Genomic DNA, 113127 nt, shown 5'->3' with positions numbered 1-113127 from the left:
GCTTCTCGATGTCGGCTGCCTCGGTTGGCCCGGTCAAGGCGATGTTGCGTGCGCTCGACGTCCGCAAGCTCCGCGAGCGCATGGACTGGATGCTGGCTTCGCCGGAAGGCGCCGCCAGCCTGCGCCCGCAGCTCGCCGCCTTCGCGGCTGAATTCAAGGTCCCGGTCTAGCGACGCTCATTGTCGCGCCCGGCCTCTCATCATTTGCCAGAGTTCTCCGATGTCCCTTCAGCTTCCCCAGGATCGTCTCGACAGCATCGTGGCGCGTCATGCCGCCGCGATGGACGAGATCAACCACGCGAGCGATCCGGCACGGACCGTCGAATTGGCGAAGGAACTCTCGGAGCTCGACCCGGTCGTTGCCGCGATCGCTTCCTGGCGCCAGGCGCAGGTCTCGCTGGATGAGGCAGAGAGCCTGATCGCGGATCCTGCTACCGACCCGGAGTTCCGCGATCTTGCCTATGAGGAGCGGGACGCCGCCCGCGCCGAGATCGAGCTGCGCGGCCGCGAGATCCTGATCGCGCTGCTGCCGAAGGATGCCGCCGACGAGCGCGGCGTCATCATCGAAATCCGGGCGGGAACGGGGGGCGATGAAGCCTCGCTCTTCGCCGGCGATCTGCTGCGCATGTATCAGCGCTATGCCGCCCAGAAGGGCTGGAGCGTCGACATGCTTTCGGAAAGCGAGGGAACCGTCGGCGGCTACAAGGAAGCCATCGCCGAGATCAACGGCCGCGGAGTCTATGCCAGGCTCAAATTCGAATCCGGCGTTCACCGCGTCCAGCGTGTGCCGGATACCGAGGCGAGCGGGCGCATCCATACCTCGGCGGCAACGGTGGCGACCCTGCCGCTCGCGAGCGACGTCGACATCGTGCTGAACGATGCCGACATCCGCACCGACACGCTGCGCTCGGGCGGTGCGGGTGGGCAGCACGTCAACAAGACCGAATCGGCTGTGCGCCTCACCCATATTCCGACCAATACCGTCGTGCTGGTGCAGGACGAGCGCTCTCAGCACAAGAACAAGGCCAGGGCCTATGAACTGCTGCGCGCCAAGCTCTACGACATGGAGCGCCTGCGCATCGATGCCGAGCGCTCGGCGGACCGGCGTTCGCAGGTCGGCTCGGGCGATCGCTCGGAACGTATCCGCACCTACAATTTCCCGCAGGGGCGGGTCACCGACCATCGGATCAACCTGACGCTCTATAAGCTCGACGAGATGATGCAGGGGCTCGTCCTGGACGAGATCGTCGATGCCCTGACCGCCGAGCATCAGGCAAGGCTCCTGGCAGAAGAAGGAGCGGCGTAAGCCCGTGGCGATGAAACCAAATCGCCCGACCGACGTTGGTGACGTATCGACACCAGCAAAGGGGGGAGCCTCCCATGATCAAGACTGTTTCCACGGTTGCAATGGCCGGCCTGATGGCGCTGGCGATGAGCGGAATCTCGCAGGCGCAGGAGAATACCTTTCGCAAGATCACATCCGGTCCGCCGGCGGCCTTGCAGGGGTCGATGACCCAGGCGCAGGCACGCAAGGCCTGCCAGATGGAGATGAAGGGCGCTCGCGAAAGCAAGGCCTCGATCAATACCAAGATGAAGCTGTGCATCGATCAGAAAATGCAGGGCAACAGCTGATAGCGAACGCAAGTCCGGCGAGCGCTTTGCCCGGCGGCATCGATTGGTCAGGGGAGGGCGCCGTGCCGACCGTCAGGGAGGCGCGGCGTCTTCTTGCGCAGCGCCTGATCCAAGCCGGTTCCGAAACCGCCGGGCTCGATGCTCGCCTCCTCATCGAAGGCAGTGTCGGAGCTGAAAATCCCGACCCCGACATGGTTTTGCCGGCAGAGGCGCTTGCCAGGCTGCGCGGCTTCGCGGCACGGCGCGTCGCGGGCGAACCGGTCTGGCGCATCCTCGGCGAACGCGAATTCTGGGGCCTCCCGTTCCGGCTCTCGCCCGCGACGCTGGAGCCGAGGCCGGACAGCGAGACCATTGTCGAAGCCGCCTTGAAGGAACTGGCTGATCGCCGTGGCGAGGCCCTGAAGCTGCTCGATCTCGGAACCGGAACCGGCTGCCTGCTGATCGCGCTGCTGAGCGAGCTGCCGCAGGCGACGGGTATCGGCATCGATCTGTCGGAGGAGGCCAGCCTGACGGCCGCTGCCAACGCTGCGCTGAACGGGATGACCGATCGCGCGAGCTTCCGGCAAGGCAACTGGACCGAGGGACTGACGGGCGGCTTCGACCTGATCCTGTCCAACCCGCCCTATATTCCCTCGGCGGAGATCGCCGGCCTGTCCGTCGAGGTGCGGGAGCATGACCCGCTGCTGGCTCTCGATGGCGGAGAGGACGGGCTGGGGCCCTATCGAATCTTCGCCAGAACCTTGCCCGCTTTGCTGGCGCCGGGCGGCCTTGTCGTCTTTGAGATCGGTGCCGGGCAGGGACCCGATGTCATCGCGCTGATGCGGGCCGGCGGGCTTGAATTCCGGGGCAGCCGGAACGATCTGGGGGGGCATGAGCGGGCGTTGATCTTCGCGCTCGCCTGAAATGCACAGGCTTTTGGTTGATTTCGCTTGGAGAAGCCGCCAAAAGCCGCTATGCAGCATTCAGCCGAAGCTGGTGGCGTCAGAGCCGGGCCTCTGGGCAGTTTCCGATCTTACAGGATTTGCTCGAGTTCGGCATCGTTTGCAGGCGTGTTCCTGAAGCGGTGCAGCTGACAAGCCGGGTGGAGCCCCGAAGGCGCGTGGCGCCGATCGGCTCATGGGGTTGAGCCCCCCTTTTGGGGCTGGAGCCCCGTTTTGGAAAAGAGCGCGTGAAGACCAGAAACGGCGTATCGCCCCTTCGGGTCAACTCAGTCCGGCACAGCGTCGCAACCCGCTGTGTGTCGCAACGCGTATGACGGCACCACGGTTGCTTTGAGCACAGAAGCGCGAGACAGACGCGAATGAGACCAGGTCAGAACCGGCGTATGCGCGGCCGTAACAATAACGGCAACAACAACGGCAATCGCAAATCTCCTAATCCGCTGCAACGTAGCTACGAATCCAACGGTCCGGACGTAAAGGTCCGGGGCACGGCGCAGCATGTCGCCGAGAAATATCTGCAGCTTGCGCGCGACGCCCAGTCTTCTGGCGATACGGTCGCGGCCGAGAGCTATTTCCAGTACGCCGAGCACTACTATCGCATCCTGCTCGCGGCCCAGGAGCAGATGGCCCAGCAGTTCGGCCATTCCTTCCCGCCGAATCGCGCCTTCGTCGAGGATGCGGACGAGGGTGACGAGGAGGGCGAAGAGGAGGGGCAGCTTTTCCAGCCCGGCGCCGGGCCGCAGCCCGATTTTCGCGGGCCGAACGGCCATGCCGGCCAGAATGGCTACAACGGTCATGGCGGCCTGCGCGCCGAAGGCGAGGGGGGCGAGGGCCAGCCGCAGGGCGGCCAGCGTTTCGACCGCCAGAACCGTCGCGAGCGTTTCAACAACAACGACCGTAACAACAACGATCGCCGCTTCGATCGTCAGGATCGCGGTGAGCGTCGCTTTGATCGCAATGCCGAAGGCGGCCAGAGTGGGGCGCCCGGATATGCGCCGCGTCCCGATGCACCGCGTTCCGATATTCCGGTTAGCAGCGAGAACGCGACCGAGGCTGCTCCCGAGCAGGTTCAGAGCGAGCGTCGTTTCGAGCGCAGCGAGCGTCCCCAGCGCGAGCGTCGTCCGCGCCGCGAGCGCGAGATCGAGGCGGATGCGGGCGAGGATGTCGCCACCGCTCTGCCGTCCTTCCTGACCAACCCCGTGCGCGTATCGGCGCCGGAGCCGGTCGAGGCGGCACCGGCGGAGCCGGTTGAGGCGGCTGCCGACGTTGCCGCGGAGCCGGCGCCCAAGCGCACCCGCCGCCGCCGCTCGCCGCGCGAGGTCATGGACGCTCTCGGTTCCGAGACGGATGGGTCGGCTGAGTAAGCCGCGAAATCCGCCGACAGCTTTGAAAAAGGGCCCGTAAGGGCCCTTTTTGTTTATCTGCGCTCTCAGGCTATGCCGAGTTCGGCCGATGCCTCCGCCGGTGTCAGCACGTCTCCTGCCTGCAGGCGCCCACCCGCGACGATGCGGCAATAGATGCCGCAATCGACATGGCCGTAGTTCTGCATCAGCGCCTTCGGGATCTGCATGTCGCGCGCGCCGGTCTCCGGGTCGACATTCGTCGCCGCACAGCGCTCGATCCGCTTGATCACATGCAGCCGCAGGCCATTCGGCCCGTCCAGATCGCGGCCGACCAACTCGTTCTCCGCCCAGGGTTCGAGCCCGCTCACCATCAGGTTGCCGCGGAAGCGCAGCGGATCGACAGGTCTTCCGAGCCGTTCTTCGAGATCGGCGACGCTCGCGAGATTGATGATCGAGACGAAGCCTGAGCGGGAATCGGTGAAGCGATAGGTCGAGGGTGCCGTCAGCAGCTTCGGCTCGCCGCGCAACTCGTCGGGCATGAAACCTTCGAAGAAGCGCGTGATCGCCGCTCTGCCGTCGTCACTGGCGGTTGCTGCGCGCAATACCTCCCGGCTTCCTTCATGGATGACGAGGTCTCCGCTCGCATCGTCGTAGCGGCTGCGCAGCCGGGCCAGCGACTCGTTGCGCATCAGCATCAGGTACTTGATCTTCGGCTGATGCACCGGCTCGGCGGCGTCGAAGCCGGAAGGGCCATTCTCGACGGCGAACAGCCGGTCGCCGGGAAAGTAGCCTTCAGTCGGCAGGTCGGCGCGTTGAAGCGGCTCCGGCGAGAGGCCTTTCACAGGGTAGCGATAGAGCGTTTCGATGCGCATGGTCCGACCTGAACAGGCAAAAGGTGGCGGACCATAGCCTTGCCACGCCGTCCTGACAGATCAAATCTTGTATCCGTTTCGATCAATCCGCCTCGTCCTCGCCGTCGCTGACCGAGCGCTGGCAGCCCCAGCCGGCGAGCACGGCATCGGTCTCGTCGGCGACGAAGAAGCGGGCGGCGTCGCGGTCATAGCCCTCGGCCAGCAGGCGTTCGTAGTCGGTATGGACATGGCGGACATGGCTGCCGAGTGCGAGCCAGAGCGCCGTCGAGGGCGGCAGGTCCTTCATGTGGCGCCGCTCCGCCAGCGTGATCACCGCCTCTGCGTCGGAGAGCGGAATGCCGGGCGCCAGCGCCCTCAACGCCCGACGAATCGCCTGCTGTCGCTTGGTCCCGGCCATGCCCGATCTGCGCCTGCCGCTTGCGCCAGGTCAATTGTGGGGGCGACCCTCTTCCGTTGCGCCAATGTCACACTATCTTGGAGAGCGAGGGGCGGCCCATAGCGGCGCCCCATCTCGATGAAAGGGCAGCGGAACACGTCGCCACGGGGCGCGTTCTGCGGGCGGAGTGACTTGAATGAACATTGAAAAATATACGGATCGAGCGAAGGGCTTTCTTCAGGCGGCGCAGACGATCGCGCTACGCGAGGGACATCAGCAGTTCACGCCGGAGCATCTGCTCAAGGCGTTGCTTGACGACAATGAGGGCATGGCGGCCGGTCTGATCGACCGGGCCGGCGGGCAGTCGCGCGTCGCGCTGCAACTCGTCGATCAGGCCCTGGCGAAGATTCCGAAGGTTTCGGGCGGTTCGGGCGGTCTCAACCTGACCCCGGGCCTGGCGCGCGTGTTCGACACCGCCGAGAAGGCGGCCGAGAAGGCTGGCGACTCGTTCGTCACGGTCGAGCGGCTCTTGCTCGCTCTTGCGATCGAGAAGGACACCGAGGCGGGCAAGGCGCTCTCCAAGGCCGGTGTGACGCCGCAGGCGCTCAACGCCGCGATCGAGGCGATCCGCAAGGGCCGTACGGCCGATTCCGCCTCGGCCGAACAGGCTTATGACGCGCTGAAGAAATACGCCCGCGACCTCACCGCCGCTGCGCGCGAGGGCAAGCTCGACCCGGTCATCGGGCGTGACGAGGAGATCCGTCGCACCATCCAGGTGCTGTCGCGCCGGACCAAGAACAACCCCGTCCTCATCGGCGAGCCCGGCGTCGGCAAGACCGCCATCGCCGAGGGCCTCGCTTTGCGTATCGTCAATGGCGATGTGCCCGAGAGCCTGAAGGACAAGGAGCTGCTCGCCCTAGACATGGGCTCGCTGATCGCCGGAGCGAAGTATCGCGGCGAGTTCGAGGAGCGGCTGAAGGCCGTGCTGACCKAGGTCTCGTCCTCGGACGGCGGCGTCATCCTGTTCATCGACGAGATGCACACCCTTGTCGGCGCCGGCAAGACAGATGGCGCGATGGATGCCTCGAACCTGCTGAAGCCGGCGCTCGCGCGCGGCGAGTTGCACTGCATCGGCGCGACGACGCTCGACGAGTACCGCAAATACGTCGAGAAGGACGCGGCGCTGGCGCGGCGCTTCCAGCCCGTCTTCGTCGACGAGCCGACGGTCGAGGACACCATCTCGATCCTGCGCGGCCTGAAGGAGAAGTACGAGCAGCATCACCGCGTCCGCATCACGGATTCGGCTCTGGTCTCGGCCGCGACGCTCTCGAACCGCTACATCACCGACCGCTTCCTGCCCGACAAGGCAATCGACCTTGTCGACGAAGCCTCGGCGCGGCTGCGCATGCAGGTCGACTCCAAGCCCGAGGAGCTGGATTCGATCGACCGCGAGATCGTGCGGCTCAAGATCGAGCAGGAGGCGCTCAAGAAGGAGAACGACGCCGGCTCGAAGGAGCGGCTGAAGCGGCTCGAATCCGAACTGGCCGAGCTCGAGGCGCGTTCCGACGCGATCACGACCAAGTGGAAGGCCGAGAAGGACAAGCTCGGCCAGGCGGCGGAGCTCAAGACCAAGCTCGACAATGCCCGCAACGAGCTCGCCCAGGCGCAGCGCAAGGGCGAGTACCAGCGGGCGGGCGAACTCGCCTATGGCGAGATCCCGCAGCTCGAGAAGAAGCTGGCCGAGGTCGAGGCGAAAGGTGACGATGCCGGCATGGTCGAGGAGGCGGTGACGCCGGACCATGTCGCGCAGGTTGTCAGCCGCTGGACCGGCGTGCCGGTCGATCGGATGCTCGAAGGCGAGAAGGAGAAGCTGCTCCGCATGGAGGAGGTTCTGGCCTCCCGCGTCGTCGGGCAGCGCGAGGCCGTGGAAGCAGTTTCGACCGCGGTCCGCCGCGCCCGCGCCGGCCTGCAGGACCCGAACCGCCCGATCGGCTCCTTCATGTTCCTCGGCCCGACCGGCGTCGGCAAAACCGAGCTGACCAAGGCGCTCGCCGCCTTCCTGTTCGACGACGACACGGCGCTCGTGCGCATCGACATGTCCGAGTACATGGAGAAGCACTCGGTCGCCCGGCTCATCGGCGCGCCTCCCGGCTATGTCGGCTATGAGGAGGGCGGTGCCCTGACGGAGGCGGTTCGTCGCCGGCCCTATCAGGTCGTGCTCTTCGACGAAGTCGAGAAGGCGCATCCGGACGTCTTCAACGTCCTGCTGCAGGTTCTCGACGACGGGCGCCTGACCGACGGCCAGGGCCGCACGGTCGACTTCCGCAACGTGCTGATCATCATGACCTCGAACCTCGGTTCGGAGTTCCTGGTGAACCAGCCGGAAGGGCAGGACAGCGATGCCGTCCGCGACGAGGTCATGGGCGTGGTCCGCCATGCCTTCCGGCCGGAGTTCCTGAACCGGATCGACGACATCATACTGTTCCACCGCCTGCGGCGGGAGGACATGGGCGCGATCGTCGACATCCAGATGGCCCGGCTGCAGAAGCTGCTGACCGACCGCAAGATCACGCTCGAGCTCTCGAAGGAGGCGCGCGAGTGGCTGGCGGACAAGGGTTACGACCCCGCCTATGGCGCACGCCCGCTCAAGCGCGTGATCCAGAAGTCGGTGCAGGACCCGCTGGCGGAAGCCATCCTCGCCGGCGAGATCGTCGACGGCGAGACGGTGCCCGTCACTGTCGGGCCGGGCTCGCTGATGCTCGGCGATGTCGCGGCCGTAAAGGAAAAGCGGCCGGCGGGCGTCGCGCTGAACTGACGTCTGCGGAGTAGACAGATGACGAAAGGGCCGCGCGAGCGGCCCTTTCTTGTCTCGGTAGCGAAGCGCTGCTCATCCCCGCTTCAGCAGGAACACCGCCTGCGCGCCGAACAGATTCCAGAACCACCAGGGCGCGTTGACGCCGACCCGGCCGCCGGCGGCATCGAGCGCCACCGCGCGCTCCTTCTTGGCGCCGATCTGGTCGCAGAGCGCGACGAAGTCCCGAATCGTGCAGAAATGGATGTTGGGCGTGTCCCACCATGAATAGGGCAGGGCGTCGGTCACCGGCATCCGCCCCTGGAAGAACACCTGGCTGCGCATCCGCCAATGCCCGAAATTCGGGAAGGAGACGATCGCGTGCCGGCCGATGCGCAGCATGTGCTCCAGCACGAGCCGCGGATTGCGCGTCGCCTGGATCGTCTGGGACAAGATCACGTAGTCGAACGAATCGTCGGGATAGCCGGCAAGATCGGCGTCGGCGTCACCCTGGATCACCGAGAGCCCTCGCGCCACGCAATCGGCCACGCCTTCGCGCGAAAGCTCGATGCCGCGCGCATCGACCCGGCGGGTTTCGGCGAGGAGCGCGAGCAGCACGCCGTCGCCACAGCCGACATCGAGCACCCGCGTGCCCGGGGTCACCATCTCGGCGACGAGCTTCAGGTCGATGCGGTTGGTCTGGTTGTCGCTGAAGGCCATGCTCAGAGTCCGCGTGCCCGAGCCGCTGCGCCGATGAAGCCGCGTGTCGTGGCGAAGAGATTGGGCTCTTCCAGCAGGAAGGCATCGTGCCCCTTGTCGCTTTCCAGTTCGACGAAGGAGACCGAGGCGCCGGCCGCATTGAGCGCATGCACGATCGCGCGGGAATCCGCTGTGGGGAACAGCCAGTCCGAGGTGAAGGAGGCCACGCAGAAACGTGTCTTTGTGCCCGCGAAAGCGCGCGCGAGCACACCGTCATGGTCGGCCGCGAGGTCGAAATAATCCATCGCGCGCGTCACATAGAGATAGGAGTTGGCGTCGAAGCGCTCGACGAAGGAGAGGCCCTGATAGCGCAGGTAGCTCTCCACCTGGAAGTCCGCGTCGAAGGAGAAGGTCGGCGCCTCCCGGTCCTGCAGCTTGCGGCCGAACTTGCGGTGCAGCGCCTGCTCCGAGAGATAGGTGATGTGCGCGCCCATCCGCGCCACCGAAAGCCCCTTGGCCGGGCGGGTGCCCTCTTCGAGATAGCGCCCCTGCCGCCAGTCGGGATCGGCCATCACTGCCTGACGGCCGACTTCGTGGAAGGCGATGTTCTGGGCCGAGTGCTTGGCGCCGGTCGCCAGCGGCAGCGCAGAGAAGACGCGACCCGGATAGCTCGCCGCCCATTGCAGCACCTGCATGCCGCCCATCGAGCCGCCCGCGACGCAGAACAGCGTCTCGATGCCGAGCGAGTCGATCAGCGCCGCCTGCGCCCGGACCATGTCGCGGATGGTGACGACCGGGAAAGACAGGCCCCAGGGCTTGCCAGTCGCCGGATTGGTCGAGGCCGGTCCGGTCGTGCCGGTGCAGCCGCCGATCACATTCGCGCAGATCACGAAGAAGCGGTCGGTATCGATCGGCTTGCCCGGTCCGATCATCGCGGTCCACCAGCCGCCCTTGCCGGTGATGGGATTGCGGCTCGCGACATATTGGTCGCCGGTCAGGGCATGGCAGACTAGGACCGCGTTCGTTTTGTCGGCGTTGAGCGTGCCGTAAGTCTGGTAGGCGATCTGCCACCGGTCGAGCACGACGCCGCAATCCATCAGCAGCGGCGTGTCGGGCCCAAAGCGCGCAACCGGGCTCGAAGGCTCGTTCGCCTCCTTCTGCGGATCGGCCAGGCTGGGGGAGAGATCGCTCATATCGTCCGCTTCGGCAGTGTGATTTGTCTTGCCGGTCCAGGCGTTCGGAAAATCGAACTCTAGCGATGCCGTGCCGGCGCGTCGCTGTCAACGCGGGACTGCGCAGCCGGCTTTGCCAAGGCGCGGCGGGAGCGCTAAGGAGCGTGGCAACTCCTAAAGCCCTCATCCTGAGGAGCCGCGGAACGTGGCGTCTCGAAGGATGATCCAGCGGGTTCCGAAACCTCCTGGAGCATCCTTCGGGACGCAAGCTTCGCTTGCTGCTCAGGATGAGGGCTCACGGGTCCTCGTCGAGAAGCGCAACCTGCCGCCATGACCGAAGCCGCCCCCACGACCCTCGCCGACCTCCGTGCCGGGATCGATCGCATCGACAGCGAGATGCATGCGCTGCTGATGGAGCGCTCGCAGATCATCGAGACGCTGATCTCGGTCAAGAAGACGCAGGCCTCCGGCTCTGCCTTCCGCCCCGGCCGCGAGGCCGACATGATGAAGCGCCTCGCGCTGCGCCATAAGGGGCTTCTGCCGCTCGATACGGTCGAGAGCATCTGGCGCATCATCATCGCGACCTTCACCTATGTGCAGGCGAATTATTCGGTGCATGCCGATGTCTCCGGCGGCGACCCGGCGATGCGCGATTCCGCTCGCTTCCATTTCGGCTTCACCGTTCCCTTCGTTCCGCATGAGGATGCCCGCGCAGTCATCCGCGCCGTGGCCGAGTCCGCCGGCGATCTCGGCATCTTCCGCATGGACCAAGGCGCCAGCGCCGGCATCTGGTGGCGGGACCTGATCGGGGCCGACAAGCCCAAGATCATCGCGCGCCTGCCCTTCATCGAGCGGCCGGATCATCCAGCGGGAACGCCGGTCTACTGCATCGCCAAGCCGCTGACCGATGCCGCCGTGCGCGAGATCGTGCTCTATGCCGCCCGCGTCGAGCGCTGGTCGGAAGCACTCCGTCACGGTCTCGCCGAGCATCTGGCCGAGGTCTCGGCCTCGGCGGCCGATGGCTCGCATCTGTCGCTGCTGGTCGCGGCCTCCGGCGAGGTCGATCAGTCGGTGATCCGTGCCGCCCTCGCGCCCGCCGGCCTCAGCGACTTCTCCGAGGTCGGCAGCCATGCCGCCCGCTTCGCCGTCAAATCCGCCCGTTCGTGAATAGATGAACTTGATCTAATGCCCCCTCAACGCCGCCATCCCGGGCGACCATAGGGAGACCCGGGATCCATGCCTGAGCGCTGCCGGTGAACGCTCCGGCATGGATCCCGGATCTTCGCTTCGCTCCATCCGGGATGACCGCGCGGATATGATACCGAAAGAGCAAGAGATGACCGCCTCCCGCCCTGTTCCCCGTCCCGGCGTCCTCGACATCGAGGCCTATGTCCCCGGCAAGTCCGCCGCCCCCGCCGGCGTGAAGCTGCACAAGCTCTCCTCCAACGAGACGCCGCTCGGCCCGAGCCCGAAGGCCGTCGCGGCCTTCGAAGGCCTTGCCGCCAAGCTGGAGCTCTATCCCGACGGCACGTCGACCAAGCTCAAGCAGGCGATCGCAGGCCGCTACGGTCTCGATCCCGCGCGGATCATCTGCGGCAACGGCTCGGATGAACTGCTGGAGCTCGTCACCAAGGCCTATCTCGGCGCGGGCGACGAGGGCATCTACAGCCAGTACGGCTTCCTGGTCTATCGCATTGCCATCCTCGCCATGGGCGGCAAGCCGGTGATCGTGCCCGAGAAGAACTACACGGCTGATGTCGACGGCATCCTCGCCGCGGTGACACCGAAGACCAAGATCGTCTTCCTCGCCAACCCCAACAACCCGACCGGCACCTATCTGCCCTTCGACGAGGTGAAGCGCCTGCAGGCCGGCCTTCCGCCGCATGTCCTGCTGGTGCTGGACGCGGCCTATGCCGAATATGTCCGCCGCAACGACTACGCCTCCGGCCTCGAACTCGTCGCCGAGAGCGAGAATGTGGTGATGACCCGCACCTTCTCGAAGATCTACGGCCTCGCCAATCTGCGCATCGGCTGGATGTATGCGCCGGCCCATATCATCGATGCGCTCGAACGTATCCGCGGCCCCTTCAACGTCAACGGCGCCGCGATCGAGGCGGGCGCCGCCGCCGTCGCAGACGAGGCCCATGTCGCCGCCGCGCTGGAGCACAACGAGAAGTGGCTGGCCTGGACGACGGCCGAGCTGGAGAAGCTCGGTCTCACCGTGACGCCCTCGGTCGGCAACTTCATCCTGATTCATTTCCCGAAGACACCGGGCAAGACGGCCAAGGAGGCCGACGCCTTCCTGACCCAGCGCGGCCTCATCCTGCGCGCCGTCACCTCCTATGGCCTGCCTGATGCGCTGCGCATGACCATCGGCTCCGAGGAGGCGAACCGCCTCGTCGTCGCCGCGCTCGCCGACTTCCTCGCCGGCAAGGCGTGACCGCGATGGCGGAGAGCTTCGCGCCGCGCCGTTCCGAGCCGGTCTTCGCTCGTCTCGCCATCATCGGCATCGGGCTGATCGGCTCCTCGATCGCGCGGGCGGCGAAGGAGCTCAACCTCGCTGGCACGATCGTGCTGTCCGACCGCGACGCGGCCGTCCGCCAGCGGGCGCGCGAGCTCGATCTCGGCCATGCCGTCGCCGAGACGGCGGCAGAGGCGGCCCGCGACGCCGACCATGTCATCCTTTGCGTGCCGGTTGGCGCCTGCGGAGCGGTTGCCGTGGAGATCGCGCGGGTTCTGAAGCCGGGCGCGATCCTTTCCGATGTTGGTTCGGTCAAGGGCTCGGTGGTCGATGCGGTCCTGCCGCACCTGCCGGAGGGCGTTTCCTTCGTGCCTGCCCATCCGGTCGCGGGAACCGAGAATTCCGGCCCCGATGCCGGCTTCCCGAGCCTCTTCCTCAACCGCTGGTGCATCCTGACGCCGCCGGAAGGGACGGACCCGGCCGCGATCGCCAAGACCCGCCAGCTCTGGGAAGGGATGGGCGCGCTGGTCGAGGTGATGAGCGCGCAGCACCACGACCTCGTGCTCGCCATCACCAGTCACCTGCCGCACTTGATCGCCTATAACATCGTCGGCACGGCCGAGGACCTGGAAGCGGTGACGCAGTCGGAGGTCATCAAGTTCTCGGCCGGTGGCTTCCGCGACTTCACCCGTATCGCGGCGTCGGACCCGACGATGTGGCGCGACGTCTTCCTGCACAACAAGGAAGCGGTGCTGGAGATGCTCGGCCGCTTCAACGAGGACCTCGCGCTGCTCACTCGCGCCATCCGCTACGGCGACGGCGAGACGCTGCACAAGCACTTCACCCGCACCCGGGCGATCCGCCGCGGCATCGTCGCGCTCGGGCAGGAGAAGCCGGAGACGGAAAAGCTGCGCAAGGACTGAAGCATCGGACCGAAAAGTGACTTCCACTTTTCGGAGAAATCCGATGCGCAAACAAAGGCCTGGATTGCCGCTTCGCGCCCGATGGGGCGCGCGGCGATCCAGGCGGCGGCTTCACGGGGCCGCCTGATCGGATCGGCCTCCGTCGGTTGCGCGGCGGCAGGCGCCACGCAACCCTGTGCAAGATGTCGGGTTTGGCTTGCCAAGCTCCGCAGTGACTGTTACAGCGCCACCCGTTGCCGCAATAGCTCAGCTGGTAGAGCACCTCATTCGTAATGAGGGGGTCGGGGGTTCGAATCCCTCTTGCGGCACCACTTTCATATTCGCCAATTCCGCAGACGTTGAAAACCGGCCGAAGCGGCCGGTTTTTGTGTCTGGCGGTTCGTCCGCCCATTGCACTGAGCCGGTGCTTATTTCCGCGCCGAACGCGCTCTGATCGCTGCCTCATCGGCCGCCTGCTGGCGCTTGAAGGCGGCGATGTTCTCCTGGCCCGCACGCATGTTCTCGGCTGCGCGCCCGTCCTGCATCATGTCGCGGCCCTCTTGCAGGACATCCATGGCGCATCCGGCCGTGCGATTGCAGGCCGTTGCCGGCTGGGAGCCGACCGACAGGTAAATTGCCGCACCGGCCGCCGCTATCCCCGCAAGAATGAACTTTTTTCTATCCATGTGACGGGCTCCGTGCCGAGGCATTGAGAAACGTCTAAGGCAAAGTCCGGACGGCGTGTGACCGCGAGCGACTTGAATGCGCGCCATGACTTTTGGTCACGGGCGCTGAAAACGCCGATTGGCCTAACGAATACTCCCGTCTTAAGAGGCCGGAACCTGTCCCCAAGGACAATACACCGTCTTCTCTCGTTGTGCTGAATTTGACGGCCGGCTGGCGCCACACGGATCTTGCAGCCCGAGGGAAGGATTCACCATGGCCCCTCCTGTTCAGGAATCGCGCAGCATCGATCACTTCTTCTCGGCTCCTTCGGGCCGAGCCGACCGCTGGCGGGATCTTCATGCCGCCGCGCGCTCCTGGTCGACGGGTGGCAAGAGCCGCCGCGCGGTCGAGGTTGCGCTCAATGAACTCGGCGTCATCGAGGAGTTTCATGCGTTCCCGGGCGCCGAGCTCCTAGCGGCCCTGCGGGGCCTCCTGCAGAACGACGACGCAACCGGCTTCCTGTCGCTCGCCAAGCGCATCTCGCTGGCCATCATCACGAGCAACTACAAGCATGATCCGAAGGAATGGCAGTCGGCCGACCTGTCGCTGGCGGAGCCGGTGGACATTCTGCCCTCGTCACTGGGAGAGGGTTCATCGCACCGTCCCTATTTCGAAACGCTGCTGGTGACGCCCGCTCCCCCCGATCGCTGGCCGCATGTCGCGGCCGAGTTTCGCCGGCTGAGACGCCCCGAGGACGCGTTCGTCTACGAAGCGGTGCTGGTTGGCAGCCTGGAAGATGCGATCTGCGCGGCAGTGCTGAATCCCAACATCGCTGCGGTCGCCATCTATGAGGGCTTTGTGCTGAGGTCCCGGCACGATGCCCCGATCCTGCGCAGCGTCCTCGCCGCGCAGCAGCCGCTCCTCGACAAGGCTGATGAAGCCGACATGGCCTTGCGCCTCGCCGCCGGGCTGAAGGCGATCCGGCCCGAGCTCGATATCTATCTGCTCTCCGATCGGCGCGTCGAAAAGCTGGCGGGCGATCCGCGCGCCGCGATGATCCGCCGCGTGATGTACCAGGTCGAGGAGCCGCTGGAGCTGCATCTGTCGGTGCTGGAGGGCATCAAGGCGCGTTACGACACGCCCTTCTTCGACAATCTCAAGCTCTATGCGCAGAGGCCGATCGCCACCTTCCATGCCCTTCCGATCGCTCGCGGCAAATCGGTTTTCCACTCGCCCTGGATCCGCGACATGGGCCAGTTCTACGGCATCAACCTCTTCCTTGCCGAGAGCAGCGCCACCACGGGCGGCCTGGACAGCCTGCTGGAGCCCACCGGCAACATCAAGCGCGCCCAGGAAATGGCGGCGCGCGCCTTCGGCGCCGACCACGTCTTCTTCGTGACCAACGGCACCAGCACCTCGAACAAGATGGTTCTGCAGGCGCTGGTCGCGCCCGGCGACATCGTCATCCTCGACCGCAACTGCCACAAGTCGCATCATTACGGCCTGGTGCTGAGCGGCGCGCAGCCCGTCTATGTCGAGGCGTTCCCGATGACGGAATACTCGATGTACGGGGCGGTGCCGCTACGCACCATCAAGAAGGCGCTGCTCGATCTGAAGGCGGAAGGCCGCCTGGATCGCGTCAAGATGGTCGACCTGACCAACTGCACCTTCGACGGCCACATCTACAACACCCGGCGCGTGATGGAGGAATGCCTCGCCATCAAGCCGGACCTGATCTTCCTCTGGGACGAAGCATGGTTCGGCTTCGCCCGCTGGTCACCCTTCCTGAGGCCGCGAACGGCGATGGGCGCGGCGGCCGACATCGAAGCCTGGATGGAGGGTCCGGAAGCCGTCGACAGCTATGAGCGGCAGCGCAAGGAACTCGGCGCGAGCCCATCGGCCAAGACCCTGCTGGACACGCGGCTGATCCCCGATCCGCGCGCCGTCCGGTTGCGCGTCTATCAGACGAACTCGACCCATAAATCGATGTCGGCATTCCGGCAGGGGTCGATGGTGCTGGTCAAGGATGTCGACTTCCACAAGGTCGAGGCGCAGTTCCACGAAGCGATCTTCACCCACGCCTCGACGAGCCCGAACCAGCAGCTCATCGCCAGCCTCGAGGTCGCACGCCGGCAGATGGAGCTCGAAGGCTACGGCCTGGTGATGAACGCCATCGAAGTAGCGCTCGACATCCGGCGGGAGATCGCCATCCACCCGCTGATCTCCAAATACTTCAAGATCGTCGGAGCCGATGGAATGGTGCCGGCGCAGTATCGGACCAGCGGCTTTATCGATTTCCTTGCGCCCGAGACGCGCTGGGACGACCAGTTGCGCAGCATGCGCGAGGACGAATTCTGCCTCGACCCGACGCGCATGACGCTGGTCTGCGGCACAGCGGGTTTCGACGGCACCTCGTTCAAGGGACTTCTGGCCTCCGAGTACGGCATCCAGGTCAACAAGACGTCGCGCAACTCGGTGCTCCTCCAGTCCAACATCAACAACACGCGCAGCGATGTGGCGCTGCTGATCGGCGTCCTGCTCAAGATCAGCAATGAGATCGAGGCGCGCCTGCGTCAGGGCGGCGAAGGCGAACGACGGGCCTTCGACGCCCGTGTGCGCAGCCTGATGAAGGATGTGCCCGAACTCCCGGATTTCAGCCGCTTCCACGAAGCCTTTCGCGGCGATGCCGGCGAGAACACGCCGGAAGGCGATATCCGCACGGCGTTCTTCTCCGCCTATGCGGAGGAAAAATGCGAATACCTGCCGATCGACAGCCCCGAATGCGACCGTCGCATCGACAAGGGCCCGGCGCTCGTCTCGGCCAATTTCGTCATTCCCTACCCGCCGGGCTTCCCGATCCTGGTGCCGGGCCAGGTCGTGACGCATGAAACGATCACCTTCATGCGCAAGCTCGATGTGAAGGAAATCCATGGTTACGAGAAAGCAAAGGGCCTCAAATTGCTGAGGCCGGACGCACTGTCCGACAGGAAAGGTGTGAGTGCCGAGAAGAGTCAGAAAAAGCCTCGAGCAGCTTAGCTGTTCGTCGATCCCGACTGCCAGCAATTGGGGGAATGGAATGTTCGACTGGTTCGCTGCCACCCTGAGAAGCTACCCGGAGATCTCGCTCTTCCTCTCGCTGGCGATCGGATACTATGTCGGCGGCTTCGCCTATAAGGGCTTCAGCCTCGGCGCGGTGACCTCGACGCTGATTGCCGCCGTCATCATCGGCCAGCTCGGCATCACGATCTCCCCCAATGTGAAATCGACCTTCTTCCTGCTCTTCCTGTTTGCCGTCGGCTACGGCGTCGGCCCGCAGTTCGTTCGCGGCATTGCCAAGGACGGCGCGCCGCAGGCGATCTTTGCGGTTGTCGTCACCGTGTTCTGCCTGGCGGTTCCCGTCGCGATCGCGAAGATCGCCGGCTACCATCCGGGCTACGCGGCCGGCCTCTATGCCGGATCACAGACGATCTCGGCCTCGATGGGTCTGGCGACCGACGCCATCAACCGCCTTGGGCTGTCGGCCGAACAAACCAAGGAATATCTCGATGCCATGCCGGTCGCCTATGCGGTCACCTACATCTTCGGCACCGTCGGTTCGGCCGTCGTTCTCGCCCAGCTCGGCCCGAAGCTGCTCGGGATCGATCTCGCCAAGGCCTGCAAGGACTACGAGGCCCGGCTCGGCGGCGGCAAGGAGATCGGAGGTCCGGGCTCCGTCTGGCGGCGCTTCGAGCTCCGCGCCTTCCGGCTCCGCACCGGCGCCAAGGTCGCCGGCATGCGCGCCGCAGAGGCCGAGGCCCTGGTGCCGGACGCCCGCGTCTTCGTCGAGCGCATCCGCCGCAACGGCGTCATCGAGGACGCGACCGCCGACACGATTCTGCGGGAGGGGGACGTCATCGCTCTCGCCGGTCCGCGCGAGACGCTGGTCAACCTGATCGGTCAGAATGCCGAGGAGATCGAGGACCCCGAGCTGCTCGACCTGAAGGCCGAGGGCGTCGACATCTACGTCACCAGCAAGGACGCCGATGGCAAGACGCTGACCGAGCTCTCCCAGATGCCGGCGGCCCGCGGCGTCTTCCTGCGCAAGATCGTCCGCGGCGCGACCGCCGTCAGCATCCCGATCCTGCCGGACACGATCATTCATCGCGGCGACATCCTGACCGTCGTCGGCCGCACCCAGGACATCGCCGCGGTCGCGAAGACCGTCGGCCATGCGGATCGCCCGAGCGATGTCGCCGATGTCGCCTTCATCGGCGGTGCGATCACGCTCGGCGCGCTCATCGGCGCGCTCGTGTTCAAGGTCGGCGGTGTCCCGCTGACGCTGTCGACCGCAGGCGGTGCGCTGATCTCCGGTCTCGTCTTCGGCTGGCTGCGGTCGGTGCGCCCGGTCTTCGGCCGCATCCCGAGCTCGACCGTCTGGTTCATGAATTCGGTCGGCCTCAACATGTTCATCGCCGTCGTCGGCATCTCGGCCGGCCCCGGCTTCGTCAAAGGGCTGCAGACGCAGGGCGTCGGCCTCTTCCTCTGGGGCGCTCTGGCGACGGCCGTCCCGCTGATCCTGGCGATGTTCGCCGGCAAGTATGTGTTCCGGTTCGATCCGGCGATCCTGCTTGGCGCCTGCGCCGGGGCGCGCACCACGACGGCCGCCCTCGGAATGATCTGCGAGACCGCGGGCAGCCAGGTTCCGGCGCTCGGTTACACCGTGACCTACGCGGTCGGGAACACGCTTCTGACCATCTGGGGCATGGTGATCATCATTCTGCTGACCTGACAAAACCAGGCGAAACCATTCGATTTCAGGCTCATATCAGGAGTTTGTCATGGATCCTGTCACTCTGCGGAGCTTCGAGAAACTCAGCCCCTTCGAGATCAAGGACGAGCTCATCCGCCTTGCCAAGCTGACGGCTCAGGACTCGTCGATCGCGATGCTCAACGCCGGCCGCGGCAACCCCAACTGGGTGGCGATGACACCGCGCGAAGGCTTCTTCCTGCTCGGGCAATTCGCGATCACCGAAAGCCGCCGCGTGATGAACAAGCCCGCCGGCATCGGCGGCATGCCCAAGGCCGACGGCATCGCCGCGCGGCTGGAGGATTGGCTGACCGCGCACAAAGATTCCCCCGGCGCCACCTTCTTGCGCGAGATGGTCGCCTTCGCCGTCAAGAAGTTCGACTTCAAGCCTGATGCCTTCGTGCACGAGCTGGTCGACTCGATCATCGGCGACAACTACCCGGTGCCGGACCGCATGCTCGTCCACAACGAGCGCATCGTGCACGAGTACCTGATGTGGGCGATGTGCGGCGAGCCGCGCCCCCCCGGCCAGTTCGACCTCTATGCCGTCGAGGGCGGCACGGCGGCGATGTGCTACATCTTCAAGTCGCTGAAGGCCAATAGGCTGCTGAACCCCGGCGACACGATCGCCCTGGCGACGCCGATCTTCACCCCCTATCTCGAAATGCCGCATCTCGAGGATTACGGCCTCAACATCGTCACCGTGGCGGCGCCGCAGGAGAACCGCTTCCAGTTCACCGACGAGGAGCTGAAGAAGCTGGAGGACCCGAAGGTCAAGGCCTTCTTCGTGGTCAACCCCGGCAATCCCTCCGCTGTCGCGCTGAGCGAGGAGACGATCGCCAAGATCGTCAAGCTGGTCACGACGAAGCGCCCCGATCTGCTGCTCCTGACCGACGATGTCTACGGAACCTTCGTGAAGGGCTTCCGCGGCCTGCTCGGCGCGCTCCCGCGCAATACGATCGGGGTCTACTCCTACTCCAAGTATTTCGGCTGCACCGGCTGGCGGCTCGGCGTCATCGCCATCCATCGCGACAATATCTTCGACAAGGCGATCGCGAACCATCCCGAGAAGATCCTGACGGTGCTCGATACGCGGTACGGGCCGCTGACGCTGAAGCCGCGCGAGATGAGGCTGATCGACCGCATCGTCGCCGACAGCCGCGACATCGCCCTCAACCACACCGCCGGCTTGTCGCTACCGCAGCAGGTGATGATGTCGCTGTTCTCGCTGTCCGAGATGATGGACGAGGCCAAGCTCTATCAGAAGACCTGCATGGATATCGTCAGGTCTCGCGCCGACAGGATGATCGAGGGATTGGGCATAGAGGTGCCCGACAATCCGCTTCACGACCGCTATTACGGGCTGGTCGATTTCGAGTTCTGGGCCAACAAATATGTCGGCCCCGAGGTGGTGGCCTATATGAAGCAGCACATCCACCCGCTCGACATCGTGTTCAGGCTGGCCGAGGACCACGGCATCGTGTTGCTGAACGGTGGCGGCTTCCATGCGCCGGACTGGTCGGTGCGCGTCTCCTTCGCCAATCTCGACGACGAGGTCTACAGCCAGATCGGCCGGGCGACGCGTGCGGTCGCTCGTGGCTATCGGCAGGCCTTCGAGGCCTACAAACTCGCCCTCAAGGAGAAGTCCTGAGGGCCGCGCTGTCGCGCAGGCCTGATGGCCGATCAGCGCCATCGGGTCGTTCCGCTCTATGCGAGAGCGCATTTGCGGGGAGGGGGGCATGAGTTTCGTCGTTGACGCCTTGCGTGGCAATCCCGAGCTCGCAATCTTCCTGACCATCGCCCTCGGTTTTCTGGTCGGCCGGCTGAAATTCGGCAGCTTCAGCCTCGGCATCGTCGTCGGCTGCCTGCTGGCGGGCGTCGTGATCGGCCAGCTCGATATCAAGGTGCCTGCCGCGGTGAAGGCGGTCTTCTTCGATCTGTTCCTGTTCACGACCGGCTACAAGGTCGGCCCCCAGTTCTTTCGCGCCCTCAAGCGCGATGCCATTCCACAGGTCGCGCTGACGGTCGTGCTCTGCGTGACCTGCCTCCTCTCGGCATTCGGGTTCGCGAAGCTCCTCGGCTACGACATCGGGACTGCTGCCGGCCTGCTCGCCGGCGCCTTTTCGGAATCGACCGTGATCGGAACCGCGGGCGAGGCGATCCAGCGCCTCGATCTTCCCCAGTCCGAACGGACGGCGCTGGTCAACAACATCCCTGTCGCCTACGCCGTCACCTATCTCGTCGGCACCGCCTCGCTGGTCTGGTTCCTGCCGAAGATCGGCCCGAAGCTGATGGGCATCGATTTGAAGGAGACCGCGGCCGCAATGGCCTCGCAATCATCGGGGCAGGTCAGCGAGGCAGACGGCGTGGTCTCGGCCGCGCGCCTTTTCGATACGCGGACCTATCGCGTCACCAATGAGCAGTTCGTCGGTCGGACTGTCGCCGAGATCGAGGCGCTTCCACGCGTGGCGCGTGCCTACCTGCTGCGCATCCGTTCAGGCGATACCCTGCGCGAGCCCGAGCCCAATCTCGTGATCCGCGCAGGCGACATCGTCGCCGTCATGGCCCGGCAGGAGGTCCACGCAAATCACGGCGACCTCATCGGCCCGGAGGTCAGCGATCCCGGTCTTCTCGATATCCCCATCGAGTCGCTCGACGTGGTCCTGACCAACCGTTCCCTCGACGGGCAGCGCTTGGCGGAGCTCGCTAATCAGGATTTCGCCCGCGGCGTCTTCCTCGCCCGGCTGATGCGCTCCGGTTTGGCCATGCCGATCGAGGCGGAAAGCAAGGTCAATCGCGGCGATGTCCTCTCGATCATCGGACCGATGCATGCAGTCGAACGCGCTGCGGAGAAACTCGGCTACCCCGACAGGCGGACGTCTGCGACCGACATGGTGTTCGTCGGTCTCGGCATCTTCCTGGGCGGTCTGGTCGGGCTCCTGAGCGTCGTCGTCGGCGGGATCCCGCTGACGCTGACCGCCAGCGGCGGCGCGCTCATCATGGGGCTGGCCTTCGGCTGGCTGCGGTCGGCCTATCCCTACTTCGGCCGCATACCCGAACCGGCGATCTGGATCTTCGATACGGTCGGCCTGTGCGTGTTCATCGGCATCGTCGGCCTCGGCGCGGGCCCGAGCTTCATCTCCGGGCTGAAGACGACCGGGCTCAGCCTGGTCGTCGTCGGGCTCGTCTCCGCGCTGCTTCCGCACACGCTGGGCATCCTCTTCGGCCGATATGTCCTGAAGATGGATCCCCTCATCGTGCTCGGCGCCTGTGCCGGAGCGGGCACGATCACGGCTGCTCTCAGGGCGATCCAGGACGAAGCTCAGAGCAGCGTCCCCGCTCTGGGCTACACAGTGCCCTATGCGATCGGGAACATTCTCCTGACTGCCTGGGGGCCGATCCTGGTCGCGCTGATGGCCAGGTAACCCTCTCCGCCTCGGCCCGCTTCTGATGCTTCGGTGCCGCGGCGAAGCCTGCGAGGCTCACGCGAAGCGCTTTGCGCCCGCAACGCAGAGGACAACCACGCCCGTCACTGCGACCATCGTCCAGGCGATGGGCTCATGCAGCAGCAGGCCGGCAAGCAGCAGGCCGAAGAAGGGCTGCAGGAGCTGGAGCTGCCCGACGCCGGCGATGCCGCCCAGCGCCAGCCCGCGGTACCAGAACACGAAGCCGACCAGCATGCTGAAGACCGAGACATAGGCCAGGCCGAGCCAGGCGGGCGTCCCGATGCCCTGCCAGGATGCCGGGAGGAACAGCAGCGTCAGCACGGCCATCGCCGGCAGTGACAGCAGCAGCGCCCAGGAGATGACCTGCCAGCCGCCGAGCCGGCGCGAGAGCGCCGCACCTTCGGCATAGCCAAGGCCGCAGAGCAGGATGGCGGCGATCATCAGCAGGTCGCCGGTGAGCGAACCGCCCTCGCTATGGGCGAGCGCGAAGCCTGCGACGGTCGCAGCGCCGACCACGGAGAACAGCCAGAAGGCCGGTTTCGGCCGCTCGCCGGCGCGCATCACGCCGAACAGTGCCGTCGCCAGCGGCAGCAGCCCGACGAACACGATCGAGCGGGCCGCCGCGATGTGCTGGAGCGCCAGCGCCGTCAGCAGCGGAAAGCCGAGAACGACGCCGAGCGCGACGATGGCGAGCGGGCCGAGATCGGAGCGTTCCGGCCGCTTCTGGCGCAGCAGGACGAGGAAGAACGCGCCCAGAAGCGCCGCGATCACGGCGCGGGCGGAAGTGAGGAAGAGCGGCGAGAAGCCGGCGACGGCGACGCGCGTGGCCGGCAGGGAGCCGCTGAAGATCAGCACGCCGATGAGGCCGCTGCCCCATCCCTTGCCGGCCCCGTCCTGCTGCATCGTCGCTGCCCTGTTCTGCATCCTCGCAGGTCTAGGCAGTCTGCGCTGGCCGGAACAGTGACAATCCGATACATTCGATTGGAACTGTATGGGTATGGACATCATGACAGTTGTCGATCCGAGCGTAGTCGACGCCGGGCAGGGGCGGACGGCGGTGGTGATGGCCGCCATTCGGGACAAGCTCGCGGCTCGGTCTCTGGCCCCTGGCGACCGGTTGCCGTCGATCCGCCGTTTCGCCGCGACGATGCGGGTTTCGCCGTCCACCGTTGTCGAGGCTTATGACCGGCTGGCCGCGGAAGGCCTGATCCGCGCCCGCCAGGGCTCTGGCTTCTATGTCACCGGCAATGGCCTGCCGCCCCTGGCATTGACGCAGGCCGCCTCGCCGCACGAGCGCGCTGTCGATCCCTTCTGGGTCTCGCGCCAGTCGCTCGATGCGGATGAGGCCGCTCTGAAGCCGGGTTGTGGCTGGCTCCCGGCCGACTGGATGCCGGGCGAGGCGCTGCGCCGCGGCTTTCGCGCTTTGGCGCGGGCGCAGGACCCGGTTCTCTCCGAATATGGCGGGACGCGCGGCTCGCCGGCGCTGCGACGCCATCTGCTCGGGCGTTTCGCCGAGGAGGGGCTCGCCGCCGGTCCCGAACAGCTCCTGCTGACCGGGTCGGGGACGCAGGCGCTCGATCTGGTCTGCCGCTTCCTGCTGCGGCCGGGCGACACCGTCCTTGTCGACGATCCCTGCTATTTCAACTTCCAGGCGTTGCTGCGGGCACATCAGCTGCGCGTGCTCGGCGTGCCCTATACGCCATCGGGGCCGGACGTCTCGGCTTTCGAGGCGCTGGTTTCTGCCGAGCGGCCGCGCCTCTACCTCACCAATTCCGGGCTGCACAACCCAACCGGGGCCAGCCTCTCGTCGCAGACGGCCTTCCGTGTCCTGCAAATCGCGGCTGCTCAGGATCTCACCATCGTCGAGGACGAGATCTTCGCCGATTTCGAGCCGGAACGGTCGCCGCGCCTCGCTTTGCTCGACGGGCTCGACCGGGTGATCCGCATAGGCAGCTTCTCGAAGACGCTCTCGGCCTCCCTGCGCTGCGGCTACATCGCCGCGCGCGCGGATTGGATCGATGGGTTGGTCGACCTTCAGGTCGCGACGAATTTCGGCGGCCCCGGCCCGGTCGCGGCCGATCTGGTCGCAGGCGTGCTCGCCGAGGGAGGTTATCGCAAGCATATGGAGGAGGTGCGCCGCCGCCTCGCCCAGGCTCGCCGCGAGGCCGCCACCCGGCTGGAGATGCTCGGCATCGTGCCATGGCTGATGCCGCGCGGCGGCTTCTACCTCTGGTGCCGCCTGCCTGAGGGCGTCGATTCCGCCGGGCTTGCGCGGCTGGCTGTGGCGCGGAACGTTGTGCTGGCGCCCGGCAACGTCTTCAGCGTCTCGCAAGGCGCGGGCGGCTTCATGCGCTTCAATGTCGCCCAGTCGCGCGATCCGCGTGTGTTTGAGGTATTGCAGCAGGGGATGGAGGAGCTACGGCAGGGCGGTTGATCAGGCGCAGCGCCCGCGTGCGTGCGCGCCACTCGTCAGCCAGCTGCCCCCCTGTTATAGACCGCCGCAACCGGCCCGGCCGGATAGGATCGAAAGTAAGAAGTCATGCATCTGAGGATCGGCACGCGCCGCAGCCCGCTGGCGATGGCGCAGACCAATCAGATCATGGGGTTGATCCGGGAGAAGTTTCCGGAGACGGAATTCACCCTCTGCCAGATCGCCACCATCGCTGATCGTGACCGCGTCTCCGAATTCCATCAGTTCGGCATGGTCGGTGTCTTCGCCGTCGAGCACGAGCAGCAGCTCGTGCGCCGCGAGGTCGATTTCGTCGTTCATTCCCTGAAGGACCTGCCGACCGCCCTGCAGGAGGGCCTCGTCCTTGCCTCCGTGCCGCCGCGCGAGGACCCGCGCGACGCGCTCTGCGGTGCGACGATGGCTTCGCTCCGGGAGGGGGCTCGCATCGGGACCGGCTCGCTGCGGCGCCGCGCGCAAATCCTCAACCTGCGACCCGACGTTACCGTCGTGCCGATTCGCGGCAATGTCGGCCCGCGCCTCGCCAAGATCGGCGGCGACGATCCGCTCGATGCCGTCATCCTCGCCCAAGCTGGGCTGCGCCGGCTCGGGCTGGACGTTGCATCGTCCGAGGTGCTGGCATCCGAGCTTTTCCCCTATGCCGTCGGGCAGGGGGCGCTGGGCCTGGAAGCCCGCGCCGACGATGCCGCCGTGATCGAGATCCTGCAGGCGATCCAATGCCCCAAGGCTCGTGCAGAGGTCGAAGCCGAGCGCGAGATGATGCATGCGCTGGGTGCCGGCTGCAGCTTGCCGGTCGGTGCCTGCGCCAGCTGGGCCGATGGCCGCCTGACCCTGCACGCGCAGGTCACGTCCGTCGAGGGAGCGGAGCGTGTCGAAGCCAGCGACAGCGCCGCGCCCGAGCAGGCGCGGGAACTCGGCCTCGCCGTCGCCGAGGAGCTGAAGTCGCGCGGCGGCGGGGCGATCCTCGAGAAGAGCTACCGCGGCTACTACCCGACGTTCAAGACGCTGTAGCTTCAGCGAGAAGCCTCATCAGACAGAAAGGCCCGGCATCCTTGTCGGGGTGCCGGGCCTTGTCATGGCCACCGTCGCATGCAGGCGAGTGGCCGCTTCGTGATGAGGTCAGAGCCGGACGGCGACCTCGCCATGCCGTGCGGCGAACTGCGCCGCCTCCTTCCAGAAAAGCATCCAGGCAGGCTGCGGGCTTTCGTATCCCGGTTCCTGCATCGACATCGTATAGGGGCCCTTGTTGCCGGCCGGCTTGTCGGGGTCGAGCCGCGCAGCCCTGCACATCGCGCGGGCAATGCGCTTGATTCTCTCTTCGTCCATGTCTGTCTCCGCCGCCAGGATTCAGCGGCGACGAAACGCGGAAGCAAACAGGCAGGTTCCCGAAAATCTCAGGAAAATAAATGAAATAACGATATCAGTATCTTAAATGGGATCTCGCGGATCCTCGGCGCTCGGCTTGTCGAGCATGGTGGCGCCGGGCCCCCGCGCGCCTGCCCAACGCGCCGCCAGCGCAATCCCCAGTGGAATCGCGATCACGACGATCCACACAACGAAGCCCCAATCCCTGTTCATTCCATCAATTCCGTCCAGAGCCTTCGCCAGACGGTAGCTTCTTCGCGCCTGCCTGGAAATCCGTCTGCGGCGGCTCCTCCTCATACTCGAATGGCGGGGCGGGGCCTGTCGGATGGGCGGAGTGCGGCGACGGCCCGGGGCGCTTTCCGGTGGCCACCGACTGAGCGGGCGGCTGCGGCGTCTCGATCGGCTTTGGTGAACCGACACGGTTGAGCATCTCGGCCTCCATGGGTGCATGTCAGATACTGGACCAAGCTGCGAGCCGCGGCATTGTTCCCGCTGGCTTCAGCCCGCCAGCAGCCCGAGCGCGCGCTCGATCCGCGAGCACCCAGCTCGGGCGCGAGCCCTGGCGTAGCTGCGCTGCAGCCGCCCGCTGGCATAGGCATCGATGACGATGGCGTGGACATAGCTCTTGCGCACCACGGCCGGCGTGTTGACGAGGCGCTCCGAGACCGCGCGCATGATGTCGGCGAGCTGGCGCTTGCGTCCGGCCTCGCTCGCGACCTCCTCTGCAGCCAGCAGCAACTCCGCTGCCGCAGCGTTGGCGGCGAGCATCCGCAGATCCTTGCTGCTGACCGGCAGGCCGCAGGCCTGCTTCAGATAAGCGTTGATCTCGGCCGCATGGATCGCCGCGACGGACCCATCTTCGCGGCGATATTGCAGCAGCCTGCGCCCTGGCAACGCGGCGATKCGCGTGAGCGCCCGTGCCAGCGGAGCGTCGTCGACCGTGCAGGCGATCTCCTTGCCGCCCTTGCCGCGGAAATGAAGCGCGACCCGCGTGCCCGTGAGCGCGACGTGCCGCTTCAGCAGCGTCGACGTGCCATGGCTGCCGTTGCTCTTCGCATAGCTCTCGTTGCCGACGCGCAGGTGGCAGCGGTCGATGATGGCGGCGGCGCAGGCGAGGGCCTTGTCGTGGGAAAGCGTGCGGGCCTTCATGTCGCCGGCGATCCGGGCCCGCAGCTTCGGCAGAGCGGCGATCAGCCGGCCCAGCCGCTTCAGCTTGCGGCGTTCGCGCACCTTCTCCCATTCGGGATGGTAGCGATGCTGCAGACGGCCGGCCTCGTCATGGCCGATCGCCTGAAGATGCGCCCGCGGGTCGGTGGCGATCCGGACATCTTCATAGGCCGGGGGGATCGCGAGGGAGCGGATGCGCGCCAGCGTGTCCTCATCCGTGATTCTCTCGCCCTCCGCATCGCGATAGCCGAAGAAGCGCCCGTGACGGACGCGGCGGATCGTGAGTTCGTCAGACGAAACGCGCCGCAGTCGCATCCTGGCGGGGCGTCGTTTAGCTTGCGGGGAGACCGGCATGGCGTGGGCTCGCAGATCACTGCTGCGGAAATGCGCCGGCACCGACTTGGTTCCGCCGAGTTCAGCATACTCACCACATTTCGACAAGCACCCTCATTCGAGGGGGCGTATGCGTGGAAATCAGTGGCATTGCGAATGCGTCTCGCCAAAACTGTTAAAAAATTTGAACAAGACGACGAGGGAGAGAATGACGCGGCGCGTGCTGATTGCCGAGTTCATGCATGAGACGAACACCTTCAGTGTTCAGCTCACGGACGAAGCCACTTTCCGGGCGCACGGCGCCTTTCTGGGCAATGAAATCCCCGAGGCCTTCCGCGGCACCCGCACCTCAATGGGCGCGGCCTTCGAGGCTGCCGACAAGTTCGGCTGGAGCCTGACTCATCCGCTGGTGACCGGTGCCAATCCCTCGGGCCGCGTCACCGATGCCGCCTTCGACGTCTTTGCCGGCCACATCGTCAATGCTGCCGATGGCGTCGACGGCGTGCTGCTGCACCTCCACGGCGCGATGGCGACCGAGAGCTCGGATGATGGCGAAGGCGAGTTGCTGGCGCGGCTGCGCAAGCGCGTCGGCCCGGATGTGCCGGTCGTCGCGGTGCTCGACCTGCACGCAACGGTTACGCAGCTCATGGCCGACAACGCCAACGCGTTGATCTCCTACCGCACCTATCCGCACATCGACCAGTATGAGCGGACCTGGCAGGCGGCGGAACTGCTCGAACGCGCGATGAAGGGCGAGATCAGGCCGAAGGTCGCGCTCGCCCGCCGCCCGATCCTCTATGCTCTCGACGGCGGGCGCACCACCTCGCCGCCGTTCCTGGAATTGCTGCGCCGGGGCGATGCGCTGGAAGCCTCCGGCGATGCGCTGGTCGTCAGCGTTCAGGCCGGCTTCTCCTCGGCCGACGTCCACGACATCGGCCCGTCGATCGCGGTCACGGCCGACGATCGCGGCAAGGCGCAGGCCGTCGCCGAAGAGCTGATGGACTACGCCTGGGAGCAGCGCCGCTTCTCCTCGATCCATTTCACGCCGCTGGCCGAGGCCATGGCCCGCGCCAAGGCTGGCGAGGCCGACGCCGGAAAGCCCGGCTACAAGCCTGTGGTGATCTCGGATTATTCCGACAATCCCGGCTCCGGCGCCTATGGCGATGCCACCAACCTGCTGCGCGCGGTCCTTGACGCGAAGCTGAAGAATGTCGGCTTCCACGCGATCTGCGACCCCGAAGCTGCGCTCGCGGCTCAGGCGGCCGGTGTCGGCAATCGCGTCAGGCTGAAGCTCGGCGGCAAGGTCGATCCCAGCATGGGCGGCGGCCCGCTCGATCTCGACGCCCATGTCGTCGCGCTGACCGACGGATACTTCATGTGCTACGGCCCTATGGCCGGCGGCGTCTGGCGCAATTACGGGCTCTCGGCCCTGCTGCGCGTCGACGATGTCGAGATCATCGTCATCACTCATAACGGCCAAGCGACCGATCTCGCCCAGTTCACCTCGCTCGGTGTCGATCCGACACGGAAATCGACAGTGATCGTCAAGTCGATGCAGCACTTCCGCGCCGCCTTCGAGCCGATCGCGCGCGAGGTGCTGGAAGTCGATACCGGCGCGATCTCGACGCGCAATTTCAAGGAGCGGCCCTACCGCAAGGTGCGCCGGCCGATCTTCCCGCTCGACGACATCTGAAGCCCGGCCGCAAAGCGCCGGCGAAGACAGCAAATGCAGGAGATAACCATGGCGGTTCATGCCGATATCGTGCTGCGCAACGGGCCGATCTGGTGCGGGCGCGAGGACGGCGTCGTCGAGGCGCTGGCGATCTGGCAGGGCCGGGTGCTCGCGGCCGGAAGCGATGGCGAGATCGGACCGCTCGTCGGGCCGAAGACGCGGGTAATCGATCTGAAGGGCCGTCTGGCGACACCGGGTCTCAACGATTCGCACCTGCATCTCGTCTCGCTCGGCATGACCATGGGCTGGGTCGATTCCAAGCCCGAGGCCGCGCCGACGCTGGAGGCGCTGCTCGCCGCGATCTCGGCCCGGGCTGCGACGCTGAAGCCCGGCGAGTGGGTTCTCTCCCGCGGCTACGACCAGACCAAGCTTGACACCGGCCGCCATCCCTATCGCGAGGAGCTCGATCGCGCCGCGCCGAACAATCCGGTGATGCTGGTCCGCACCTGCGGCCATATCGCGATCTGCAACTCGGAGGCGCTTCGTCTCGGCGGCATCGACGAGAAGTCGCCGACGCCGCAGGGCGGCCTGATCGAGCAGCAGAACGGCCGCCTGACCGGCCTGCTTGCCGAGAACGCCCGCGCCCCGGTGCAAGCCGCGATCCCTGCTGCCACCGAGGAGGATATCATCGCCGGCATCGAGCGCGGCGGCCGCTACCTGCTCTCGCTCGGCATCACCAGCTGCATGGACGCTGCGGTCGGCCAGAAGGGCGGCTTCGGCGAGATTGCCGCGTATCACCGCGCCAAGCGCGACGGGCGCCTGCCGGTGCGCACCTGGCTGACCTTGCTCGGCGACGACGGCCGCTCGATCGTGCCGCAGTGCTACGACGCAGGGCTGATCTCGGGCACCGGCGATGACATGCTGATGATCGGTGCCGTGAAGCTCTTCCTCGACGGTTCGGCCGGCGGGCGCACCGCCTGGATGACCGAGCCCTATCTCGGCGAGGACAAGACCACCGGCGTCTGGATGTGGGAGGATGCCGAGCTCGAACGCATGGTGCTCGACGCCCACAAGAAGGGCTACCAGCTCGCCTGCCACGCCATTGGCGACGCTGCGATCGAACAGCTCATCACGGCCTATGAAAAGGCGCTCGCTGCCCATCCCGATCCAGATCGCCGTCATCGCATCGAGCATTGCGGCTTCTCGACCCCGGCCCAGCACGAGCGCATGGTCAAGGCCGGGATCTATCCCTGCCCGCAGCAGGTCTTCATCCATGATTTCGGCGATGCCTACGTCAAGGTCCTCGGCCCGGAGCGCGCGCTGCCGAGCTACCCCTTCCGCACCTGGTTCGACCTCGGCCTGAAGCCGGCGACGGGCAGCGACGCGCCGGTCTGCGACCCCAACCCCTTCCCGAACTTCCACACCATGCTGACCCGCCAGACCTGGAAGGGCACGGTGATGGACGAAGGCCAGCGCGTCTCGATCGAGGAGGCCCTGCAGGCCTACACCGAATACGGCGCCTTCTCTCAGAAGCAGGAAGCCGTGAAGGGGCGGCTCGCCCCCGGCTTCCTCGCCGACGTTGCGGTGTTCTCGCGCAATCTGCTTGCGGCCGATCCGGCGGATATCCTCAAGGACACGCGCTGCGATCTCACCATTCTGGGCGGCGAGGTCGTCTACGAGCGGGCGTGAGGCCGGCTTCGACCGCGCAGGGGAAGACAAGCGCGGCAAAGCCATTATGGTTCCACTTGGAAGCAAACAACTCCGGATCAGCCGGAGCCGATGAGAAAAAAACGGGAGGAATAATCGTGTTGTTGAAGAAATTTGCCTTTGCCACCGCGCTGACGCTGGCGGCTTTTGCAGTGCAGGCGCAAGCGCAGGCCCAGGAGCCGCGCCGTGGCGGGACGATCCGCTTTACGGCGCCCTATGGCGCATCCTTCGTCAGCAATGACAGCCATGTCTCGAACCAGATCCAGGACGAGATCTACGGCTATGCGCTGCACAGCATGCTCTACAAATGGGATGCGAAGGCCGGCAAGCCGGCGCTCGACCTCGCCAAGAGCGTGACGGTCTCGCCGGACGGGAAGGTCTACACTTTCAAGCTGCGCGACGATGCGCTCTTCCACAACGGCCGCAAGATGACGGCCGACGACATCATCTGGTCCTATACCCGCCTCATGGACGGGGCGAAGAACTATCCGGGCGCGCGCTACATCGCCCGCATCGTCGGCGCCAGCGATGTCCAGAAGGGCCAGGCCAAGGAGATCTCCGGTCTCAAGAAGATCGACGACTACACGCTCGAAATGACGCTGACGGACAAGGCCGATCCCGGCTATTTCCTGTTCAGCGCGATGACCGCGATCCTTCCGGCCAAGGAAGCGCAGGCTCCCGACTTCTTCAACAAGCCGATCGGCCTCGGCCCGTTCAAGTTCGTCGAGCACGTGCCCGGTTCGCGTATGGCCTTCGAGCGCTGGGATAAATACTACCAGACCGGCAAGCCCTATGCCGACAAGCTCGTCATCTCGCCGATGGGCGAGGCGGCTGCGCGCGACGTCGCCTTCCGCAACAAGGAGATCGATGTCTCGATCCTCGGTTCGACCCAGTACGTCGCCTACAAGGCCGATGCGAACCTCTCGAAGGGCATTCTCGAGGTCGCCGAGGTCTTCACCCGCAACATGGGCATGAATCCGAGCTTCAAGCCCTTCTCCGACAAGCGGGTGCGCCAGGCGATCAACCACGCCATCGACAGCGACCTGATCATCAAGCGCCTGGTCCGTGACAAGGCCTATCGCGCCGCGGGCTGGCTGCCGCTGTCCTCGCCGGTCTTCGACAAGGACGCCAAGCCCTACGCCTACGATCCGGAAAAGGCCAAGAAGCTGCTGACCGAGGCCGGCTATCCAGACGGCTTCGAGTTCGAATGGACCGCGACGCCGAACGAGAGCTGGGGCATTCCGATCGTCGAGGCGACGATCCCGATGCTCGCCAAGGTCGGCATCAAGGTGAAGGTCAAGCCGGTCGAGACCTCGGCCCTGGGCGGTGTCGTCGTGGGCGGCGACTTCCAGGCCTTCATCTGGTCGAACACCTCCGGCCCTGACTCGCTGACGGCGCTGAAGTGCTTCCACTCCGCGACGCCGCGCTCGTCCTGCAACTACACCACCTTCAAGAACGCGGCCTATGACAAGCTGATCGACGACGCCTCGGCCGAGAACGATCCGGCCAAGCAGCTGGAGCTGCTGAAGAAGGCCAATGCCATGCTGCAGGATGAGGCCCCGGTCTGGTTCTTCAACTACAACAAGGCGGTCATGGCCTATCAGCCCTGGCTGCACGGCCTCCAGCCGAACGCGACCGAGCTCGCGCTGCAGCGCTACGAGGACCTCTGGGTCGACGCTTCCTCGCCGGCGGCGAAGTAAGCGGTGTCTGCCTCCTCCATCTGGGCCCGGAGCCCAGATGGAGGGACCGCCCCGGTCATCCCGGACAAGCCGCGTCAGCGGCGCTGATCCGGGATCCATGCCTGAACCGTTCCGGCATGGATCCCGGGTCTCCGCGTCGCTACGCCCGGGATGACGGCGGAGAATGATCTTTCCGATAGCGGCACGTTGATCGCCGCAATCAGGGGTTCGCCATGTTGCCATATATCGCGCGTCGCTTGCTTCAGGCGATCCCGATCCTGCTTGCGGTCGCGGCGCTGATCTTCGTGCTGTTCAGCGTCATCCCAGGCAATTTCGCCACCAGCCAGATGGCTGACGGGCGCAGCAATATCGACGCCGAAACCATCGCGCGCATGAACGAGCAGTTCGGTCTCAACGACCCGCTGCCGCTGCGCTTCGCGAAATATGTCGGCGGCCTCGCCACCTTCGATCTCGGCAATTCCTTTCGCACGCGCCAGCCGGTGATCAACCAGATCGGCGAGCGGCTCTGGCCGAGCCTTCAGCTCGCGCTCGGGGCCATGCTCTTCGCCATCGTCATCGGCGTACCGCTCGGTTTCCTCGCGGCGCTGAAGCCGGGGAGCTGGGTCGACATGCTCTCGATGGTCTTCGCCGTCTCCGGTCTGTCGCTGCCGATGTTCTGGCTCGGCCTGCTGCTGATGTACGGCTTCGCGCTGACGCTCGGCTGGTTCCCGAGCTTCGGCTATGGCGACGGCGATCCGCGCTACATCGTGCTGCCAGCGATCGCGCTCGGCGTCTCGCCGCTTGCGTTGTTGGCGCGCACGACGCGCGCAGCGGTGCTCGAAGTCATGCACGCCGATTTCGTCCGCACCGCCCGCGCCAAGGGCGCGGGTTCCTACCGCGTCATGCGATGGCATGTCGCGCGCAACGCGCTCGTCATCGTGCTGACCACGCTCGGCCTGCAGTTCGGCTCGGTTCTTGGCCAGGCGGTCGTCGTCGAAAAGCTCTTCGCCTGGCCTGGCCTGGGTTCGCTGTTGGTCGACAGCGTGACCTGGCGCGACATCCCCGTCGTGCAGGGCTGCATCCTGACGATCGTGCTCTTCTTCCTCGTCGTGAACATCGCCGTCGACGTGCTCTGCGCCGTCGTCGATCCGCGCATCAAGTACAGCTAGGCCTTCCCATGAAATTTCGTGCCAATCTCTGGATCGGGGGGGCCTGTTTCGCGCTCGTCGTGGCAGGCGGTGTCTTCGCGCCCTGGTTTGCCCACACCGATCCCGTCATGGACGCCAACCTGATGAACGCCGAAATCCCGCCGGGATCGGAATTCTGGTTCGGCACCGATGCGCAGGGGCGCGACATCTATAGCCGCGTGCTCTACGGCGCCCGCATCTCGCTGACGGTCGGCATCGTCTCGCAGCTCATCAACACGGTGATCGGCGTCGCGCTCGGCCTCTCCGCCGCCTATTGGGGCGGCTGGTGGGACGATTTTGTCAACGGCCTCACCAACATGATGCTCGCCATTCCCTCGCTGATATTCGCGCTGGCGATCATGGCGATCCTCAACCCCGGCCTCACCAGCCTGCTGATCGCGCTGGGCCTCACCAATTGGTCCTTCACCTGCCGGTTGACCCGGGCCGCGACGCTTTCGGTGAGGCAGCTGGGTTATGTCGAGGCCGCCCGCTCGCTCGGCTACGGCACCTTCCGCATCATGCTGACGCAGATCCTGCCCAACATCGCCGGCCCGATCATCGTCATCGGCACGCTCGGCATGGGCGGTGCCGTGCTGGCGGAGGCCTCGCTCTCCTTCCTGGGCCTGGGAATCCGCCCGCCCTTCCCAAGCTGGGGCAGCATGCTCTCGGATGCGCGCGACCAGATCTCGACCGCGCCCTGGATCTCGATCTTTCCGGGTCTCGCGATTTTCCTGACCGTGCTCGGCCTCAACCTGCTAGGTGACGGGCTGCGCGATATCCTCGATCCGCATTCGCAGCTTCGCAAAGCCTGACAGTAGACCGATGACGACCCAGCACCTGATCGATCCTCCGCTCGAAACCATCCGCTTCCACGGGCTGAAGGCGGGGCCGAAGCTCCTCGTCCTCGGCGCCGTCCATGGCAACGAGACCTGCGGGCCCAATGCCATCGCCCGCGTGATCGAGGATTGCCGGGCTGGTCGCGTCGCGATCCAGCGCGGCGAGGTCACCTTCCTGCCCGTCGCCAATCCCAAGGCCTATCGGCAGAACACCCGAGAGGGAGACCGCAACCTCAACCGCGACCTGCGCGAGCGGCCGCAACCGAGCGACAACGAGGACCGGATCGGCAACCGCCTCTCCGCGATCCTGCGCCAGCACGACATGCTGCTCGACGTCCATTCCTTCACCGGGGAGGGCGTGCCCTTCGTCTTCTTCGGGCCGGACGACAACCGCGGCGAGCTCGAGCCCTTCCGCCATGGCCCGGCCGAAGCCGCCTTCGCCGCCAGCCTCGGCGTCGACCTGATGATCCATGGCTGGCTCGACATCTATGTCCGGCTGATCGCGGCACGGGAACGGCTGAACCTGCCGCGCCTCGCCGTCACCGAGGGCTTCGGCACGACCGAGTTCATGCGCTTCGCCGGCGGCTATGGCGTGACGCTCGAATGCGGTCGCCACGACGACCCGGCTTCCGTCGATGTCGGCTACAAGGCGATCCGCAATGCGCTCGCCCATGTCGGTTTGACCGAAGAAGCGCCGCCGGCTCCGGCCGAGCGCGTCGTGGTCCACATGGACGATCTGGTGATCTGCGAGGCCGAGGGCGACCGCGTCGAAGGCGCGTGGAAGACCGGCGACCGCGTCGCCGAGGGAACGCCGATTGCCCGCCGCGCCGACGGCACCGTCGTCACGATGCCGCGCGACGGCTTCATCATCTTCCCCAACCCCAAGGCCAAGCCCGGCGAGGGCATCTGCTATCTCGGCAGCGAGAGCCACCGCCGGCCCTGAAGCCGGGGGGCCTCGCATCAAGGCACGGCGCCACGCTTGTTGCCGAAGCCGGGGATGTAGCAGCTGCAGCCGGTGCCCGAAGGCAGTGGCGGCGTGGGGCAATCGCCGCGACTGGTGACGCAGATGTTGTTGTAGCGCTGCCGATAGCGCGGCCGGTCATAGCCATAGGGCGGCGGGGGCGGGCGGTCGTAGCCGTAGGGCGGAGGCGGCCGGTCGTACCCGTAAGGCGGCGGAGGAGGACGGTAGGGGTCGTAATACTGCGCGCCTGCTGGAATGGCCGACAGCAGCATAGCTCCGGCGAAAGCCGAGAGAGCGAGCCTGTGGCGAGTCATGGTCTTCCCTTTCCGCAATCTCGCCGTGACGAGAGGCGGCGAGACGAGCTTGGGCGATTTTAGCCGGAGCGCGATGAACAAAAGCTGAGCCAGCGGTTCCGAAGCCGCGATTGGTAAAATGCCCTGCATCGGGCTGAGGGAATCTTAGGTCCGCGCGCGTAGGACATGGTGCCATGCATCTGCTGATGAGGCCCCGCAGGCGAGCAAGGCGGTTGCCCGCCGAGATCGAGATCGAGATCATCTCGAGACTCTTCGCAGCCTTGCCGCAGATTTTGTGCATCGCGGCTGGCCTGATCATTGGCTCCGCGATCATGGCCGTACAGACCGGCGAGCCGATCTTCTGGTGGATCACCGGCGCGGGCGTGATCACGACGATCGCACGCGTCATCAACATCGTCGGATTCAAGCGCCGCGATCCCGCCCGCAGGCTGACTCTGGAAGAGGCGCGGGCCTGGGAGAAGGGGTATGCCTATACGGCCTTCGCCTTCACCGGCGTGATCGCGACCTTGACGGTCGGTGCGGCCTATCTCGGCCATACCGGCGGCTTCGTGCTCAGCCTTGGCCTCAACATGGCGCTGACGGCCGGCTCTTATCTGCGGACGCTGCGCTACTGGATTTGTGCCGGGCTTTCCTCGCTCGCCATCGGCGCGCAGATCGCTGCCTTCCTGCTCTCGGGCGATGCGCTGTATCAGGCGCTCAGCGTCTTGCTCGGGGTCTATCTGTACTCGATCTTCGAGAGCTCGGATCACATCATCGGCCAATTCGAGGAACTGATGATGGTGCGGCGGGAACTCGATTTCGCCGCGAGCCATGATTCGCTCACCGGCCTTGCCAATCGCCGAGGTCTCGATCGAGCCCTCGATGACGCCTGCGCGAAGGAGGAGGCCCTCGGCCTTCTCCTGCTCGATCTGGACGGCTTCAAGCAGGTCAACGACCGGCACGGCCATCATGGCGGCGACGATCTGCTCAAGCAGGTGGCAGGGCGATTGCAGGGCGTCATACGCCCCGGCGATGTTGTGGCCCGTCTCGGCGGCGACGAGTTCGCCATCGTGGTCCGGGAAACCGACGATATCGCGGTTCTCTCTGATGTGGCGGACCGGGCCCTGGCCGTTCTGCAGGCCCCGTTCATCGTGCTGGGACAGCTCGTGTCGGTGGGTGCCAGCGTCGGCGTCTCGGTCAAGCCGGCGCTTGATCCGGAGCGCTGGACGGCCGAGACCCTGAAGCGCGCGGCAGATCAGGCCCTCTACGGCGCCAAACGCGCAGGCAAGGGCCGCAGCATGATCGCGGCCTTGGACGACGTCGCCTGACGCCCCACGCGGGCGACGGAGTCAGTTCGGCTCGATGGCGATCAGGAGCTCGCCCGCCGCCGCGGTCGCGCCCTGCTTGGCCGCAACCCGCGTCACGATGCCGGTCGCCGGGCTCTTCAGGTCCATGAAGAGCTTCATCGATTCCAGCACTGCGACGACCTGTCCGGCAGCGACGCTATCGCCTTCCTGGACATGAATGGCGGCGACGGTGCCCGGCATAGCCGCCCGCACTGCGTCGCCGGAGCCGCCCGCGGCTTCGCGCGCCGCCGCCTCCGCTGCGACCGCAAGCGCGATCTCGATCCGCCCCTCGAATGCGCCCCAGCGCAGATGGACTCCGGTCTTGTCGCGCACCGCATCGACCGTCAGGCGCCGGCCGTCGAGCATCACCCGCCATCGCGTCGGGTCGGCTCCTGCTGCGACCGAGACCTCGGTTTCTTCGCCGTCGGCCATGACGCGGAAAGCGCCACCCCGGCTTTCGACCCTGATCCGGCTGGTCTGGCCCGCATGGCTGAGGGTGAGATGGCTCTCCGCGGGCTTGCCCGCCGTCCCCAGCAGCCGGAAATCGGTCAGCGCCCCCCAGGGCCCCGCCGCGATCGGCTTGGTCCCGGCGAGCCAGATCGCTGCCGCGAGAGCATCGCGCTCCCGCGCAGTGCCGGCGCGCAGCCGCCAGCCCCCAGGCCAGGTCTCGCCGATGAACAACGTCGTGGCCTCGCCACGCGCGAACACCGGCTGTCTCAGCGCATCGACGAGGAAAGGCCGGATCGTCGCCGGGCCGAATACCGTCATGCGCTCCAAGCCATCGGCGAGGCGCCAGCTTGCCGCCTCCCGGTCGGGGCCATGGGCGATGACCTTGGCGAGCATGGAATCGTAGAAGGGCGAGACGGTGCCGCCGGTTTCGACGCCGCTGTCGACGCGCAGCCCCTCCGGCTCGCGCCAGAGCGTGATCGTGCCGGTGTCGGGCTGGAAGCCTTCCTCGGCCCGCTCCGCCGTCAGCCGTGCCTCGATGGCGTGGCCGATGCAGGCGATCTCCTCCTGGCGCCGCGGCAGCGTCTCGCCGGCGGCGATGCGGATCTGCCATTCGACCAGATCGAGCCCCGTGATCGCTTCCGTCACGGGATGCTCGACCTGCAGGCGCGTGTTCATCTCGAGGAAGAACACTTCCTGCGTCGTTGCGTCGACAAGGAATTCGACGGTGCCGAGATTGTCGTAGTCGATGGCGCGGGCGAGCTTCAGCGCATGCGCATGCAGCGCGGCGCGGACCTCCGGCTTGAGATTGGGGGCAGGGGCCTCTTCCAGCAGCTTCTGGTTTGAGCGCTGCACCGAGCAATCGCGCTCGAAGAGATGGACGATATTGCCGTGCCTGTCGCCGGCGACCTGCACCTCGACATGGCGCGGCCGCGTCACGAATTTCTCGATCAGCAAGCGGCCATCGCCGAAGGCGGCTTCGGCCTCGCGGCTGGCGGTCGCGATGGCGGCGTCGAGATCGGCTTCGATCTCAACCTTGCGGATGCCCTTGCCGCCGCCGCCGGCCGAGGCCTTGACCATGACTGGCAGACCGATGCGCAGCGCCGCGCGCTTCAGCGTCGCGGGAGCCTGATCGGCGCCGTCATAGCCGGGCACGCCGGGAACCCCGGCCTCCCGCGCGATCTGCTTGGAGCGGATCTTGTCGCCCATTGCCTCGATGGCTTGGGCGGAGGGACCGACGAAGGTGATGCCGTTCGCCTCGCAGGCGGCGATCAGATCCAGCCGTTCCGACAGGAAGCCATAACCCGGATGGATCGCCTGTGCGCCGGTCTTGAGCGCGGCGTCGATGATGCGGTCGGCGCGCAGATAGGAATCGCGCGCCGGGGCGGGGCCAATATGCACGGCCGTGTCGGCGAGCCGGACATGCAGGGCGTCTCTGTCGGCCTCGGAATGGACCGCGACCGTGCGGATGCCGAGCTTGCGGCAGGTGCGGATGATGCGGCAGGCGATCTCGCCGCGATTGGCGATGAGGAGGGTGTCGAACATGGCGCCGCTCACATCCGGTAGACCGGCCGCGGGCCGGTATCGCGCGTCTCGCCCGCTGAAAGGGCGAGGCAAAGGCCCAGCACGTCGCGCGTCTGCTGGGGCTCGATGATGCCGTCGTCCCAGAGCCGGGCCGTGGCGTAATAGGGGTCGCTCTGCTCCTCGAACTGGGCGCGGGTGCGCTTGTCGAGCTCGGCGATGGCCGCTTCGTCGCCCGAACCCTTGAGCGATTGCCGGCGCAGTTCCGTCACCACGGTAGCCGCGACCTCCGGGCTCATCGTCGCGATCCGGGCATTCGGCCAGGAGAACAGGAAGCGTGGCCGGAAGCCGCGCCCGCACATGCCGTAATTGCCCGCGCCATACGATCCGCCGATCAGCACGGTGTATTTCGGCACGCGCGCATTCGAGACGGCATAGACGAGCTTGGCCGAATGCTTGGCGATGCCGCCGCGCTCGGCCTCCGTGCCGACCATGAAGCCGGTGATATTCTGCAGGAAGAGCAGCGGAATCTGGCGCTGGTCGCAGAGCTCGATGAAATGCGCGCCCTTGATGGCGCTTTCCGAGAACAGCACGCCGTTATTGGCGAGAATCCCCACGGGATAGCCGTGGATATGGGCGAAGCCGGTGACGAGCGTCGCGCCGTAATCCGGCTTGAAGGCGCTGAAGGCGCTGTCGTCGGCCACGCGTGCGATGACCTCCCGCACGTCATAAGGTCGGCGCAGATCGGTCGGGACGATATCGACGAGTTCGGCCGGGTCGAGCTTTGGCGCGGCGGGTGCTTGCGGCGGCGGCGCGACCTGGCCGATTTCGCCGAGCGCGCCGACGATCTCGCGCAGCTTGGCGAGCCCCTCCATCTCGGTTTCGACGAGGTGGTCGCTGACGCCGGAGACCAGCGTATGCATTTCCGCCCCGCCCAGCGTCTCGCCATCGACGATCTCGTGGATCGCCGCCTTCACGATCGGCGGGCCGCCGAGATGGATGCGCCCCGTCCCCTTCACCATGATGACCTGGTCGGACAGCGCCGGGATATAGGCGCCGCCCGCCGTCGCGCCGCCGAAGACGATCGAGATCTGCGGGATGCCCGCGGCCGACATCCGGCACTGGTTATAGAAGGAGCCGCCGAAATGGTCGCGGTCCGGGAAGACGCGGTCCTGTTCGGGCAGGAAGGCGCCGCCGCAATCGACGAGGTAGAGGCAGGGCAGCCGGTGCTCCTCGGCGATCTCCTGTGCCCGCAGATGCTTGCGAACGGTTTCGGCGAAGAAGGAGCCGCCCTTCACCGTGGCGTCGTTGGCGATCAGCATGCAGGCGCGGCCCTGCACGATGCCGATGCCGGTGACGATGCCGGCGCCCGGCACCTCGTTGCCGTAGAGTTCCCAGGCTGCAAKCGGTGACAGTTCGAGGAAGGGCGTCTGCGGATCGAGGAGGAGATCGATGCGCTCGCGCACCATGATCTTGCCGCGCGATTCATGCCGGGCGCGCAGCTTCTCGCCGCCGCCTTGCGCGATGAGGCCGTGGCGCTGGCGCAGCGTCTCCAGCATGGCGGAGAGCGGGGGAGGGGCGGTGACCGCTGAAGAGGTTGCTTCCGACATGCCGATTCCCGCTGGCCGTCATCCCGGGCGGAGCGACGCGGAGACCCGGGATCCATGCCTGAACGGTTCCGGCATGGATCCCGGATCGGCGCCGCTGACGCGGCTTGTCCGGGATGACCTGTTCTCCTTAGGCAAATGACGGAACTTGATCTCGCCGTAACATTCACCTACCGTCCGGTAGGTAGTCAGATCGCGGCGCCGCGGTCAAGCAGGGAGAAAGCCATGTCGGCCGTCGAGACGCTTGCAGGCGAGGGCGCGCGTCGCTCGCCCTATTTCACCGAGGAGCATGAGGCGCTGCGCGATCAGGTTCGCCGCTTCGTCGAGACCGAGATCAAGCCGCACGCCCTGAAATGGGAGGAGGACGGCTTCGTCCCGCGCGCGGTGCTGCGCCGGATGGGCGAACTCGGCTTATTCGGTATTCGTTATCCGGCCGAATATGGCGGCTCGGAGATGGATACGCTCGCGACCGTCGTGCTGGCGGAGGAACTCGGCCGCTCGACCTTCTCGGGCGTCGCCATCACCGCGCTGGTCCACACCGACATGGCCTCGGTCCATATCGCCAATGCCGGCAGCAAGGCGCAGAAGGACCGGTATCTGCCGGCCATCATCGCCGGCGAGAAGATCGTCGCGGTCGCCGTCACCGAACCGGATGCCGGCTCGGACGTGAAGGGCATCCGCACCACGGCGCGGCGCGAGGGCGACCATTACGTCCTCAACGGCGCCAAGATGTTCATCACCAACGGCGTCTACGCCGATCTCTACTGCGTTGCCGCCAAGACCGATCCGGCGGCCAAGCCCTCGCAATCGGTCTCGATCTTTCTCGTCGAGAAGGGCACGCCCGGCTTCTCGGTCTCCCGCGCGCTCGACAAGCATGGCTGGCGCTCGTCCGATACTGCCGAGCTTTCCTTCGTCGATTGTCGCGTGCCGGCCGAAAACCTGCTTGGGCAGGAGGGCCGTGGCTTCTACGCGATCATGAGCAATTTTCAGAACGAGCGCACCGTGATCGGCGCGATGGCGATCGGGGAGTCGCAGGCCGCCATCGACCTGACGCTGGACTATGTGAAGACGCGAAAAGCCTTCGGCGCGCCGCTCTGGGAGAAGCAGGCGATCCGCCAGCGACTCGCCGAGCTTGCGGGCAAGGTCGAGGCCGGCCGCCAACTCGTCTATCACGCCGCCTGGCTCGATGCGCAGGGCTTCGACGCCACCCGCGAGGTCTCGATGGTCAAGGCCTACTGCGGCGAGCTGGTCAACGAAGTCATGTATGACTGCCTGCAGTTCCATGGTGGCATGGGCTACATGCGCGAAAGCGCGATCGAGCGCATGACCCGCGACGCCCGCGTCCAGTCCATCGGCGGCGGCGCCACCGAGGTGATGCTCGAAGAGGTGGCGAAGCGGCTGTGATGCTGTTGCGCGCCCCTTCAGCCGTCATGCTCGGGATTGACCCGAGCATCTCATGCCAGAGATTCTCGGGTCTGCGCTTCGCTTCGCCCGAGAATGACGTGGGCTCCTGCGCATGACTGTCGCCGCCGACCGCAGCCCGCGCGACACCGAGAACAGCTCGCGCCGCCTGATCCTCGACCATGCCGCGCGGCTGCTGCGGAGCGGCGGCTACCATCAGACCACGCTGCGCGAGATCGCCGAGGCCGTCGGCATCCGCAAGGCGAGCCTCTACTACCACTTCGCCTCGAAGGAGGAGATCGTCGAGGCGGTCGTGAACGACGGTGTCCGCTTCGTGCATGAGGGCGTCGTTGCCGCGCTCGCCGCAACGGAAGGGGCGCTGCCACGTGAGCGGCTGGAGGCGGCGATCCGGGGCCATCTCGCGGCGCTGCACGGCCATGGCGACTACACCTCTGCCAGCATCAAGGTCTTCAACTTTGGTGCGGCTCCGGTGCCGGAAAGCGTGCGTGCCGTGCGACGCGCCTATGAGGAAGTCTGGCGCCGGCTGATCGCGGAGCTGCAGCAGGCTGGCGCTCTGCCGGCGGAGCGCTCGCCGGACGTGCTGCGCCTCTTCCTGCTCGGCGCGCTCAATGGCTCGACCGATTGGTACAGACCCGAACGCTTCGAGATCGATGCGCTGGCGCGCGAGTTCGCGGCGCTTCTCTCGCCATGATGCGCCGGTCGCTCCGCCCTCCGCGCAAGGGCGGACGGCGTCGGCGTAGCTGACCGCTGCAGCAGCCGTTGCTAGCATCCGCCTGCGGGGCCGCGATCGCCTCGCTGCCCCACGAGGACGATGAGCCTGATGCGCGCCTTCTATCATTCCGACCAAGCCCTCCACGACCCGCAGCAATACATGCGCTTCGGCAAGGTCGTGGCGCCCAAGGACCTGCCGGAACGGACGGCGCGCCTGCTCGGTGCGCTGGCGAAGCATGGCATCACGCCGGAGCGGCCTGCGGCTCACGGCACCGCCCCGGTTCTCGCGATTCACGATGCCGGCTTCGTCACGTTTCTCGAAACCGCCTGGGCGCGTTGGCAGGAGTTGCCGGCCGAGCGCGGGCCGGAAGCTTGGCCCAATACCTTCCCCTATTGGAGCGGCCGCCCGGACGAGGATGTCCGCCCGCCCTGCCGCCCGACCGGCTTCATCGGCCAGCTCGGCTGGTATCTCGGGGACCTGTCGGTGCCGGTCGGCGAGCACTGCTGGCACTCGACGCTGCGCTCATCGGAAACCGCGGTTTCCGGTGCCGATGCGATCCTCGCGGGGGAGCGCGCCGTCTATTCGCTGTGCCGCCCCTCGGGCCACCATGCCCGTGCCGACCGTGCCACCGGCTTCTGCTACCTCAACAACACAGCGATTGCCGCTCAGCGCCTGCGCAGCAAGTTCGGCAAGGTCGCGATCCTCGATGTCGATGCCCATCATGGCGACGGCACCCAGCAGATCTTCTATCGCCGCGACGACGTGCTGACGATTTCGGTCCATGCCGACCCGGCGAACTACTATCCCTTCTTCACGGGCTACGCCGATGAGCGCGGCAACGGGCCGGGCGAGGGCTTCAATCTCAACCTGCCTTTGGCGCACGGCGCGGGCGGAGCCGAGATGCAGGCGGCGGTCGATCGCGCCGGCAAGGCGATACGCGATTTCGGCGCCGAGGCGCTGGTCGTCGCGCTCGGATACGACGCCCACAAGGACGATCCGATCGGCGTGCTGAAGCTGGATGCGTCCGATTTCGGCACCATCGGCCGGCAGGTGAAGGCGTTCGGCCTGCCGACGCTCGTGGTGCAGGAGGGCGGCTATGCGATCGAGGCGATCGGCGATTGCCTCGATGCGTTCCTGGGCGGGTTTGTCTGAAGGCGGTGTCGCGCGGGTGCTAGGCGAGGTAGTCGTGCAGCACCCGGCCGAAAGGCAGCGTGAAATCGACGAGCTGGTGACGCGCCCGCACGATTCTCCGCACGGGGAAGTCGGCGACCCGGCAATTGACATGAGGGATGAGATGCAGCCGCGCCTCTCCCTCCCAGGCGCCATGGACCGCGATGTCCGTGAGATTGTAGCCGACGAGCTGCGCCACCTTCGGTGAGCCATCGACATCGGGCAGCAGCTTCAGGTTGATGTTCAGGCCGGCGATGCCGTCGCGCACCTTGTCGAGCTGATCCTCCAGGCTGCGATGCTTGTAGGTCATCGTGCCCATTGCCACGCGCTCGCCGTCATAGTGCAGCGTGCCGGTCAGGGTGTMCTTCATCACGCTGAGGCGCGGCACGCCGTACTTCTTGGGGAAGCCCCAGATCTCGCGTCCACCGGTGATGGGCGGCTCGTCGTCGAGATACATCTGCACCGAGAAGTTGCAGGGCTCTCCCTTGTAGCTGGCGTAGATGCCGGTCCCGCTCTCCTCATAGGAGCCGAAACCGGACGAATCCGGCATCTTCATCCACTCGTAAAAGACGAGGTTGCCGGGTGCCGGCTCGAGCGGCTCGGGCAGCGCGGCGCGGATGATTTCGGGGTCCGTCTCGTAGGTGATGATCAGATATTCCCGCTTGATGAAGCGGTTCGGCGGATGCGGATAGCTGGGGCTGAAGACGGGCATCGACGGCGCCTTGAGAATCTCGTCCCGGTTCATGCTGGTCGCTCCTTCTCGAAATCAGCCGCAACTCTGGCAGGCGTCCTGCGACAGATTGATGGTGACCGGACGAATAGAAAAGCTTCTCCTCACTGCTCGCGCAAAGATTGCCCTCCACCCGGAGATGTGTTCCCCGGGCGGAGGGCGATTTGTCTCGAACGGCCTCTCAGATCGCTGCTTCGATCAGGAACGGCCCCTTCTTGGCCAGCGCGGCCTTGAACAGGCTGGTGAACTCCTCGGCCGTCGTGGCGCGCGCAGCCTCCACGCCCATGCCCTTGGCCATCGACACCCAGTCGAGCGCCGGCTCGTCGATGTTGAGCATCAGCGTCGCGTTGCGGCCGAAGTCGTTGACGCCGACGGCGCGCATCTCGCCATGCAGGATCTGATAGGTCCGGTTGGCGAAGATGACGGTGACGATGTCGAGGTTTTCGCGCGCTTGCGTCCAGAGCCCCTGCACCGTGTACATGCCCGAGCCGTCGGCCTGCATGCCGATGACCTTGCGGTCGGGGCAGGCGACGGCCGCGCCGATGGCGAGCGGGATGCCTTCGCCGATCGCGCCGCCGGTGAGTTGGATATAGTCGTGCTGCGGAGCGCTGTGGCAATCGTAATAGAAGCTCCGGCCCGACGAGACCGACTCGTCGCAGACGATGCAGTTCTCCGGCAGCAGCGCCGAGACGATGGCGCAGGCCTTGTCGGCATCGAGCTTGCCGGTCGGCAGGGCAGGCTGCTCCTTGCGCGGCGGGGCGATGTAGGCGGGGGCGGTCTTGGTGGCGCCCATCTCCTCCGCGAGCGCGGTGATCGATGCAGGCAGATCATCGCCAGGGCTGGCGAGCGTCGCGACCTCGCAGCCGTCATGGATCAGGCGGCCGGGCTTGCCCGGATAGGCGAAGAAGCCGACCGGGGTCTGAGCCCCGACGAGCACGAGGTAATCGATGTCCTTGAGCTGATCGAGCGCCTTGTCGATCGGGTAGAACACCTTGGGCATGGCGACGCGGCCGGCGCCGCGCTGGATGCGCCCGTTCGACATCTGGCTGAAGATCTTGGCGCCGGTCGTTGCGCAGATGCGGGCCGCCATCTCCATCGACTTCTCGCGCAGCGCCAGGCCGGTCAGCATGATCGCAGCACGCGCGCCATGCTTGCGCAGGCCGGCTGCGACCGCGCGGATCGTGGCGGCTTCGACGCTCTTCAGCGCCGGCAGCTCGGTCGGCTTCAGCGTGGCGGGCTCGACGCTGCCCCAGGCGCAGTCGGCCGGCAGGATCACGGTGGTGACGCCGGGCAGGGTCAGCGAAGCGACATAGGCTTCCCCGATCGCCGGGCCGACATCCTCCGCCGTCGCGATGCGCCGGACGAAATGCGACATCGGATGCGCCAGGCTCTCGATATCGCTGGTCAGCGGCGCGTCATGGACGAGGTGATAGGTGGCGTGGTCGCCGACGACGTTGATCATCGGCGTGCGGGCGCGCCGGGCGTTGTGCATGTTGGCGAGCGCGTTCGCCATGCCCGGCCCGCAATGCAGCAGCGTCGCTGCCGGCTTGTCGGCCATGCGGGCATAGCCGTCGGCGGCACCGGTCACCACGCCCTCGAACAGGCCGAGCACGCAGCGCATCTGCGGCTTGCGGTCGAGCGCAGCGACGAAATGCATCTCGGAGGTGCCGGGATTGGCGAAGCAGGTATCGACGCCGTTGATCAGAAGCGTGTCGCAAAGGCGGTCGGCGCCGTTCATTGGGAAACCTCGACTCGAAAGAAGGCGCCCTTGCGCCGGCGGGCGCAGGGGAGGAAATTCCTCCCGCCCTGTCAAACAAGAGAATGTCATCGCTTTCCCAAGCGACAGTGATCGGCCGCTTGACGGATTTGCATATGTATTCAACCTGCTTCGGAAGGAAGGTTGAATCTCGCCGCGGATGACGTTTAGGCGTCTGAGCGGTGCATCAGCCGCAAAAGCAGGGGAAGGGTTTCAACCATGGCAGTTTTCAAGCGCATCGGCGCGACTGTGGGCTTTGGCCTCGCGGCGCTTCTGGCGGCGGGCGGCGCCCAAGCGCAGACCAAGGTCAATATCGGTATTTCCGGATGGACCGGCTTCGCGCCGCTGGTGCTCGCCAAGGAGGCGGGCATCTTCGCCAAGAACGGCCTGGACGTGACGATCAAGAAGATTCCGCAGAAGGATCGCCACCTCGCCATCGCCTCGGGCGACATCCAGTGCGCCGCGACCACGGTCGAGACCTGGATCGTCTGGGACGCGGCCGGCATCAAGACCAAGCAGATCTTCCAGCTCGACAAGAGCTACGGCGCCGACGGCATGGCCGTGCGCAATGCCGTCGGCTCGATCAAGGACCTGAAGGGCAAGACGGTCGCGGCATCGGCGCCCGGCACCTCGCCCTATTTCGCGCTCGCCTGGATGCTCAAGGAAAACGGCATGTCCATGAAGGACGTGACCGTCGTCAACATGGAGCCCGGCCCGGCCGCGCAGGCGTTCATCGCCGGCCAGAACGACGCGGCCATGACCTATGAGCCCTATCTCTCCACCGTCCGCGACAAGCCGGATGCGGGCAAGATCATCGCCACTACCCTCGACTACCCGATGGTGATGGACACCTTCGGCTGCACGCCTGCCTTCCTTGTCAACGAGAAGGCGGCTGCCGCGCTCGCCCAGAGCTATTTCGAGGCGCTGGAGATGATCAAGAAGGACCAGGCCAAGGCCTATGAGATCATGGGCGCGGATGTGAAGCAGACCGGCGAGCAATTCGGCAAGTCGGCCGCCTTCCTGCGCTGGTCGGATGCCGACGGCAACAAGAAGTTCTTTGCGGGCGATTGGCAGGCCTTCTCCGCCAAGGCAGCCGATCTCCTGCTTGATATCGGCCTGATCAAGGCCAAGCCCGATCTCGCCGCGCTGGTCGACACAAAGTTCGTCGCCGGCAAGTGAACGCCGGGGAGGCTGCTTGAGATCTCCGCGAGCCCTCATCCTGAGGAGCCATCCCGAAAGGGATGGCGTCTCGAAGGATGTTTCAGAAGGCTCGGGAACTATCTGGAGCATCCTTCGAGACGCCGCTGCGCGGCTCCTCAGGATGAGGGCTGGAGGGTGACGGCCGGCCTTGAATGCCTAAGGGGCGACATCCTCCCGGATGTTCTGGAACCCGGCCTGCGCGTCGTCTTCTGCGGCACGCAGGCCGGAGCCGCCTCGGCCCGGCGCGGAGCCTATTATGCCGGCCCGGGCAACAAGTTCTGGCCGGTTCTCCATCAGATCGGGCTCGTACCGCTAAGGCTCGTGCCAGAGGACTTCCGAAGCCTGCCGCGCTACGGCATCGGCCTGACCGACGTGGCCAAGCGGACCTCCGGCCCGGACTCTGCCCTGCGCGGCAGCCATTTCGATGTGGCTGGCTTCACGGCGCGGATCGCGGCAAGCGCGCCTGATATCCTCGCCTTCAACGGCAAGCGCGCGGCACAGGCCGTCCTCGGGATCAGCGAGGGACGGCTTTCCTACGGGCGGCAGGCTGAGAAGCTGGCCGGTGCCGAGATCTATGTCCTACCCTCGACCTCAGGCGCCGCAGCCGGCTTCTGGTCGATCGAACCCTGGAAGCAACTGGCCATGGCCGTGACCGGAACGATATCGCGATGAGACCCTTGCAACCCGTCTCGGCCACGGCCCGCATCGGCTATGGCCTGGCCTTCTTCGCGCTCTTCGTCGCGCTCTGGTCGGTCGCGACCTTCGGCGGCTATGTCCAGCGTCTCTTCCTGGCCGACCCGCTGACCATGGTCGGCGAGGGCTACAATCTGATGGTGCGCTACGGCTTCAGCTTCGACATCATGATGACGATCTGGCGCGTCGTCGGCGGCTTCATCATCGCCGTCATCGTCGCGCTGCCGCTCGGCATCCTAATGGGCGCCTACAAGCCTATCGAGGCGTTCCTGGAGCCCTTCGTCTCCTTCGCGCGCTATCTGCCGGCCTCTGCCTTCATTCCGCTGCTGATCCTCTGGGCCGGTATCGGCGAGACGCAGAAGCTGCTCGTCATCTTCATCGGCTCGGTCTTCCAGCTCATCCTGATGATCGCGGTCTCGGTCGGTTCGATCCGGCGCGATCTGGTCGATGCCGCCTATACGCTGGGCGCCACCGACCGGTCGGTGGTGCGCCGCGTCATGCTGCCGAACGCCGCTCCCGAGATCGCCGAAATCTTCCGCCTCGTCCTCGGCTGGGCCTGGACCTATGTCATCGTCGCCGAGTTGATCGGCTCTTCTTCCGGCATCGGCCATATGATCACCGATAGCCAGGCGCTGCTGAACACCGGGCAGATCATCTTCGGCATTATCGTGATCGGCCTCATCGGGCTGGTCTCGGACTTCCTCTTCAAGGCGATCAACCAGCGCCTGTTTCCATGGGCGCGCGCATGAGCAAGCTTGTCATCGAGAATGTCGGCAAGGTCTTCGCAGGCCAGCGCGGTGCTGAGCCGACGCGGGCGCTGATGCCGACCTCGCTCAACGTCGCCGACAACGACTTCATCACCGTCCTCGGCCCCTCCGGCTGCGGCAAGTCGACCTTGCTGCGCATCATCGGCGGGCTGGAGACGGCGAGCGAGGGGCGCATCCTGCTCGACGGCACGCCTGTGTCAGGGCCGGGAGCCGATCGGGGTTTCGTCTTCCAGAGTTACACGCTCTTCCCCTGGCTGACGGTGCAGCAGAACATCGCGTTCGGCCTGCGCGAAAAGGGGGTGCCCGAGGCCGAGCGGCTGAGGATCGCCCGCGACTGGGCGGTGCGCGTCGGGCTCGGCAGCTTCGTCGACCATTTTCCGAAGCAGCTCTCGGGCGGCATGCAGCAGCGCACGGCGATCGCTCGCGCACTCGCCAACGACCCCAAGATCCTGCTGCTCGACGAGCCTTTCGGCGCGCTCGACAACCAGACCCGCGCGCTGATGCAGGAGATGCTGCTCGGCATATGGGAGCGCGAGAAGAAGACCGTGCTCTTCGTGACCCATGATATCGAGGAGGCCATCTTCGTCGGCTCCCGCGTCGTCGTGATGAGCGCGCGCCCGGGGCGGATCAAGGCCGATATCGCCGTGGATCTGCCACACCCGCGTCCTTACACCATCAAAACGACCCCGGAATTCGTCACCCTGAAGGAGCGACTGGTTGAGGAGATCCGTGCCGAGGTGATCGCCGCAGATCATTGACCATCCTCGTCATTGCGAGGAGCGAAGCGACGAAGCAATCCAGGGCCGGCGGAGCTCTACGTCTCCCTGGATTGCTTCGCTGCGCTCGCAATGACGAAAGGGGCTGCGGCGTAAAGGCAAAACCAGTCATGCTTCCGTAGGGGAACCAAGCCGCGCCGCCTGCGTTGTCATGTCGCAGGCGAGTGCCTGCCTTGCGCCGAGGGGCGGTTACGACAGCGATTCGACTTGCCATGTTGATGGAAAGGGGCGCTGCCGAAGGTGGGGCCAATGCACTCGCTGATTGCCAGGATGTTGTCTCGGCTCGCGATCGAGCCACGTATCGATGTCGTCTTTCCCGATGGCACGCTTCAATCCATCGGACAGGGCGCCGTGCCGCGTTTGCGCATGCGGATCGTGGATGGGCCGACCGAACTGAAACTCGCGCTCAATCCCGAACTCGCCCTGGGCGAGGCCGTCATGGACGGGCGCGTCGTGGTCGAGCAGGGTTCACTCTATGATCTGCTCGACGCGCTGGTTGCCGCCGTCCACAAGGCCCGCCCGAAGGGCTGGGGCAAGACGCTGGAGGGGCTGCGCACCGCGGTGCGCCGTTTCCACCAGAACAACACGCCGGCACTGGCGAAGCGCAACGTCGCGCATCATTACGACCTGAAGAGCGGTTTCTTCCGGCTCTTCCTCGACCCGGACATGCAGTACTCCTGCGCTTATTTCGCGCAGCCGCACATGACACTCGCCGAGGCGCAACTCGCCAAGAAGCGGCACATCATGGGCAAGCTCGATCTGCGGCCGGGCCTGCGCGTGCTCGATATCGGCTGCGGCTGGGGCGGCATGGCCCTGTCGATCGCCGGCGAGACCGGCGCTTCCGTCACTGGCATCACGCTTTCCGAGGAACAGCTTGCCATCGCGAAGCAGCGCGGCGCGGATTCAGGCCTGCCGGTCGAGTTCCGGCTGCAGGACTATCGCCACCTGACGGAGCCCTTCGACCGTATCGTCTCGATCGGCATGTTCGAGCATGTCGGCGTCGGCTACTACCGCGACTACTTCCGCAAGGTCGGCGAGCTGCTCAACGACGATGGCGTGGCGCTGATCCACACCATCGGCCGCTCGACGCCGCCGGGCGCGACCAATCCCTTCATCGCCAAGTATATCTTCCCGGGCGGCTACATCCCCGCCATGTCGGAGGTGGCGGCCGCGATCGAACTGGAGGGGCTGGTCATCACGGATGTCGAGGTGCTGCGTATCCACTATGCCGAGACGCTGAAGGCCTGGCGCGAGAACTTCCTCGCCCGGCGCGACGAGGCGGTGGCGATGTATGACGAGCGCTTCGCCCGGATGTGGGAGTTCTACCTCGCCGCGTCGGAGGCGAGCTTCCGGCACGATGATCTGGTGGTGTTCCAGTTCCAGCTCGCCAAGAAGCTCGACGGCTTGCCGATCACGCGTGGCTATATCGAGGAGCGCAAAGACACGCTCGGGCAAAAGCCATCGACGATGTATGTCGCCGAGCCGGTTTAGGCCGGCTCCGGGCCGACATAGCGGGCACGGGGCCGGATGAGCCGCCCCGTCTCGCTCTGCTCCAGCGCGTGGGCGATCCAGCCCGCGCAGCGCGCGGCGGCGAAGATCTGGAACGAGACATCCGCTGCGAGCCCGAGTTCGCTCGCGATCGCCGTCAGCACGAAATCGATATTCGGCTCCTCACCGGTCAGCGCCGTGACGGCTTGGCGGGCCTCTTCATAGGCCGGCGGCAGCGTGAACACAGTGAGCAGCGCGCGGGCCCGTGCATCGCCATCCGGATAGAGCGGATGGCCGAAGCCGGGCAGGGGCATGCCTGTGGCGAGGCGGGCGGAGACAGCCATCTCCACGCCCTCGCTCGCGATCTCCCGCATCAGCCCGAGCACGCGCGGTGTCATCCCGCCATGCAGCGGGCCGGAGAGTGTGGCCAGCCCGGCCAGCACACAGGCCGCGAGCGAGGCGCGCGTCGAGGCGGCGACCCGCACCGCGAAGGTCGAGGCATTGAGTTCATGGTCGGCGAGCAGCACCAGCGCGCGGCGGATGAGGTCGGCGCCGCGTTCGTCGCAACCCCAGGCCAGCGCCAGCCGGTGATGGATCGGGCCTTGGCCCGGCCGCCCGGCAATCGCATCGACCAGCGCGTCGATGACGGACGCCGCCTCAAGATAGAGCGCCTTCTTCGTGCGGCCGGCCATGGCGGGATCGCTGGCGGCACGCGCCGCGATCACCGCGAACATGCGCTGCCGGGCCGGCGCCTCCGGCACGATCGTGAACAGCGGCGGAAAGCGTTGCGAACCGCAATCCCACAGCAGCCGCGCGACATCTTCCAGCTTCGCCGTCTCGGCTAGCTGCTCGGCATCCTGCCCGCGATACCAGAGCTTGCCGCGCTGGATCGTAGCGATGCCCGAGGCCAGGATCGGCTCGCCGAAGGCGATCGCGTCCTCGGCGATGGCCGCCGGTTTCCGCCCCCGCGCCTTGCGGCGCTCCAGCCGCGCCACATCCTCCGCCCGATAGAGCCTCCGGCGCGAATCGCCCGCATCGCCGCGCGCCTCGATCAGCCCGCGGCTGACATAGGCATAGAGCGTCTGCGGCTTCAGCCCGAGCCGCACCATCACCTGTTGCGCCGTCAGCCAGTCGGTCATCGAAATACATTGATTATATTGTTCAAGATTGATTCTAGCGATGAAGCTACCGATCCTCAAGTCCTCAGATGTTGAGGAGAGATCGCCATGTCCGATGGCCTTGAAGATGTCGTTGCCGCCCACACTGTCCTTTCGGAAGTCGATGGAGCGGCTGGCCGGCTGGTGATGCGCGGCCATAGCCTCGATGAACTGGCGGGGCACACCTCATTTGAGGAGATGGCTGCGCTGATGCTGGACGGCTTCGTGCCGGATCTGCCCGCCATGAAGGATCTTCCGGCGGCGCTGGGCGCCGCGCGGCAGGATCTGTTCGAGACGGTCGTCGCCCGAGCGGCGGTGCCGGTGACGCTCGAGCCGGTCGAGATGATCAGGGCAATGACTGCGCTGATCCCGGACGGCGAGGACGCCGGCACGATCCTGCGGCTTCTGGCGGCGCCCGCCGTCTTCACCGCCGCGTCCCTGCGCCTGCGGCAGGGACTTGCGCCGATCGCGCCCGACCCGGCGCTGTCGCAGGCCGCCGATACGCTGCGCATGCTGCACGGCAAGGCGCCGACCAAGCAGCAGGCGGCTGCCCTCGACACCTATCTCGTCACCGTCGCCGATCACGGCCTCAACGCCTCGACCTTCGCCGCCCGCGTCGTCGCCTCGACCCGCGCCGGGTTGGTCTCGGCCACGCTCGCGGGCATCAGCGCGCTGAAGGGGCCGCTCCATGGCGGCGCTCCCGGTCCGGTGATCGAGATGCTCGATGCGATCGGTGCCCCGGCGAATGCCCGCAGCTGGCTCGAATCCGCGCTCGATCGCGGCGACCGGCTGATGGGTTTCGGCCACCGCATCTACCGCGTGCGCGACCCGCGCGCCGATGCGCTGAAGGGCGCGATCCGCCGGCTCGGCGCCGATAGCGGGCGTCTCGCGCTGGCCGAGGCGGTCGAGCAGGCTGCGCTCGCCATCCTGCGCGAGCGCAAGCCCAACCGCACGCTGGAGACCAATGTCGAGTTCTACACCGCGCTGCTGCTGGAGGCGCTCGGCTTCACGCCGGACTCTTTCACCTGCGTCTTCGCACTGGGGCGGACGACGGGCTGGCTCGCCCATGCCAAGGAGCAGATCGCCGGCGGCCGGCTGATCCGCCCGCAATCGGTCTATGTCGGTCCGCAGCCGCGGCAGGCGGCCTGAAGCACGCCGTCATTCCGGGGCCGGCCGTAGGACCGAGCCCGGAACTTATGGACACGAGGCTGCTCCTGTTCCGTCATGCTCGCCCTCGTGGCGAGCATCCACGTCTTGAACACCGCACTGCACCGATGAAGGCGTGGATGGCCGGTACAAGCCCGACCATGACGGCAACCCGCGCGTTCATGGGTTCCGGGCTCTTCGCTGTGCGAGCCCCGGAATGACGGCGTGGTTCCGTCACAACACAGCGTGCTTTACGACGCTGGAGTCAGCCTCACGACAAACAGCTCGCCGTCGCGCCCGGCGGCGAGTTCGGCCGTGACGGGAGCTTCGAGCACGGCGCTGTCCCCGGCGGCCAGCGCGGTCCCGTTCACCTGCCAATTGCCATGGCGCGCCACGAGAACCAGCAATCCACGCTCCGACGCGACCTCATGCCATCCGCCGCCCAGGCGCTCGACGCCGTGGCTCCATGCCCCGCGCCGGCTCATCACGTTGAGATCGTCGATCGGCCCGTCGACCAGTACGCCTTCCACTGCCCGGTCGGCGGCGAAGAAGAAGGGGGCGGTCGAGCGATCGAGCGCCACGGTCTCCCCGCCGCCGAAGGCGAGGCGGATGCCGTTGCCGGTCAGCACCGACAGGGTCCGGTCGATGCCGGGGAAGGACGAGAAGGGCCCGTCCTGCCCGACATGCGCCATCGAGATGCGCCAGTCGAAATCGCTGAGAGGAGCTCCCTCGGGAAAAACCGCGATCTCGGTCGTGGTGCCGCCGCCGTTCTTCCACGGCATGACCTTGCAGTCGGCGGCGCGGATGATGCGCATGGGATGGTCCTCGACGGGTGGACGGGTTGGCGTCGTCATTGCGAGGAGCGTAGCGACGAAGCAATCTAGGGGGCGTAGAGCTCTACGACACTGGATTGCTTCGCTTCGCTCGCAATGACAGGGAGTTCAGCCCAGAATCCCCGGCAGGTTGAGCCCCTTCTCGCGGGCGCAGTCCAGCGCGATGTCGTAGCCGGCATCGGCATGGCGCATTACGCCGGTCGCCGGGTCGTTCCAGAGCACGCGCGAGAGGCGGGCAGCCGCGTCATCGGTGCCGTCAGCGCAGATGACGACGCCCGAATGCTGCGAGAAGCCCATGCCGACGCCGCCGCCATGATGCAGCGAGACCCAGGTCGCGCCGCCCGCAGTGTTGAGCAGGGCATTGAGCAGCGGCCAGTCGGAGACCGCGTCCGAGCCGTCCTTCATCGCTTCGGTCTCGCGGTTCGGCGAGGCGACGGAGCCGGAGTCGAGATGGTCGCGGCCGATGACGACCGGCGCCTTGAGCTCGCCGGTCCTGACCATCTCGTTGAAGGCGAGCCCGAGCCGGTGGCGGTCGCCGAGGCCGACCCAGCAGATGCGCGCCGGCAGGCCCTGGAACGAGATGCGCTCGCGCGCCATGTCGAGCCAGTTGTGCAGATGCGTGTTGCCGGGCGTGAGCTCCTTCACCTTGGCGTCGGTCTTGTAGATATCCTCCGGATCGCCCGAGAGCGCGGCCCAGCGGAACGGGCCGATGCCGCGGCAGAACAGCGGGCGGATATAGGCCGGCACGAAGCCGGGGAAGGCGAAGGCGTTCTCCAGCCCCTCTTCCTTGGCGACCTGGCGGATATTGTTGCCGTAGTCGAAGGTTGGGATGCCCATGTCCTGGAAGGCGATCATCGCCTCGACATGCTCGCGCATCGAGGCGCGCGCCGCCTTCTCGACGGCCTTCGGATCGCCCTCGCGGCGCTGTTTCCACTCGCCCATGGTCCAGCCCTTGGGCAGGTAGCCGTTGACCGGGTCATGGGCCGAGGTCTGGTCGGTGACCATGTCGGGCCGGATGCCGCGACGGACCATCTCAGGCAGGATCTCGGCGCAGTTGCCGAGCAGGCCGACAGATTTCGCCTCGCCGTTCTTGGTCCAGCGGGCGATCATCTCGAGCGCCTCGTCGAGGGTTTGCGCCTTCTCGTCGAGATAGCGGGTGCGCAGGCGGAAATCGATCGAGTCGGGATTGCACTCGACGGCGAGGCAGGAGGCGCCGGCCATCACGGCTGCCAGTGGCTGCGCGCCGCCCATGCCGCCTAAGCCGCCGGTCAGCACCCATTTGCCCTTGAGGCTGCCGTTGTAGTGCTGACGGCCGGCCTCGACGAAGGTCTCGTAGGTGCCCTGCACGATGCCCTGGGTGCCGATATAGATCCAGGAGCCGGCCGTCATCTGGCCGTACATGGCGAGCCCCTTCTTATCGAGCTCGTTGAAATGGTCCCAGTTCGCCCAGTGCGGCACGAGGTTGGAGTTGGCGATCAACACGCGCGGCGCATCCTTGTGGGTGCGGAAGACACCGACCGGCTTGCCGGACTGGACGAGCAGGGTCTCGTCGGCCTCGAGCTGGCGCAGGGCCGCGACGATGCGGTCGAAATCCTCCCAGGAGCGCGCGGCCCGGCCGATGCCGCCATAGACGACGAGCTCATGCGGGTTCTCGGCGACGTCCGGGTCGAGATTGTTCATCAGCATGCGCAGCGGCGCTTCGGTCAGCCAGCTCTTGGCGGTGAGCTCGGTGCCGGTCGCGGCGCGGATCGTGCGGGTGTTGTCGAGGCGGGTCATGAACGGCTCCGTTCGATGGCTGCGGCTGCGGCAAGCGCGGCTTCGATTGTGGCTGACAAGGCGGTCTGCAGGCTGGCGGCCTTGGTCTCGTCGAAGGCCCAGGGCGCGGCTTCCTCAGCGAGATAGGCGGAGAGCGCTATTTCCATCTGGAGCGCATGGACGCGCTCGAAGGGGCGCCCGTAATGGCGCGTGATCCAGCCACCCTTGAAGCGGCCGTTGAGGATCTGGGTGAAGGGCTGGCCTGCCATGGCGGCGACAGCTGCCGCCTCGACGCTATCAGCGCAGCTTTCGCCGGAATTGGTGCCGAGGTTCAGCGTCGGCAGCGTCCCATCGAAAAGACGCGGGATCTCCGACTTGATCGAGTGGCAGTCCCAGAGCACGCAATAGCCGTGCTCGGCCTTCACCCGTGCGATCTCGGCCGCGAGCGCCTGATGATAGGGCTGGAAATAGGCAACCTTGCGCCGCTCGATCTCGGCCGCGTCGGGCACCGTCTGCCAGATCGGCGCACCGTCGAAGGTCGTGCTCGGCACGAGTTCGGTCGTCGCCTGGCCCGGATAGAGCGAGACGCCGGCCGGATCGCGGTTGAGGTCGATCACGAAGCGCGAGAGCTGCGCCTCGACGATCGTCGGCTCGAACGGCGCGGCGAAGCTGTAGAGCCGGCGCATGTGCCAGTCGGTATCCTCGACCAGCCGACCGCGCTTGTTCAGCGCCGCCGCAACCTCCGGCGGCAGGCCCGTGCCGGGATGCGGCATCGAGAGGATGAACGGGGAGGAGCCCTGCGTGACGCTGACGATGGTCATTTGAGCGCGTTTCCTCCTGCCCTCATCCTGAGGAGGCGCGTCAGCGCCGTCTCGAAGGATGTTCCAGTGTGCGGCGGAGCCTCGGCGAGCATCCTTCGAGACGCACCTTCGGCGCTCCTCAGGATGAGGGCTCGCGGGACGCGAGGCGATCTCACGCCCCGCACTCCGCGAAGCTGTCGAGGCCCGCTGCCTTGCCGACCGCTCCGGACAGCACGAACTCGGTCGCGGCTGCGAGATMAGGAGCGAGATAGCGATCCTCGGTCAGCGGCGCGATCTTCTCGCGCAGCAGCGCCAGCACCGGTTCCAGCCGCGCGCTGGTCTTGAGCGGGCGGTGATGCTCGATCGCTTCCGCCGCCGCCATCAGCTCGACGCCGATGATGCTCGCGGCGTTCTTCGCCATGTCGATCAGGCGGAAGGCGCCATGCGTCGCCATGGAGACGTGGTCTTCCTGGTTGGCTGAAGTGGGGATGGTGTCGACCGAAGCAGGGTAAGCCTTCTGCTTGTTCTCGGAAGCCAACGCCGCGGCCGTGACCTGCGCGATCATGAAGCCGGAGTTCAGGCCGGCGTCGCGGGCGAGGAAGGGCGGCAGCCCGCTCATGACAGGGTCGACCAGCAGCGCCATGCGCCGCTCGGAGAGATTGCCGATCTCGCAGACGCCCATCGCCAGCATGTCGGCGGCGAAGGCGACCGGCTCGGCATGGAAGTTGCCGCCCGAAACGATCTCGCCCGGCCCGAGCACCAGCGGGTTGTCGGTGACGGCGTTGGCCTCGATGCCAAGCGTGGCGGCCACGTTGCCGATGAGGTCACGCACCGCGCCCATCACCTGCGGCTGGCAGCGCAGGGAGTAGGGGTCCTGCACCTTGGTATCGCCATGGCGGTGGCTCTCGCGGATGGCGCTGCCGGCGATGAGGTCGAGCAGGATCTTGGCGACCTTGATCTGACCGGGCTGGCCGCGCAGGGTCTGGATGCGCGGATCGAACGGGGTGTCGGAGCCCTTGAGTGCATCGACCGAGAGCGCACCGGCGACCAGCGCGGCGTCGAAGACGCGGGCGATCGCGGCAAGACCGGTGAGCGCCAGCGTGGTCGAGACCTGCGTGCCGTTGATCAGCGCGAGCCCTTCCTTGGCGCCGAGCGCGAGCGGGCTGAGGCCGGCGCGCTTCAGCGCCTCGGCTGCGGGCAGAGTCTCGCCCTTCAGGCGGATCTCGCCGAAGCCCATCAGGGCTGCGGTCATATGAGCCAGCGGCGCGAGGTCACCGGAGGCGCCGACCGAGCCCTTGGCGGGGATGACCGGCAGGGCATCGGCCTTGAGCGCACCGGTCAGCGCTTCGATCACCACCGGCCGCACGCCGGAGGCGCCGCGCGCCAGGCTCGCCGCCTTCATCGCGAGCAGCAGGCGCACCACGCCGTCTGGCAGGGCAGGGCCGGTGCCGACGGCATGCGAGAGGATGAGGTTGCGCTGGAGCGTGGCGAGATCGGCATCGGCGATGCGCACGCTGGCGAGCTTGCCGAAGCCGGTGTTGACGCCATAGGTCACGGTGCCGGCGGCGACGATCTCCTCGACGATCTTCTGCCCGGAGGCGATGGAGGTGGCGCTGTCGCCGGCGAGGGAGGCCACGGCGCCGTCGAGGATGGCGCGCCAGTCGGTGAGGCGTGCTGCGCCCGGGTTAAGCGAAACCGTCGTCATTGTCCGTTCCAGATGCGGGTGTGAAGCGGGTTGAAGCCGATGCGATAGGCGAGCTCGGCCGGGCGTTCGATGTCCCAGATCGCGAGGTCGCAGCGCTTTCCGGCTTCGAGCGTGCCGACCTCGTCCTGGAGGCCGAGCGCGGTGGCGGCGTGGCGGGTGAGGCCGGCGAGCGCCTCCTCCGGCGTCATGCGGAAGAGCGTGCAGGCCATGTTGAGCACGAGCAGCGGCGAGGTCAGCGGCGACGAGCCGGGATTGGCGTCGGTCGCCAGTGCGATGGCGACGCCGTGCTTGCGCATCAGCTCGATCGGCGGCTTCTGCGTCTCGCGCAGGAAATAGAAAGCGCCGGGCAGCACGACCGCGACGCTGCCGGCCTTGGCCATGGCTTCGACGCCGATCTCATCGAGATATTCGAGATGGTCGGCGGACAGCGCGCCCATCTCGGCTGCAAGCTTGGCGCCATGCAGGTTGGAAAGCTGCTCGGCATGGACCTTGATCGCGAGGCCCTTCGCCTTGGCGGCGCTGAAGACAGCCTTCGTCTCCTCGGGGGAAAAGGCGATGCCCTCGCAGAAGACGTCAACGGCATCCGCAAGTCCTTCGGCCGCAACCGCGTCGAGGATCGGTCCCGCGACGAGCGCGGTGTAGTCGCCCGAGCGGCCCTTATATTCCGGCGGCACGGCGTGGGCGCCGAGGAAGGTGGTGCGCACCGTAACGGGTCGCTCACGGCCGATCCGGCGCGCGACGCGGAGCTGCTTCAGCTCGGCCTGCTGCTCCAGCCCGTAGCCGGACTTGATCTCGACGGTGGTGACGCCTTCGGCCGTCAGTGCGGCGAGGCGCCGATCGGCCGAGGCGAAGAGGTCGTCCTCGCTTGCCTCGCGCGTCGCCTTGACGGTGGAGAGGATGCCGCCGCCGGCGCGTGCGATCTCCTCATAGGTCGCGCCCTGGAGGCGCAGTTCGAACTCATGCGCGCGGTCGCCGCCGTAGACGAGATGGGTGTGGCAATCGACCAGGCCGGGCGTGATCCAGCGTCCCTGGCAATCGATGGTCTCGGCCGCCGCGAAGGCCGGAGCTTCCGCGCGCTGGCCGGCGAAGATGATGCGTCCGTCGCGGGATGCGACGACGCCGTACTCGATGGCGCCATAAGCTGCGTTGACGATGGGTGACATCGTCGCCAGCCGCGCATTCGTCCAGAGCTTGTCGCAAGCCAGCGTTTCACCTGGCGCTATGGCCACCGCGCATCCTCCCGCTACTCTTTGATCTCGGGAGATGATATCTAATTGCATATGCAAATGGCAAGCGCTAATTGCATATGCAATTAAGCGCCAACGACCGAGGGAGCGAAACGGTGACCGAGACCCTGCATCTGGCCGAGGCTCTTCTGCCCGAGGGCTTTGCCGGTGATGTGAAGCTGACCGTTGCCGACGGCGTGATCATGTCCGTCGAAGCAGGGCGGAAGCCGGCGGGAGAAGCCCGGAGTTTCGGCGGGATTGCGCTGCCCGGCATGCCGAACCTGCACAGCCATGCCTTCCAGCGCGGCATGGCCGGCCTGTCCGAGCGGCGCGGCGCGCCGGAGGATTCCTTCTGGACCTGGCGCGAGGTGATGTATCGCTTTCTCGACCGGCTCGACCCGGAGGATGTGCAGGCCATCGCTGCCCAGGCTTTCGTCGAGATGCTGGAAGGCGGCTTCACCGCGCTCGCAGAATTTCACTACCTGCATCACGACAAGGACGGCCGCCCCTATGCGAACATCGCGGCCATGGGGCAGGCGATAGCCGCGGCGGCTGAAGAAACCGGGCTCGGCCTCACCTTGCTGCCGGTGCTCTATCGCTTCGGCAATTTCGGGCAGGCGCCGTCGGTCCATGGCCAGCGCCGCTTCGTCAATGACCGCGACGCTTATCAGCGTCTGCTGGAGAACAGTGCGGTGGCGATCCGCGATCTGCCGGATGCGCAGCTTGGCGTGGCCCCACATTCGCTGCGTGCCGTCGCGCTCGACGATCTCGGGTGGGTGGCCTCCCTGCGTCCGGGCAACCCGGTCCATATCCATGTCGCCGAGCAGGTGCCGGAGGTCGAGGCCAGTCTGAAGATCACCGGCAAGCGCCCGGTCGAACTGCTGATGGACACGATCCCGCTCGACCGGCGCTGGTGCCTGATCCATGCGACGCATCTGAGCGATGCAGAGCGCGACGGCATTGCGCGCAGCGGCGCGGTCGCCGGCCTGTGCCCGATCACCGAGTCCAGCCTCGGCGACGGAATCTTCGACGGCATCCGCTACCGCGATGCCGGCGGCGCCTTCGGTGTCGGCAGCGATTCCAACATCCAGATCGATGCCGGTGCCGAACTGCGCCAGCTCGAATATTCGCAGCGCCTGCGCGATCGCCGCCGCGCCCTCTTCGCCGAGGAGCAAGCCTCGACCGGCCTGGCGCTCTGGCAGGCAGCTTGTGCCGGCGGTGCGCAGGCCTGCGGCCGCTCCATCGGCGCGATCGCGCCGGGCCATCGTGCCGATTTCATCACGCTTGACACCGATCACCCGGCCATCGTCGGCAAGGCCGGTGCCGAGGCGGTCGACAGCGCGATCTTCGCCGCCAACGCCCTGCCTTTGCGCGACGTCGTCGCCGGTGGCAGGAGGGTGGTGGCCGAAGGGCAGCATGTCGCCCGCGATTCGGTGCGCGCGCGCTTTGCCGGCGTGATGCGGCGCCTGCTTGCTGCAGCGTAGGGAACAGGATGACGGAGACCCGGCTCGACGCGGTGAAGCTGGACGGCGCCGGGCCGGTCTATGAGCAGATCCGGCGCGCGATCCGCGATCTGGTGGTCAGCGGGGAATGGCCGCCGGGCACCGGCGTGCCGCCGGAACACGCCTTGATGGAACAGCTCGGCGCCTCGCGGATGACGGTGCATCGCGCGCTCGTGCAACTCGCCCGTGAGGGTCTCATCGTCCGCCGCCGCCGCTCGGGCACCATCGTCGCCAGCCCTCCGGCCAGTCACGCCATGCTCGACATTCTCTCGATCCCGGAAGAGGTGGAGCAGCTCGGCCAGGCCTATGCATATGACGTTCTTTCACGCAGCGACGGCCGGCCTGCTCCGGAAGTCGCCGAGCGCTTCGGCCTGAAGCGTTCGGACAAGGTGGCTCATCTCGTCGTGCTGCATCGCGCCGACGGCAAGCCGCATGTGCTGGAAGAGCGCGTCATCCACGCTGCCGCCGTGTCCGGTCTCGCCGAGGAGGATTTCGCGCAGACACCGCCCGGCGACTGGCTGCTCAGGCACAGTCTCTGGTCGCAGGCCGAGCACGCGATCAGCGCCGTCGGGGCGGGAGAGGAAGAGGCTGGCCTGCTCGACATCGCGGTCGGCGAGCCCTGCCTCCTGGTCGAGCGCCGGACCTGGAACCAGTCGAAGCCGGTCACCGCCGTGCGGCTGCTCTATCCCGGCTTCCGCCATCGCTTCGTCGGGCGCTTCGGCCCCTACGGCCAGGTCTGACGCGGTAAGCCAGGCTGCACAAAAAAGGCCCGCCGGATCGGCGAGCCTCCGATGAATTCGCTGGAGCATCCGTCAGCAGGCGTAACGCACGCGCCGGCCCCACTCGTCGCGGCCGTAGCAAACTTGATCCGGCGTGGCGGCGGAACCGATGATGGCGCCGCTGGCACCACCGATGGCTGCACCGGCCAAGGCACCGCCGGCCCGGCCCGTCGCTGCGCCGCCGATAAGCGCACCCGCGCCCGCGCCGATAAGAGCGCCAGTACCTGCATTCTGTTCACGCGCGGTGCAGGCGCCCAAGGCGGCTGCAAGACCCACGATGACCATGAACTTCTTCATGCCGACTGTTCTCCTCTTCACAAAACGGCGATGTCGCTCGCACTCCGAAACCCGCCGTGCCGGCAAAGGTTCCGATGCGAAGCGCAACCTGCATTTACATGACGATGGGCCGGAAATGTGGTGCCGGAAGATTGCACAAAAAGGCTCTGAAAAAGCTGGAACCTTTGGCTTCCGCAGGACGTTGAGGAGACGAGTTTCTGGCGCTGCAGCGATGCGCCGCTGACACATGGAGGAACTGACATGGCGATGTCCACCACGCCCACCACCAGCACTGCCAATCCCTTGATTGCAGGGGCCCGCGTTGCCGGAACGGACGTCTACAACGCAGCTGGTGAGCATCTCGGCGAGATCTACGACGTGATGCTCGACAAGCAGACCGGCAAGGTCGCCTACGCCATCATGTCCTTCGGCGGCTTCCTCGGCCTCGGCGAGAAGTACCATCCGATTCCGTGGAGCGTTCTCGATTACGACCCGCAACGCGGCGGCTACGTCGTGCCTCTGACGAAGGAGAAGCTCGAAGCTGCGCCGATGTACGACAGCGAGGGCGAACCCGACTGGGAGGACAAGGCTTACGGCAAGCGTGTCCACGACTATTACGGCACGATGCCCTACTGGATGATGTAGCGGCTGCCAGACGCAGGTCGCGGCGGTTGCTATCCCCCCAGCCGAACCGCCGTGGCGGCGGGATGCGGGCCGAAAGGCCCGCATCTTCTTTTTGAGCTGGCTTGCGTGTTCTCGCAGGCGGCGAAGGCCTGAAGAGCGGGGCTTTTTCTCCAGCGCTTGGGAACCGGAGGGCGCCTTCGCGCGTCTGCTCCGAGAGGGAATTCGACACTCGATGAGCTGCCGCGGCATAGCCGCGAGGCAGCCGTCCCTCACATCAGGAGAAAGCGAGATGCGTATCCGTTACGGCTATCGGATCGAGTTGGTTTGCGCGCGTGACATGCCCCTCTTCACATTGCTCGACGTCCATCCCTCACGCCGCCATGACCTGACGATGCCCGACGAGATGCGGGTGAGCGCTTTGGCCGATCCGTCGCTCCCGATCGCTGTCGCACAGCATCTCGACGCCTTCGGCAATATCTGCCGGCGCATGGTGGCGCCTCCCGGTGGCATCCGCCTTGAATCGGAAGGGGTCGTGCACGATTCGGGCGAGCCCGACCGTATCCATCCGACGGCGCGCGAGGTTGCTCCCTCGCGCCTGCCCGGCGAGGCGCTCGTCTATCTGCTCGGCAGCCGCTATTGCGAAACCGACAAGCTCTTCGATCAGGCCTGGTCGCTGTTCGGGCAGGTCGCGCCGGGCTGGCCGCGCGTCCAGGCGATTGTCGACTTCGTCCACAATCACCTGACCTTCGGCTATCATTTCGCCCGCAGCACGCGCACGGCCGCCGAGGCCTTCGAGGAGCGGATCGGCGTCTGCCGCGATTTCGCGCATCTCGCCATCGCCCTGTGCCGCTGCATGAACATCCCGGCACGCTATTGCAATGGCTATCTCGGCGACATCGGCGTGCCCCCGGACCCGGCGCCCATGGACTTCAATGCCTGGTTCGAGGTTTTCCTGGGCGGCCGCTGGTACACCTTCGATGCCCGCCACAACGAGCCGCGCATCGGCCGCATCGTCATCGCCCGCGGACGCGACGCGACCGATACCGCGATGATGTGCTCCTTCGGCATGCATACGCTGCAGCGCTTCGAGGTGATCACCGAAGAAGTCGCGGAGACGCCCATGCCGCTGGCCCCGGCGCAGCCTGCGCAGTTCGACGCGCGCCCGGCGGCGGCGTGAGGCCGGTCTTGCACCGTTGCGGGGTGCACCTATCTTGGGCTCCACATGCGCCATACCGTTGTCGTCAACGCTCGCGCGGGAGCTGTGCTGGAAGCCGGTGCCGATGCTTTTGCAACGCGCATCGAGGCTGCTTTCAAGGCCCATAGCTGCCACGCGGAAGTCAAGCTGGTCCCGCCGCGCGAGATCGGCAGCGCCTTGTCGCTGGCGATCGAAAAAGACAGGACGATACCGGTCCTGGCCGGCGGCGACGGCACCATCAACGGCGCCTTGCCCGTCCTGATTCAGTCGGACCGCCCGGTCGGCATCCTGCCGATGGGAACCGTGAACGTGCTGGGGCGTGACCTCGGCCTGTTCGGCCCGCTCGAACAGCAGGTCGAGGCGCTCTGTCATGGCGAGCCCGTCGCGATGGATGTCGGCCGCGTCAACGATCGGCTGTTCCACTCCATCTCCGGCATGGGGTTCTTCAGCCTGATGGCGCGCGAGCGCGAATATGCCCGCCGCCGCTTCCCCTTCAGCCGGGTTGCTGCCTTCGGTGTCGCCGCGACGCGCTCGATCCTGTTCACGCGCCCGATCACCGTCGAGATTGCCGTCGGCAATCAAAGCCGCGTCGTCGAGGCGGATGCCGTGCTGGTCACCGTCAATCGTTTCAACGGTGCGGAATGGCGGCGCGATTGTCTCGATGGCGGTATCTTCGAGGTCCATGTCCTGAATGCGGGCGGCCTCTATTCGCGCAGCAAGGCGGCCCTGTCCGTCGCTTCCGGCCTCTGGCGCTCGTCGCGGAATCTCAGTTCCTTCACAGGCAATGCCGTGACGCTTTCGCGGCGCGACAAGCGGCGCGGGCACATCACTTTCGATGGCGAGGTCGAGCGCAAGGTCGGGCCGTTGGCATATGGTTTGCTGCCCAGGGCCTTGACGGTCATCGCCGCTCGCCCGCCCCGCTTCCGGAGTTGAAAGTCGCCATGTCTCAGCCTGGGCACGCTCTGAGCCAGGTGTCTGCCCCCTGGTGGCAGCCGCGCATTCTCGTCCCGGTTGCCGCCGCGCTGGTCTTTGTGACGCTTGCTGCCTTCATCGCCTCGGGTCACAGCTTCGCCTTCGATACCACGCTGGTCCAGCTGTTCCGCGACCCTGCCAATCCCGCCGCTCCGGTCGGGCCGACCTGGTTTCAGGAGGCGGTGCGGGACATGACTGCGCTCGGCAGTTTTGTCGGCCTGTTCTTCATGGCGACGACCGCGACGCTGGCGCTCTGGTTCTGTGGTTATCGGCACCTGGCTGTGGGCCTCGTCGTCAGCCTGCTCGCGGCCCTGCTGGTCAGCAATGGGCTGAAGATCGCGATCGGGCGCCCACGGCCCGACATCGTCGCCCATGCGGCGCTGACCTTCACTGCCAGCTTTCCGAGCGGGCATGCCTTCCTCTCGGCGGTGACGCTGCTGAGCATCGCGGGCTTCGTCGGCCTCGCCTCGCGGCGTGACGACATCAAGCGGCTGTGCGTTTCGCTGGCCTGGGTGATGATCGTGCTGATCGGTCTCAGCCGGGTCTATCTCGGCGTTCACTGGCCGACCGACGTCATCGGCGGCTGGTGTCTCGGCGTTGCCTGGTCGAGCACCGCGATCGCTTGGCTCGGGCGGAGGATGGCAGCCTCCGACACGGCCTGAAGCCAGCTGGCGCTTTCGGCGTCCGGCCTCAGAGCCGGCTCAGCGCATGTCGATAGTGGCGTTGACGCCGAGATCGGGCGTGCGGCCCAGAATCTTCGCCGTCGCCAGCTTGAAGGCGACGACGACGCTGCTCGATGGGCCGTCCCAGATTTCGGCCGAGATCGGTGTCAGCTCCAGCAGCGTCGCGTCGGGATCGTCCGGTCCATTGGGGAACCAGGCGCTCGCCAGCGGGGTCCAGATCTCGCGCAGCTCCTCCCGGCCCGGCACTTCCGAGGCCGAGCAGGAGATGGCGGCGTAGAAGTTCCGGTCCTCAAGGCTGATCGCGAGGGAGACGGAAGGGGAGCGCAGGGCCGCGCCGATAATGCCGGTATGGCGATGGCTGATGAAGAGCAGCCGATGATGGTCGCGGTCGAGATGCCCCGACATTGGCCGGGTCTTGATGGTGTTTTCGGCTAACAGCGAGACCATATAGACGGGGTGCGCGGCCAGCGCGGTCCAAATTCGCTCCTGCACTTCCGTCTCGCGCATCACTTGCTCCAGCTCGCACGATCATCTCATGGCTCGCGCCCGATGAGAACGCGGTCGGCGGCGGAACGTTCCGTCCTCGCGGAACTTTGACCGGGTATCAGGCGTTTGCAGCGGGCCGCGGTTCCGGCCGCTTCTCCAAGGATGTCTCATGCTCGCTTCGCGCAATCTTCTGGTCGTTCTGGTCGTGGTGCTGGTCGCTGCCCTCGCTGTCACCGGCTATTCGCTCTACCAGGAGAAGAAGCAGCCGGACGGCGTCGAAATCTCGGTCGGCAAGAACGGGCTGTCGATCAAGGAGAAGTGAGGTTGCTGCCGCCGCCTCTCCGGCGATGCGGTCAGCGGATGGCTCCCCGACCGTCGGGCATTGGCCTTCCCGCCCCAAAGGCGCTAACACCCTCCCACGGACCTGTTCGTGGGAGAACGAGATGAACGCGCCCTTCAAGAACCTCATCGCCGGCGAATGGGCCGGCGGCGCCAATGCCTCGCGCAACATCAATCCCTCGAATACCAACGATGTCGTCGGCGAGTACGTGCAGGGCTCGGTCGAGGACCTGAACAACGCGGTCGCCGCCGCCAAGGCTGCCTTCCCGGCCTGGAGCCGCTCCACCCCGCAGGAGCGCTACGACATCCTGAAGAAGGCCTCCGACGAGATCCTCGCCCGTAAGGACGAGCTCGGCCGCCTGCTCTCGCGCGAGGAGGGCAAGACCCTCGCCGAAGGCATCGGCGAGGCGACCCGCGCCGGCCAGGTCTTCGCCTTCTTCGCCGGTGAGTGCCTGCGTCTCGGCGGCGAGATGGTCCCCTCGGTGCGTCCGGGCGTCGGCGTCGAGATCACCCGCGAGGCGGTCGGCATCGTCGGCATGATCACGCCCTGGAACTTCCCGATCGCGATCCCCGCCTGGAAGATCGCGCCGGCGCTGGCCTGGGGCAATTGCGTCGTCTTGAAGCCGGCCGATCTTGTGCCGGGCTCGGCCTGGGCGTTGGTCGACATCCTTCAGCGTGCCGGTCTGCCCAAGGGCGCGCTCAACCTCGTCATGGGCCGCGGCTCGGTCGTCGGCCAGGCGCTGCTGGAGCACAAGGACGTCTCTGCCATCTCCTTCACCGGCTCGGTCGGGACCGGCCGCAAGGTCGCGGCTGCCTGCATCGCCGGCAACCCGATGAAGAAGGTCCAGCTCGAGATGGGCGGCAAGAACCCGCTCGTCGTGCTCGACGACGCCGACCTCAAGGTCGCGGTCGAGGTTGCCGTCAACGGCGCCTTTTTCTCGACCGGCCAGCGCTGCACGGCCTCCTCGCGCCTGATCGTCCAGGCCGGCATCCACGACAAGTTCGTCGAGGCCTGCATCGAGCGCCTCAAGAGCGTCGTCGTCGACGATGCGCTGAAGGCCGGCACCCATATCGGCCCGGTCGTCGACCAGAGCCAGCTCGACCAGGACCTGAAATATATCCAGATCGCCAAGGACGAGGGCGGCAAGCTGGTCTTCGGCGGCGAGCTCCTGAAGCGCGACACCCCCGGCTTCTACCTCCAGCCGGCGCTGTTCACCGAGACGACCAACGCCATGCGCATCTCGCGCGAGGAGGTCTTCGGCCCGGTCGCCAACATCGTCCGCGTCAAGGATTATGACGAGGCGCTGGCCGTCGCCAACGACACCGAGTTCGGGCTCTCCTCGGGCATCTGCACCACCTCGCTGAAGCATGCGACGCATTTCAAGCGCAACAGCGAGGCCGGCATGGTGATGGTCAACCTGCCGACGGCGGGTGTCGATTATCACGTCCCGTTCGGCGGCCGGAAGGGCTCCAGCTACGGCCCGCGCGAGCAGGGCGCCTACGCCAAGGAGTTCTACACCACGGTCAAGACGGCCTACACGCTGGCCTGATCGGTTCGGAACCGATGACGTTTCGAGGGCCGCGCCGCGAGGCGCGGCCCTTCTCGTTCAGAAGCCTTCCAGCACGATCTTGCCCTTGGCGCGGTTGCTCTCGATCAAGGCATGCGCCCGCTTGAGATTGCTCGCGTTGATCGCGCCGAAATGCTCGGCCAGCGTCGTGCGGATCTGTCCGGCATCGACAAGCCGCGAGACCTCCGCCAGGAGCTTGCCCTGCTCGCCCACGTCCGCGGTCTTGAACAGCGAGCGGGTGAACATCAGCTCCCAGTGCAGCGACAGGCTCTTGCGCTTCAGCGGATTGGCATCGAGCGTCTTCGGGTCGTCGATCAGGCCGAACCGTCCCTGCGGCGCCATCAGTTCGACGATCCCTTCCAGATGGGTGTCGCTATGCGTCGTCGAGAAGACGAAGGCCGGCGCGCCGATGCCGAGCGCCGCGACCTGCGCCGGCAACGGCTTGGTATGGTCGATCACATGATGGGCGCCGAGTTCCTGCGCCCAGGCGCGGGTTTCGGGCCGTGAGGCGGTGGCGATCACCGTGACATCGGTGAGCTGGCGCGCGAGCTGGATCGCGATCGAGCCGACGCCGCCCGCGCCGCCGATGATGAGCAAGGCATGCGCCGCGCCGGGCACGGGCTTGCGGAGGTCGAGCCGGTCGAACAGCATTTCCCAGGCGGTGATCGCGGTCAGCGGCAGGGCGGCGGCTTCCGCGAAGCCGAGGCTCTTCGGCTTTGGCCCGACGATGCGCTCGTCGACGAGATGGAATTCCGCATTCGAGCCCGGCCGGTCGATCGCCCCGGCATAGAACACGGCATCGCCCGGCTTGAAGCCGGTCACCTCCGGCCCGATAGCCTTGACGATGCCTGCGGCATCCCAGCCGAGCACGCTGGTCTGGCCTTCCGCCGGCTGGCTGCGGACGCGGACCTTGGTGTCGACCGGATTGACCGAGATCGCCTTGACCTCGACCAAGAGGTCGCGCCCGGTCGCCTTCGGCTCGGGCAGGTCGAGATCGATCAGGCTGGTCTCGGCGGCGATGGGTTGCGATTGGCGATATCCGACGGCGCGCATGGCGTCCCTCCTGCATTGCGATACAGCCGAGATGCGCATAACATTGGAAACACGCAAGAACGCACAATTTCAGCCTATAGTGTCGAAAAGGATACTGTCATGCCGCCGCGTTTCAAGGAGCCCTATTCCTCCGCCGCTTGCCCGGTCGAAGCGACGCTGGGGCTGATCGGCGGCAAATGGAAAGGCATCGCGCTCTATCATCTGATGGGCGGAACGCTGCGCTTCAACGAGATCCGTCGACGGGTTCCCGGTGTGACCCAGCGCATGCTGACCACGCAGCTGCGCGAGCTGGAGGCGGACGGGCTGATCGTCCGTGTGGTCTACCCGGAGGTGCCGCCGCGCGTCGAATACAGCCTCTCGGCCAAGGGCCGCACGCTGGAACCGGTCATTCTGGCGCTGAAGGCCTGGGGCGAGGCGCACGCCCATGCGCCGCAATCTCGATCGGCCGATCAGGCTGCCTGAAAGGCTCAGCCGACCGGGATGACGTCCACCGCGACGCTGATCTTCTGAGTGCCGGGGCCGATCACCACGCCGTCGAGCGGGGACACGTCGGCGTAATCGCGCCCGATGGCGGTGACGATATGGTCGTCGGCGACGATCAGGTCGTTGGTCGGGTCAAGCCCGACCCAGCCGGTTTCCGGGCCGCACCAGACCAGGACCCAGGCATGGCTGGCGTCGGAGCCTTCGAGACGCTTCTCGCCGGGCGGCGGGATGGTGCGGATATAGCCGCTGACATAGGCGGCCGGCAGCCCGAGGCCCCGCAGGCCACCGATCATGATGTGGGCGAAGTCCTGGCAGACGCCGTGGCGCTGGGCGAAGGCCTCGGCGATGGGCGTGGTGACCTCAGTCGCCTCCGGATCATAGGTGAAGTCGCGCCGGATGCGCGCCATCAGCTCGCTGGCCGCTTCGAGCACCGGTCGCCTCGCGCCGAAGCTTTCGGCCGCATAGGCGATCACGGCCGCGACGGGGGGGACGAGCCGGCTCGGATAGAGGTGATGCGCTGGTGAATCCGGGGCAAGGCTGTTCGACGCCAGCGCGAGCTGTGCGACCTCCTCCCAGTTCCGGGTCAGGCCGGCATGGGGCGGGGTCTGCCGGTGCACCTCGATCCGGGCCCGCATCTCCACCTTCAGCTCGCGATGCGGCTTGGTGATCGTGATCGTGGTCATCCGGTTGCCGAAGAAGCAGATGCCGTCGCCGCGCTCGGCTGGCCGCGGCGAGATCGAGAGCTCGGCCTTCCGCACGATCTGGCCGGGGCCGTCATGCGGCAGGAGCCGCAGGATACAGCGGGAGAACGGCACCTGGCGGCTGTAGCCATAGGTGGTGACGTGGCGCAGCTCGTAGATCACGCGATGCCCGTCATCCGCGAGCCTTCCGGGCCGCTGTTCTGCAGAAAATAGCGGTCGGCGATCGCGCTGGAGACGCCCATCAGCAATTGCTCGAACAGCAGGATGCTGGTGCGGTCGAGCCGGCTGGCCTCGGTCGTGCGGCAATCGGCGGCCAGCCGCAACACCAGCCGGCGCGGCGCTTCCAGCATGCCGTCGTCGGAGAGCGCGGGCAGGGCGGCGATCTCGGCGTCGAGCCGTTCGATCTGGAAGGCGACCGAGCGGGGATTGTAGGGATCGAGCATCACCAGATCGAGCACCGGCTGCAGGCTGGCGCCGAGCAGGTAGCGCGAACGGTAGGTGATCTGCGAATCCGTCAGGTCGAGCAGGGCGTCGAGGCTGTCGCCGGAGGCGTGACTGTCGGCGAATTGCCGGGCGAAGCGGCAGGTCGCGACGCCGCGCTCCAGGCGCCGGCCGATGTCGAGGAAGCGCCAGCCCGCGCCGCGCACCATGTTTTCCTGGCTCAGGCCCGAGAAGGCGGCGAGCGTCTTCAGCGCCCGGTCGGCGCTTTCGTAGGTCTCGCCTTCGCTCGGCTTGCGCCCTTCCTCAGGTACCAGCTGGCGCTGCAGGTCGCTGAACAGACGCCAGGCATCGACCGAAAGGCGCTCGCGGATCACCGAAGCCGTGCGTCGGGCCTCCCGGATCGAGGCGGCCRCAGAACCGTAATCGTCCAGGCTGAAGAGCGCGGCGCGCGCCTGCGCCGCCGGATCCTTGTGCCCGGTGCCGCCGGGGGCGGCCCCCCAGGCGACAAGCATGCCCGCGAGCTGGCGGAGCGTGTCGCCGTGTCCCGGCGCTGGATCCGGATCGATCAGCCGGCCGAGCAGGGCCCGTACCAGCCGCAGCGTCGCCTCGCCGCGCTCCAGATAGCGGCCGAGCCAGAACAAATTGTCGGCGGCGCGGCTCGGCAGCGTGCCGGTCACGCGCCGGATGCTGGTACGGTCCGGCGTCGGCAACAGGCTGAGCTGGGCAACCGGCTCCTCCGAGGTGATCCAGACATCGCTGGAGCGCACCCCGTTGCGCAGGCTGACCGCGCGTGCGTCGGGCTCGTCGGAGATGCGGCAGAAGCCGCCGGGCATCACCGCCCAGCCGTCGGGTGTCGCCGCGGCGAAGACGCGCAGCGTCATCGGATGCGGTTCAAGACGCCCGTTCTGGAAGACCGGCATGGTCGAGAGCCGCACCACTTCCTGCCCGACATAGTCCATGCCGCGCGCCTCGATGCGCCGACGTAGCGCCTCCCGCTCGGCCGGAGGTAGTTCGCCGGCCACGATCGGTGCCGTGTCCAGCCCGCCGCCGGCGCTGCGGAAGGCCGGCGCCACGCTCATCTCCTCGAGCCGGTCGAGGACGACCTCGCGCTCCGGCCGCTGGCCGCACCACCAGGTCGCGACGTTCGGCAGGATCAGCTCCTCGCCGGTGAGCTGCTCGGCCAAAGCCGGCATGAAACCCATCAGAGCGCGGGCCTCGACCACGCCGGAGCCGAGACCATTGGCGACATGGACATGGCCTTGGCGGACAGCCTCGACCAGCCCGGCCACGCCCAGCGCCGAGCCCGCATTGAGTTCGAGCGGGTCTGTGAAGTCGCCGTCGATCCGCCGCCAGATCACATCGGCGCGCTTGAGGCCGGCGATGGTGCGAACATGGACGCGGCCCTCCCGCATCAGCAGGTCGCCGCCCTCGACCAGCAGGAAGCCGAGATAGCGCGCGAGATAGGCCTGCTCGAAATAGCTCTCGTTGAGCGGGCCGGGGGTGAGCAGGCAGATGCGCGGCTCGACCCGCTTGGAGCGCGCCACGAGCCCGGCGCGGAAGCTCTGGAAGAAGGCCGCGAGCCGTTCGATATTCATGCTGCGGAACATGTCCGGGAAGGCGCGGGCGAGCGCCAGCCGGTTCTCCAGCGCGTAGCCGGTGCCTGACGGCGCCTGGGTCCGATCCTGCAGCACCCACCAGCGCCCATCCGGGCCGCGGCCGAGATCGGCAGCGTAGAGCTGGAGCGTGCCCCCGCCCGGCGCGCCATGGAGCGGGCGCAGGTAGTCGGGGCTGCCGGCGACGACCGCGGCCGGGAGAAGCCCCTTGGCGATCAGCTCGCCCGGTCCGTAGATGTCGTCGAGCAACGTCGACAGGATCTCGGCGCGCTGCGTGACGCCGGCTGCGATCACCTGCCATTCCGCCTCGGGAATGACGAGCGGCACATGCGACAGCGGCCAGGAGCGCTCGCCGAAGCCCGGATCGTTGGCATCGATGTCGCCATGGACGCGATAGGACACGCCGGTGTCCCGAACATGCCGGTCGGCCAGCCCGAAGCGCTGCGAGAGCTCGCCCGGCGTCAGCGCGCACCATTCCGACAGGAACGGCTCCCAATGGGGCCTGACTTCGCCGGCCTCGTCGATGAACTCGTCGAAGGCCCCGGGCAGGGGGCGATATCCGGCGAGCAGCGCGGCGCGTCGGTCTGCCCTGCTGCGTCCCGATCGGGTGCGGCCTTGCACTGCCATTCGCCTTGTCAGACCCCGGCTTGGCGCCTCAGATCCAGCGTGAGCGGAAATTCGGCGCTGCGCTCTTCCGGCGGAATCGCCAGAGCGCCCGGACTATGACCGATCGCTTCGAAACGCGCGAGCCGTCTTGCTTCCGCTTCATAGGAATTGACCGGGGGTGTCTCGTAATTGCGACCGCCGGGATGGGCGACGTGGTAGACGCAGCCGCCGAGCGAGCGGCCGGACCAGAGGTCGACGATATCGAAGGTCAGCGGCGCATGGACCGGAATCGTCGGATGGAGGCCGGAAGACGGCTGCCAGGCCTTGAAGCGCACGGCCGCGATCGCTTCGCCGGAGGTGCCCGTCTGTGTCATGGGCAGCCGCCTGCCGTTGCAGGTGATCAGGTGGCGGCCGGGAACGAAGCCCTTCGCCTTGACCTGCAGACGTTCCACCGAGGAATCGACGTAGCGCACCGTGCCGCCGATCGCCCCCTCCTCGCCGAGCACATGCCAGGGCTCCAGCGCCTGCCGGATCTCGATCTCGACGCCGCCATGCGCGACCTTGCCGAAGAAGGGGAAACGGAACTCCGCCTGCGCCTCGAACCAGACCGGATCGAAGGCATAGCCAGCGCGTTGGAGGTCGGCGAGCACCTCGCGAAAATCCTGCCAGACCAGTTCCGGCAGCATGAAGCGGTCGTGCAGGGCGGTGCCCCAGCGCACCAGCTTGCCTGCCTGCGGCTCGCGCCAGAACCACGCGATCAGCGCCCTGAGCAGCAATTGCTGCGCCAGCGACATCCGCGAATCCGGCGGCATCTCGAAGCCGCGGAACTCCAGCAGCCCGAGCCGTCCGGTCGGCCCATCCGGCGAATAGAGCTTGTCGATACAGATCTCGGTGCGGTGCGTGTTGCCGGAGACATCGACCAGCAGGTTGCGGAACAGCCTATCGACCAGCCAGAGCGGAATCGGCGCTTCGTCCGGTTTCGGCACCTGCGCCAGTGCGATCTCCAGCTCGTAGAGCTGGTCCTGCCGGGCTTCGTCGATGCGCGGCGCCTGACTGGTCGGGCCGATGAACAGCCCGGAGAACAGGTAGGACAGGGACGGGTGCCTGTTCCAGTAGAGCACGATGCTCTTCAACAAGTCCGGCCGGCGCAGGAAGGGCGAATCCGCAGGCGTCACGCCGCCGAGCACCACATGGTTGCCGCCGCCTGTGCCGGTATGGCGTCCGTCGACCATGAATTTCTCGGCGCAGAGCCGGGCCTGTCTCGCCTCCTCGTAGACGCCCTGCGTGATCGCCACTGCCTCGCGCCAATCGGCCGCGGGATGGATGTTGACCTCGATCACGCCGGGGTCGGGCGTGACCTTGATGACGCTGAGCCGCGGATCGACGGGCGGCGCATAGCCCTCGATATGGACGGGCAGGCCCGTCTCTTCGGCGGCAGCTTCGATTGAGGCGACAAGATCGAGGTAATCCTCCAGCCGCTCGACCGGCGGCAGGAAGACGCAGAGCACATTGTCGCGGATTTCGAGGCTGAGCGCCGTGCGCACATGCTCGCCGCCGATCTCCTGCTCGGTGCGCTGCTGGGCTGTACCTGCCCCGCCGGGATCGACCTGGACGGACATCTGCGGCGGCGCTCCGAAGCTGGTCGGGGCCGCCGGCGCCGGTGGGCTTCCGGCGCCCGGCGCCGGCGCGGCCTGCGTGACGCCGGCCGGCGGCAGCGGCCCGCGCGGCTCCATCGGATCCTGCGGATGGATATGCGGGTATTCGGCCTTCGGTATGTCGGGAAGGGAACCGAGCGGTAATCGGTAGCCGACCGGTGAATCGCCGGGAACGAGGAACAACTTGCCGCGCCGCAACCGCCATTTCTCCGAGCGCCAGCGCCGGTCGTTGGCCGCCGCCTGCCAGCGCTGCACGGGGATGACGAAGCCGCGGGGATGGCCGAGACCGAGCTGGAAGACCTGCGCCATCCGCGCCCGCTCCTCGGGATCGGAGAGGCGGGAATCGAGCGGGTCGACGTTGTCGGGAAGCTGCGCCTCTTTCAGCAGCCAGTGACCGGTGTCCTCATAGGCCGGGATAACGTAGTCGGCGCCGAGGCCGAGATTGTCCGAAAGCTCCCTCGCCAACGCCTCGGCATCCTGGACGGTGGCGCCGGCTTCGAGCTCGCGGTCGCCGCCGGTCCTGGCGCCGGGCTCGCGCGCGATCAGGTCGGGATTGCGCCAGATCGGTTGCCCATCCCGGCGCCAGTAGAGAGCAAAGGCCCAGCGCGGCAGGCTCTCGCCAGGATACCATTTGCCCTGCCCGTAATGCAGCATTCCGCCCGGCGCGAAGCGTTCGCGCAGGCGCCGGATCAGCACGTCGGCGCGCTCGCGCTTGGTCGGTCCGACGGCGGCAATGTTCCATTCCGCGCCGGTCTGGTCGTCGATCGAGACGAAGGTCGGCTCGCCGCCCATGGTGAGCCGCACGTCCTGCGCCTGCAGATCGGCCTCGACCTTGTCGCCGAGCGTATCGAGCGCCTGCCAGGATTCATCCGAGAAGGGCAGGGTGATGCGCGGCACCTCGTGCACCCGCGTCACGCTCATCTGGAAGTCGAAAGTCGTCTCGGCATAGCTCGCCACACCCGAGACCGGCGCGGCCGAGCGATAATGCGCCGTCGCCGCCAGCGGCAGGTGGCCCTCTCCGGTGAGAAGCCCGGAGGTCGGGTCGAGACCAACCCAGCCTGCGCCAGGAATATAGACCTCGGCCCAGGCGTGAAGGTCGGTGAAGTCCTTGTCGGTGCCGCGGGGGCCCTCCAGCGGGTCGACGTCGGCCTTCATCTGGACCAGGTAGCCGGAGACGAAGCGCGCGGCGAGGCCGAGATGCCGGAGCGCCTGGACCAGCAGCCAGCTCGTGTCGCGGCAGGAGCCGGACCCGATCGAGAGCGTATGCTCCGGCTCCTGCACGCCGGGCTCCATGCGGATGCCATAGGCGATGCGTTGCTGCAGGCGGGCGTTGATGTCGACGATGAAGTTGACGGTGTTGACCGGCTCCTTCGGCAGCTCCGCGAGGAAGGCTTCGAGCAGCGGCCCGGCCGGCTCCGTCACCAGATAGGGTGCGAGCTCGGCGCGCTGCTCCGGCGTGTAGGCGAAGGGAAAGATCTCGGCCTCCGCTTCGACGAAGAAGTCGAAGGGATTGATCACCGACAGCTCGGTGACGACATCGACCTCGATGCGGAATTCCCTGACGGGCTCGGGGAAGACGAAGCGCGCCAGCCAGTTGCCGGCCGGGTCCTGCTGCCAGTTCACGAAATGCTGGGCCGGCGTCACCTTCAGCGAATAGCTGTTGATCGCCGCCCGGCAATGCGGCGCAGGCCGCAGGCGGATGATCTGCGGCCCGAGCGTGACCGGGCGATCATAGGAATAGTGGGTGACGTGGTTCAGCGCGGCGATGATGGCCAAGGTTCGGCTCCCCGTGACGCTGGCAAAGGCGGAATCCGCCCACCGGGTCAGGTTAGCGAGCCGGCACGCGCGCGCAAGGCGGCCGGTGGGCAGGGTGGCGGCAGGCCGCAGAACCTCTGCCCAAGAGATGTGCATAATGGCGTGCGGATGGCCTGCGGTCGGCTGGACAGCCGCGCCGGACTGGTTGCAGATAGCGCGCAAGGGGCCATCGATGGCTCCAGAGACACGAACAATGGGGAATTCGATGCGTCACGTAGCCAAGTTGATGGCGGCTTCGGCCTTTGCAGCCCTGATGTCGACAACGGTCGCCTTCGCGCAGACGCCGAAGGATACGATCGTCATGGCCAAGCAGATCGACGACATCATCACGCTCGACCCGGCCGAGGCTTTCGAATTCTCGGGCGTCGAGGTTGTCGCGAACGTCTACGACAAGCTGATCAACGTCGATATCGCGAACAACAACGCGCTGGTGCCGGATCTCGCCGAGAGCTGGACCGTCAGCCCGGACAGCCTGACCTACACCTTCAAGCTGCGCAAAGGCGTCAAGTTCCACTCCGGCAACCCGCTGACCGCAGCCGACGTGGTCTACTCGATCCAGCGTGCGGTGACGCTGAACAAGTCGCCGGGCTTCATCCTGCGCCAGTTCGGTTTCGTCGCCGAGAACGTGCTCGAGAAGGTCAAGGCTGTCGACGAGAACACCGTCCAGATCACTGTCTCCAAGCCCTTCGCGCCGACCTTCTTCTACAACTGCCTGACCTCCGGCGTCGCTTCGATCGTCGATTCCAAGCTGGTCAAGGCGAATGAGAAGGACGGCGACTGGGGCAATGCCTGGCTGAAGCTCAATTCCGCCGGCTCCGGTGCCTACAAGGTCCGTGCCTACCGCCCGAACGAGCAGTACACGCTCGACGCGAATGAGAGCTGGTACAAAGGCGCGCCGAAGAGCAAGCGCGTCGTCGTGCGCCATGTCGCCGAGCCGGCCTCGCAGCGTCTCCTCGTCGAGAAGGGCGACGCCGATATCGCCCGCAACCTCTCCAAGGATCAGCTCGCGGCGGTCAAGGGCAACGACGCGATCAAGATCGTCCAGGGCGACAAGGGCTACATCCTCTATCTCGGCCTGAACCAGAAGAACCCGAACCTCGCCAAGCCGGAGGTGCGGGAAGCGCTGAAGCTGCTGGTCGATTACGCCTCGATCGAGAAGAACATCCTCGAAGGCACCTACAAGGGCCATGAATCCTTCCTGCCGCAGGGTTTCCTCGGCGCGATCTCGGACAAGCCCTACCAGCTCAACGTAGCCAAGGCGAAGGAACTGCTCGCCAAGGCAGGCCTCGCCAACGGCTTCACCGTCACCATGGACACCCGTTCGGTTGCGCCGATCACCGATATCGCCCAGGCGATCCAGGCAACCTGGGCCCAGGCTGGCGTCAAGCTCGAGATCATCCCGGGCGACGGCAAGCAGACCCTGACCAAGTACCGCGCCCGCACCCACGACATCTATATCGGCCAGTGGGGCCCGGACTATCTCGACCCGCACACCAATGCCGAAACCTTCGCCATCAACGAGGACAATGGCGAGGATGCGAAGTCGAAGACGCTGGCCTGGCGCAATGCCTGGGATATCCCGGCAATGACCAAGGTCACGCAGGGCGCGGTGCTGGAAGCCGACGCCGCCAAACGCAAGGCGACCTATGAGACGCTGCAGCGCGAGCATCAGAAGATCTCGCCCTTCGTCATCATGTTCCAGCAGATCGAGGTCTCGGCCGAGCGCAAGAACGTGAATGGCTGGGTCATCGGACCGAGCTCGGACACCAACCGCTACGCGACCATCGTCAAGAACTGAGGTTCGTGACGCAGGAGACCCGCCCCGGCCCCCGGCCTCGGGCGGGTCTTTGCGTTGCCGCAGAGTACGCCCCGGCGCAACCGGCGCCCAGGCAGGAGACATCCTTGCCCATGTCGATCAGAAACGGAGGCGAGTCATGACGGCCGTGATGCAAGCGCCTGCGCGCAAGAGCGCATCGCCGGGGAGGCTCGGTCGCTGGGGCCGTGCCCTCTCGCGCGAGCTGACGACCGTGGTGATCACCATGTTCGGCCTGCTGCTCGTCACCTTCTTCATCGCCCGGGTCATCCCGATCGATCCGGTGCTCGCCGTCGTCGGCGACAATGCCCGTCCCGAGACCTATGAGGCGGCGCGCATCGAGCTCGGCCTCGACAAGCCGCTCTGGCAGCAATTCGCGATCTATATCGGCAAGGTCTTCACCGGGGATCTCGGCACCTCTGTGCTGACCTCGAACCCGGTCACCGAAGACATCAAGCGCGTCTTTCCGGCGACGCTCGAGCTCGCAACGCTGGGCACGCTGATCGGCGTCCTGATCGGCGTTCCGCTCGGCATCCTCGCAGCCGTCAATCAGGGCCGCTGGCAGGATCAGGTCGCCCGCGTTGTCGGCCTCGTCGGCTATTCCGTGCCGGTCTTCTGGATCGGCCTGATGGCGCTGCTGCTGTTCTACGCCAAGCTCGGCTGGGTTTCCGGGCCGGGGCGCATCTCGGTGGTCTGGCAGGACATCGTCACCACCCGCACCGGCATCATCATGCTGGACGCCGCGCTCGAAGGCGAATGGGAGGCGTTCTGGGACGCCTTCTCGCATCTCATCCTGCCGGCGCTGGTCCTCGGTCTACTTTCCGTCGCCTATATCAGCCGGATGACGCGCAGCTTCATGATCAGCGAGCTGCAGCAGCAATACGTCATCGCGGCCCGCGTGAAGGGCGTCTCGGAAACCGCCGTCATCTGGCGCCACGCCCTGCGCAACGCCGCGGTGCCGCTCTTCACCGTGATCGCGCTCTCCTACATGCACCTGCTCGAAGGTTCGGTGCTGACCGAGACGATCTTCGCCTGGCCGGGGCTCGGCCGCTATCTCACCAACGCGCTGCTCAACGCCGACATGAACGCTGTGCTCGGCGGCACGCTGGTGGTCGGCGTCGTCTTCATCGCGGTCAATCTGCTGACCGACATCATCGGCCGGCTGGCCGATCCGCGCGTGCGCTGAGGAGGCGGACATGAGTGACACCTCCTCCGCCGGCCTGCATGCCTGGCTCATCAGCGATTCCCCGGCATCGCGCCGCCAGGCCCGCCTCGGCCAGCTCTACCGGCAATGGCTCGCCTTCAGGCGCAATCCGATGGCGGTGGCGGGCCTTGCCATCATCGTCCTGCTGCTGCTGGTCGCGGCCTTCGCGCCGCTGATCGCACCGTTCGACCCGCTTGCGCAGGCGCTCGACAAGCGGCTGCTGCCGCCGTCGGCAACCAACTGGTTCGGCACCGACGCGCTCGGGCGCGACATCTTCAGCCGCATCGTCTACGGCACGCGCATCACGCTGGTCATCGTGCTGTTGGTCGTGGTGACCGTCGGCCCCTTCGGCCTGCTGATCGGCGCGGTCTCCGGCTATTTCGGCGGCTGGGTCGACCGGCTTCTGATGCGCATCACCGACGTCTTCCTCGCCTTCCCGCGCCTCGTGCTGGCGCTGGCCTTCGTCGCTGCGCTGGGGCCGGGCATCGTCAACGCCATCATCGCCATCGCGATCACGACCTGGCCGCCCTATGCCCGCGTCGCCCGCGCCGAGACCATGGTGATCCGCAACCAGGATTACATCGAGGCGATGCGCCTGCAGGGTGCCTCGCGCGCCCGCATCATCTGGAAGCATGTCGTGCCGATGTGCATGCCCTCGCTGATCGTGCGCACCACCTTCGACATGGCCGGCATCATCCTGACCGCCGCGGGCCTCGGCTTCCTCGGCCTCGGCGCGCAGCCGCCGATGCCGGAATGGGGCGCGATGATCTCGGCCGGGCGCGAGCAGATCTTCGACCAGTGGTGGGTCGCGACCTTCCCGGGCCTTGCCATCTGCGTCGTCGCGCTCGGCTTCAACCTGCTCGGCGATGGGCTGCGTGACGTCATGGATGCGAGGTGAGGCGATGCAGGCCTTTACGAATAAAGCCGAGCAGCCTCTTCTCGAGGTCGACAATCTCAAGGTCGATTTCCACACGCCGACCGGCATCGTGCGCGCCGTGCGAGGCCTGTCCTTCACGCTGGGGCGGGAGCGCCTGGGCATCGTCGGCGAGTCCGGCTCCGGCAAGTCGATGACCGGCCGCGCCATCCTCGACCTGATCCCGCATCCCGGCGTCGTCAGCGCCGATGGCATGCGCTTCCGCGGCCAGGACCTGACGACGATGGACAAGGGCGTGCGGCGCAAGCTGCGCGGCCGCCACATCTCCATGGTGATGCAGGATCCGAAGTTCTCGCTGAACCCGGTCGAGACGGTCGGCAGCCAGATCGCCGAGGCTTATCGCATCCACCGCAAGGCCGGTACCCGTGAGGCGCGCGAGCGCAGCCTCTCCATGCTGGAAGCGGTGCAGATCCGCGATCCCGCCCGCGTCTACGACCTCTATCCGCACGAGGTCTCGGGCGGCATGGGCCAGCGCGTCATGATCGCGATGATGCTGATCGCCGAGCCTGAGATCCTGATCGCCGACGAGCCGACCTCGGCGCTCGACGTCACCGTCCAGCTGCAGATCCTGAGGATCCTCGACGATCTCGTCACCGAGCGCGGCATGGGACTGATCTTCATCAGCCACGACCTGCACCTGGTCCAGTCCTTCTGCGACCGCGTCATCGTCATGTATGGCGGCAAGGTCATGGAGACGTTGCCGGCGGCCGAGCTCGCCGACCCCTCCGCGCGCAGCCGCCGCCATCCCTATACGCTCGGCCTGCTCGAATGCCTTCCGGACCTCGACCATCCCCGGGCGAAGCTCTCCACCCTCAACCGCGACCCGGCCTGGCTGGCATGACGAACGCTGCGATCTCCGTCGACAAGCTCAACGTGTCCTTCGGCGACTCCCATGTCGTGAAGGATCTCTCCTTCGAGGTGCGCAAGGGCGAGAGCTACGGCCTCGTAGGCGAGTCGGGCTCCGGCAAGTCGACCGTGCTGCGCGTGCTCTCCGGCCTCAACCGCGACTGGAGCGGTGCCGTCTCCATCGAGGGTGCCGTGCAGCCCAAGGTCCGGGACAAGGCCTTCTACCGCAATGTCCAGATGGTCTTTCAGGACCCCTACGGCTCGCTTCACCCCAAGAAGACCGTGGATGACACCCTTGCGGAGCCGTTGGCGATCCACGGTGCCCGTGATGCCGAAGCGCGCATCGGCAAGGCCCTCTCCGATGTCGGCCTGCCCGCCTCCTTCCGCTTCCGCTATCCGCATCAGCTCTCGGGCGGCCAGCGCCAGCGCGTCGCCATCGCACGCGCCCTCGTGCTCGAACCCTCGATTCTGCTGCTCGACGAGCCAACTTCGGCGCTCGACGTCTCGATCCAGGCGGAGGTGCTGAACCTGCTCGCAGCGCTCAGGCAAGAGCGGAAGCTGACCTATATCCTCGTCAGCCATGACCTCGCCGTGGTCGGGCATATGTGCGAGCGGCTGCTCGTCATGCAGTTCGGCCGTGCCGTCGAGGAAATGACCGTCGAAACGCTGGCGGCGCGCCAGCCACAGACGGTCTATGCGCAGCAATTGCTGGCGGCGAGCGCGGGCTTCCGGCGCGCGGGCTGAGCGGCAGGGGTAGCGGCCCTGCGCCGTTCCCTCTTTGCAGCGCGGCAAAACCGTCTCACTCTGGTCGTAGCCTTGCGCTAAAAGCTGCGCGTCAGGCCGAACCTCGGCCGGGCGGCAGGGCTCACGCCGGTCGTTTGAAACCGGCACCGCCTTACGGAGTTTCAGTCCCATGGACGCTATCGTCGACAACGCGCTTCGACCCGAGACTGCCCCCGAGCGGACGCCGGTTCCGCCCTTCGATCTGGTGATCTTTGGAGCCGGCGGCGATCTTGCCCTGCGCAAGCTCTTCCCGGCGCTCGCCCAGCGTAACCGCGATGGTGTCCTGCCGGAGGAAAGCCGCATCCTCGCCGTCGTCCGCAAGGAGGAGGATGTCGAGGGGCTGCCGAAGCAGATCGCCAGGCGCCTGGATGAGGAGGGCATCCCGAAGGATCAGGTTGAGCCCTTCCTGCGGCGCCTGACGATGGTGATGCTCGATGCGGTCCAGCCCGAGACCTACAAGGCGCTGAAGCAGGCCCTGGGCGAGAGCGAGCGCGTGCGCTCCTTCTATCTCTCGACTCCGCCCGACCTCTTCATCCCGATCTGCGAGAACCTGGCCAAGGCGGATATTCTGACGCCGACCTCGCGCGTCATCCTTGAGAAGCCGCTCGGCCGCGATCTCGCTTCGGCGCAGCAGATCAACGATGCCGTCGCGCGCATCCTGCCCGAGAGCCGCACCTACCGGATCGACCATTATCTCGGCAAGGAGACGGTGCAGAATCTGCTCGTCCTGCGCTTCGCCAACACGCTGTTCGAACGGTCATGGTCGAGCCGCGACATCGACCATGTCCAGATCACCGTCGCCGAGACGGTCGGCCTCGAAAGTCGCGCCGGCTATTACGACAAGGCCGGGCATATGCGCGACATGGTGCAGAACCATCTCATGCAGCTGCTCACCCTCTTCGCCATCGAGCCGCCGAACATGCTCGAGGCCGGCGCGGTGCGGGAGGAGAAGATCAAGGTGTTGAAGGCGCTGCGCCCCATCGTCGGCCCCGATGTGCAGCGCTACACCGTGCGCGGCCAGTACGGGCCGGGCCAGATCGACGGCCAGCGCGTTCGCGGCTATGCCGAGGAACTCGGCCATGGCTCGAACACCGAGACCTTCGTCGCCATCCGTTGCGAGGTCGACAACTGGCGCTGGGCCGGCGTACCGATCTATCTGCGCACCGGCAAGCGCATGGCGCAGCGCTATTCCGAGATCGCCGTCACCTTCAAGCCGGTGCCGCATTCGATCTTCGGCAACGGCACCTGCGACCGGCTCGACGCCAACCGCCTCTTCATCCGCCTGCAGCCGAACGACGGCGTCCAGCTCCAGCTGATGATGAAGGTGCCGGGCTCCGGCCGGCTCAAGATCGTGCCGCGCCAGCTCGATCTGCGCTATTCGACCGCCTTCGACGAGCGCACGCCGGACGCCTATGAGCGCCTGCTGACCGATGTGATCCGCGGCGACCAGACGCTGTTCATGCATCGCGACGAGGTCGAGCAGGCCTGGGGCTGGGTCGATCCGATCATATCCGGCTGGCAGGACTACTATCCGCATCCCCATCGCTACGCCGCCGGCTCCTGGGGACCGTCACAGGCGATCGGCCTGATCGAGCGCGACGGCCGCTCCTGGGCCGATCCGGATTTCGTCTGATGCCGGCCGGCCCGCTCGCCTGGCACCGCTTCGCCACACTGGCCGATGCCTCGGAGGCCTTGGCCGAGACCGTCGCGCTGCGGCTGACGGAACTGCTCGCCGAGAAGGGCAGGGCGCTGCTGGCCGTGCCCGGCGGCACGACGCCAGCGCGCTTTCTCGCAGCGCTCGGGCAGCGCGATCTCCCATGGGAGAAGGTTACGCTGCTGCCGACGGACGAACGTTTCGTCGCGGCCGACGACAGCGCTTCGAACGAGCGCATGATCCGCGCGCAATTCGCGCCGCTCGCGGAGGGGCGTGCCGATTTCCTGTCCTTCCACGGCCATGGCAGCGACATCGAGGCCGCCGCGGCCCTGCTGTGCGCGGAGTTGGCAGCGCTTCCGCCGCTCGATCTGCTGGTCAGCGGCATGGGAGCGGATGGGCACATTGCCTCGCTCTTCCCCGGCGCTGAAAGCACCTTCGATACGGTGCCGGACAGTGGCATCGTCGTGGCCCAGCCGCCGGGCCTGCCGCCGCGACTGTCGCTTTCGCCGGTGCGCCTGCGCGATGCGGGCTGGGCGAGCCTGCTCGTCTCAGGCGGCGCGAAGGAGGCGGTCCTGAAAGAGGCCGCAGCCCGCGAGACGCCGCTGCCGGTCGATATGCTGCTCCGCCGGGAGCAGGGGCTCGACGTCTACTGGGCTAAGGAGTAGAGCCCGGTTATCCGTTCAAATCGATTGAAAGATGAGGCCATGGACGAGACTGTCGCGATTGCCCGGCTGAAGAGCTGCGGCGTGATCCCCGTCGTCGTGATCGAGGATGCCTCGCGCGCGGTCGATCTCGCCCATGCGCTCGTCGCCGGCGGTATTGATGTCGTCGAGGTCACACTGCGCCGCCCGGCTGCGATGGAAGCGCTCGCAGCCATCGCGAAATCAGTGCCGAAGGCGCTCCCCGTGGCCGGTACGGTGGTTACGCCCGCTCAGGTCGCGCAGGTCAAGGACGCCGGCGCCCAGGCCGTGGTCAGCCCCGGTTTCAGCGAGAGCGTCGATGAGGCGCTGCGCAAGGCGGGCCTGCCCTGGTTGCCGGGCGTTGCCACGGCGTCGGACTGCATGCGGGCCGTCGCGGCCGGGCGCAACACCGCCAAGTTCTTCCCCGCCGAGCAGGCGGGCGGGCCGCCGGCGCTGAAGGCGCTCTCCGGTCCGTTCCCGCAGATGAGCTTCTGCCCCACCGGCGGCGTCGGCCTGAAGAACCTCGGCGACTACCTCGCCTTGCCGCAGGTGATCTGCGTCGGCGGCTCCTGGCTCGTTCCGGCCGACGCGATTGCGGCCGGCGACTGGAACCGCGTCACCACGCTGGCGCGCGAGGCGAAGGAAGCCTTCTTGAAGGCGCGTGCCTGACTTCGCCTCACGCGCGTAGGCCGTGCGTCATTCTCGGGCGGAGCGAAGCGCAGGCCCGAGCATCTCTGGCAGGATACGGCGCCGCAGCCTCTTTCGGCATGAGATGCTCGGGGCAAGCCCGAGCATGACGCGCCCTAAGCCAGTTTCTCCCGCACCATCTCCGCGATCGCGAGCGAGCTCGTCAGGCCCGGACTTTCGATGCCGAGCAGATTGACCAGTTCGGCGACGCCATGGACTTCCGGCCCGTCGATACGGAAGTCCGGCATCGGCTCGGTCGGACCGTGCAGCTTCGGCCGGATGCCGGCGTAGTCGGCGACCAGTGCACCGTCAGGAAGGGCTGGCCAGTAGGTTCGGATCGCGGCGTAGAACTTCTCCGCGCGCGCCGGATCGACGACCAGATCCTGGTCGCTTTCAACCCATTCGACATCGGGCCCGAATTTGACGCGCCCGCCCATGTCGATCGTGGCGTGGATGCCGAGGCCAGCGGCTTCCGGTACCGGATAGACGAGGTGGCTGAAGGGCTGTTTGCCGGTCAGGGCGAAATAGTTGCCCTTCGCGTAGTGCTGCACCGGCACATGCTCGGCGGGGAAGTCCGCGAGCAGGCCGAGCAGCCTTGGCGCACCGTGCCCGGCCGAATTGACCACCGTGCGGACAGTGTAGGTCGCAGGATCGGCGCCGCCGAAATCGACGCTGAACCCGTCCGCCTCCTGCCGCCAGCCGGTGATCGGCGTGTTGAGCGCGAGCGAACCGCCGGCCGCCTCGCACTCGCCAAGCAGCGAGAGCATCAGTGCGTGGCTGTCGACCACTCCGGTCTCGGGCGAGAGCAGGGCGATCTCGCAGCGCACCTCCGGCTCCATCGCCTTCGCCTGGGCGCCGGCGAGCCAGCGCAGCGAGTCGACGCCCGAGGCCTGGGCGCGGGCCATGATCGTTTCCAGCGCCGGCTTCTGGGCTTCGGAGGTGGCGACGATCAGCTTGCCGCAGGCCTTGTGCGGCAGGCCGCGCCCTTCCAGATAGCGGTAGAGCTTCTTGCGGCCTTCGACGCAGACGCGTGCCTTCAGCGAGCCGGGCGGATAGTAGATTCCGGCGTGGATGACCTCGGAGTTGCGCGCCGAGGTCTGGGTGCCGATGCCTTCGGCCGCTTCGGCGATGACGACCTCGCGCCCGGCGAGCGCCAGTTCGCGGGCTACCGCGAGGCCGACGACGCCGGCCCCGATCACCAGGCAATCGATGTCGCTCATCGCGCGGTCGTCAGGCCGCGCGCGGCGGCATGGCGATCTCGATGAGGCTCGTCCAGTAGTTCACGCCGACGGGGATCGCCGCGTCGTTGAACTCATAGGCCGGATGATGCAGGCCCGCCGAGTCGCCGTTGCCGATGTTGATGAAGGCGCCCGGGCGCTCCTCCAGCATATAGGAGAAGTCCTCCGAGCCCATGGTCGGCGGGATGTCTGTCTTGATCGCTTCCGAGCCGAAGATTTCCTTGGTCACGCTGGTGACGAAGTCGGTCTGGCCGGCATGGTTGAAGGTGACGGGATAGCCGAGATGGTATTCCAGCTCGTACTTCATGCCGAAGGCCTTCATCACGCCGTCGACGATCTCGGTGATGCGCTTCTGCGCGAGCTCGCGAATCTTCGGCGTCAGCGTGCGTACAGAGCCCTTGATCTCGGCTGTCTGCGGAATGACGTTGAAGGCCTCGCCGGCATTGAGTGCGGTCACGGAGACGACGATCGACTCGAGCGGGTCGGCATTGCGCGAGGCGACAGTCTGCAGAGCGCTGACCAGCGCGCAGGAGGCGACGATCGGGTCGTTGACGTTGTGCGGCGCCGCCGCATGTCCGCCCTTGCCTTCGATCTTGATGTGGATGCGGTCGGCGGCGGCCATGGCCGGCCCCTTGGCGATCTCGAAGCGGCCGACCGGGATGCCCGGCTTGTTGTGCATACCGTAGACTTCCTGGATGCCGAAGCGCGTGATGAGCCCGTCATCGATCATCGCCTTGGCGCCGGCGCCACCTTCTTCGGCGGGCTGGAAGATCAGCACGGCGGTGCCGTCGAAGTCGCGGGTCTGGGTCAGATACTTCGCGGCGCCCAGCAGCATGGCGGTGTGGCCGTCATGGCCGCAGGCGTGCATCTTGCCGGGAATGGTCGAGCGGTGTTCGAGATTGGTCTCCTCATGGATCGGCAACGCGTCCATGTCGGCGCGCATGGCGATCACCTTGCCGGAATCCTGGCCCTTGCCCTTGATGATGCCGACGACGCCGGTCTGGCCGATGCCCGTCACCACCTCGTCGACGCCCCATTCCCTGAGCTTTTCGGCCACGAGACCCGCGGTCCGGTGAACGTCGTACATCAGTTCGGGGTGGCGATGGATGTCGCGGCGGATCGCGGTGATTTCGGGGGTCAGCGCCGCGATGAGGTCGGTTTTGGGCATCGTATCCTCTGAGATGACATGGGGCGACCGCGCAGAAAGCGGGTGCCGTACGGCACGCTAGCCCAGCCCCGGCCCACCTGTCCAAGCCGGCAGCGCGCAGGGGGTTGGCTTTGGCGGAATGGCGGGCAGGCCGGGAAGATGAACGCCGCCTTGACCAAAGGCAGTGAGCGATCTGGATTACGGCTGTGAAATAGTCCGGAAAGGCCGCAGCCATGATTTGGCCTTCCTTGACGAATAGCGGAGGCGTCCTTCGCTCAGGCCATCGAGAATATCTGGCCTGATCCTTTTCGTTTCCCCTTACATGTCTGGTAGATGATGCGTCGCTTGTCGTTGCTTGCGTTTGTTTTTGGTTTCTTGCCTTCAGTCGCTCTGGCTGACATCGCTCCTGAGAAAATCTCCTTTCAGCCGCAGGTCAAAGGCCTGGGCTGCCTGAAGTCCGAGACGAAGGCGATGATCGCCGAACTCGTCGCCAAGATCGGTCCGATCCAGATCACCTCGACCTGCGGCGGCCGCCATGCGCGGCACTCGCAGCACTACAGCGGCAAGGCGGTCGACTTCCGGCCGCTGGCGGCCTCGCCGCGCAAGGCCGCGGCCGCCGCGCGTGCGCTCGCTAATGTCGGCGGCGTCGGCACCTATTCGAATGGCCTCGTCCATGCCGATGTGGGCGAGCGCGAGATCTCCTGGTACGGCCAAAAGCGCAGCCGCTACGCCAATGCCAGCAAGCGCAGCCGCTATGCCAGGCTCGCGCGCAACAGCAACTGATCGAGCCTTTCGTCGCCCTCAGCGGGCGGTGACGTTGAGCGGATGCCGATAGACCAGATCGTTCGGATCGGGTCTATCGGCGCGCGCATCGCGCGTCGCTCCAAGGCGTTCCGCCACCGCGATCGATGCGGTGTTGCCCGGCGCCACATAGCTCACCAAGCTGGAAAGCTTCAGGTTCCGTGTCGCCCAGTCCCGCAGGGCACGGGCAGCCTCGCTGGCATAGCCATGGCCCTCCTGGCCGTCATAGAGCAGCCAGCCGAGTTCCTTCTCGGGGAAGAGCGGGCCGTCATTGATGCCGACCTGCCCGATGCAGGCACCGGTCGACTGAAGCTCGATCATCAGCGCGCCGTGCCAAACAGCGGCCAGCAGGCGATGTCGTGGCAGAAGATCCCCCAGGCCTGCCGCGTCAAATAGGGGCCGCCCACTCCCGTCGAGCGAGGCGACGCCAGAAACGCGGCATAGGCGGGAAAGTCCGATTTGGTCATCGGCCGCAATGCAAGGCGTTGGGTCCGCAGTGTCGGAACGGAATGGTGGCTCATGCGAGGTTTCTAGAGCCGGGCCGTCGCCGAGGCTAGATCGCGAATTCGCCGCGCCAGCGGGCGATGTCGTCCAGAGCCACGTTCGATCCGCAGAGCACGAGGCAGACGCGTTCGCCGGACCCGAAGGCCTCCCTGCGCGTCATGGCAGCCGCGACCACGCAGGCCGCGGCGGGCTCCACCAGCACGCGCTCGTTCTGCAGCACCCAGACCAGTTCGTGCACGGCCTCCGCATCCGGCACCACCACGATTTCCTCGAGGAACTGCCGGGCAGCCGCGATGGTGCGCTCCGTCGCGAAGGGCGCGCCCAGCGTGCGCGCGATCGAGGTGGGGCGGATCGGAACCGGCTGGCCGGCCGCAAGCGCCTGCGTCATCGTCGTTGCGCCCTCGGTCTCGACGCCGTGCAGCCGCACGGCTGGGTCGAGCCCCTTCAGCGCCGCGCCGACCCCGGCCGAGAAGCCGCCGCCCCCGATCGAGATGAAGACATGGTCGAGCCGCCCTCCGGCATCGGCGGCGAGTTCCAGGCCGAGCGTACCATGGCCGGCAATGATCGCCGGGTCGTCATAGGAATGGACATGGACCATTCCCTGCGCGGCATAGTCCTCGGCCTTGGCAAAGGCGGCGATCGAATCGTCGCAGAGTTCGACCTCTCCACCCGCCTGCTGCGTCAGATGGATATTGAGCGCGGGCGTCGCCTTGGGCATCAGGACGAGGGCGCGGGCACCCATGGCGCGGGCGACGAGCGATACCGCGATGGCATGATTCCCGCCGGAGACGGTGACGACGCCGCGCTTCAATTCGGCTTCGCTCAGGCCCATCAGCTTGTTGAAGCAGCCGCGCACCTTGAAGGAGCCGCCGAGCTGCAGGCCTTCGAGCTTCACCCAGGTCTCGACCCCCAACCGCTCGGACAGGCCGGCGCTGTAATAGGTCGGCGTGCGGCGGACCTTGCCGGCGATGCGCCCGGCTGCGGCCTGGATATCGGTAAGGGTGACGTCGAACGGCATGGGTGCTTCTGTCCTCTGCCCGCTGCGCGGCGGGCTTCTAGGCCGCACGAGAGCGCGTCAGGCGCAGGGCCGTCAAGCACCGGGGAGGCGCGCTACGCCTCCTCGCCTATATCCGGCACGGGGGAGAAATCAGTCCGCCGGCGGCTCGCCCGCCTTGGGACGCGAGCGGCCGGTCGAACGCATCGGCAGCGGCACGGCGGGCCTGTCGGTGCGGTACTGGCCGCGGGCGATGGCGCCGAACAGGAGCACCACGGCGGTCAACGTCATCAGCCACCACGGCAGCAGTGGCGCGAAGCCGAAAACCGCGAGCGCGAAAGCGGTGGTGAAGGCGCCGACGCCGCCGGCCGCGAGCGCGCCCGGCATGCGGCCGGCGGCGCGGATGGCGAAATACAGGCAAGCGGCAGCGGCGGCGGCGCCGACGAGACCCAGCTCGTACCAGGTCTCGAATAGCAGAGTGGCGGGCGCCGGCTGCGGCAACATGCCCCTGAGTTGGTCGCGAACCACGGTGTCGAGCCCGTGCCCGGTGACGAGTTCGATCGGCGACTGCCGAATGACGTCGGCCCAGATCGAGAGCATCTGCGCGAAATCGTCGGCGCTGTCCGGCAGCGCCGAAACCAACGGCGCGAGTAGGAAGGGCAGGACGGGGGCGAACAGCATCAGCCCGGCGACGATGGTGGCGATCACCTGCGCAGCGCGCTGGCGGCTGGCGGTGACGGCGCCGAAGGCGACTGCGCCAAAGAGCATCGCGACGGTTTCGCCGTCGTCGAACCGCGTCAGTGCCAGCAGTGCCACGACGAGGGCGAGCCCGAGCGCGCTCATCCCGCGTTCGCGCGAGAGGAGCCAGGCGAGAGCCGGCCAGGCGGTGATCAGGATGATCGAGACGCCGCGCTCGACAGCGCCGGGCGGTGTTTCCGCGTGCCGTAGGGCCGCGATGATGATCAGTCCGAGCGCGAACATACCGGCGGTGCCGGTGCCGAGGGGGGAAAGGTTGAGATTCGAGGAGCGCATCCGCTCCGGAAGTGCCGACAAGCCGGCGAAGCCGAGCACGACGGCGAGCATCAGGTTTCCGGCCTTTTCGGCGGCCGATGTGGGGAAGGGGCTCCAGACCAGCGAGAGCAGCGCCCAGGCCACGAGGCCGAGCAGGATCAGTCCCGGTCGGCTGAAAACGGACTCCTTGAGGGAGCCGACGAATTTGGCGGGTTCCTCGATCAGCATCGCAATGATCAGCAATGCGATGCCGATCGGCACGAGGACGACCGCGGCGCGGCGTGAGACCAATGCGGCCAGCGGCAGGACGAGCGCGAGCGTGCCGAAGCCGATGCGCCGCAGCAGCAGCGCGGCATCGGTGGCCGGGTCGAGCGGAGCTTGAGCGTTGTGGCGGATCATGCGTTCCGGCGGGGTAACGGGCGGCGGCCCGCCCGGTTGCCCGAAACGAACCGATGCCACCCTAGCGAGAGTACGGGCGCGCGACTGTAGGTGCGGCGCAACACTGTCGCGGCATCTCTCATGCGGAGAATAAACCTGCGCTCCCGGTGCCTCTGGCGCGAGGGAGGCGTTCGTGAGAGGAATCCCGCATGACCATGCTGGCTGCCATTCCCTATACGAGCGGTTTCCCGATCGACGCCTTCATGCAGGGCGTGGCCACGCAGTTGAAGCGGCGCGGCCTCCGGCTTGGCGGCGTGGTTCAGCATAATGATGCCGCCTGCGACGATCGCTGCATGGCGATGTCGCTGGAAGATCTCGGCAGCGGCCATCGCTTCCCGATCAGCCAGGATCTCGGCGCGGGTGCCGCGGGCTGCCATCTCGATGCAGCCGGCCTCGCTGCGGCCGCGGCGGTTTTCGCCGGTGCGCTGGCCGAGCGCGTCGATCTCGTCATGGTCAACAAGTTTGGCAAGCAGGAGGCTCTGGGCGAGGGGCTGCGCGAGGAGATCGCGAATACCGTGATGGCGGGCCTGCCCGTGCTGATCGCGGTGCGCCGTGATTTCCTGCCGGCCTGGCGCGATTTCGCCGGAGACGAGTGGGTTGAACTGGACGCCCACATGGCGGCGGTGGAGCGCTGGGTCGGTGAGGCGACCCGGCTTGCGGCCTGACGCTGCCGTGACACAGCTTCTCGGCTCGCTGGCATGAGGGTCGCGATGCCGCCTCCAACGCTCGGCCTCGTTCTTGCGGGCGGCCTCGCCCGTCGCATGGGCGGCGGCGACAAGCCGCTCAAGCTGCTCGCCGGCAGACCGATACTCGCCCATGTGATCGAGCGGCTTCGCGAGCAGTGCGACGGCCTTGTCCTCAACGCCAATGGCGATCCGGCGCGCTTTGCACTCTTCGGCTTGCCGGTTGTTGCCGATACGGTGCCGGACTTCGCCGGTCCGCTTGCCGGCATCCTCGCCGGGCTCGATTGGCTTGCCGAGCACCGGCCGGAAACGGCATGGCTGCTGAGCGTCCCGGCCGATACGCCCTTCATCCCGAACGATCTCGTCCAGCGCCTGCATGAAGCGCGGATCGCGGCCCAGCTTCCGTTGGCCTGCGCCGCCTCGGCCCGGCAGGCGCATCATGCCATCGGCCTCTGGCCGGTCTCGCTGCGGCAGGATTTGCGGCAGGCACTGGCGGCCGGCGAGCGGAAGATCAGCCGTTGGACGCAGGAGCATGGCGTCGCCGTCGCGGAATGGGCTGCGGAACCTGTCGATCCCTTCTTCAACGTCAACACGCCGGACGACCTAGGCGAGGCGCAGCGTCTCGCCGGATTATCGGCCTAGCCATCGCGGCGGCCGTCAGCGTTCCAGCAAGGCCTTCAGCGCCGCGAGATCCCGCGCCACCATGCCGGCATCGGCCGCCATCTCGTCGTCGGACATGCCGTCGCGCTGAAACAGCGTGAAGACGACCTCGGCGCCGTCGCCATTGGGCACCACACGCATCGGATTGTGCATGGCCGGGCCGTGTTCGGAGATCACCGCATGGTCGAGCACGCCGTGACGGTTCGGCTCGCTGAACAGGATGCGCATCGATCCCATCGGGGTTTCGGCGCGCCAGGTCATGCCTTCGACATGGACGAAGCTGTGGCCGAGTCCCTCCGCCCATTGCGGGAAGTTCTCCGGCTCGGCCAGGAAAGCATAAACCTGCTCCACCGGGCGATCGATGCCGATGCCGATATGCCGGGCACGCTGAACAGCCATCGCCATTTCTCCTTATGCAAAAGAACAAAAAGAGAACATACGTGATGTGCTGTCAAGCGCGAGCGTATGGGCGTCTCGGGCCGATCTTGTTACTCGATGACGATGCGCGGGGCTGCTCTGGAGGCTCCGCCGAGGCCGGCCTGGACCCGCCGCGCCAGCGCGACATAGGCCTTGGCATGCGGGCTCTGCGGATCGCTGGCGACGATCGGCCGGCCTCCGTCCGAGGTTTCGCGGATCGGCATGGCCAGGGGGATCTCGCCGAGGAAGGGGATATGCAGCCGCTCAGCCTCGTGCCGCGCCCCGCCATGGGCGAAGATGTCGGATTGATGCCCGCATTCCGGACAGATGAAATAGCTCATGTTCTCGACGAGGCCGAGGATCGGCACCGCGACCTTCCTGAACATGGCGACGCCGCGGCGCGCATCGAGCAAAGCGAGGTCCTGCGGCGTCGAGACGATGACGGCGCCGGCAAGCGGCACCTGCTGCGCCATGGTGAGCTGCGCATCGCCGGTGCCGGGCGGCATGTCGACGACGAGGACGTCGAGCTCGCCCCAGGCGACCTCGCGCAGCATCTGCGTGATCGCCGAGATCACCATCGGCCCGCGCCAGATCATCGGCGTCTCCTCGTCGACGAGGAAGCCGATCGACATCACCTTGAGCCCATAGGCCTCCATCGGCGCCAGAGTCCGCCCCGAGACGATCTGCGGCTTGCCGGTGATGCCGAAGATCTTCGGCATGGACGGGCCGTAAATGTCGGAATCGAGCACGCCGACCTTGAGGCCGAGCGTCGAGAGCGCCACGGCGAGATTGGCCGCGGTGGTCGATTTCCCGACGCCGCCCTTGCCGCTGGCGACAGCGATGATCTGCTTAACGCCCGGGACGCCGCTGGGCTTGGGTGCGCCGCCGGGGCCGGGTCGCTGCGCCTGCTGGCGGGCCTGCATGCCGGCCGAGGGCGGCGCCTTGTCGGCAGTCAGCCCGACGAGCACCTGCGTCACGCCTGGCAGGCCGCCGACGGCGCTTTCCGCAGCCTTGCGCACCGGCTCCATCGCGGTGGCCTCGGTCGGGTCGATGCCGATCGCGAAGATCACCTTGCCGCCATCGACCAGGATATCGCCGATGCGGCCGGAGGCGGCGAGCGATTGCCCGCTCGCCGGCAATTTCACCAGTTCGAGAGCGCGCAGGACATCGGCTTGGGAGACGGTCACGTCGTTGAACTCCGTTCGCTGGCGCGGCCGTCAGGCCGCCTTGCGGATATGGAAGACGATGGCGCCGTCCGCATCCCCTTGCCGCTCGATGACGTCGCCGGTTTCGCGGGCGAGGTTGGGCAGGTCGATCGCCGCCATCGGGTCGGTGCATTGCACGACGAGCAGCGTGCCGGCCTGCACCGCGCTCAGAGCCTTGCGCACGCGCAGCACCGGAAGAGGGCATTTCAGGCCGCGCAGATCGAGCGGAATGGTGTCCATGGTCTCGCGCCCACCGGGCCGTTGTCGTCGCCGCTTCATAGGACGGCTGCTCGGGTGGGAGCAACCGCGCGCCATGCCGCATGCTTGACCGGCCTCGTTCCGGCGAGGATGAAGGTGCAGCGGACCAAAGCGCGCCAGGGGCGGCGATGCGGGCGCAGGTCCGGAAAGGACGAGTGCCGTGACGGGTAGGCCGGGCGGAGCAGGGACGGATATCGGGCTGATATCCCTCGATGAAGCGGGAGCCCGCGCGGCTGCCCGCGTCGCGCCGGTGCCGGGTGTGCTTGAACTGCCGCTCGTCGAGGCGGATGGGCGTGTGTTGGCGGAGGCCGTGGTCGCACGCGTTGATTTGCCGCCCTTCGCGAATTCCGCTGTCGATGGTTATGCCGTCCGCTTCGCCGATCTCCGGCCCGGTGCCGAGACCCGCCTGCCGGTCCTCGGCCGAACGGCGGCTGGCGATCCGGTCGGTACGCTCGGGCGCGGTGCCTGGCGCATCTTCACCGGCGCTCCTGTGCCCGACGGGGCCGACACGGTGGTGATGCAGGAGGATGTCACGCTGAGTGGCGACGAGGTCATCCTGCCGTTCCAGTCGAGGCTTGGCGCCAATCTGCGCCGGGCGGGGGAGGATGTCGCCCGCGGTCAGGAGGTTCTTCCAGCGGGCCGGCGCCTGCGGCCGCGGGATCTCGGGCTGCTCGCCGCCCTGGGGCTGGAGCGGGTCCGGGTCAGGCATCGTCCGCGCGTTGCGCTGTTCTCGACGGGCGACGAGCTGACCGAGCCGGGGCGCCCCCTGAAATCGGCGGCGATCTACGATGCCAACCGGGCGATGCTGCGTGCCCTGTTGGCGCGGGCCGGCGCCGACGTCGTCGATCTCGGCATTCTGCGTGATGAACCCACTGATCTGGAGCGGCATCTGCGCGAGGCCGCCGGCGCCTGCGACCTCATCGTCACCTCGGGCGGTGTCTCCGTGGGGGACGCGGATCACGTCAAGGCTGCGCTCTCGGCCTGCGGTTCTCTCGACCTCTGGCGCGTCGCGATCAAGCCGGGCAAGCCGATCGCGATCGGCGAGGCGGCCGGCACGCCCTTCATCGGCTTGCCGGGCAATCCGGTCGCGGTTTTCGTCGGGTTTGTGTTCGTCGCTTGGCCGCTGCTGGCGCGCCTTTCCGGGGCTACGGCCGAAGCACCGGTTGTCTTCCCCGCCACGGCCGGCTTCCATCATCGGAAAAAGGCCGGGCGCAGGGAGTTCCTGCGCGTTACGCTCGAACGGCGGGACGATGGTGCCGTAATCGCGCGCAAGCATCCCGGCGAGGGGGCGGCGTCGCTCGCCTCGCTCGCGCAATCGGACGGGCTCGTCGTGCTGGCTGAGGAGCTGGAGCAGCTGGAGGAGGGCAGCACCGTACCCTTCCTGCCCTATGCCGGCTTGCTGGGCTGAGCTCGACGGGGCGTCTCAGTCGCGCCGGAAGATCACGCTCGCCCCCCAGCCGAGGAAGAGCGCCAGCAGCACGGTCGCGAGACCGTACAGCAACGACCAGTCATAGGCGGCGGAGGCGAGCCGCTGCTCGATGCCGGTCTTGATCACCTCGAAATTGGTCTGCTGGCGCGCCAGCGGAACCCCGCCGGAATAGAGCACGATGTCGACGCTGTAGGAGCCGGTCGGCGCCGTGGCGGCGATGTCGATCGGCGCGCTGAACAAGCTGTTCGACAGGAAGGTGACGCCGCGCTCCTCGTAGCCGTAGAGATCCTTGGCCTGCATGATCCGCACCAGGCTTTCGCGGAAGCGGATGGAGTTCGGGTCGAGATCGACCCAATTTCCCTGTGGCAGCTCGGCATTGGCGAGGCCGATGCGGCCGCGCCGCGCCGTTTCGGGGCTCATCATCTCCGAGATCGGCCTGTTGCTGGCGACGTGCAGGAAGACCGGATTGTCCGGGAAGCGGCGCTGCGACCGGTTGATCCAGATCGGACCGAGGCGCTCCTTTTCACGCACCAGCAGCATGCGCCGGGGGCCGCGGACGGTGACGATGATGTCATAGGGATCGCCGCGCGCGACCGTGCGCCCGTCGCGCTCGACCAGGCCGAAGACCGTCAGCTGGCTGCCGGTGTAGTTCGAGGTGATCTGGATCTGGTGGCTCGACATTGCCGCGATCAGCGTCTCGGCCCGGGCCGTCCCCGCGGCGAGGCCGATCCACAGGGCGGCGAGGAGGGCGAGGAATCGCATCATCGCGCGCTCTCCGGCACGACCACAGAGAAGCGTTCGGTCGGCGGAATGAAGAGCTCGATGGCGAAGCGCAGGCCGACCGAGAGGATCAGCAGCGCCAGCAGCAGCCGGAAGGATTCGACGTTGAGGTTGCGCGCCGCCCGGCCGCCGAACTGCGCGCCGATGACGCCGCCGACCAGCAGCAGCGTGGCGAGGATGAGATCGACCGACTGGTTGGTGACCGCGTGCAGAATTGTCGCGCCCGTCATCGTCACCAGAATCTGGAAGAGCGAGGTGCCGACCACCACGGCGGGTGGAATCCGGAAGAAGTAGATCAGCCCCGGCACCAGGATGAAGCCGCCGCCGACGCCGAGAACGGCGCCGATGAAGCCTATGACGATGGCGAGCAGGGCGATCGGCAGCACGCTGCAATAGAGGCCGGAGCGATAGAAGCGCTGTCGGAAGGGCAGGCCCATCCACCAGGGATGCATGCCGCCGCGCCGCTTCAGCCGTGCCGGCTTGCCGGCGCGCACGCGCAGCATCGCGCGCAGCGCGTCGTAGAGCATCAGCCCGCCGATGATCGAGAACAGTGTCACATAGGAGAGCGTGATGACGAGCTCGAGCTGGCCGAGCCGGCGCATGGTGTTGAAGAACAAGACGCCGAGCACCGTGCCGACGATGCCGCCGCTGACCAGGACGCCGCCGAGCTTGAGATCGAGGGCTCTGCGCCGGAAATAGGTCAGCACGCCGGTCATCGACGAGCCGGCGACCTGCGCCGCTACGGTTGCGACCGCCACCGCAGGCGGGATGTCGAGGAAGATCAGCAGGGGGGTGAGCAGGAAGCCKCCGCCGACKCCGAACAGGCCGGAGATGAAACCGACCGCGCCGCTCAGGCCAAGCACCATCAGCACGCTGATCGGAAGCTCGGCGATCGGCAGGTAAATCTGCACTACTACCCCTCGCAGGCGGGTGCATAGCCGTTGCTTGCACCGATTTGTCCCAGACTGAACCGTCCAGGTTAAGAGTTGTTGCTGAAATGGAAGACGGGCCGTTACCGGCCCGTCTTAAAGGACTATCGTTTTCCTTGCCGCGTCAACACGTCGAAAGCATGACGCCGCGGCGGTTGACTCAGCTGCGCGCGGGCCTGGCGGGCTTGGTCGCCGCCGCCGCGGTCGGGCCCGCGTCCCAGCCCTTGGCCGGCGGGGTGACCTCGTTGGCGATCGTGTCCAGCGTCTTGGGCTTCCAGTTCGCGGCGGTCGTCTTGGCGGCGGCGAGCTCTTCCGGCTTCAGGCGCTGGGCAACCTCGTCACGCTTGCGGGCGGCGTCCTCGTCGCCCTGATTCGCTGCAACCGAGAACCAGACGAAGGACTGGGCGAGGTCGGTCGGCGCACCAAGGCCGCGGCCGAGCAGGACCGCGAGGTTGTATTGGCTGTCGCGCACGCCGAGTTCGGCGGCGCGCCGGAACCACTCCGTCGCAATGGCATAGTCCGGCTTGCCGGAGACGCCCTCGGCATGCAGCACGGCGAGGTTGTGCATCGCCTTGGCGTTGCCGCGCTCGGCTGCGCGCTGGTACCAGATACGGGCGAGGGAAAGATCGCGCTGCGTGCCGATGCCCTTCTCGAACATGTTGCCGACACGGAACTGGGCGGGTGGGAGCCCCGCGACGGCGGCGCGTTCGAACAGGCGCAGGGCGAGCTTGGCGTCGCGCTGCGCGGCCGGGCCGTCGGCGGCTTTGCTTGCCAGTTCGTAGACCGCGCGGGCATCGCCGTCGAAGGCGGCCTTGCGCAGTCCGGCGCTGCCGAAGCCGGTCGGCAGATCGCCAACCCCGGTGACGCTCTGAACAGACTCGGGCGCGACGGCCGCGGAGGCTTCCGTCTGTGCCGTGGCTGGCGCCGGTGTCACGAGGGGCGGCGGCACGGCGGCAGGCTGATCCGGCACAGCCTGGCCCGGAATCAGGCTGGCGGGCGCCGCCAGCGGTGCAGGCGAGAGCGCCGAGGACTGGTCCTTGGCGGCTGCAGGGTCCCTGGCCGGAGCGGGTTCCTTAGCCGGGGCCTGCACGCCCTCGGCCGGGGCTTCTGGCTGGGCGATCAGGCTACGCGCCGTGGTGCTGGCGGTCTTGGTCCCGTCGCCGCGCACCACGCCGGTGACGACATGGGCCGTGCCCATGGCCAGGATCAGCGCGGCGAGGCCGAGCAGCAGCGGGCGCTTGCGCTTCTCGAGGATCTCCTTGAGCTTGCCGGAGCTCTTCGCAGCGGGCTCGGAGGCTGCTGCGGGAGCGCTCGCGGCGGCTTCGCTGGCGGCCTTGGCCGAGCGCCGGGCGGCAGCGATCAGGCTCTGCCGCACCGATTGGGCGTCCTGCCCAGCGTTGGCGGCGCTTTCAGGCCGCGGGCGGCCCGACCCCGGCTCCAGCGGCAAGTCGAAGGCCGTGTTCGGCAGCGCGGGAGCCGCTTCGCTCCGGACCGGGACGGTGGGCGCACCGAAGCGATCTTGAGCAACTGCGCTGACCGCCGGGCCGGCGTGATCGCGAGCAGCGAAGGCGGGCGCGCGGACTGCGGGCTCCTCGCTACGGGCGGCAGCGGCCGGACGCTGCGGCGTGTTCCGGCGCTCGCCCTGCAGCTCGGATTCAAGGCCCGCGAGCCGCGTCATGATCGCCTCGAGCGACAGATGGACTGCGCCCAGCGCGTCCTGGGTCAGGCGCTCCGACGAGACATGGGTGTCGCGCATGCCGGTGACGAGGCTCGACAGCTCGGCAATGCTCTTGCCCGGCGCCGAGGTGCTGGCCGCCTGGACGAGGGCCGCGCGTTCGGCCGCCGTCTCCTCGCGCATCGAGCGCAGATGGACGACCAGATCCTGCAGCGTGCGCTCGATGCCGTTCTCGGCCGAGCGGGTCGCCGCGGCCTCATCGAGCCGGGAGGCGATGCCCGAAATCTGCTGTTCCAGCGCCTCGAAGGATTCCGCGCCTGCGCCGGGGGCACCGGCCTCGTCGATCTTGTCGGCGAGATGACGCAGCATCTGTTCGATCGGGCTGAGATCGACCGAGGCGGCGGACTCGCCGGTGCCGACCATGCGGCTGAGCTGGCTCGATGCTGCCAGGCTCTCGATCCGGCTGGCCAGCGCTTCGATCTGGCGGGTTACGGCGGACGGCCCCTGCTCGGCGAGCAGCTCGATCCGGTGCTGCAGCGCGTCGATGCGGTCATCGAGATGGTTGTCATGCCGCTGCGCGGTGACATCGTCGAATTTGCGCGACAGCAGGTCGATCTGGGTTGCGAGCGAGGCCAGGGGAGCGGTGTCGAAATCCTGCGGGCGGCTGGTCAGGACCGCGCTGCGGACATCCTCGATCGCGGCCGAGAGATTACGCATCTCCCGCAGGTCCGGCTGGGTTTCGCGCAGCCGGCCGATCTCGAAGCCCAGCGAAGCGACCTGCTGGGCGAGATCATCGAGCCGGTGATCCTGTCCGCTGGAAGGGATCAGGCTCCGCAGCTCGGCGATGTCGCGCAGGACCGGGTCGAGATTGGCCGTTTCATTCCCGCGCGCCGCCAGCGCGTCGACCTTGGCGGCCAGATGCGCGATCTCGTGCTGGAAGCGCTGGTAGCTGTCGCCGGCCCGATCCTGCGATAGCCGGGAAACCTCGGCCTCGATCCGTGTCAACGGCTTCAGCAGCGGCTCGAACTGGTCGCGCCGGTCGAAGCGGTCGAGGCGCTCGGCCAGGGCAGCGATCTTGGTCTCGATCGCGCTGGTGTCAGGCTGGCGTGGCTGCGGCGCTGCAGGGCGCTGCCCAGCGCGCCGGCCCTCCGAAGACAGCCGCGAGCCAAGCTCGCGCAGATCCTCGCGCAGCGCCGAAATGCGCTCTGGCGTGACGTTGGCCGCCCGCGAAGGGGAAGGAATGATCTCTTCGTTGTCGAGAACGCGCTGGCGCGTGCGGATGTTGGTGACGGCCGCCTCGAGTCCGTCGCGGCTGAAGGCGAGACGCGGCGACGGCTCCGGCCGGCTCTGGGCCTCATGGCTGCGGCGCTCGATCTCGGCGATGCGTTCACCCATCGTCTTGATCGCTTCGGCGATGACGTTGGTCGCGCGCTCCTGCCGCTCGGCGGCGCCGCGCTCGCTCGATGAGAGGCGATCCTCGGTCTTCTCGATCCAGCGCGTGATGGAATCGAGCGCGCCGGCGGTACGGCTGTTGGCATCGCGGGTCAGGCGCTCGATGTTCGCGGCCTGGCCGATGAAAGCGTGGAGTTCTGAACGTGACGGGGCGGGGTCGGGCCTGCGCGAGGCCGTATCCGTCTGGGCTTGGGAGATACGTGCCAGCCGTTCCGACAAGGCTGCGATGTCGAGCTGCTCGGGCATCGCGTCAGCCGGGGCGGGTGCCTCGCTCTCGTCGCGGATCTTGTGGTCGAGCCATTCGCCGAGCGTCATGCCGGCGCGGCGAGCTGCTGCCTTTGCCGCGTCGCGCGTCCGGGGATCGACGCCTTTGACGCTCCAGGGCAAGCTGGTGGCCATGTTCTCGCTCGCCTACGGGGCTTGTCTCCCGGAGGACGCGGCCCCCTGATGCCGCCGACCTCCGCGCGAACCTTGGCAGTCGTGAAGACAACGTTGACGATGCCGATGCGCGTTCCCGACATTTGGCCGGCATGGTAAACAGCGGGTTAAGAAACGGCTCCGAGACCGTTAATTTTTTCCGAATGGCGCCTGGGAAGCCTTTGGCGGCGCTGATGTAACGGTAACTTACCCCCGCAAGAGGACGTATTACCTGACGCAACGATAGCGCCTTCCCTATGAGGAGGTATCCCGATCGATGCTGCCTTACGGGCAGCGATTCGATCACCGCAAGGAACGAAACCTCCATGTCACGCCAAAATCTGGCTATGGCGGGTTCTTCGAGTCATGAAGCCCGCTCCGCGACGCCTACCCAAGCTGATGAGGCCGGCGAATACACCATCAGCGATCTCGCCCGCGATTTCGGCGTAACACTGCGCACCCTTCGCTTCTATGAGTCGCGCGGCCTGATCGCGCCCACGCGCTCGGGTATGGCGCGTGTCTATTCGGCCCGTGATCGGGCCCGTCTGGCGCTGATCCTCAAGGGCAAGCAGCTTGGCTTCACGCTGGTCGAGATCCGCGCGATGCTCGCCAACGAGGACAAGAAGGGCGCTGGCGACAAGGCCGCCAATGTCGGCGGGCTGCAGCTCAGCCGCGACCAGATCGTCGAACAGCTCGATCTGCTGCGCAGCCAGCGCGCCGAGATCGAGGGTGCGATCACCGAGCTCGAGGCCTCGCTGGCGCGGTTGCCCAAAGCCTGATTGCTCCCGCATCGGCCTTCATGAAACCCCGGCTTTGCCGGGGTTTTTTGTTGTCGCATGGACAGCGCCCGTCCGCAGGCTGACAAAATGCCGGTGTACCCGTTGCAAGTCGAACGAGATTGTTTATATGTGAACTATATTGAGGCGCTCCCGACAGAGGCGAGCGGCCCGCGACGAGAGGGAGGACCACATGCCGGTCTACAAGGCGCCCGTCGACGATACGCTTTTCCTGCTCAACGACGTCTTCAACATCGAGTGCTACAACAACCTGCCGGGCTTCGCCGATGCGAGCGCGGACGTGATCGAGGCCGTGCTCGGCGAGGGCGCGAAGCTTTGCGAGGAAGTGCTCCAGCCGATCAACCACTCCGGTGATCAGGAGGGCTGCACGCGCCATTCCGATGGGAGCGTCACGACGCCGAAGGGCTTCAAGGAAGCCTATGAGGCCTATGCCGGCGGCGGCTGGATCGGCCTTGCCATGGACCCGGAATATGGCGGGCAGGGCTTGCCCTACACGCTCGGCGCCGTGATGAACGAATATGCCTCCTCAGCGAACATGGCCTTCGCCATGTATCCGGGCCTGACCATGGGCGCGATCGCCGCGCTCTACGTCCACGGCTCGGACGAGCAGAAGCATGCCTACCTGCCCAAGATGATCGAGGGCAAATGGTCGGGTACGATGAACCTGACCGAGTCGCATTGCGGCACCGATCTCGGCCTGCTCAAGACCAAGGCCGTGCCGAATGGCGACGGCTCCTACGCCATCTCCGGCACCAAGATCTTCATCTCGGCCGGCGAGCAGGACATCACCGAGAACATCATCCACCTCGTGCTCGCCCGCATCGAGGGGGCTCCGGCCGGCACCAAGGGCATCTCGCTCTTCGTCGTGCCGCGCAACAAGGTCGGCGCGGACGGCTCTGTCGGCGCCAATAACGGCGTCTCCTGCGGCTCGATCGAGCACAAGATGGGCATCCACGGCAATTCGACCTGCGTCATGAACTATGACGGCGCGCAGGGCTGGCTGGTCGGGGCCGAGAACAAGGGCCTCAACGCCATGTTCGTGATGATGAACGAGGCCCGTCTCGGCGTCGCCATCCAAGGCCTTGCCCAGTCCGAGGTCGCCTATCAGAACGCCGTCGTCTATGCGAAGGAGCGCCTGCAGGGCCGCTCGCTCACCGGCCCCAAGAATATCGCGGGACCGGCCGACCCGATCATCGTCCATCCCGACGTGCGTCGCACGCTGATGTCGATCAAGGCCTTCAATGAGGCCGCGCGCGCCTTCGTGCTCTGGAATGCGCTGCAATCCGATATCGCCCATCGCTCCGGCGATGCGGCCGAGCGTCAGGCTGCCGACGACCAGCTCGGCTTGATGACGCCGGTGCTCAAGGGCGTGCTCACCGATATCGGTTTCGACAATGCCGTGAAGGCGCAGCAGATGTTCGGTGGCCACGGCTACATCGCCGAAACCGGCGTCGAGCAGTTCGTGCGCGATGCCCGCATCGCCATGATCTACGAGGGCGCCAACGGCGTGCAGGCGATGGATCTCGTCGGCCGCAAGCTCGGCCGCGACGGCGGCCGTGGCATCATGGCCTTCTTCAACGAGGTCGGCGGCTTCCTGAAGGAGAATGCCGACGACGAGGCGCTGAAGCCCTTGCTTGGCCCTCTCCAGGTTTCGCTGGGCCATCTCCAGCAGGCGGCGATGTGGTTCATGAACAACGCGCTCGCCAAGCCCGACAATGCCGGCGCCGGCGCGAACGACTTCATGCATCTGCTCGGACTCGTCTCGCTCGGTTACATGTGGGCGAAGATCGCCAAGGCGGCGCTGGAGAAGCTCAAGGCCGACCCCAACGGCGCGACCGAGCGTATGAGCGCCAAGCTCGTCACCGCTCGCTTCTTCATGGAGCGCACCTTGCCGGAGACCGCCGCGCATCTGGCGCGGATCACCGCCGGGGCCGACACGACCATGGCGCTGGCGCCTGAGCAGTTCTGACGGGTTTGACCGTCATGCCCGGGCTTGACCCGGGCATCTCTTGCAGAACCCGCTGGATGACGAGATGGTCGGGGCAAGCCCGACCATGACGTCCGGCACCAGAACGCGCCGGCCGACGGCGCCCCGGGAGGCCACCAAATGGCAGACGCATTCATCTACGACCACGTCCGCACGCCGCGCGGCAAGGGCAAGGCGGACGGCTCGCTCCACGAGGTCACGGCGATCGAGCTCGGCACGCAGGCGCTGCGTGCCATCAAGGACCGCAACAACCTCGATCCGCTCCTCGTCGAGGACGTGGTGATGGGCTGCGTCGATCCGGTGGGCGAGGCCGGCGCCGACATCGCCCGCACCGTCGCGCTCAAGGCCGGCTACGGCAAGGAAGTGCCGGGCGTGCAGATCAACCGCTTCTGCGCCTCCGGCCTCGACGCGGTGAACCTCGCCGCCGCGCAGGTCATGTCGGGCCAGAAGGAAATGGCGATCGGCGGCGGCGTCGAGTCGATGTCGCGCATCGGCATGGGCGCCTCGGGCTTCGGTATCGCGGTCGACCCCAGCGTCGCCATCGACACCTATTTCATGCCGCAGGGTGTCTCGGCCGACCTGATCGCGACGAAATACGGCTTCTCGCGGGACGATGTCGACGCCTTCGCCGTGCGTTCGCACCAGCGCGCCGCCCGTGCCTGGAAGGAAGGCCGCTTCAAGAATTCGGTGATCCCGGTCACCGACGTCAACGGCCTCACCATCCTCGACCATGACGAGACCATCCGCCCCGGCACCGACATGCAGGCGCTCGCCGCGCTCAAGGCCTCCTTCGTCCAGATGGGCGAGATGGGGGGCTTCGATGCGGTGGCGACCGCCGCGCATCCCGATGTCGAGTTCATCAACCACGTCCACCATGCCGGCAATTCCTCCGGGATCGTCGACGGAGCCGCCGCGGTCCTCGTCGGCTCGAAGCGGGCCGGCAAGGCGGCCGGGCTGAAGCCGCGCGCCCGCATCAAGGCCTTCGCCACGGTCGGCTCCGACCTCGCACTGATGCTGACCGGCCCGGTCGACGTCACCCAGCTCGTGTTGAAGAAGGCCGGTATGTCCAAGAAGGACATCGACCTCTTCGAGCTGAACGAGGCCTTCTCCTCGGTGGTGCTGCGCTATCAGCAGGCGCTCGACATCGACGACGAGATCCTGAACGTCAACGGCGGCGCCATCGCCATGGGCCATCCGCTCGGCGCGACCGGCGCGATGGTGCTCGGCACCGTGCTCGACGAGCTGGAGCGGACGAACAAGCAGACCGCTCTGGTGACGCTCTGTGTCGCTGTGGGCATGGGCGTCGCCACCATCATCGAGCGCGTCTGAGCGGAAGGGCAGGGAGAGACATCATGAACCTCACCAATTTCCGCTTCGAGACCGACTCCGACGGCATCGCCGTTGCGACCTGGGACATGCCCGGCCGCTCGATGAACGTCATCACCCCCGCGGTGATGGAGGAGCTGAACCAGATCGTCGACAAGGTCGCCTCTGACGAAGCCATCAAGGGCTGCGTCATCACCTCCGGCAAGGAGAGCTTCTCCGGCGGCGCTGATCTCACCATGCTCCAGGGCCTGCGCGATCTCTATGTGAAGCTCGCCGGGGAGAGGGGCGAGCCTGTCGCGATGCAGAGCTTCTTCGACGAGAGCCGCAAGCTCTCGCTGCTCTACCGCAAGCTCGAGACCTGCGGGAAGCCCTTCGCCGCCGCGATCCATGGCGTCTGCCTCGGCGGTGCCTTCGAATTGTCGCTGTCCTGCCAGTACCGCGTCGTCTCGGACGATGCCTCGACCCGCGTCGGCCTGCCCGAGATCAAGGTCGGGCTCTTCCCCGGCGCTGGCGGCACCCAGCGCGTGGCGCGCCTGATGCAGACCGGCGACGCGCTCCAGATGATGTTCAAGGGCGAGCAGGTGAAGCCGCTGCCGGCCCGCAATTCCGGCCTCGTCCACGCGGTCGCGGCCCGCGCCGACATCGTCCAGAACGCCAAGGACTGGCTCAAGGCCAACCCGCAGGCGACGCAGCCCTGGGACCAGAAGGGCTTCAAGCTGCCCTCCAACAAGGTGCACTCGCCGGCCGGCATGCAAATCTGGCCGCCGGCCAATGCGATCTATCGCCGCGAGACCAACGACAACTACCCGGCCGCCCGTGCCATCCTCTCGGCGGTTTATGAAGGCCTGCAGCTCCCGATCGACCTCGCGCTCAAGGTCGAGAGCCGCTACTTCGCCAAGATCCTCCGGACGAAGGAGGCGGCCTCGATGATCCGCTCGCTCTTCGTCTCGATGCAGGAGCTCAACAAGGGCGCCCGCCGCCCGGCCGACGTGCCGCCCTCCAAGCTCAAGAAGGTCGGCGTCATCGGCGCCGGCTTCATGGGGGCCGGCATCGCCTATGTCACGGCGCAGGCGGGCCTCGAGGTCGTGCTCGTCGACAAGGACATCGAGGCGGCCGAGAAGGGCAAGGCCTATTCCCACAAGCTGGTCTCCGACCAGATCATGAAGGGCCGCGCCAAGACCGCCGATCGTGACGCGCTGCTCGGCCGTATCAAGGCCAGCGCCGACTATGCCGACCTCAAGGGCTGCGATCTGATCGTCGAGGCCGTCTTCGAGGACCCGAAGGTCAAGGCCGCGGTGATCGCCGAGGTCGAGGCCGTGGTCGGCCCGCGCACCATTTTCGGCTCCAACACCTCGACGCTGCCGATCACCGGCCTCGCCGAGAACAGCCAGCGGCCGAAGAACTTCATCGGCATCCACTTCTTCTCGCCGGTCGAGAAGATGCTGCTGGTCGAGGTCATCATGGCCAAGAAGACCGGCAAGAAGGCGCTCGCCATGGCGCTGGACTATGTCCGCGCCATCAGGAAGACGCCGATCGTGGTTAACGACACCCGTGGCTTCTACGCCAATCGCTGCGTGGGCAACTATATCCGCGAAGGCCATCTCATGCTGATGGAAGGCGTGCCGCCGGCGATGATCGAGGCTGCCGGCAAGCAGGCCGGCATGCCGGTCGGCCCGCTCTCGCTCAATGACGAGGTCGCGGTCGATCTCGCCTGGAAGGTGCTGAAGGCGACGAAGGCCCAGCTCGGCGACGCTGCCGTCGATCCGGCGCAGGAGAAGCTGCTCTCTGACATGGTGGAGAAGCACGGGCGTCTCGGCCGCAAGAACCGCAAGGGCTTCTACGACTATCCGGAAGCCGGGCCGAAGCGGCTCTGGCCGGGCCTCGCCGATCTCGTCGGCCAGCAGCTCGATCCCGACAGCGTCGACATGGAGGAGCTGAAGCACCGGCTGCTGGTGACGCAGGCGCTCGAAGCCGCGCGGACCTATGAGGAAGGCGTCGTCACCGATCCGCGCGAGGCCGATGTCGGCTCGATCATCGGCTTCGGCTTCGCGCCCTTCTCCGGCGGCACGCTCTCCTACATCGACAATATGGGCGCGGCCGCCTTCGTGAAGCTTTGCGAGAAACTGGCGAAGGCCCATGGCGAACGCTTCAAGCCGAACCGGCTGCTGAAGCGCATGGCCAAGACCGGTGAGAGCTTTTACGGCACGACGGAGAAGAAGGCGGCCTGAGCGGGCGGACAGCCATGCCCATCCGCCCGATCCTGAGTTTCCCCGATCCGCGCCTGCGCGTGGCCGCCACGGCGGTCACGCGCTTCGATGCCGATCTGCGGGAGCTTGCTGCGGACCTGCTCGACACGATGCGGGCGGCGCCCGGCATCGGCATCACAGCGCCGCATGTTGGTGTGCTGTCGAGGCTGGTGGTGCTCGAGCTGACGCCGGGCGACGTCCGGACCTATGTCAATCCAGAGCTGGACGGCGTCTCGCGCGAGACCATCCGCCATGTCGAAGGCAGCGTCTCGATGCCGGGCGTGACCGATGAGCTGGAGCGCCATGCCCAGGTGCGGGTGCGCTACCGGGATCTGGAGGGGGCGGAGCAGATCGAGGGGGCGGGCGGCCTGCTGGCCGTGTGCCATCAGCACGAGATCGACCAACTCGACGGCATCTTCTGGATCGACCGCCTGTCGCGCCTCAAGCGCGACAGGCTGATCGCGCGCTACAACAAGCTGCGGCGGGGGTGAATTCGTCAGGGTTGCGGCTTTCCGTCATTGCGAGAAAAGCGAAGCAATCCAGGGGAGGTAGGGCGTTATCGCCTCCGACCGCAGCGCGGCTCAAGGAGCGAAATCCTCGTAGAGGTCACGCCAACCTGCATTCATCGACTCGATCAATGCCAGTTTCTTGATCCGAGAGCCGGCCTTGATCCGCTTTTCGCGCGTGATTGCCTCATTCATCCGATCATGAAGCTCGTACCAGACCAGGAACCGGCAGCCATATCGCTTGGTGAAGCCGGGAACGAGCCCGGTCCTGTGTTGCCACGCACGCTCCCTGATATTTGAGGTCACGCCGACATAAAGCGTGCCGTTGCGCCCGCTCGCCATCATGTAGGCGACGGGCTCCCTCATTCTCTGCCCCCCGCGCTTGCAGCCTCACCATGACGAACGCGGCGGCTTGGCAGGGCCAAGTGAAGCGTCGAGCCCTGCCGCCCCTGGATTGCTTCGCTACGCTCGCAATGACGGGGGGCGATCTCAGCCCGCCACGGCCCGGATCACCCGGCGCAGCTTGCCGATCAGCTCCTCGACCTGCGACTCGGTGATGATCAGCGGCGGCGAGAAGGCGATGGTGTCGGCGGCGGTGCGGATCATCAGCCCCTCCTCGTGGAAGCCGCGCTCGATCGCCTCGTAGCCGCGCTTGCCCACGCCTTCGGCGCGTGGCGCGAGATCGATCGCCCCGACGAGGCCGAGCGTGCGGATGTCGACGACGTTGGGCTCGCCCTTCAGGCTCATCACCGCATCGGCCCAGGCGCCTTCCATGGCGCGGGCACGTTCGAACAGGCCCTCGTCACGGTAGATGTCGAGCGAGGCGAGCGCCGCAGCGGCCGCCAGCGGATGGCCCGAATAGGTGTAGCCGTGGAACAGCTCGATGACGTTGTCCGGCCCGCCCATGAAGGCATCGTAGATGTGCTTGCGCACGATCACGCCGCCCATCGGCACCGTGCCGGAGGTCACGCCCTTGGCGAAGGTGATCATGTCCGGAATGACGCCGTAGCGCTCGGCGGCGAAGGCGAAGCCGAGGCGGCCGAAGCCGGTGATGACCTCGTCGAAGATCAGCAGGATGCCGTGCTTGTCGCAGATCTCGCGCAGGCGCTTGAGATAGCCCTTCGGCGGCGGCAGCGCGCCGGTCGAGCCCGCCATCGGCTCGACGATCACGGCGGCGATGGTCGAGGCGTCGTGCAGCGCAACGATCCGCTCGAGATCATCGGCGAAATGCGCGCCGTATTCCGGCTCGCCCTTGCTGAAGGCCTGCTTCTCGCGGTCATAGGTATGGGCGAGATGGTCGACGCCGGTGAGCAGCGAGCCGAAGAATTTGCGGTTGTTCGACATGCCGCCGACGGAGATGCCGCCGAAGCCGACGCCGTGATAGCCGCGCTCGCGGCCGATCAGCCGGGTCTTGGCAGCCTTGCCCGAGACGTTCCAGTAGGCGAGGGCGATCTTGAGGGCAGAGTCGGCCGCCTCCGAGCCGGAGCCGGCGAAGAAGACGTGGTCGAGGTCGCCCGGCGCCAGCGCCGCGATGCGCGCGGCGGCGGCGAAGACCTTGGGATGGCCGTATTGGAAGGAGGGAGCGTAGTCGAGGTCGCGCGCCTGCGCCTGAATCGCCTGGATGATCGGCTCGCGGGCATGGCCGGCATTGCAGCACCAGAGACCGGCCGTGCCGTCCATCACCGGCTTGTTCTCGGGCGTGTAATAGAACATGCCCTCGGCGCGTGAGACCATGCGGGGGTTCTTCTTGAACGACCGATTGGCCGTGAACGGCATCCAGTAGGCTTCGAGATCGTTTGGCGTGCCGATGGCGGAAGATGCGGAAGTCATCGAAGGCCCCTGTGGATTAACCTTGGTTGAACCTAGCAGGCGAAAGCGGACTGTAAATCGCCATGATGGCACGCCATGGCTGCGCCCAACGGATGACGGCCGGAGCGAAGGTCGTAGGTGACGTTAGGTCGCCGATGGCGTAATCTCCCCGCTTGGGGCATATGCGAACGGACCCCGATGACGGAAGGCGATAGTGATCCTGGACGGCTGGACGAACGGGCCGCGGCGATCCTTCGTGCGGAGTTGGCCCGTGTCCTCGCTTCCGATGCCTTTCGCGCCGCGCCTCAGCTTTCGGCCTTTCTGAGCTTCATCGTCGAGCGCACGATCGAGGGTCGCGCGGCCGAACTGAAGGGTTACACCATCGCGGTCGAAGGCCTGGGGCGGCCAGCCGATTTCAACCCGCAGATCGACCCGATCGTTCGGGTCGAGGCGGGGCGGCTCAGGCGTGCCCTGACACAGTACTATGCCGGGGAGGGACAGGGCGACCCGGTCGTGATCTCGATGCCCGTTGGCGGGTATGTTCCCGTCTTCGAGGTCGTCGACCCGGATGCGGAGATTACGTGGGAACCGACCCCGCTCCTCGCGGTTCGCGATGATTCCACAGCGGTGGAGGCGCTCCCGGTCGCAAAGGCCGCCGATCGCGCCGCCACGCGGCGGTGGTCCGTGGTCACGGCTGTGGCCCTCGCGCTGGGGCTTCTCGCGCTCGGCTGGTGGTACCTGGCGCCGGGTGACACGCCGACCGAGCTCAGTTCGGCCAGGACAACCGGAAGCGAACAGGCTGCGGGTGCGCAGCAGGGAATCGTAGCTCCTCTCCAGCTCGTCCGTGTAGCCATCACGATTCCAGTGGTGCCATCGGATCCCAAGCTGGCGGGCATCCTGCACCGGTTTTCCGACCTGCTTGTCGATGCCATGGCCCGTTTCGACGATCTCGTGACGATCAAGGCCCCGCCGCCGGGAACCGCGGCGGTCGGGGACGTCGATTATGTTTTCGAGATGAACGTCCAGACCGTGGACAGCGGCGTGGAGGGGCTGGGGCGCCTGCGTTCCGTTCGGGACGGGCGCATCGTCTGGACGGCGTCCTCCGGCCGGCCATCGCTCGAACTCCTGCAGGAGTCCGAGCTTGCCGAGATGGCGCGCAGCCTGGCGACGAGGCTGACGGAGCCGTTCGGCATCATCCCGGCCGACGCACGCCAATCGCAGCCATCATCGGCGGTTCGTTGCATCCTGCAGGCTTTCGATGCGCGTCKAACCATGGTGCCGGAGGACCATGTCCTCGCCCGGTCTTGTCTTGAAAGGCTGATCGAGCAGGACCCGAGCTTCTATCCCGCATGGGCTCATCTCGCCATCATGACGCTCGGAGAATACGGATCGGGCTTCAATCCGGACGACCTCGTTCCCAAGGGGAGCGCCCAAAGGGACAAGTCGTCGCTCGATCGCGCCCTCGCTGCGGCTTTGACGGCTATTCGCCTGGCTCCATCAGGTGCGCGGGCCTATCAGGCCATGATGAAAGTCCTGTTCCTGCGCGGATCGACCGAGGAAGCGCTTCAGAAGGGGCGGGAGGCTCTGACGCGCAATCCCTATGATCCGGACATCATGGCAGATCTCGGCGCGCTCTATGTTCGGCGCGGCCGGTCGATAGAGGGCTTGCCGATGCTCGAGCGCGCGGCAGCGCTCAGTGTCGGTCGCCCGCCGCGCTATGACTTCTATGCTTTTCTCGGGGCCTATCTGATCGGCGCCAAGCGGGTTTCGGAGACCTATGCCGCCATGCTGGGAGCCGATACGAGCCCCTTCGGCCTCCTGGCCCAGGCACTCAGCGCTGCGTCGGATGACGATACGGCGACCCAGGCGAAAGCCATCGCGCAGCTTGGGGACAAGGCGCCGCTCTTCAAGAAGGATCCGCGTGCATATCTGGCCCGGAAGGGCTTCGCCGACGAGGTGGCGAACCAGATTCTGGCGCCGCTCGGTCTCGACAAGTCCTGAGATCGCCCCGCGCATCGCTACGCCTTCAGCTTCGCGCCATTCTGCGGAACGTGGTGATGGGGCGCGGACAAGGTTGCTCGCATAACGCGGCGCGCACGGGTAATCTGCCGCTTAACGTTCTGATTCGTTCCCAATTTCCGATCAACCCTTCTAGCGCGAACGCTGCCGTGGCCCCTTTGCGCCTGAAAGCCCTGCCTCCTCTCGCCGGTGCCATCACCGGGCTTTCCGCTGGCGCGGTCCTGACGATTCTCTTGCCCGGCGGGCTGGGGACGGCGCTGGGATTGCTTGCCTCCGGCGCCGGCGTATTGGTCGCGATGCGGACGTTCGAGCGTCGCGGTCTTGCCAGGCACGAGCAGGCGCTGGCCGGACTCGGAGAGGTCAAGGTCAGGTTGGCCACCAACGCGATCCGGCTCGACGCATTGTCGCAGCGGGTCGAGCAGATGCCCATGCGGGATGTCGATGCCGCGCCGGCTCGGGCCGCAATTCATGAGCTAACCGCCGAGGTTGGGTTGCTCGGCGATCTGATCCATCAGGTAGCCACGACGCTCTCCGACCATGAAGCGGTCTTGGCGCGGCTGCCCGAACCGGCGGCTGCCGCGCCGGCGCTTCCCGCACCCTCCATTCCCGAAGTGGTTCTCGATCCCGAGGCGGTGCGACGCGCCCGCGCCGAGCAGCAGGCCGCCGAGCGTGCCGCCGCCGCCAAGGCGGCGCAGGAAGAGGCCGAGGCCGAGCGCGCCGCGCTCATCGGCCGGGCGCTCAGCGAAGGGCGTATCGAAGTCCATCTTCAGCCGGTCGTGTCGCTGCCGCAGCGCCGCACGCAAGGCTACGAAGCGTTGGCGCGTCTGCGACTCGATGAGAACACCCTGCTCCTGCCGCACGAGTTCCTCGACACCGTCGAGACCCGCGGCTTTGGGCCGACGCTCGACGCGCTTGTCCTGACACGAGCCCTGGCGATCGCCCGCCATCTCGCCTCGAAGGATGGAGGCATCTTCGTCTCCTGCAATTTCAGCGCAGC

At 66.8% G+C, this 113127-nt stretch carries 98 protein-coding genes, 1 tRNA gene and 1 pseudogene (2 of these 100 only partly in view); 61 read left to right on the top strand and 39 right to left on the bottom strand.

All coding sequences use genetic code 11. From position 1 onward, the window contains the following. The 5 genes from ptsP to AC1DIN_RS07475 all read left to right on the top strand — a co-directional run. Window positions 1-170, top strand: partial view of a phosphoenolpyruvate--protein phosphotransferase gene (gene ptsP / locus AC1DIN_RS07495; protein WP_441471410.1) — the 3' portion only. Its footprint begins 2098 nt before the window's first position; only the last 170 of its 2268 coding nucleotides appear in the window; its start codon lies beyond the left edge, outside the window; its stop codon occupies window positions 168-170. A 49-nt stretch (window positions 171-219) separates the two neighbouring features. Further along, on the top strand, window positions 220-1305 hold the full coding sequence (prfA, locus tag AC1DIN_RS07490) for a peptide chain release factor 1 (protein WP_476809244.1): 1086 nt from the start codon (window positions 220-222) through the stop codon (window positions 1303-1305). A gap of 74 nt (window positions 1306-1379) precedes the next feature. Then, window positions 1380-1631: a hypothetical protein gene (locus AC1DIN_RS07485; protein WP_441471408.1), complete on the top strand. Its 252-nt coding sequence runs from the start codon at window positions 1380-1382 to the stop codon at window positions 1629-1631. A 62-nt stretch (window positions 1632-1693) separates the two neighbouring features. Further along, window positions 1694-2533, top strand: a complete 840-nt coding sequence (gene prmC / locus AC1DIN_RS07480; protein WP_476809243.1) for a peptide chain release factor N(5)-glutamine methyltransferase — start codon at window positions 1694-1696, stop codon at window positions 2531-2533. 422 nt (window positions 2534-2955) lie between these two features. Continuing rightward, entirely contained in the window at window positions 2956-3936 is a 981-nt protein-coding gene (locus AC1DIN_RS07475) for a DUF4167 domain-containing protein (protein ID WP_476809242.1), read from the top strand. Window positions 3937-4001: 65 nt separating this feature from the next. Here AC1DIN_RS07475 and AC1DIN_RS07470 read toward each other — a convergent pair whose 3' ends face one another. Together AC1DIN_RS07470 and AC1DIN_RS07465 are read right to left on the bottom strand one after the other, a co-directional pair. Next, window positions 4002-4787, bottom strand: coding sequence for an MOSC domain-containing protein (locus AC1DIN_RS07470; protein ID WP_476809241.1), 786 nt, complete (start codon window positions 4785-4787; stop codon window positions 4002-4004). Window positions 4788-4869: 82 nt separating this feature from the next. Continuing rightward, entirely contained in the window at window positions 4870-5184 is a 315-nt protein-coding gene (locus AC1DIN_RS07465) for a DUF2293 domain-containing protein (RefSeq protein WP_441471404.1), read from the bottom strand. Window positions 5185-5359: 175 nt separating this feature from the next. Between AC1DIN_RS07465 and clpB the strand changes: the two genes are divergently transcribed. Further along, window positions 5360-7978 carry an ATP-dependent chaperone ClpB gene (gene clpB / locus AC1DIN_RS07460; RefSeq protein WP_476809240.1) on the top strand — a complete coding sequence of 873 codons (2619 nt, stop codon included), beginning with the start codon at window positions 5360-5362 and terminating at the stop codon, window positions 7976-7978. A 72-nt stretch (window positions 7979-8050) separates the two neighbouring features. Here the strand turns inward: clpB and metW are convergent, their stop codons facing one another. Then, the gene (gene metW / locus AC1DIN_RS07455) at window positions 8051-8674 is read right to left on the bottom strand and encodes a methionine biosynthesis protein MetW (protein WP_476809239.1); all 624 of its coding nucleotides are present in this window, start codon (window positions 8672-8674) and stop codon (window positions 8051-8053) included. 2 nt (window positions 8675-8676) lie between these two features. Further along, window positions 8677-9846: a homoserine O-acetyltransferase MetX gene (gene metX, locus AC1DIN_RS07450; protein ID WP_476809238.1), complete on the bottom strand. Its 1170-nt coding sequence runs from the start codon at window positions 9844-9846 to the stop codon at window positions 8677-8679. Between the two features lie 309 nt (window positions 9847-10155). Here metX and AC1DIN_RS07445 point away from each other — a divergent pair, with 309 nt between their 5' ends. The 4 genes from AC1DIN_RS07445 to AC1DIN_RS07430 all read left to right on the top strand — a co-directional run bounded on the left by AC1DIN_RS07445 (window position 10156) and on the right by AC1DIN_RS07430 (window position 13520). Continuing rightward, window positions 10156-10992 (top strand): chorismate mutase, encoded by an 837-nt coding sequence (locus AC1DIN_RS07445; protein WP_441471400.1) that lies wholly within the window; start codon window positions 10156-10158, stop codon window positions 10990-10992. A 169-nt stretch (window positions 10993-11161) separates the two neighbouring features. Beyond that, complete coding sequence (gene hisC, locus AC1DIN_RS07440) at window positions 11162-12265, top strand: histidinol-phosphate transaminase (RefSeq protein WP_476809237.1); 1104 nt, start codon at window positions 11162-11164, stop codon at window positions 12263-12265. Between the two features lie 5 nt (window positions 12266-12270). Continuing rightward, complete coding sequence (locus tag AC1DIN_RS07435; protein ID WP_476809236.1) at window positions 12271-13209, top strand: prephenate/arogenate dehydrogenase family protein; 939 nt, start codon at window positions 12271-12273, stop codon at window positions 13207-13209. A gap of 235 nt (window positions 13210-13444) precedes the next feature. Further along, window positions 13445-13520 (top strand) — tRNA-Thr (locus AC1DIN_RS07430). Between the two features lie 96 nt (window positions 13521-13616). Here AC1DIN_RS07430 and AC1DIN_RS07425 read toward each other — a convergent pair. Further along, window positions 13617-13763 (bottom strand): hypothetical protein, encoded by a 147-nt coding sequence (locus AC1DIN_RS07425; protein ID WP_441471398.1) that lies wholly within the window; start codon window positions 13761-13763, stop codon window positions 13617-13619. A 364-nt stretch (window positions 13764-14127) separates the two neighbouring features. Between AC1DIN_RS07425 and AC1DIN_RS07420 the strand changes: the two genes are divergently transcribed. The 4 genes from AC1DIN_RS07420 (at window position 14128) to aspT (AC1DIN_RS07405) (ending at window position 22065) form a co-directional block, all read left to right on the top strand. Next, the gene (locus AC1DIN_RS07420) at window positions 14128-16890 is read left to right on the top strand and encodes a decarboxylase (protein ID WP_476809235.1); all 2763 of its coding nucleotides are present in this window, start codon (window positions 14128-14130) and stop codon (window positions 16888-16890) included. A gap of 40 nt (window positions 16891-16930) precedes the next feature. Next, window positions 16931-18622, top strand: coding sequence for an aspartate-alanine antiporter (gene aspT / locus AC1DIN_RS07415; RefSeq protein WP_476809234.1), 1692 nt, complete (start codon window positions 16931-16933; stop codon window positions 18620-18622). A 49-nt stretch (window positions 18623-18671) separates the two neighbouring features. Next, on the top strand, window positions 18672-20291 hold the full coding sequence (locus AC1DIN_RS07410) for a bifunctional aspartate transaminase/aspartate 4-decarboxylase (RefSeq protein ID WP_476809233.1): 1620 nt from the start codon (window positions 18672-18674) through the stop codon (window positions 20289-20291). An 88-nt stretch (window positions 20292-20379) separates the two neighbouring features. Further along, a complete protein-coding gene (gene aspT, locus AC1DIN_RS07405) occupies window positions 20380-22065 on the top strand; it encodes an aspartate-alanine antiporter (RefSeq protein WP_476766096.1) in 1686 nt (561 codons plus the stop codon). 57 nt (window positions 22066-22122) lie between these two features. Here aspT (AC1DIN_RS07405) and AC1DIN_RS07400 read toward each other — a convergent pair whose 3' ends face one another. Then, complete coding sequence (locus AC1DIN_RS07400; protein ID WP_476809232.1) at window positions 22123-23010, bottom strand: DMT family transporter; 888 nt, start codon at window positions 23008-23010, stop codon at window positions 22123-22125. A gap of 82 nt (window positions 23011-23092) precedes the next feature. Between AC1DIN_RS07400 and AC1DIN_RS07395 the strand changes: the two genes are divergently transcribed. Together AC1DIN_RS07395 and hemC are read left to right on the top strand one after the other, a co-directional pair. Then, window positions 23093-24520: an aminotransferase-like domain-containing protein gene (locus tag AC1DIN_RS07395; RefSeq protein ID WP_476809231.1), complete on the top strand. Its 1428-nt coding sequence runs from the start codon at window positions 23093-23095 to the stop codon at window positions 24518-24520. Between the two features lie 105 nt (window positions 24521-24625). After that, window positions 24626-25564 carry a hydroxymethylbilane synthase gene (gene hemC / locus AC1DIN_RS07390; RefSeq protein WP_476809230.1) on the top strand — a complete coding sequence of 313 codons (939 nt, stop codon included), beginning with the start codon at window positions 24626-24628 and terminating at the stop codon, window positions 25562-25564. Window positions 25565-25672: 108 nt separating this feature from the next. Here hemC and AC1DIN_RS07385 read toward each other — a convergent pair whose 3' ends face one another. The 3 genes from AC1DIN_RS07385 to AC1DIN_RS07375 all read right to left on the bottom strand — a co-directional run bounded on the left by AC1DIN_RS07385 (window position 25673) and on the right by AC1DIN_RS07375 (window position 27400). Next, complete coding sequence (locus tag AC1DIN_RS07385; RefSeq protein WP_476809229.1) at window positions 25673-25879, bottom strand: hypothetical protein; 207 nt, start codon at window positions 25877-25879, stop codon at window positions 25673-25675. A gap of 102 nt (window positions 25880-25981) precedes the next feature. Beyond that, on the bottom strand, window positions 25982-26131 hold the full coding sequence (locus AC1DIN_RS07380; RefSeq protein ID WP_476809228.1) for a hypothetical protein: 150 nt from the start codon (window positions 26129-26131) through the stop codon (window positions 25982-25984). A gap of 285 nt (window positions 26132-26416) precedes the next feature. Next, the gene (locus AC1DIN_RS07375) at window positions 26417-27400 is read right to left on the bottom strand and encodes a DNA topoisomerase IB (protein WP_476809227.1); all 984 of its coding nucleotides are present in this window, start codon (window positions 27398-27400) and stop codon (window positions 26417-26419) included. A 226-nt stretch (window positions 27401-27626) separates the two neighbouring features. Between AC1DIN_RS07375 and AC1DIN_RS07370 the strand changes: the two genes are divergently transcribed. The 6 genes from AC1DIN_RS07370 to AC1DIN_RS07345 all read left to right on the top strand — a co-directional run bounded on the left by AC1DIN_RS07370 (window position 27627) and on the right by AC1DIN_RS07345 (window position 35442). After that, window positions 27627-29111, top strand: coding sequence for a M81 family metallopeptidase (locus AC1DIN_RS07370; RefSeq protein ID WP_476809226.1), 1485 nt, complete (start codon window positions 27627-27629; stop codon window positions 29109-29111). A 42-nt stretch (window positions 29112-29153) separates the two neighbouring features. Next, complete coding sequence (locus AC1DIN_RS07365) at window positions 29154-30779, top strand: amidohydrolase (RefSeq protein ID WP_476809386.1); 1626 nt, start codon at window positions 29154-29156, stop codon at window positions 30777-30779. Window positions 30780-30901: 122 nt separating this feature from the next. Beyond that, window positions 30902-32497, top strand: a complete 1596-nt coding sequence (locus AC1DIN_RS07360) for an ABC transporter substrate-binding protein (RefSeq protein ID WP_476803965.1) — start codon at window positions 30902-30904, stop codon at window positions 32495-32497. A 212-nt stretch (window positions 32498-32709) separates the two neighbouring features. Beyond that, on the top strand, window positions 32710-33645 hold the full coding sequence (locus AC1DIN_RS07355; protein WP_441471385.1) for an ABC transporter permease: 936 nt from the start codon (window positions 32710-32712) through the stop codon (window positions 33643-33645). An 8-nt stretch (window positions 33646-33653) separates the two neighbouring features. After that, on the top strand, window positions 33654-34475 hold the full coding sequence (locus AC1DIN_RS07350) for an ABC transporter permease (protein ID WP_441471384.1): 822 nt from the start codon (window positions 33654-33656) through the stop codon (window positions 34473-34475). Between the two features lie 10 nt (window positions 34476-34485). Beyond that, on the top strand, window positions 34486-35442 hold the full coding sequence (locus tag AC1DIN_RS07345) for a succinylglutamate desuccinylase/aspartoacylase family protein (protein WP_476809225.1): 957 nt from the start codon (window positions 34486-34488) through the stop codon (window positions 35440-35442). Window positions 35443-35459: 17 nt separating this feature from the next. Here AC1DIN_RS07345 and AC1DIN_RS07340 read toward each other — a convergent pair whose 3' ends face one another. Further along, window positions 35460-35774, bottom strand: a complete 315-nt coding sequence (locus tag AC1DIN_RS07340; RefSeq protein ID WP_476809224.1) for a hypothetical protein — start codon at window positions 35772-35774, stop codon at window positions 35460-35462. A gap of 212 nt (window positions 35775-35986) precedes the next feature. Here AC1DIN_RS07340 and AC1DIN_RS07335 point away from each other — a divergent pair, with 212 nt between their 5' ends. After that, complete coding sequence (locus AC1DIN_RS07335) at window positions 35987-37081, top strand: diguanylate cyclase domain-containing protein (RefSeq protein ID WP_476809223.1); 1095 nt, start codon at window positions 35987-35989, stop codon at window positions 37079-37081. 21 nt (window positions 37082-37102) lie between these two features. Here AC1DIN_RS07335 and AC1DIN_RS07330 read toward each other — a convergent pair whose 3' ends face one another. Both AC1DIN_RS07330 and AC1DIN_RS07325 read right to left on the bottom strand, forming a co-directional pair. After that, window positions 37103-39091, bottom strand: coding sequence for an acetyl/propionyl/methylcrotonyl-CoA carboxylase subunit alpha (locus AC1DIN_RS07330; protein ID WP_476809222.1), 1989 nt, complete (start codon window positions 39089-39091; stop codon window positions 37103-37105). An 8-nt stretch (window positions 39092-39099) separates the two neighbouring features. Further along, the gene (locus AC1DIN_RS07325) at window positions 39100-40677 is read right to left on the bottom strand and encodes an acyl-CoA carboxylase subunit beta (protein ID WP_476809221.1); all 1578 of its coding nucleotides are present in this window, start codon (window positions 40675-40677) and stop codon (window positions 39100-39102) included. A gap of 222 nt (window positions 40678-40899) precedes the next feature. On the opposite strand from AC1DIN_RS07325, the gene AC1DIN_RS07320 reads away from it, so the two are divergent. The 3 genes from AC1DIN_RS07320 (at window position 40900) to AC1DIN_RS07310 (ending at window position 43960) form a co-directional block, all read left to right on the top strand. Continuing rightward, window positions 40900-42078: an acyl-CoA dehydrogenase family protein gene (locus tag AC1DIN_RS07320; protein WP_476809220.1), complete on the top strand. Its 1179-nt coding sequence runs from the start codon at window positions 40900-40902 to the stop codon at window positions 42076-42078. A gap of 112 nt (window positions 42079-42190) precedes the next feature. After that, a complete protein-coding gene (locus tag AC1DIN_RS07315) occupies window positions 42191-42787 on the top strand; it encodes a TetR/AcrR family transcriptional regulator (RefSeq protein WP_441471377.1) in 597 nt (198 codons plus the stop codon). Between the two features lie 120 nt (window positions 42788-42907). Then, window positions 42908-43960 (top strand): histone deacetylase family protein, encoded by a 1053-nt coding sequence (locus AC1DIN_RS07310; RefSeq protein ID WP_476809219.1) that lies wholly within the window; start codon window positions 42908-42910, stop codon window positions 43958-43960. Between the two features lie 19 nt (window positions 43961-43979). On the opposite strand, the gene AC1DIN_RS07305 is transcribed toward AC1DIN_RS07310, so the two are convergent. Beyond that, window positions 43980-44723 (bottom strand): acetoacetate decarboxylase, encoded by a 744-nt coding sequence (locus AC1DIN_RS07305; RefSeq protein ID WP_476809218.1) that lies wholly within the window; start codon window positions 44721-44723, stop codon window positions 43980-43982. A gap of 166 nt (window positions 44724-44889) precedes the next feature. Continuing rightward, window positions 44890-46446, bottom strand: a complete 1557-nt coding sequence (locus AC1DIN_RS07300) for an acetolactate synthase large subunit (RefSeq protein WP_476809217.1) — start codon at window positions 46444-46446, stop codon at window positions 44890-44892. A 237-nt stretch (window positions 46447-46683) separates the two neighbouring features. Here AC1DIN_RS07300 and AC1DIN_RS07295 point away from each other — a divergent pair, with 237 nt between their 5' ends. The 5 genes from AC1DIN_RS07295 (at window position 46684) to AC1DIN_RS07275 (ending at window position 51391) form a co-directional block, all read left to right on the top strand. Then, complete coding sequence (locus AC1DIN_RS07295) at window positions 46684-47643, top strand: ABC transporter substrate-binding protein (protein WP_476809216.1); 960 nt, start codon at window positions 46684-46686, stop codon at window positions 47641-47643. A gap of 156 nt (window positions 47644-47799) precedes the next feature. Further along, entirely contained in the window at window positions 47800-48336 is a 537-nt protein-coding gene (locus AC1DIN_RS07290) for a mismatch-specific DNA-glycosylase (protein WP_476809215.1), read from the top strand. Beyond that, window positions 48333-49106, top strand: a complete 774-nt coding sequence (locus AC1DIN_RS07285) for an ABC transporter permease (RefSeq protein WP_476809214.1) — start codon at window positions 48333-48335, stop codon at window positions 49104-49106. Before AC1DIN_RS07290 ends, AC1DIN_RS07285 begins: the two co-directional genes overlap by 4 nt. Then, window positions 49103-49882: an ABC transporter ATP-binding protein gene (locus AC1DIN_RS07280; protein ID WP_476809213.1), complete on the top strand. Its 780-nt coding sequence runs from the start codon at window positions 49103-49105 to the stop codon at window positions 49880-49882. The genes AC1DIN_RS07285 and AC1DIN_RS07280 overlap by 4 nt, the downstream gene beginning before the upstream one ends. Before the next feature lie 267 nt (window positions 49883-50149). Then, window positions 50150-51391 (top strand): class I SAM-dependent methyltransferase, encoded by a 1242-nt coding sequence (locus tag AC1DIN_RS07275; RefSeq protein ID WP_476809212.1) that lies wholly within the window; start codon window positions 50150-50152, stop codon window positions 51389-51391. On the opposite strand, the gene AC1DIN_RS07270 is transcribed toward AC1DIN_RS07275, so the two are convergent. Then, window positions 51388-52527 carry a citrate/2-methylcitrate synthase gene (locus AC1DIN_RS07270; protein WP_476809211.1) on the bottom strand — a complete coding sequence of 380 codons (1140 nt, stop codon included), beginning with the start codon at window positions 52525-52527 and terminating at the stop codon, window positions 51388-51390. The genes AC1DIN_RS07275 and AC1DIN_RS07270 overlap by 4 nt on opposite strands. Window positions 52528-52614: 87 nt before the next feature. On the opposite strand from AC1DIN_RS07270, the gene AC1DIN_RS07265 reads away from it, so the two are divergent. After that, window positions 52615-53694, top strand: a complete 1080-nt coding sequence (locus AC1DIN_RS07265; RefSeq protein WP_476809210.1) for a citrate synthase/methylcitrate synthase — start codon at window positions 52615-52617, stop codon at window positions 53692-53694. A gap of 248 nt (window positions 53695-53942) precedes the next feature. Here the strand turns inward: AC1DIN_RS07265 and AC1DIN_RS07260 are convergent, their stop codons facing one another. The 5 genes from AC1DIN_RS07260 to hutI all read right to left on the bottom strand — a co-directional run bounded on the left by AC1DIN_RS07260 (window position 53943) and on the right by hutI (window position 59947). Next, window positions 53943-54506 carry a HutD/Ves family protein gene (locus AC1DIN_RS07260; protein WP_476809209.1) on the bottom strand — a complete coding sequence of 188 codons (564 nt, stop codon included), beginning with the start codon at window positions 54504-54506 and terminating at the stop codon, window positions 53943-53945. Window positions 54507-54632: 126 nt separating this feature from the next. Next, on the bottom strand, window positions 54633-56300 hold the full coding sequence (hutU, locus tag AC1DIN_RS07255) for a urocanate hydratase (protein WP_441471365.1): 1668 nt from the start codon (window positions 56298-56300) through the stop codon (window positions 54633-54635). Next, window positions 56297-57100: an N-formylglutamate deformylase gene (gene hutG, locus AC1DIN_RS07250; protein WP_476809208.1), complete on the bottom strand. Its 804-nt coding sequence runs from the start codon at window positions 57098-57100 to the stop codon at window positions 56297-56299. Before hutG ends, hutU begins: the two co-directional genes overlap by 4 nt. Before the next feature lie 151 nt (window positions 57101-57251). Further along, window positions 57252-58784, bottom strand: a complete 1533-nt coding sequence (gene hutH / locus AC1DIN_RS07245; RefSeq protein ID WP_476809207.1) for a histidine ammonia-lyase — start codon at window positions 58782-58784, stop codon at window positions 57252-57254. Beyond that, window positions 58781-59947, bottom strand: coding sequence for an imidazolonepropionase (gene hutI, locus AC1DIN_RS07240; RefSeq protein ID WP_476809385.1), 1167 nt, complete (start codon window positions 59945-59947; stop codon window positions 58781-58783). Before hutI ends, hutH begins: the two co-directional genes overlap by 4 nt. Before the next feature lie 143 nt (window positions 59948-60090). Here hutI and AC1DIN_RS07235 point away from each other — a divergent pair, with 143 nt between their 5' ends. Together AC1DIN_RS07235 and AC1DIN_RS07230 are read left to right on the top strand one after the other, a co-directional pair. Beyond that, on the top strand, window positions 60091-61494 hold the full coding sequence (locus tag AC1DIN_RS07235; protein WP_476809206.1) for a formimidoylglutamate deiminase: 1404 nt from the start codon (window positions 60091-60093) through the stop codon (window positions 61492-61494). A gap of 8 nt (window positions 61495-61502) precedes the next feature. Then, entirely contained in the window at window positions 61503-62252 is a 750-nt protein-coding gene (locus AC1DIN_RS07230) for a UTRA domain-containing protein (RefSeq protein WP_476809205.1), read from the top strand. A 72-nt stretch (window positions 62253-62324) separates the two neighbouring features. On the opposite strand, the gene AC1DIN_RS07225 is transcribed toward AC1DIN_RS07230, so the two are convergent. Then, window positions 62325-62588 carry a glycine zipper domain-containing protein gene (locus AC1DIN_RS07225; RefSeq protein ID WP_441471360.1) on the bottom strand — a complete coding sequence of 88 codons (264 nt, stop codon included), beginning with the start codon at window positions 62586-62588 and terminating at the stop codon, window positions 62325-62327. Here AC1DIN_RS07225 and AC1DIN_RS07220 point away from each other — a divergent pair. The 5 genes from AC1DIN_RS07220 (at window position 62575) to AC1DIN_RS07200 (ending at window position 66020) form a co-directional block, all read left to right on the top strand. Next, complete coding sequence (locus tag AC1DIN_RS07220; RefSeq protein WP_476809204.1) at window positions 62575-62811, top strand: hypothetical protein; 237 nt, start codon at window positions 62575-62577, stop codon at window positions 62809-62811. The genes AC1DIN_RS07225 and AC1DIN_RS07220 overlap by 14 nt on opposite strands. A gap of 17 nt (window positions 62812-62828) precedes the next feature. Next, a complete protein-coding gene (locus AC1DIN_RS07215; protein ID WP_441471359.1) occupies window positions 62829-63212 on the top strand; it encodes a PRC-barrel domain-containing protein in 384 nt (127 codons plus the stop codon). A gap of 268 nt (window positions 63213-63480) precedes the next feature. After that, window positions 63481-64368, top strand: a complete 888-nt coding sequence (locus tag AC1DIN_RS07210) for a transglutaminase-like domain-containing protein (protein WP_476809203.1) — start codon at window positions 63481-63483, stop codon at window positions 64366-64368. A gap of 45 nt (window positions 64369-64413) precedes the next feature. Beyond that, on the top strand, window positions 64414-65319 hold the full coding sequence (locus tag AC1DIN_RS07205) for a diacylglycerol/lipid kinase family protein (RefSeq protein ID WP_476809202.1): 906 nt from the start codon (window positions 64414-64416) through the stop codon (window positions 65317-65319). 8 nt (window positions 65320-65327) lie between these two features. Then, window positions 65328-66020, top strand: a complete 693-nt coding sequence (locus AC1DIN_RS07200; protein ID WP_441471356.1) for a phosphatase PAP2 family protein — start codon at window positions 65328-65330, stop codon at window positions 66018-66020. Window positions 66021-66059: 39 nt separating this feature from the next. Here AC1DIN_RS07200 and AC1DIN_RS07195 read toward each other — a convergent pair whose 3' ends face one another. Further along, window positions 66060-66548, bottom strand: coding sequence for a pyridoxamine 5'-phosphate oxidase family protein (locus AC1DIN_RS07195; RefSeq protein ID WP_441471355.1), 489 nt, complete (start codon window positions 66546-66548; stop codon window positions 66060-66062). A 148-nt stretch (window positions 66549-66696) separates the two neighbouring features. On the opposite strand from AC1DIN_RS07195, the gene AC1DIN_RS07190 reads away from it, so the two are divergent. Together AC1DIN_RS07190 and AC1DIN_RS07185 are read left to right on the top strand one after the other, a co-directional pair. Next, window positions 66697-66849, top strand: coding sequence for a hypothetical protein (locus AC1DIN_RS07190; RefSeq protein WP_265052127.1), 153 nt, complete (start codon window positions 66697-66699; stop codon window positions 66847-66849). Window positions 66850-66970: 121 nt separating this feature from the next. Continuing rightward, window positions 66971-68416, top strand: a complete 1446-nt coding sequence (locus tag AC1DIN_RS07185; protein WP_476809201.1) for an aldehyde dehydrogenase family protein — start codon at window positions 66971-66973, stop codon at window positions 68414-68416. Window positions 68417-68473: 57 nt separating this feature from the next. Here AC1DIN_RS07185 and AC1DIN_RS07180 read toward each other — a convergent pair whose 3' ends face one another. Then, window positions 68474-69487, bottom strand: a complete 1014-nt coding sequence (locus tag AC1DIN_RS07180) for a zinc-binding alcohol dehydrogenase family protein (protein ID WP_476809200.1) — start codon at window positions 69485-69487, stop codon at window positions 68474-68476. A 99-nt stretch (window positions 69488-69586) separates the two neighbouring features. On the opposite strand from AC1DIN_RS07180, the gene AC1DIN_RS07175 reads away from it, so the two are divergent. Further along, window positions 69587-69949, top strand: a complete 363-nt coding sequence (locus AC1DIN_RS07175) for a winged helix-turn-helix transcriptional regulator (protein ID WP_476809199.1) — start codon at window positions 69587-69589, stop codon at window positions 69947-69949. A 5-nt stretch (window positions 69950-69954) separates the two neighbouring features. Here AC1DIN_RS07175 and AC1DIN_RS07170 read toward each other — a convergent pair whose 3' ends face one another. From AC1DIN_RS07170 to AC1DIN_RS07160, 3 genes are read right to left on the bottom strand one after another with little or no spacing between them, the layout of a single operon-like run. After that, a complete protein-coding gene (locus AC1DIN_RS07170) occupies window positions 69955-70833 on the bottom strand; it encodes a transglutaminase family protein (protein WP_441468945.1) in 879 nt (292 codons plus the stop codon). Then, window positions 70830-73352 (bottom strand): circularly permuted type 2 ATP-grasp protein, encoded by a 2523-nt coding sequence (locus tag AC1DIN_RS07165; protein WP_476809198.1) that lies wholly within the window; start codon window positions 73350-73352, stop codon window positions 70830-70832. The genes AC1DIN_RS07170 and AC1DIN_RS07165 overlap by 4 nt, the downstream gene beginning before the upstream one ends. A gap of 8 nt (window positions 73353-73360) precedes the next feature. Then, the gene (locus AC1DIN_RS07160; RefSeq protein WP_476809197.1) at window positions 73361-76762 is read right to left on the bottom strand and encodes a transglutaminase family protein; all 3402 of its coding nucleotides are present in this window, start codon (window positions 76760-76762) and stop codon (window positions 73361-73363) included. 232 nt (window positions 76763-76994) lie between these two features. On the opposite strand from AC1DIN_RS07160, the gene AC1DIN_RS07155 reads away from it, so the two are divergent. The 8 genes from AC1DIN_RS07155 (at window position 76995) to eda (ending at window position 85384) form a co-directional block, all read left to right on the top strand. Continuing rightward, the gene (locus AC1DIN_RS07155; protein ID WP_441468942.1) at window positions 76995-78599 is read left to right on the top strand and encodes an ABC transporter substrate-binding protein; all 1605 of its coding nucleotides are present in this window, start codon (window positions 76995-76997) and stop codon (window positions 78597-78599) included. A 136-nt stretch (window positions 78600-78735) separates the two neighbouring features. After that, window positions 78736-79800 carry an ABC transporter permease gene (locus tag AC1DIN_RS07150; RefSeq protein ID WP_476809196.1) on the top strand — a complete coding sequence of 355 codons (1065 nt, stop codon included), beginning with the start codon at window positions 78736-78738 and terminating at the stop codon, window positions 79798-79800. Window positions 79801-79810: 10 nt separating this feature from the next. After that, a complete protein-coding gene (gene nikC / locus AC1DIN_RS07145) occupies window positions 79811-80716 on the top strand; it encodes a nickel transporter permease (RefSeq protein ID WP_441468940.1) in 906 nt (301 codons plus the stop codon). 4 nt (window positions 80717-80720) lie between these two features. Further along, window positions 80721-81593, top strand: a complete 873-nt coding sequence (locus tag AC1DIN_RS07140) for an ABC transporter ATP-binding protein (RefSeq protein WP_476809195.1) — start codon at window positions 80721-80723, stop codon at window positions 81591-81593. Then, window positions 81590-82342, top strand: coding sequence for an ABC transporter ATP-binding protein (locus tag AC1DIN_RS07135; RefSeq protein WP_441468938.1), 753 nt, complete (start codon window positions 81590-81592; stop codon window positions 82340-82342). The genes AC1DIN_RS07140 and AC1DIN_RS07135 overlap by 4 nt, the downstream gene beginning before the upstream one ends. A gap of 169 nt (window positions 82343-82511) precedes the next feature. After that, window positions 82512-84014, top strand: coding sequence for a glucose-6-phosphate dehydrogenase (zwf, locus tag AC1DIN_RS07130; protein ID WP_441468937.1), 1503 nt, complete (start codon window positions 82512-82514; stop codon window positions 84012-84014). Continuing rightward, window positions 84014-84700: a 6-phosphogluconolactonase gene (pgl, locus tag AC1DIN_RS07125; protein ID WP_476809194.1), complete on the top strand. Its 687-nt coding sequence runs from the start codon at window positions 84014-84016 to the stop codon at window positions 84698-84700. The genes zwf and pgl overlap by 1 nt, the downstream gene beginning before the upstream one ends. A gap of 39 nt (window positions 84701-84739) precedes the next feature. Next, window positions 84740-85384, top strand: a complete 645-nt coding sequence (gene eda / locus AC1DIN_RS07120; protein ID WP_476809193.1) for a bifunctional 4-hydroxy-2-oxoglutarate aldolase/2-dehydro-3-deoxy-phosphogluconate aldolase — start codon at window positions 84740-84742, stop codon at window positions 85382-85384. A 134-nt stretch (window positions 85385-85518) separates the two neighbouring features. On the opposite strand, the gene AC1DIN_RS07115 is transcribed toward eda, so the two are convergent. Continuing rightward, complete coding sequence (locus AC1DIN_RS07115) at window positions 85519-86622, bottom strand: NAD(P)/FAD-dependent oxidoreductase (protein WP_476809192.1); 1104 nt, start codon at window positions 86620-86622, stop codon at window positions 85519-85521. Window positions 86623-86632: 10 nt separating this feature from the next. After that, window positions 86633-87808 carry a M20 aminoacylase family protein gene (locus AC1DIN_RS07110; RefSeq protein WP_441468933.1) on the bottom strand — a complete coding sequence of 392 codons (1176 nt, stop codon included), beginning with the start codon at window positions 87806-87808 and terminating at the stop codon, window positions 86633-86635. A gap of 450 nt (window positions 87809-88258) precedes the next feature. Here AC1DIN_RS07110 and AC1DIN_RS07105 point away from each other — a divergent pair, with 450 nt between their 5' ends. Further along, entirely contained in the window at window positions 88259-88570 is a 312-nt protein-coding gene (locus AC1DIN_RS07105; protein ID WP_476809191.1) for a hypothetical protein, read from the top strand. An 18-nt stretch (window positions 88571-88588) separates the two neighbouring features. Here AC1DIN_RS07105 and AC1DIN_RS07100 read toward each other — a convergent pair. The 3 genes and pseudogenes from AC1DIN_RS07100 to AC1DIN_RS07090 form a co-directional block, all read right to left on the bottom strand. Continuing rightward, window positions 88589-89109 (bottom strand): annotated as a pseudogene (locus AC1DIN_RS07100) (GNAT family N-acetyltransferase). A gap of 32 nt (window positions 89110-89141) precedes the next feature. Continuing rightward, window positions 89142-90110 carry a threonine ammonia-lyase gene (locus AC1DIN_RS07095; protein WP_476809190.1) on the bottom strand — a complete coding sequence of 323 codons (969 nt, stop codon included), beginning with the start codon at window positions 90108-90110 and terminating at the stop codon, window positions 89142-89144. Window positions 90111-90239: 129 nt separating this feature from the next. Next, window positions 90240-91496 (bottom strand): peptide ABC transporter permease, encoded by a 1257-nt coding sequence (locus AC1DIN_RS07090; protein ID WP_441468929.1) that lies wholly within the window; start codon window positions 91494-91496, stop codon window positions 90240-90242. Between the two features lie 188 nt (window positions 91497-91684). Here AC1DIN_RS07090 and AC1DIN_RS07085 point away from each other — a divergent pair, with 188 nt between their 5' ends. Together AC1DIN_RS07085 and mobA are read left to right on the top strand one after the other, a co-directional pair. After that, window positions 91685-92200, top strand: a complete 516-nt coding sequence (locus AC1DIN_RS07085; RefSeq protein WP_441468928.1) for a DUF2478 domain-containing protein — start codon at window positions 91685-91687, stop codon at window positions 92198-92200. Window positions 92201-92245: 45 nt separating this feature from the next. Beyond that, window positions 92246-92860, top strand: a complete 615-nt coding sequence (mobA, locus tag AC1DIN_RS07080) for a molybdenum cofactor guanylyltransferase MobA (RefSeq protein WP_476809189.1) — start codon at window positions 92246-92248, stop codon at window positions 92858-92860. Between the two features lie 15 nt (window positions 92861-92875). On the opposite strand, the gene AC1DIN_RS07075 is transcribed toward mobA, so the two are convergent. From AC1DIN_RS07075 to AC1DIN_RS07065, 3 genes are all read right to left on the bottom strand, one after another. After that, the gene (locus AC1DIN_RS07075; RefSeq protein ID WP_476809188.1) at window positions 92876-93277 is read right to left on the bottom strand and encodes an SRPBCC family protein; all 402 of its coding nucleotides are present in this window, start codon (window positions 93275-93277) and stop codon (window positions 92876-92878) included. Between the two features lie 89 nt (window positions 93278-93366). After that, on the bottom strand, window positions 93367-94482 hold the full coding sequence (locus tag AC1DIN_RS07070; protein ID WP_476809187.1) for an Mrp/NBP35 family ATP-binding protein: 1116 nt from the start codon (window positions 94480-94482) through the stop codon (window positions 93367-93369). A gap of 30 nt (window positions 94483-94512) precedes the next feature. Beyond that, a complete protein-coding gene (locus tag AC1DIN_RS07065; protein WP_441468924.1) occupies window positions 94513-94740 on the bottom strand; it encodes a sulfurtransferase TusA family protein in 228 nt (75 codons plus the stop codon). A gap of 178 nt (window positions 94741-94918) precedes the next feature. Here AC1DIN_RS07065 and AC1DIN_RS07060 point away from each other — a divergent pair, with 178 nt between their 5' ends. Continuing rightward, window positions 94919-96166 (top strand): molybdopterin molybdotransferase MoeA, encoded by a 1248-nt coding sequence (locus tag AC1DIN_RS07060; RefSeq protein WP_476809186.1) that lies wholly within the window; start codon window positions 94919-94921, stop codon window positions 96164-96166. A gap of 15 nt (window positions 96167-96181) precedes the next feature. Here the strand turns inward: AC1DIN_RS07060 and AC1DIN_RS07055 are convergent, their stop codons facing one another. The 3 genes from AC1DIN_RS07055 to AC1DIN_RS07045 all read right to left on the bottom strand — a co-directional run bounded on the left by AC1DIN_RS07055 (window position 96182) and on the right by AC1DIN_RS07045 (window position 101422). Next, window positions 96182-96952, bottom strand: a complete 771-nt coding sequence (locus AC1DIN_RS07055; protein ID WP_476809185.1) for a TIGR02186 family protein — start codon at window positions 96950-96952, stop codon at window positions 96182-96184. Next, on the bottom strand, window positions 96949-97878 hold the full coding sequence (locus tag AC1DIN_RS07050) for a sulfite exporter TauE/SafE family protein (RefSeq protein ID WP_441468921.1): 930 nt from the start codon (window positions 97876-97878) through the stop codon (window positions 96949-96951). The genes AC1DIN_RS07055 and AC1DIN_RS07050 overlap by 4 nt, the downstream gene beginning before the upstream one ends. A gap of 178 nt (window positions 97879-98056) precedes the next feature. Continuing rightward, complete coding sequence (locus AC1DIN_RS07045; RefSeq protein WP_476809184.1) at window positions 98057-101422, bottom strand: SEL1-like repeat protein; 3366 nt, start codon at window positions 101420-101422, stop codon at window positions 98057-98059. 344 nt (window positions 101423-101766) lie between these two features. Between AC1DIN_RS07045 and AC1DIN_RS07040 the strand changes: the two genes are divergently transcribed. The 5 genes from AC1DIN_RS07040 to AC1DIN_RS07020 all read left to right on the top strand — a co-directional run bounded on the left by AC1DIN_RS07040 (window position 101767) and on the right by AC1DIN_RS07020 (window position 108287). Continuing rightward, on the top strand, window positions 101767-102219 hold the full coding sequence (locus AC1DIN_RS07040; RefSeq protein ID WP_441468919.1) for a MerR family transcriptional regulator: 453 nt from the start codon (window positions 101767-101769) through the stop codon (window positions 102217-102219). A gap of 190 nt (window positions 102220-102409) precedes the next feature. Then, a complete protein-coding gene (locus AC1DIN_RS07035; protein ID WP_476809183.1) occupies window positions 102410-104206 on the top strand; it encodes an acyl-CoA dehydrogenase C-terminal domain-containing protein in 1797 nt (598 codons plus the stop codon). A gap of 138 nt (window positions 104207-104344) precedes the next feature. After that, on the top strand, window positions 104345-105553 hold the full coding sequence (locus AC1DIN_RS07030; RefSeq protein ID WP_441468917.1) for an acetyl-CoA C-acetyltransferase: 1209 nt from the start codon (window positions 104345-104347) through the stop codon (window positions 105551-105553). A 23-nt stretch (window positions 105554-105576) separates the two neighbouring features. After that, complete coding sequence (locus tag AC1DIN_RS07025; RefSeq protein WP_476809182.1) at window positions 105577-107778, top strand: FAD-dependent oxidoreductase; 2202 nt, start codon at window positions 105577-105579, stop codon at window positions 107776-107778. A 14-nt stretch (window positions 107779-107792) separates the two neighbouring features. Continuing rightward, window positions 107793-108287 carry a peptide deformylase gene (locus tag AC1DIN_RS07020; protein ID WP_476809181.1) on the top strand — a complete coding sequence of 165 codons (495 nt, stop codon included), beginning with the start codon at window positions 107793-107795 and terminating at the stop codon, window positions 108285-108287. Between the two features lie 90 nt (window positions 108288-108377). Here AC1DIN_RS07020 and AC1DIN_RS07015 read toward each other — a convergent pair whose 3' ends face one another. Both AC1DIN_RS07015 and aptA read right to left on the bottom strand, forming a co-directional pair. Beyond that, window positions 108378-108668 carry a GIY-YIG nuclease family protein gene (locus AC1DIN_RS07015; RefSeq protein WP_476809180.1) on the bottom strand — a complete coding sequence of 97 codons (291 nt, stop codon included), beginning with the start codon at window positions 108666-108668 and terminating at the stop codon, window positions 108378-108380. Between the two features lie 123 nt (window positions 108669-108791). Then, on the bottom strand, window positions 108792-110132 hold the full coding sequence (gene aptA, locus AC1DIN_RS07010) for an omega-aminotransferase AptA (protein ID WP_441468913.1): 1341 nt from the start codon (window positions 110130-110132) through the stop codon (window positions 108792-108794). A 177-nt stretch (window positions 110133-110309) separates the two neighbouring features. Here aptA and AC1DIN_RS07005 point away from each other — a divergent pair, with 177 nt between their 5' ends. Continuing rightward, on the top strand, window positions 110310-112112 hold the full coding sequence (locus AC1DIN_RS07005; protein ID WP_476809179.1) for a hypothetical protein: 1803 nt from the start codon (window positions 110310-110312) through the stop codon (window positions 112110-112112). 167 nt (window positions 112113-112279) lie between these two features. Then, window positions 112280-113127, top strand: the 5' portion of a protein-coding gene (locus AC1DIN_RS07000; protein WP_476809178.1) for an EAL domain-containing protein. It continues 646 nt past the right edge of the window; 848 of the gene's 1494 nt are visible here — the first part of the coding sequence; it begins with the start codon at window positions 112280-112282; its stop codon lies off the right edge, out of view.

The organism is Allobosea sp. 05T438 (assembly GCF_056396025.1).
This window is presented reverse-complemented; position numbering and strand designations above follow the sequence as displayed.

Excerpts from the sequence above, each read along its gene's own strand:
- prfA (WP_476809244.1), top strand. The coding sequence starts at position 220 with ATGTCCCTTCAGCTTCCCCAGGATCGTCTCGACAGCATCGTGGCGCGT.
- AC1DIN_RS07485 (WP_441471408.1), top strand. The coding sequence starts at position 1,380 with ATGATCAAGACTGTTTCCACGGTTGCAATGGCCGGCCTGATGGCGCTG.
- AC1DIN_RS07475 (WP_476809242.1), top strand. The coding sequence starts at position 2,956 with ATGCGCGGCCGTAACAATAACGGCAACAACAACGGCAATCGCAAATCT.
- AC1DIN_RS07470 (WP_476809241.1), bottom strand. The coding sequence starts at position 4,787 with ATGCGCATCGAAACGCTCTATCGCTACCCTGTGAAAGGCCTCTCGCCG.
- AC1DIN_RS07465 (WP_441471404.1), bottom strand. The coding sequence starts at position 5,184 with ATGGCCGGGACCAAGCGACAGCAGGCGATTCGTCGGGCGTTGAGGGCG.
- metW (WP_476809239.1), bottom strand. The coding sequence starts at position 8,674 with ATGGCCTTCAGCGACAACCAGACCAACCGCATCGACCTGAAGCTCGTC.
- metX (WP_476809238.1), bottom strand. The coding sequence starts at position 9,846 with ATGAGCGATCTCTCCCCCAGCCTGGCCGATCCGCAGAAGGAGGCGAAC.
- AC1DIN_RS07445 (WP_441471400.1), top strand. The coding sequence starts at position 10,156 with ATGACCGAAGCCGCCCCCACGACCCTCGCCGACCTCCGTGCCGGGATC.
- hisC (WP_476809237.1), top strand. The coding sequence starts at position 11,162 with ATGACCGCCTCCCGCCCTGTTCCCCGTCCCGGCGTCCTCGACATCGAG.
- AC1DIN_RS07435 (WP_476809236.1), top strand. The coding sequence starts at position 12,271 with ATGGCGGAGAGCTTCGCGCCGCGCCGTTCCGAGCCGGTCTTCGCTCGT.
- AC1DIN_RS07425 (WP_441471398.1), bottom strand. The coding sequence starts at position 13,763 with ATGGATGTCCTGCAAGAGGGCCGCGACATGATGCAGGACGGGCGCGCA.
- AC1DIN_RS07420 (WP_476809235.1), top strand. The coding sequence starts at position 14,128 with ATGGCCCCTCCTGTTCAGGAATCGCGCAGCATCGATCACTTCTTCTCG.
- aspT (WP_476809234.1), top strand. The coding sequence starts at position 16,931 with ATGTTCGACTGGTTCGCTGCCACCCTGAGAAGCTACCCGGAGATCTCG.
- AC1DIN_RS07410 (WP_476809233.1), top strand. The coding sequence starts at position 18,672 with ATGGATCCTGTCACTCTGCGGAGCTTCGAGAAACTCAGCCCCTTCGAG.
- aspT (WP_476766096.1), top strand. The coding sequence starts at position 20,380 with ATGAGTTTCGTCGTTGACGCCTTGCGTGGCAATCCCGAGCTCGCAATC.
- AC1DIN_RS07400 (WP_476809232.1), bottom strand. The coding sequence starts at position 23,010 with ATGCAGAACAGGGCAGCGACGATGCAGCAGGACGGGGCCGGCAAGGGA.
- AC1DIN_RS07395 (WP_476809231.1), top strand. The coding sequence starts at position 23,093 with ATGACAGTTGTCGATCCGAGCGTAGTCGACGCCGGGCAGGGGCGGACG.
- hemC (WP_476809230.1), top strand. The coding sequence starts at position 24,626 with ATGCATCTGAGGATCGGCACGCGCCGCAGCCCGCTGGCGATGGCGCAG.
- AC1DIN_RS07385 (WP_476809229.1), bottom strand. The coding sequence starts at position 25,879 with ATGGACGAAGAGAGAATCAAGCGCATTGCCCGCGCGATGTGCAGGGCT.
- AC1DIN_RS07380 (WP_476809228.1), bottom strand. The coding sequence starts at position 26,131 with ATGAACAGGGATTGGGGCTTCGTTGTGTGGATCGTCGTGATCGCGATT.
- AC1DIN_RS07370 (WP_476809226.1), top strand. The coding sequence starts at position 27,627 with ATGACGCGGCGCGTGCTGATTGCCGAGTTCATGCATGAGACGAACACC.
- AC1DIN_RS07355 (WP_441471385.1), top strand. The coding sequence starts at position 32,710 with ATGTTGCCATATATCGCGCGTCGCTTGCTTCAGGCGATCCCGATCCTG.
- AC1DIN_RS07350 (WP_441471384.1), top strand. The coding sequence starts at position 33,654 with ATGAAATTTCGTGCCAATCTCTGGATCGGGGGGGCCTGTTTCGCGCTC.
- AC1DIN_RS07345 (WP_476809225.1), top strand. The coding sequence starts at position 34,486 with ATGACGACCCAGCACCTGATCGATCCTCCGCTCGAAACCATCCGCTTC.
- AC1DIN_RS07340 (WP_476809224.1), bottom strand. The coding sequence starts at position 35,774 with ATGACTCGCCACAGGCTCGCTCTCTCGGCTTTCGCCGGAGCTATGCTG.
- AC1DIN_RS07330 (WP_476809222.1), bottom strand. The coding sequence starts at position 39,091 with ATGTTCGACACCCTCCTCATCGCCAATCGCGGCGAGATCGCCTGCCGC.
- AC1DIN_RS07320 (WP_476809220.1), top strand. The coding sequence starts at position 40,900 with ATGTCGGCCGTCGAGACGCTTGCAGGCGAGGGCGCGCGTCGCTCGCCC.
- AC1DIN_RS07315 (WP_441471377.1), top strand. The coding sequence starts at position 42,191 with ATGACTGTCGCCGCCGACCGCAGCCCGCGCGACACCGAGAACAGCTCG.
- AC1DIN_RS07310 (WP_476809219.1), top strand. The coding sequence starts at position 42,908 with ATGAGCCTGATGCGCGCCTTCTATCATTCCGACCAAGCCCTCCACGAC.
- AC1DIN_RS07300 (WP_476809217.1), bottom strand. The coding sequence starts at position 46,446 with ATGAACGGCGCCGACCGCCTTTGCGACACGCTTCTGATCAACGGCGTC.
- AC1DIN_RS07295 (WP_476809216.1), top strand. The coding sequence starts at position 46,684 with ATGGCAGTTTTCAAGCGCATCGGCGCGACTGTGGGCTTTGGCCTCGCG.
- AC1DIN_RS07285 (WP_476809214.1), top strand. The coding sequence starts at position 48,333 with ATGAGACCCTTGCAACCCGTCTCGGCCACGGCCCGCATCGGCTATGGC.
- AC1DIN_RS07280 (WP_476809213.1), top strand. The coding sequence starts at position 49,103 with ATGAGCAAGCTTGTCATCGAGAATGTCGGCAAGGTCTTCGCAGGCCAG.
- AC1DIN_RS07275 (WP_476809212.1), top strand. The coding sequence starts at position 50,150 with ATGCACTCGCTGATTGCCAGGATGTTGTCTCGGCTCGCGATCGAGCCA.
- AC1DIN_RS07270 (WP_476809211.1), bottom strand. The coding sequence starts at position 52,527 with ATGACCGACTGGCTGACGGCGCAACAGGTGATGGTGCGGCTCGGGCTG.
- AC1DIN_RS07265 (WP_476809210.1), top strand. The coding sequence starts at position 52,615 with ATGTCCGATGGCCTTGAAGATGTCGTTGCCGCCCACACTGTCCTTTCG.
- AC1DIN_RS07260 (WP_476809209.1), bottom strand. The coding sequence starts at position 54,506 with ATGCGCATCATCCGCGCCGCCGACTGCAAGGTCATGCCGTGGAAGAAC.
- hutU (WP_441471365.1), bottom strand. The coding sequence starts at position 56,300 with ATGACCCGCCTCGACAACACCCGCACGATCCGCGCCGCGACCGGCACC.
- hutG (WP_476809208.1), bottom strand. The coding sequence starts at position 57,100 with ATGACCATCGTCAGCGTCACGCAGGGCTCCTCCCCGTTCATCCTCTCG.
- hutI (WP_476809385.1), bottom strand. The coding sequence starts at position 59,947 with ATGTCACCCATCGTCAACGCAGCTTATGGCGCCATCGAGTACGGCGTC.
- AC1DIN_RS07235 (WP_476809206.1), top strand. The coding sequence starts at position 60,091 with ATGCAATTAAGCGCCAACGACCGAGGGAGCGAAACGGTGACCGAGACC.
- AC1DIN_RS07230 (WP_476809205.1), top strand. The coding sequence starts at position 61,503 with ATGACGGAGACCCGGCTCGACGCGGTGAAGCTGGACGGCGCCGGGCCG.
- AC1DIN_RS07220 (WP_476809204.1), top strand. The coding sequence starts at position 62,575 with ATGAACTTCTTCATGCCGACTGTTCTCCTCTTCACAAAACGGCGATGT.
- AC1DIN_RS07225 (WP_441471360.1), bottom strand. The coding sequence starts at position 62,588 with ATGAAGAAGTTCATGGTCATCGTGGGTCTTGCAGCCGCCTTGGGCGCC.
- AC1DIN_RS07215 (WP_441471359.1), top strand. The coding sequence starts at position 62,829 with ATGGCGATGTCCACCACGCCCACCACCAGCACTGCCAATCCCTTGATT.
- AC1DIN_RS07210 (WP_476809203.1), top strand. The coding sequence starts at position 63,481 with ATGCGTATCCGTTACGGCTATCGGATCGAGTTGGTTTGCGCGCGTGAC.
- AC1DIN_RS07205 (WP_476809202.1), top strand. The coding sequence starts at position 64,414 with ATGCGCCATACCGTTGTCGTCAACGCTCGCGCGGGAGCTGTGCTGGAA.
- AC1DIN_RS07200 (WP_441471356.1), top strand. The coding sequence starts at position 65,328 with ATGTCTCAGCCTGGGCACGCTCTGAGCCAGGTGTCTGCCCCCTGGTGG.
- AC1DIN_RS07195 (WP_441471355.1), bottom strand. The coding sequence starts at position 66,548 with ATGCGCGAGACGGAAGTGCAGGAGCGAATTTGGACCGCGCTGGCCGCG.
- AC1DIN_RS07190 (WP_265052127.1), top strand. The coding sequence starts at position 66,697 with ATGCTCGCTTCGCGCAATCTTCTGGTCGTTCTGGTCGTGGTGCTGGTC.
- AC1DIN_RS07185 (WP_476809201.1), top strand. The coding sequence starts at position 66,971 with ATGAACGCGCCCTTCAAGAACCTCATCGCCGGCGAATGGGCCGGCGGC.
- AC1DIN_RS07180 (WP_476809200.1), bottom strand. The coding sequence starts at position 69,487 with ATGCGCGCCGTCGGATATCGCCAATCGCAACCCATCGCCGCCGAGACC.
- AC1DIN_RS07175 (WP_476809199.1), top strand. The coding sequence starts at position 69,587 with ATGCCGCCGCGTTTCAAGGAGCCCTATTCCTCCGCCGCTTGCCCGGTC.
- AC1DIN_RS07155 (WP_441468942.1), top strand. The coding sequence starts at position 76,995 with ATGGGGAATTCGATGCGTCACGTAGCCAAGTTGATGGCGGCTTCGGCC.
- AC1DIN_RS07150 (WP_476809196.1), top strand. The coding sequence starts at position 78,736 with ATGACGGCCGTGATGCAAGCGCCTGCGCGCAAGAGCGCATCGCCGGGG.
- nikC (WP_441468940.1), top strand. The coding sequence starts at position 79,811 with ATGAGTGACACCTCCTCCGCCGGCCTGCATGCCTGGCTCATCAGCGAT.
- AC1DIN_RS07140 (WP_476809195.1), top strand. The coding sequence starts at position 80,721 with ATGCAGGCCTTTACGAATAAAGCCGAGCAGCCTCTTCTCGAGGTCGAC.
- AC1DIN_RS07135 (WP_441468938.1), top strand. The coding sequence starts at position 81,590 with ATGACGAACGCTGCGATCTCCGTCGACAAGCTCAACGTGTCCTTCGGC.
- zwf (WP_441468937.1), top strand. The coding sequence starts at position 82,512 with ATGGACGCTATCGTCGACAACGCGCTTCGACCCGAGACTGCCCCCGAG.
- pgl (WP_476809194.1), top strand. The coding sequence starts at position 84,014 with ATGCCGGCCGGCCCGCTCGCCTGGCACCGCTTCGCCACACTGGCCGAT.
- eda (WP_476809193.1), top strand. The coding sequence starts at position 84,740 with ATGGACGAGACTGTCGCGATTGCCCGGCTGAAGAGCTGCGGCGTGATC.
- AC1DIN_RS07115 (WP_476809192.1), bottom strand. The coding sequence starts at position 86,622 with ATGAGCGACATCGATTGCCTGGTGATCGGGGCCGGCGTCGTCGGCCTC.
- AC1DIN_RS07110 (WP_441468933.1), bottom strand. The coding sequence starts at position 87,808 with ATGCCCAAAACCGACCTCATCGCGGCGCTGACCCCCGAAATCACCGCG.
- AC1DIN_RS07105 (WP_476809191.1), top strand. The coding sequence starts at position 88,259 with ATGATCGCCGAACTCGTCGCCAAGATCGGTCCGATCCAGATCACCTCG.
- AC1DIN_RS07095 (WP_476809190.1), bottom strand. The coding sequence starts at position 90,110 with ATGCCGTTCGACGTCACCCTTACCGATATCCAGGCCGCAGCCGGGCGC.
- AC1DIN_RS07090 (WP_441468929.1), bottom strand. The coding sequence starts at position 91,496 with ATGATCCGCCACAACGCTCAAGCTCCGCTCGACCCGGCCACCGATGCC.
- AC1DIN_RS07085 (WP_441468928.1), top strand. The coding sequence starts at position 91,685 with ATGACCATGCTGGCTGCCATTCCCTATACGAGCGGTTTCCCGATCGAC.
- mobA (WP_476809189.1), top strand. The coding sequence starts at position 92,246 with ATGCCGCCTCCAACGCTCGGCCTCGTTCTTGCGGGCGGCCTCGCCCGT.
- AC1DIN_RS07075 (WP_476809188.1), bottom strand. The coding sequence starts at position 93,277 with ATGGCTGTTCAGCGTGCCCGGCATATCGGCATCGGCATCGATCGCCCG.
- AC1DIN_RS07065 (WP_441468924.1), bottom strand. The coding sequence starts at position 94,740 with ATGGACACCATTCCGCTCGATCTGCGCGGCCTGAAATGCCCTCTTCCG.
- AC1DIN_RS07055 (WP_476809185.1), bottom strand. The coding sequence starts at position 96,952 with ATGATGCGATTCCTCGCCCTCCTCGCCGCCCTGTGGATCGGCCTCGCC.
- AC1DIN_RS07045 (WP_476809184.1), bottom strand. The coding sequence starts at position 101,422 with ATGGCCACCAGCTTGCCCTGGAGCGTCAAAGGCGTCGATCCCCGGACG.
- AC1DIN_RS07040 (WP_441468919.1), top strand. The coding sequence starts at position 101,767 with ATGTCACGCCAAAATCTGGCTATGGCGGGTTCTTCGAGTCATGAAGCC.
- AC1DIN_RS07035 (WP_476809183.1), top strand. The coding sequence starts at position 102,410 with ATGCCGGTCTACAAGGCGCCCGTCGACGATACGCTTTTCCTGCTCAAC.
- AC1DIN_RS07030 (WP_441468917.1), top strand. The coding sequence starts at position 104,345 with ATGGCAGACGCATTCATCTACGACCACGTCCGCACGCCGCGCGGCAAG.
- AC1DIN_RS07025 (WP_476809182.1), top strand. The coding sequence starts at position 105,577 with ATGAACCTCACCAATTTCCGCTTCGAGACCGACTCCGACGGCATCGCC.
- AC1DIN_RS07020 (WP_476809181.1), top strand. The coding sequence starts at position 107,793 with ATGCCCATCCGCCCGATCCTGAGTTTCCCCGATCCGCGCCTGCGCGTG.
- AC1DIN_RS07015 (WP_476809180.1), bottom strand. The coding sequence starts at position 108,668 with ATGAGGGAGCCCGTCGCCTACATGATGGCGAGCGGGCGCAACGGCACG.
- aptA (WP_441468913.1), bottom strand. The coding sequence starts at position 110,132 with ATGACTTCCGCATCTTCCGCCATCGGCACGCCAAACGATCTCGAAGCC.